We start from the raw sequence: 87,935 nt of genomic DNA on the forward strand, positions 1-87,935 counted from the left end.
GCGGCATCCCCCCACATCGGTTGCAACCAGAGCAGGTCGCGCAACTGAAAGGGCGCGGCCGGTTGCCCCGCGGCGCGCAGCGCACGGCTCAACAGTTCGATGTACATCATGCCTGGCAAAATCGCCCGGCCATTGAGTCGATGGTCAAGCAGGAAAAACTCGTTGCCGCTCAAATGCGCTTGATGCGTGACTCCACCTTGAGGCTCGGCCTGGGCGACCTGTTCCGGCTGCGCCCAATGCCGTTCACGTTCGAAGGGGTAACCCGGCAGGCTGGTCCGGCGTACCGCTTGCCCGGCCCAGAGCCCGGCCCAGGGTAGCGTGACTCCGTCGACCCAGGCCCTGGCGAGGGACTCATGGCTGGCCTCGCGGGATTGCTCGACGCTCCATTGCTCGACCCGGGCACGCTCGGCAACCCCGCTCCAGAACGGTGGTTCAAGCGCTTCGGGCGACTGCACATAGTCCTGGAGCCGGGCAATCAACTGCGCCATGGACGCCGCCAGCAACACCAGGCGGTGAGGCAAGGCTTCACGGCCGACCTGGAGCGTATAGGCAATATCGGGCAGCGCCAGATCCGGCCGGCCGAGCACATGCTCGAGCAACTGTTGCGCCAGTACTGGCAGGGTCTGCGCTTGTAACGCCGAAAGCACGATCAGTTGGTCATCACGGTCATTCATCAGCAGATTCCTTTGAGAATTCTTCGAAAAGCAGGTGAGCGTTGGTTCCACCGATACCGAACGAACTGAGCCCGGCCATGCGTGGACGCGTGGAGTCGGTCAGCCAGGGACCGCTGTCCTCGAGCAGATAGAACGGACTGTCCTGCAAGTCGATGTAGGGATTGGTGCGCGCACAATGCAGGTTCTTCACCAGCGTTTTGTGCTTGAGGCACAGCAACAACTTGATTGCACCGGCGATCCCGGCGGCGGCCTCGAGGTGGCCGATATTGCTTTTCAAGGCCCCCAGGGCGCAGCGCGCCCCGGATGCGGGCTGATACCCGCCGCGCTGCCAGGCTTCCTTCAGCGCGTTGATTTCAATCGGGTCGCCAATCGGTGTCCCCGTGCCGTGGGTCTCGATGTAACTCACCTGATCCGGGCTGATCCCCACACGCTGGTACAACTGGTGCACCAGATCGGCCTGTGCCTGGGGATTGGGGGCGGTCATCGAATTGGCACGGCCACCGTGATTGACCGCGCTACCGCGAATGACGCCATGGATCTGATCGTTATCGGCCAAGGCCTGCTTGAGCGTCTTGAGGACCAGCACCCCGGCCCCCTCGCCTCGCACATAACCATCGGCATCGGCGGCAAAGGTCTTGCAGCGCCCCTCGGGGCTGAGCATCTTGGCCTTGCCCATGGCCAGCGTGATGCGCGGCTCGAGCAAAATATTGACCCCACCCACCAGGGCCCAGCGGCAATCGCCATTGCGAATGGCCTTGACCCCCTCGTGAATCGCCACCAACGAACTGGAGCAGGCGGTGTCGATCGCCACGCTCGGCCCCGTCAGGTCGAGCAGGTAGGACACTCGGTTGGCCAGCATGCTGTGGCCATTACCGAAATTCGCCAGCGGATCGACCTCGCCGTTGATCATCAGCTTGCCGGCGTAATCCATTGAACTGACCCCGACAAACACGCCCACCTCACGCTCGGGCAATGTACGCGGCGCATAACCGGCATCTTCCAGGGCATGCCAGGCCGACTCGAGGAACAAGCGGTGCTGCGGGTCCATGAATTCGGCCTCCAGCGGCGACAGGCCGAAGAAGCCGGGGGAAAACTTGTCGACATCGTTGATAAACCCGCCCCAGCGCAAGGCGGCGCCCCCCGGCTGGTCGGCATAGTCCTGCCAACGCCAGCGGGCAGCGGGAGTTTCGCTGACCAGGTCGTTCCCCTCATACAACTGCTGCCAGAAACGGTCCAGGTCATCGGCGCCGGGGAACACCCCGGCCATCCCCACCACCGCGATAGGTTCATCGAGGGCCGCCGAGGTCGGTACAGGCTCACGAGCCTCATCACCGGAGGGCAACGCCAGGCTGGCCAGCCACTTGCGCGGCGTGCCATGGCGATAGAAGTCCGCTGGTGAGCTGTTGACGCCAAACGCAGCGTTCAAGGCGTCGGCCAGGCGTACGAAACGGAATGAATCAAAGCCCAGTTGGTAGAAGTCCTGGTCAAGGCTGAGCTCGCTGGCCGCCACCTGCAGGACTTGCGCAATGGCCTGCAGCAGGCGCGTCGCGTTATCGCTGCCGATTGCCGAGTCCGGGCCGCCAGGCTCGTGTTGCGCGTCGTGGGGCAGCAAGCGAGCCCCCGCCGCCGAGAGGCTCAACCGGTCGACTTTGCCACTGGCCAGTCTCGGCAGTTGCGCCAGCTGATAGAAGCGATTGGGGATCATGTACCGCGGCAAGGTCCGGCCAAGGTGCTCGCGCAGGGTGCGACCATCGAGCGCTTCGCTCAGCGTCAGAAACGCTTCCAGTCCCGAGTCTTCACCGGCCTGCTTGACCAAGGCTTCCAGGACACCGGCATGCTCTCGCAGCGCGGCTTCAATCTCGCCGAGCTCGATTCGCTGTCCCTTGACCTTGACCTGCTGGTCATGGCGCCCCGAAAGCACCATCTCACCATTCGCCAGCCGATACCCCAGGTCGCCACTGCGAAAGTACCGCCGGGGCCCCGTGGCATCGAGATCCAGCAGCGCAAAACGCCGTTCGTGTTCGTCATCCTGGCCGATGTAACCCAGGGCCAGGGCATCTCCGGCGACCAGCAATTGCCCTGTGACGCCCATGGCGCAGCGACGATCCTGCTCGTCGACGATGACCACGCTCACGTTGTCCAGCTCACGGCCGATGTTGATCTGCTCTTCAGCCCCCGGCGTGACGCGCTTGAAGGTCGCGTCCGCGCTCATTTCGCTGGAGCCGTAGATATTGATCAGTTCGGACTGCGGGCAAAGAGCGAAGAAGGTTTTTGCCAGATCCGCCGACAAGGGTTCGCCGCTACTGAAGCAATAACGCAAGCTGCCGAGCGCCGTAGCGGCCGAAGGCTCTTGCAGCATCGCCCGCAGCAACGACGGGATCACCACCATCCGCGTGATCCGATGCCCCTCGAGAGCCTGGAGAAAAGCCGCCGCGCCACGTTCGCGCAACCAGTGGTCGGGAAGAACCACGCTCGGTACGCCCTGCAGCAACGGAGCAAAAAGCTCTGCCACATGGTCGACAAAATTCAGTGAGGTCTTCTGGCAGCAGCGCTCCTGTTCTCCATAGGGAAAGGTGTTCCAGCCCCATTGCAGACGGTTGAGCGTGCCACGCTGACTGCCCTTGACGCCTTTGGGACGGCCACTGGAACCGGAGGTATAGATCACGTAGCAGAAATCCTGAAACCGGCTGCTCACGCCATCGCTGACATCTTGAGCGTCGATCTGCGCCTGTAGGGCATCAAGGTCCAACTCTGGCACGGCCCATTCCAGGGTTCCCTGCAAACGCTGTCGGGCGGCCCCATGACTGACCACCAGCAGGCAGCCACTGTCGGCGACCATGTAGGCCAAACGGCTGGCAGGCAGTGCCGGGTCCAGCGCCAGGTAGGCCAGGCCGAGTTTCCAGACGGCCAGCGCAGCGGCGACAAACGCAGGCCCCGGCTCCAGCAGCAGACCGATCACGACCTCCTGTTCGCCATGGGCTGGCAGCGCTTGCCGGATCTGACGGGCCAGTTGATTGGCGTGCTGATTGAGTCGCTGGTAGTCAAGCTGCTGGTCGTTGCAGATCAATGCCACCTGTTGAGGCGTGAGCGCCGCTTGCCGTTCGAACAGCGCCGCCAGGCTGGGTTGTGCCGCTGGCGCCACGGCTTGGGGAATACCCTGCGCCGCGGCCAACGCTGGCAGCGTGGCCAACAGGTCCAGGTACTGCAGTTGCAGTTCCTGCATCATCGCCGGCGGATAAATCGCCGCGTCGAAATGACAGAACAGCGTACTCCCCTCCTCGCCTTCGAAAACCTCGAACGCCAGCGGGAAATCGACTTGCTGCTGGATCTGCAGCATGGGCTGCAGATGTCGTCCACTGGAGGCCAGTCGACGTTGGGTCGAGCGCACCCAGTTCTGGTACATGAACACCGCGTCGTAAAGCGGCTGTCCCGGACGCGCCAGTTCCTGGTGCAGGCGCGGGTACGGATAATGGCCATGCTCCAGTGCCTCGAGCAGCTCCTGCTGCAAGGTCGGCAACCAGTCCCCCAGCGCGGACTCCTCGGGAACATCCAGGGGCATCACCAACAAATTGACGAAGTAGCCCACGAGGTCTTCGAACTGCGTATGCGGACGGCCGAAAAAAGGAGTCGCTACACGCAGTTGCCTGGTCGCCCCCAGACGTCGCAACAACAGGCCAAAGGCCGCCAGCATCAAGCTGTAGCTACTCACGTTGTGCTGTTCGGCCATCCGTGCCAACCCTTCAAGGGTACGGGCCGGTAACGCCACCTTGAGCATTTCGGGTTGCCTGTCGCGCCCTTCGCCTGGCTGCTGGCCACGCAACGCCAGCGGCATATGCGGGGTACTCAGCCGCGAATGCCAGAAGCGACCGGCGCGCACGCCCTCCTCACTGAGCAGCCAGCGCTGCTGCCACTCGACAAAGGCGGAATAATTGCTGCGCGGTGCCGGTACGTCGGCCTCTGGACCTTGTTCGTAAAGCGCCAGGAAGGTGCCCAGGAAGATCGGCAACGAGCTGCCGTCGAACACCGAGTGATGGAACGTCAACATCAGAACCGTACTGTCCTGGTCGGGTGCCTGGACAAACAGGTCGACGCGCAGCAACGCATCGCTCTCCAGCTTGAACGGCTTTCTGGCAATCGCCCGCATGGACGCTTGCAGTGCCTCATCGTCGGCGCCCTGGTACTCATGAACCGTGCATTGCGGACGTGGGTGGGCGTTGTTGCGAACCCATAGGCTCTCGCCTCGCAACTCGAAATTCGCGCCAAGCAAACTGTGGCGGGCGACGGTTTCTTCGGCGGCGGCGAACAACCGTCGGGCGTCCACCCGGCCATCAAGCCGGAACGCATAGGGGATGTTGTAACCGGCCTGTTGCGCGAAATACCGTTGCTCGGTCCACAGACCTTGCTGACCGACACTCGGCGGATGCTCGGCCAGCGCCGCTTCGCGAGGTTGAACAGCGACCGTCGCCAGGACCTGGGGCAGGCTGCGGGCCAGTTCGGCGAAATTGCGACAGTTCAACAACTGCGGCAGCCCGGGCCGGATCCCGTAGTGCTCGAAAATCCGGTTCTGCAACATCACCGCGGTCAGCGAGTCGACACCGTACTGCGCAACAGGCCGCTGAAAATCCAGCTCATCGGGTTCCAGTTGCAACAAGCTGGCAAGCATCAGCCGCAGCTGAGCTTCGGCGTCCTGCGGCGCGTCGCCGTCATGCCTCACCCGCTCGGCCTCTCTCGGCGTGGCGGCACGGCCTGGGGCCGACAGGTTCGGCATGCTGAAGCCGTCCGTGTGGGCGGGCAGTTTGCAGATGCGTTCATCAAAGACGTAGGCCGGTAGTCGCAGCCCAGGCTGCTCGCTCAGGGCCGGATCAATGTCCAGGGCCACGCCGCAGCACCACAGGCTCGCCAGCCGAGGGTAATCGCGCTGCTCACGCACCCCCTGCAACAATGCCGCGCCCGAGGGGCTTTCAAGCAACTCGTGCAGGGCCGGCGAACGGTTGCTCTCATCACCATAATGACAACCCGGCAGAGGCCCCGCTTGTCCCGGCTCGCTGGCAACAAAAGCACGCAAGTGGGTGACGGCTTCCTGGAGATCGCTCACGACCATCGCCAATCGCACCGGCAACGCGGTCTTGCGCCAGAGGGCGGCGGCCAGTTGCGCCAGGTCCAGGGCTGCGTTGTTTTCCAGAAAGTCCAGCAGCGCTGCCGCACTGCGACGCAACGCCGGGTCCTGCTTGGCACTGAGGACCAGCAACTGCCGCTCGCCTGCCTGGCTTGGCCACGCGCTTGGTTCATGGACATATTCTTCAAGCACGGCAAATGCATTGACCCCACCAAAACCGAAGCTGTTGACCCCGGCACGGCGTGGGTGGCCGCTCGCCGGCGCCGGCCAGTCGCGCGGCTGCGCGGCAATGCTCAAGCGACTATGGGCCAGCGACAGGTGCTCGCTGGCCTGCGAGAAACCGGGAACCCCCGGGCGTAGACGGTTGCGCAAGGCCAATGCGGTTTTTATCAGCGCACCGATCCCCGAAGCGATTTCGGCGTGGCCAATCACCGGCTTGAGACTGCTCAAGACGCAATCTCCCGGCGCCGCCCCATCGTCGAGGGTCGACTTCAGCGCTTGAATCTCAATGCTGTCGCCGATTTCCGAGGCGATGCCGTGGGTCTCGACATAGGACAGGGAGCCGGGCTCCACGCCAGCACGGTCCAGCGCCTGGACGATTGCCTCCTTCATGCCCTGGGCATTCGGGGACGTCAGCGAAACCCCTTTGCCACCGTGGGCCACCCCACTGCCCTTGAGCACCGCGTAGATATCGTCCCGGTCGGCGATCGCCTGTTCCAGGGATTTGAGTACCAGTACCCCCACGCCTTCGGAACGGACAAAACCGTCCGCGCCGGCCTGGAATGAACGGGACTGGCCATCGCTGCTGAGAAAGCCCACGGCCCCCAGGTTGATCGCGCCCAGGGGCGACAACACCAGCTGTACACCGCCGACCAGGGCCTGCTCGCACTCACCGTTGGCCATCGCCACCAGTGCCCGGTGCAGAGCCACCAGCGAGGACGAACAGCCGGTGTCGTAGTGCTCGCTCGGCCCGCGCAGGTTGAACAGGTGGGAAATCCGGTTGGCGACCATCGCCGATGAAATCGACGACGCCACCAGTGGATTGCCCACCGGCAATTGCACGGTGTACGCATACTCGGATGCCCCGACCGCCATGAACACACCGGTTTTCTTCGCGGCAAACCGCTTGAGCGCGACACCGGCATCCTCGATCGCCAGCCAGGCGTGCTTGAGCAGCAGGCGCTGCTGCGGGTCCATCAATGCCGCTTCATAGGGCGACAATTCAAAGAACAGCGGATCGAAGTGGTAGACATTGTCGATAAAGCCGCCCCAGCGTGACTCGGTGCGGGGGTTCGCGCCGTCGCTTTTACCAAAGAACTGCCGCCAGTCCCAACGCTCCTCCGGGATCTCCTGAGTGCAGTCGATTCCCTCCTCGATGTTGTTCCAGAACGCCGACAGCGAATTTGCCCCGGGAAATTGCGCGCTCATGCCGACGATGGCGACATCATGAGGGCGAGGCTTGTGGCTCGGCGTCAGCACTTGGGCCCGCTGCTGGAGAACCGGCGGCGCGACAGCGGCGCAAACCGGCTCGACGGCGGGCGCAGGCGTGACCCTCGACTCAGGCAACAAGCCGGCTACGTGGCTGGCCAGCAGGTTCAGGGTGTTGAACTCGAACAGAACCCCCGCCACCAGCTCCACGTTCAACTGGGCATTGATCTGCTGTACCAGCTTGACCCCGATGATGGAGTCCAGACCGTAATCGCCCAGAGACTCGTCGCCATCGATATCACTGGTGGGAACCCCCAGGGCCTGGCTGAAGACCTGCGCCAGGGTGCTGCGCACCTGAGCGAACGCCGACGATACGGCCACCTGCGCCGGAGCGGCCTGGCAGGCAACGGTACGTGCCAGCGCCGCGCCTGGGCTGGCTGCCGGGGCATGGGGCTGTGTCGGGGCCGTAGCTTCGGGCGCCTGCACCGATGTCCAGCGGCGCGGGGCCTGCGGACCGAGACCGAACCCGCTGCTGCGGCCGACGACTACCTGCAGGTCGCTGCGCTTGAGGGCTGCACATGGAAAGCTGACGCGATCGAAGGCTTGATCCAGCAAGACGCTGCGCCAGCTCGCGGCCGACAATGCCGGGCCATAAGGCATCCGCAGTTCGGGATCGGTGAAGCGCCACCAGCCCTCAAGCAAGCCGAACGTCAGGTGGGAGAACAGTGAGTTTTCAGTCAGCTCCAACAGCAGGAACTGACCATGAGTCTTCATCAACGACTGGATATGGCGCACCGAGGTGCGAATGTCCTGAGTCGCGTGAATCACGTTGGCGGCGATCACCACATCGTAGTGTTCAGGCGTCATCCCCTGGGCTTGCGGCTCTTTCTCGGCGTTGAAAATCCGCGTGGCCAGGTACGGATGCTCGGAGCGGTAGCGACGCTCGGCTCGCTGCAGGAACAACTGCGACAGATCGGTGAAGCAGTATTCGCTGATATTTTCGGCAAACGGCTTGAGAGCGGCCAACACATGCTCGGTACAACTGCCGGTGCCGGCGCCCACTTCCAGCAGGCGAATCCTGGCGTCCGGTTGTCGAGCCACAATCGCCTCGATCTGAGCCGCGACCAGCTTGCCGACCACCGAGCCGTAGTAGTGGACGACGGGGTTTTCCTTGTAGATGGACTCCACCAGTGCCATCGAACTGTTGGAAAAAAACACGTCGGTGGCTTTCTTGCGCGAGCCCAGCACATCGGGAGTGGCTTGCAGCGCCACGTCGATAAAACGGCTGACCGATGCCAGGAACGGATCTTTTTCCAGCTCGGCCTTGACCGTCTGCCAGCGCTCCCAGCTGCTGTCGACCCGATCTTCCAGGGCGCTGGACAGTATGATTTGGTCGCCTGAAAGGGTGATTTCCTCGCGGTCTTCGAGAATGCGCAGGCTGGCGTTGAGCCAACGCAGCAGATAGTGACCGTCGCTGAGCGCCGATTGCAGGTGCTTCAATGAATAGCGGCCGCGACGGTTGCCCGAAGTCAGACCCGCTTCGCCAAGGAACAGGTCGATCTGTCGCCACATCAACGCCCGTAGCAGCGGTGCGATTTCATCCAGCCGGCCATAGGTGATTTCAATCAAGCGTTGCGCCTGGTCCAGCTCGAGCGTCGTCGCAGGCACCATGTCGGCAGCGCAGGCCTGCTGCTTGGCGTACACGCCGAAACCGCTGAAGTTCAGCTGTTGCAGCTTGGTTTCGCTGGTCAGCCGCAAACTGGCCATGTGCGTGAACGGCTGCGCCAGGAAAGTTTCGAGCTGGGCCATGCCTTGCTCGACAGGCAACACACCGAACCCCAACCGTGCCAGGTGCTGCCGGACACCCTGGGAGTCCTCGCGCAGTTGCGCGGTCTCCCAATGCGGCCAGTAGACGACTTTCGCGCAACGATCCCTGCGCTGATTGAGCTGGTCGGCCAACGCGCCGATGAAGCTGCCTCCGGCGGCGTATGCACAACTGTTGGGGGCCAGGTAGAAGGCGTTGATCGATGAGAAAAACAACAGGAAATCGAGAGGTTCCTCGCTGAACAGCTGTGCCAGGTTCAGCGCAATGGCAACCTTGGTATTGACCTGACGTTCGAAGTCTTGCGCCGTCTGCTGCTGCAAGACCTGGTTCTCACGCACCATCGCCGAGTGCACGACACCGTGAATCCGGGGAAAGCGCTGGCGAATGGCGTCACAGGCCCGCTGCAATTGCTCCAGGTCCGTCGCATCGGCCTGAACATACAGCGGCGCGGGGCCCAGGGCCGCCAGCCGCTCGATGCTGGCCTGCACTTGTGCGTCCGCCGCGCTGCGACCGATCCACACCAGTTGCGCCTGATAGTTGCGCAGCAGGTAAGCGCTCCAGTCCTGCCCGATGGCGCCGGCGCCGCCCACGATCACATACACCCCACCCTGGCGGTACGTCGACCCGGCAAGCCGATCGGGGCTGCCCAGGCTGTCGTCCAGCAGGTGCAACGAAGGCCGGAACCAGTCGCCCGCGCGGTACGCCCAGGGCCTGCCACTACGCTCGAAGGGCAATGCGGCGAAGGCTGTCGTCCACACCACGCCAAGGTCCTCGACATCGACAATCCGCGCCTGCCAGTGCGGGTGTTCCTTGACCACCGTCCCGACCAGTCCATGGGCCCCACTGTGGGTGGCCACCAGAGGGTCCTGGTCGAAAATCGCCACGCTGCGCCGGGTCACCACCGTAAACTTGAGCGCTTTGCCGTGGTAGCTTCCCCCCAGTGCCTGCAGCAAGGTGGCGCCCCATAACACCCCTCGGTGCTGCTCGGCCTGCATGCCCGCCAATGTACCGATACGGTCCTCGGGCAGTAGCCAGATCAGGTGTTCAAGGTGCGCGTGCTGTTCGAACAGTGTCGCCAGGGCGGCCTGGTCGCTGAAAACCCGAGGGTCGATGTGCAGCATCTCGCCCAGTGCGCCGGTCAAGTCGAGTGCGTCGCAAACGATCGCCGTCCTGCCGCCCTGCTGCGACTCGCCAGCGGGTGAAGGCTCGCGTACCCAGCAGACGGCACCCTGCAGGGCATGGCTGGCCGTTCCGGCCGGCGGCGCGGGAACGGGCTGTGGAACAGGCTCGACAGTGTTCTGCAAAGTGGTCGGCATACTGTGCCTTTCGCGGTCAGTGATGAAGGGATAAGTCGGGAGGTGAATGCGCCGTGGCGGTCTGTCGCCGGTTGGCGCTTGGTAGCCCTCGAGGTGGCCACCCTGGACCCAGTGCCGGGCCAGGCTGTGTACGTCGCTCGCGGCGGAGGCGAGCCCTTCGCGGGCGGCCAGTTGGCGACTCGCCCGCCCTCGATGCAACGCATCGTCGGCACGCCCCTCGATACAGTTCGCCAGGGTGCGGCAGAGCTCGTTACGGTCGCTCACAACCATGGCAATACGCTGCGGCCAGGCTTTGCGGCCGACTTGCAGGGTGTAGGCGAGATCGCCGAGATCGAGTGAGGGAGCGCTGTTTTGCACAAAGGCCAGCAACTGCTGCGCGGCCACCCGGCACTTGTCCTCGGTCTTGGCCGACAGCAACACCAGATAAGGGCCCGAGCCCACGGACGCCGGACGCGCGGGCAAGTCGTCGGCGCTGCGGAACAATGCATGGGCGTTGGTACCGCCCACCCCGAAGGAGCTGACGGCCGCGTGCCGTGGTCGCCCCGGCTGCGCCGGCCACGGCCGCAAGCGGTCCACCAGAAAGAACGGCGAGTGCTCAAGGTCGATCTGCCGGTTTGGCGAGTCGATATGCAGTGTCGGAGGGATCTTCTGGTGGACCAGGCTGAGGATGGCCTTGATCGAGCCGGCGAGCCCCGCAGCCGTGTCCGTGTGCCCGATGTTGCTTTTCACCGAGCCCAGGCCGCAAAACCGTAGCGCTCCGGCGCTGCTGGCGTAGGCGTCGCTGAGCGCGGCGAATTCCACGGGGTCGCCCAGCGCGGTGCCCGTGCCGTGGGTCTCGATGTAACCGACCTCTTGCGGCTCGACACCCGCCTTGTCCAGCACGCGGCCGATGACCGCCGCCTGTCCCGCGACGCTGGGGGCAAAAAAACCGGCCTTGAGGGCCCCGTCGTTATTGACCTGTACTTCCTTGAGCAAGGCGTAGGCCGGATCGCCATCGGCCAGCGCCAGGCTGGCGCGCTTGAGCAAGAGCATGGCGACGCCTTCACCGCTCACCATGCCATCGGCTTCGGCATCGAATGCGCGGCACTGGCCGCTGCTGGAAAAGTTCAGCCCGGGCTGATGGAGATAACCGGCCATCGACACCGGAAATACCGTTGCCGCGCCCACCAGGGCGTAATCCGCGGCGCCGCTGCGGATACTGTCCAGCCCGGCCTGCAATGCCACCAACGACGACGAACAGTTGGTCTGCAGGAATACGCTGGGGCCCGACAGGCCGAGCTTGTAGGAGATCATGGTCGGAATGCTGCCGCCCTGCCCCATCAGCCAGCGGACATACTCATCGGCGTCTTCGATAAAGTACGCCGCGTCCGCCGCGCCCTGCTGGCCGCTCATGCTCTGCCCGGCCGAGATATATACCGCCGTGCTCGGGGTCTGCTCAGGGATATAACCGGCATCTTCGAACGCCCGCCAGGCATGCATCAGCAGGTGCTTGAACGCCGGACTCATGAAGCCCGCGTCCCTGGGCGAGAGTCCGAAGAAGGTCGCGTCGAACGCATGCTTATCGTCCAGGATCGCCTTGACCGGAACGAATTGCGGGTTCCGGATCATGGACTCCGGGACGTTCAGCTCACGCAGCTGGGCATCGCTCCAACGGGTGACGCAGGCGCGGCCCTGGCAGAGATTGTCCCAGAACGCCTCCAGGTCCACGCTTTGTGCAAACTGGCAGGACATGCCGATGACCGCCGCGGCCCCCTCCAGCGCGTCCGGCAAGCGTTCGGGCGCCTGGGTCAGGCTTGCGTCCGCCGTGCTCGGCGCACCATCGTCGCTCAGGACCGGCGCCAGTTGATTCAGCGCCGCCCCCAGAAGGCTCACCGTTGGGTATTGAAACAGCAGCGTCACCGCCACCTTGCGCTGCAACCGCTCACTCAGCAGCTGTGCGACCTGCACCGCGCTGACCGAATCACCGCCGAAATCGAAAAAGCCGGTCTCGTCATCCTCCACGGGATAACCCAGTACCTGCTGCCAGGCCTGCCGGACCTGCTCTACCGTCTGCGGCTGGCTGACTGGCGGCGCTGTCGCGACAACCTTGTCCGCCGCCTTTGGCAACATCCGCGCCATCAGCGCCTTGCGGTCGACCTTGCCGTTGGCAGTCATGGGCATCGCCTGCTCGCAGACAAAGCGCTGAGGCATCATGTACCCGGGAAGGTGTTTGCCCAGCTCGGCCTTGACCGTTGCGATCAGTTGCTGCTGGTCGATAGCAGCACTGTCGGCCTGCAGGTAGGCCACCAGCATCGAGGCGTGCTCACTCGCCTGATGCAGTACGACGACCGCCGACCGCACCGGGCACTGCGCGACGATGCAGGTCTCGATTTCCTCGACATCGATCCGATGCCCCCGCACTTTGACTTGCAGGTCCTGGCGTCCCAGACACCGGATCTCGCCGTCCTCCAGGCGCAACGCACTGTCGCCGGTAAGGAACATTCGCTGCCCCGGGCGAAACGGGTCGGCGACGAACTTGTCCGCCGTTTGTTCAGCCAGTCGATGGTAACCCGTTGCCAGCCCGGCCCCGGCAATCGCCAGTTCACCCGGCACGCCTATCGGCTGCAGGCGTCGATACTGATTGAAAACATGCAGCTGGGTGTTTGCGATCGGGCCGCCGATGGTCACGCCCTTGGCGTGATCGAGACGCTTGGCGCTGGACCAGATCGTGGTTTCGGTCGGCCCATAGAGATTCCAGACCTGCGCCGACGACGCCTGAAAGCGTTGGAACAACGCCACCGGCATCGCCTCTCCGCCGCACAGCACTTTCAACCGCGAGGAAGGCTGCCAGCCGACCTGGAACAGCAATTGCCAGGTCGTCGGTGTCGCCTGCATCAGGCTTGGATCGCTGTGCTCGATCAACGCCTTGAGGCGCTCGGCATCACTGGCCACGGCGGCATCGCAGAGGACACATTCGGCACCGCGAACAAGCCCGAGAAACAGCTCCAGCCCCGCGATATCGAAACTGAAGGTGGTCACGGCCAGTAAACGGTCGCGCTCATCGACCTGCAGCATCTCGGCCATGCCGTGGAGGAAGTTGTTCAACGCGCTGTGGGGCACCATCACACCCTTGGGCTTGCCGGTGGAGCCCGAGGTGTAGATCAGGTACGCCAGATCGCTGTCACTGCGGACCTTGAGTTGCGGTACCTGGCTGTCGGCATACTCTGCGATGCGGGCGCGCTGCTCGTCCATGCACAGGACGTCACAAGGCACGGGCCAGTCGCGGGTGATCGTCGACTGGCTCAACAGCAGACTGGCACCGCTGTCTTCCAGCATGTAGCGCTGGCGTTCGCCGGGATAAGTCGGGTCCAGGGGGACATAGGCCGCGCCGCTGTGCAGGACACCCAGGATGGCCAACGGCAGATCCAGCGAGCGCTCGACACAAATCGCAACCTTCGCCCCCGGCCCGATCCCCCGTGCGCTCAAGAAGTTGCCCAGCGCCTTCGCGCCTTGCATCAGCGCGCGGTAACCGAGCTTGTGCTCCTGATACCGAAAGGCTGTTTTTTCCGGGTCACGCTCGGCCTGTTGCTGCACCCACTCCAGCAGGCTCGCGACCGCCGGCACCTTCAGGTCTGTGTCGTTACAGCGTTGCAGCAGTGCCCGCTCCTGCGCCGCCACAATGTCGTGGTCCGCCAGCGAACGCTGCGGGTCGGCCAGGACCCCTTCCACCAATTGCAGGTAGTGCGCGAGCATCCGTTCGATGCGTGCCGGTTCAAACAGAGCGGTGGCGTATTTGAAGTTGATCAGCGCACCGTCGGCGCTTTCGATGATCTCGAGCTCCAGCTCGTATTCGCCTTCCTGGCGCAGCTGCTCGACCATCGTGATACCCAGCGGCGTGGTGTATTGATGCTCAAGGTGCTGCAGCCAATGACTGCTGGCGAAGTTCTGATGGGCGAACGCGATGTTGAACAGCGGGCGCTGTCGATGGTTGCGGGGCACCTTGAGTGCCTTGAGCAGCGTCGGGAAAGGATAATCGCTATGGTCGACGGCATCGATCATCGTCTCTTGCAGGCGTCGCAAATAGTCACGCGCGCTACCGCTTTCGATATCGCGGCTGCGAATCGGCACCATGTTCATGAAGTAGCCGATGCTTTGCCCAAAACACTCTTTGGGGCGCCCCAGCGTCGGCATGCCGACAACGATGTCCTGTTGCTGGGTGTACCGGCTGAGCAACCCATTGAAGACCCCCAGGAAAAATACCGCCCTGGTCAATCCATGTTCGGAGCAAAAGCGCTCCAGACGTGCATTCAGTGCCTCAGGCACCGACTGGCGAAGACTGCTGCCTTCGAACGACACCGTGCTGCTGCGGGCGAAGTCCGTCGTCAGCTCCAGGGGCGGCGGTACTTGTTCCAGCGCGCCTTGCCAATAGTCGAGCAACGGCTGTGCGGCAGGCCCCGCGAGCATTTCGTTTTGCCAGGCGACAAACTCAGCGAAGTGCGCGGACGGTTGCTCGACGTGCGGCGGCAGGCCGCTGACAAGACTCTGGTAGGCATCGAACAAGTGATTCAGAAACAGCAAGGCAGAAGTGCCGTCGAAGACAATGTGATGAACCCGGAACAACCCCCACCATTGCTCGTCCGCCTGGAAGACATGACCATCGATCAACGCAGTCCCTTCCAGCGGCAGGGGCTGTTTGCTCAACCCGTGCAACCTGTCCAGCACCTGTTGCGTGGGCATCCCGCGAACGTCCTCCAGCACCAGGCCGAACCGTGAAACCGCCTGCGGTCGCAGGCTCGGCTGGCCCTGCACTTCATGCAGGACGCTGGTCAGCAATGGATAGCTGGTCAGGACACGCCGGTAAGCCTGTTGCAGCGCCTCGAGGTCCAGTGCTCGGTCGCAACGGAAACACAAGGGAATCTGATAGGCCGTGATGTCCGGCAGCGTCTTGTGCAACGCCCACAACCCTTTTTGCCCGGCGGACAGGGGCGTGGGTTCGGCGGCAAATAGCAGGCTCTTCAATTGTGCGGTCGAAATTTCTCCCGCTTTGTACGCGGCCAGAAGCTGTTCTTTAGTGGCGACTGCATTCATTTCAACAGTTCCTTAACGTCGTCCAGGGATTTCTCGTTTTGGATAATCTGATCGAGCATCGCGATGACTTGTGCATCCTGAAACGGCGCAACCTCGCTCCCGGCCCCATGGGCGAAGTCGGGGTGCTGCTGGATATGCGCATTCAGCGCCGCCAGCGATGGGTTCTCATGAAAGGCTCGCGCGGAAAGTCGCACCTGGAAACGCTGCTCCAGGGCGTGGGCGAGCTTGATGGCCAGAACCGAGTCCATGCCGTACTGGCGCAGCGGCTTGTCCACCACCAGTTGCGCAGGGCTCAGCCCCAGGTGCTGTTCGAGGAATGCCAGGATGAAGGCATGGATATCCTCGTTAGCCTGGCGGGAAGGTTCCGCTCGCACAGACTGTGCGACCGGACCGGGCAAGGTGTTGGCCGACCAGCACGGGGTGCGCAGGAAAGCGGTCAGGGGCAACGAGATGCGCCTGCCTGCAACTGCAGGGCGAACCGGCATCGGTGTTCCCTCCACCCAAGCCGCGGCCAAGGCATGCAGGGCGTCACTGCTCGGCGAATCGGGCCAGGCCGCGGGCGCCAGGGACTCCAGCACCGGGTTATGGCCGCGATACCCCAGCGATACGTCGTCGAAACCGGCCAATACCGTGCGCAATTCGTCAAGCGAATGCACCACCCAGGCGGCACGGCACTCCAGTGGCTCACGGCCCTGCATCAAGGTGAACGCAACGTCCTCGAGCCGCAGCTCAGGGTTATCCGTGATCTGCTGCAACAAACACTCGGCGAGTTGCGCCAGGCGCGGTGCATCCGGTGCAGACAGCAGCACCAGGTACGCTGTATAGGCTGGCGCGGGTGCCGTCTCGCAAGGCTGTGGGGCTTCCTCGATCAGGACACAAGCATTCGAACCATTGATCCCGGTGGTGCTGACCAGGCCGCGGCGACGCTCTCCTGGTGCCACCTGCCAGGATTGCCGGCTGAGTACCGGAGCAATGCCGGAGCGGTCGAAGCCAATGTATTCGTTGACCTGCCGCAAGCCTTGCAACGCGGGCTTACAGGCATACCGCAGCGCCATCAACATGGCCAGCAGGTCCACGACCCCCGAGGCGGCGAAGCTATGGCCCAACCCTGGTTTTATCGAGCTCAGTGAACAGGGCTGCCGGTTGTCCTGAGCAAATACCTGCTGCAACGCCTGTACTTCGACCGGATCGCCCAGGTGCATGCCGATGCTATGGGCCAGGACCAGCTGGATCTGCCCTGGCTCAAGCCCTCCAGTGGCAAGGGCCTGAGCGAAGAGTTCGGCCTGTCGGGCCGGACTCGGCGCCAGAATGCCGTTGGTACGCCCGTCGTAGTTCACCGCACTGCTGCGAATCACGCCGTAAACCTGATCGCCATCGGCCAGCGCCTGGCTCAACGGCTTGAGCACCACGGCAGCCACCGCTTCGGCCGGAACCAGGCCGCTGGCGTCCTGATCAAACACCCGGCACGCAGGCTCCTGTGCCAACGGCATGACATCGGCCAATGCCCCCAGCTCCCTGGATGAAATCATCAGGCTGACGCCACCAGCCAGGGCGATGGTGCACTCACGGTTATGCAAGGCGCGGCACGCCTGATGTATCGCCATCAGACCGGAGGAGCATGAAGCGGTCAGGCTGTAGTTAGGGCCATTGAGGTCCAGAGCGTAGGCAATTCGCGCCGACAAGGTGGCATTGCGGTTAGCGTTGATGCGGCCTGCATCTGCCAGTTGCTCGCCGTAGAAACTCTCTTCGGCACCGACAAACACACCACACTGGCTGCCACGGATCGAAGCGCCGAGGTAACCGGCGTCCTCGAACGCATGCCAGGCGGCTTGCAGGAACAGACGTTGCTGGGGATCGATCACTGCCGCTTCATGGGGCGAGAGTTCGAAGAACAGCGGGTCGAACGCCTCCACGCCATCGATAAAGCCTGCGTAGAGCCGGGACTGCGTGGCAAAACCGGCGCTCTCGGCCCGCAAACCGCGACACGCCGAGGCGGCTTGAATCGCCGATGTGCCCTCGACCCAGTTCCGCCACAACTGCTCCACCGAATCCGCACCGGGGAAACGACCGCTGACGCCGATGATCGCAATCGGCTCATAGGTTTCGGGCGTGTTCGGCGACGCCGATTGCGGCGCCATGTGCGGCTTGTCTGTCGGGACAACTGGGGGACTCTGCGGCGCCAGGTCGCGCGTCAGGAAAGCCAGCAGATCATCGACGCTCGGATTAGCAAAAAAGGTCGCGGGGGTCAGTGCGCAGCCCAGTCGTTGCGACAGTTGCTTGCCCAGCTGAGCCAGCTTGATCGAGTCGAAACCCAGCTCTGTCCAGTTCAGGCTCGTCCGGACACGTTCCGCCGGCAGCTTTATCTGCTCTTCGATAGCCTCGAACACCCATTGGCGCACCTGCCGCGCGTCGACCGGGGCCGACGACGGTTGAACCGGTATGGAAACGCCCGGTGCAGGCTCCGCTGCCGGCGCATGGCCCGACAGGCGACGCTGCAATGGGTTGTTGCCACCTACCAGAACGATCGCCTGAGGCACGGCCGAGGCGAGAATCTGCTCGAAAAGCGCCAGGCCGTCGGGGGTCTCCAGATAGTCCTGGCCACTGCCGTCCAGGTAAAAACGTTCTTCGCGGCGGCTGTTGAGCCCCATTGCCCCATCGCGCCACAACGGCCAGTTGATGACGATGTGGCGCGTCTGACTGTCGAGGTTCTTTGCCAGGGCAAATGCGCTCTGGTAACGGTTCGCCACGGCATAGCTGCAGGAACCGAAGTCCCCCAGAATCGCGGACGACGACGAAAACTGCACATGCCAGGTCAGCCCTTCAGGTTCGAACACCCGGGACAGGACGCGGGTTCCCTCGACCTTGGCCGCGAGCACGCGCTGGAAGTCAGCCAGGTCGATCGCCTCCAGCGTGGTGGTCGGTGCAGCCCCCGCCGCATGGATGACCCCATGAATCTGCCCAAAACGCGCCTTGGCTTGCTGTACGGCGCGACGCAGGCTGATTTCATCGCTGACATCGGCCTGCACATAAAGCAGACGCCCGACACCTCGATCCAGCGCCTCGATGTCCCTGACGAGGGCCGGTGTCAGCGCTGAACGCCCGGTAAGGACCAGGTTCGCTCCCTGGGCATGCAGACGACGCCATAGAAGCTGCGCCAGAGCCCCCATCCCGCCGGTGATGAACCAGGTCTTCCCCGCCTGTTCGATCCGGGGGCTGTCGACCAGCGCCAAGGCCTCGGTAACAGCCACATGGCGAATGCCATCCCGATAGAACACGCTGTCCCCTTCAGCGGCCAGCGCCTCTGGCAACACATGAAGGGCGAACCAGTCCGCCATCGACAATGCACCTGTGCCGGGGGTGTCCTGGCAGGCCAGCAGGCTGACCCGCGTCTGCGGCATGACCATCGGCAGCGAACGCACAAACCCCATCCAGCTCTCGACCTGGGCCTGCAACCTCGGCAGTGGATAACGAGCCAGCAGGAACAGTCGATGGACCGGTAACTGTGCCGCCATCATTGCCTGGATGCTGTACAGCAATCCTTCATAACGCTCGCAGTAATAGAGATCGCAGGCGCCCAGTGCGTGGTAGCAGATATCCACATCGGACCAGCGTTGGCGCACCAGTTGAAAGGCCGCGGTGAAGCCCTCCAGGTCGTCACGGGCGAGCGCCACCCCATTGTTCAGGCCAGTGGCTTCGCCGTCGCAGACCAGGAACATCACCGCGCAACCCGGGTGCGCCTGTTCGATGACCAGGTTCAGCGCCTGGCCGCGCTCCGCACGATCGACCAGACACAGGACTCGCCGCACCTGCGCCGGCGAATGACGGTTCTGCCGTTCCTGTGGCTGCCAGACTTCCCGGTAAGTCAGCACCGGTTGCTTGGCACGCGCCTCCACCTGCGCGCTTTCCCTGAGCGGTGAAGACGAGTTCCCCTCTGCCGTCGGAGTCAGGCGGCGCAGGTCATGGCTCGGTGCAAGCCAATAGCGGTCACGACGGAACGGATAACCGGGCAAACTCAGGCGTTGCGGTTGCCGGACATGGCACTGCGCCCAATCCACCGGGTCGCCCTGCACCCAGTTGTCGATCTGCTGTTGCAGCGCCTGGCTGGTCCATGGCGCTGCGCTATGCACCGGCGGCAACGTGGGCTTGCTGCGGGGCGGAGCATCGCCGATGGCCAGCCAGGCCAGTTGCGACCAGTCGGTGTCCAGTATCTGGTCCAGGCATTGGCTCAAATGGGCCATGTCCCGAACGACGAACCCCAGGCGCCACTCCAGGGTCTCGCGGCCTGTCTGTAATGTGAATGCCAGACGACTCAGGTGAGTGTCGTCGAGCCTTTCGTCGTGCAGGTGCCGCGACAGATCGTCGACGCGTTGCCGCAGTTGTTCACGGCTTTGCGCCGACAACACAATCGCACTCACGACAGCGCCAGGCATGTGGACTGGAGCCTGATCATCCTCGGCGATCAACAGATGGGCATTGGCCCCTCCTGCCCCGAAGGAGGACAGGCCGGCAATCCGCGGCACCAGCCAGGTCTGGCTGTCCTGTTGCCTGGTCCGACGCTCCCAGGCTTGAGCCGTCTCCACGAGGCGCAACGGCGTCTGGCTGAAATCGATACGCGGGTTGCACGGGTGGGCATGCAGGGTCGGCGCCAGCATGCCGTGTTTCATCTGCAGCAATATTTTGCTCAGGCCCGCCATGCCGGCGGCGCTTTCCGCGTGGCCGATATTGGACTTCACCGAGCCCAGCGCGCAGGTCTGGCCGGATGCCGTCAGCCCCGTGTAGGCACCTACCAGCCCCTTGATTTCAATCGGGTCGCCCAGGGCGGTCCCGGTGCCATGGGCCTCGATGTAGCTGACATCCTGGGCCGCGACTCCCCCACGCTCGAGCGCTTTGACCATGAGCTGGGACTGGGATCGTGGACTCGGTACGGTGTAGCCCGACGTGCGTCCCCCGGCGCCGATCATGCTGCCCTTGATCACCCCGTAGATATGATCGCCTTCTCGCCTGGCCTGCCCCAGGGATTTGAGCATCACCACGCCCACGCCTTCACTGGCGACGAAACCGTCCGCCCGATCGCCGAAGGCACGGCAGGCATCGCCGTGGGAGAGCATCTGCATGTAGGACAGGCTGGAGAGATGCACCGGGTCGGTAATCAGGTTGACCCCGCCCACCAGGGCGCTGGCGCAGCTGCCGCAACGGATGCTTTCGGCAGCCAGGTGCAGCGCACTCAGGGATGAAGAACAGGCCGTATCCAGCGCAATGCTGGGACCTCGAAAGTCAAAGACGTAGGACACGCGGTTGGCGATCGACCAATAGCGCGAGACCAGCGGATAGTCGCTGTTCATGACGCCGACAAACACCCCGACATCCCCTCCGTTCGAAAGCCCTTGGGGGGTGTAGCCGGCATCCTCGATGCAACTGTAGGCGTGCTGCAGAATCAGCCTTTCCTGCGGGTCCATCAACTCGGCCTCGGCCGGAGAAATATGGAAAAAGACTGGATCGAATTCGTCATGTCCCTCGATGAAACCGCCCCAGCGCGTATAGCAGCCGCCGATCAATTCGGGGTCGTTCGAAAAGCCGGTGCGCCAATCCCAGCGCTGCGCGGGAATTTCTTCGATGCAGTGCACCCCCTTGAGCAGGTTGTGCCAGAACGCGGGGAGATCGAGCGCCTGGGGATAACGACCGGCCATGCCGACAATCGCGATATCGTCGTCACGGTTGATTGTCAGCATCGGCAACCGCGGCGCCGCAGACGGGACCTGTACTGAAGTCGCGGCCCCCTGCCGCGGTGTATCGAGCAATGGGCCTTGAACGCGGTTGGTGTCGCTAACGTCCGTCTCAGCCCCGAACAGCCTGGCGCAGGTATCGGGCTCGTGAGCCAGGAAGTAGTCCGCCACTTCGTCGATGGTCTGGACATCGAACAGCAGGCTGCTGTCGACCTTGCCGAACAACTCGCCCAGGGCATTGGTGATGTACACCGCCGAGATCGAGTCAACCCCATAGCGCACCAATGGCGTGCTGTCATCGAGTTGATCGAGCGGAACCTCCAGGGCATTGCTGACCAGGGCTCTCATGCGCAGCACCGTATTGCTGCGCAAATCCGCGCCAGACGACACCGCGGGCTGGCTGCTGGCGGAGGGAGGATCCTCGGCCGTCACGCTGCTGAAAAGCCCTGCGTAGACCTGAGGCTGAACCGAAAGAAAATGGTCGGCCAGCTCTTCAATCGTCTGCAGGTCGAACAACAAGGTGCCATCGACCTTGCCGAACACCTCACCCAAGGCGTTGGTGATATACACCGCCGAGATCGAGTCGACGCCATAACGCACCAGCGGCGTACCGAGATCCAACTCGTCAACAGGCACCTGCAGGGCCTCACTGACCAGAGTCTTCATATGAGCCAATGCCCTGCCGCGCAGATCGCGCACCGGCTTTGCCGAGTCTCTCGCTGGCAACGGCGCCAGCCCCCCATTCGCTTCGGCGGGCAACGACGCAGCCAGGGCGGCGACCTGAGGTGCAACGGCCATGGTCGCGCCCGGGGGCTGCGGCAGCAGTGCCTGCATCTGCAGGTCCGCGCGGGCCAGTACCCCGGCCACATCGCTCACCGTGGCGTACCGATCGCCGATTTCCAGCGCACGATCCAGCAGCATGCCCGGCAAGATATTGAGCGCGTTGAAATCGAGCATGCGGATGAAGCCCAGTTGCGAAAGCGAACTGCGCAGCAGGAACTCGACGGCCGCGATGCCCTCGGCGGTATCAATGCAAGCAACGCCGATGTTCGCCATCCGCTGACGATAGTGCTCGGAAGCACCCGCGCCGAACTCGCCCCAGTAGCCCCAGTTCATGATCTTGACCGGGAACCGGCAAACGTTGCGCAAGTGATGGGCGAAGGCATCCTGGAATACCGACCCTGACGTGTAATTGCTCTGCCCCGCGGTCTTGAGGAAGGCCGCCAGAGAGGAGAAGAACAACATGAAGTCGAGCGGTTCATGGCCGAACACCTGCGCCATGTTCACACTGCTTGCGACCTTGGTGCCTAGCACCAGGGCGAACGTTCGCTCCTCCATGCTCAGGACACTTTGATCGTGGAGCACGATGGCCGAATTGATCACGCCATGAATGTGCGCAAAGCGTTGCTTGATCTGCCGATGGGCCTCGGCAAGCGCCGCCGGGTCGGTTGCATCGGCCTGAAAATAGATCGGCACATGAGACAGGTCGCGGAAACTGTCCAGTTCCGCAGTGATGCCTTGCTCCAGGCTGCGCCTGCCAAGCCAGATCACGTTGGCGCTGTAGTGTTCGATCAGATAACGGCTCAGGGCCTTGCCGATGCCACCGGCGCCACCGAGGATCACATACACTCCGTGCCGACGGAACGCCCAGGCCTCTTTCGCCAGCGGCTCATGGCACGCCATCAGGCATTGCCGGTACCAACGGCCTGCACGCAAGGCCCAGGTTTCCCCCTTCGAGTCGAAGGGCAGCGTCAGCAGTTGCTCCACTGGCCAGGGGCGAGTCCCGTCCAGGTCAATCATCCGGAAACGCCATTTACGCATTTCCTTGGCAAGCACCCCTACCAAGCCGTGGACGGAGGCGTGGGCGGCAAAGACCGGCTCGGCCTCGTGCACCGATTGAGCCTGGGATGTGACCAGCGTCAATGACAACTGACGGGTATGGCAGTCTTGCGAAAGCAGCGCCTTGACCAGTCGGAACAGGTTCATCATGCCTGTTTCCTGTTCTTGTATCAGGTCGGCTCCGGGCGTTGGAGCAATCCACAGGATTTCATCGAACGCCCCTGCGCGGGCCAGCAGGCGATCACACGACTCGCGACTGGCCAGCTCCTGATGGTCGGCATAAACGCGCTGCGGCAACAACCTGGACAGCTCGGCTTCGATTCCATCCTGCGTGCCGATCTGCAATACCTTGAGAGGCGCGGGTGCTGGCGTGGCAAGCCATTCACAAGGTTGCCACTCGACCGCCAAGGACACATTCCTACCCGGCGTGACAGCGACCGGGGCGACCTCGACCAGGACACGTTTCGCCGCAGAGAAATCCTTGATCGTCAATGCGCTGAACAGAGCGCAAAGCCGCCCGTCGACATCGAGCAGCTGGATATCGAAGACCTTGCCGTCTCCTTGCGCCGCATGCGAGACGATGCACCACATCTCGGATGAACAGGCACGATGCAGATCCGCCCGTTCCAGGGCAAAAGGCACCGGTAGCCAGTCGCTACGATCGGCCCCCAGATAAAACCCGATGATCGCCTGGAACGCTCCATCCGCCATTGAAGGATGGAGCTGGTAGCTTGTGTCGAATGGCGCCAGGCTCAGTCTGGCAACTACGTGGTGCGCCCCACGGTGCAGGTATTCAATGGTCTGGTGGCTGCGCCCGTAGTCCAGACCGATACTCGCGAAGTGGCGATAGCACTCAGCCCCCTCATACCGCCGATGACAGTGTTGGCCAATGAATGCCGGTACATCGAGCGCTGGCGGCGCGGATTGCTGCAGCCTGCCGATCGTGCCCCTGGCGCATGTCAGGTAGTCACCCGAGGCGTCCGTGCTTTCAATGATGAATGACTGATGGGCGCTGTCTTGGGCGCTCAGGGTAATACGTGTGTCGAGTACTGCGCCTGCCACTTGTGCCGGCCTGGACCAGAGCAGTTTATGCAGGCTCAGTGGCGCCTTCTCGGGCGTCAATGCCTCATGTGCCGCTCTGGCCATCTCCAGATAGGCAACGGCCGGCAGTATCGGGCTGCCGTTGACTTGATGATCGGCCAGGAAAGGCTCCTGACCGCTGAACACTGAAGAAAACATCAGTGTTCCAGACTGATGTTGTCCGAGCAGGGGATGGGCATGAGGTCCATCTACCACTGGCGATGTGTAAGGTGAAAGCCGGGTATCGGTTTTCAACCAGAGCTTGTTCCGGGAAAACGGATACGTCGGCAGGCTGACGCGAGCCGGACGAACCTTGCCGTACAGGTTCGCCCAGTCGATATCCGCGCCATCGATCCAGGCGCGCAGGCATTGCTGTGGGTCAGCGCCGCCATGGGTGTCCCCGGGCACCGCCGGACGGGCTGTCGATTCGTTTATCCTGCCGTGCAGAATATGGGCAACCTGCTCATGGGCCCCATCGAGGAACTGCTCCAGTGACGCAATCGCCGCATCCACATCCTGGGCCACGAATCCGAGGCGCCAATCAAAGGCCTCCCTGCCCACTTGCAAGGTGTAGGCACACTCAAGCAGCTCCTGGGAGGTAGCGGCCCCGCCCGCCTGGAAGAACTGCAACAACTGCCTGGCCTGGAGCTGCAAGGCCACCTGGTTGGGTGCGGACAACACCAGGACTGGAGGCACCTGCGGGCCTTGCTGAGCGACCGCCTGCGACGGCAGATACTCCGCAATGATCAGGTGGGCATTCGAGCCTCCGGCGCCGTATGAGGACAGGCTGGCCATGCGCGGACGCCGACGGCCCTGCTCGTCGACCGCACACGGCCATGCCTCCAGATTCCGCTGCACATAGAAGGGAGAGTCGGTGAAGTTGAGATCGGGATTGATTTCATCGGCATACAGCGAGGGTGCCAACTGCCCATGTTTCATCTGCAGCAGGATTTTGCTCAGCGCCGCAACACCGGCGGCGCTTTCGGAATGGCCAATGTTCGACTTGACCGATCCGATTGCACAGAACTGTTTATCCTGGGTATAGGCGCCAAAGGCGGTGCTCAGTCCTTGTAACTCGATCGGATCGCCTACCGGCGTGCCAGTGCCATGCGCTTCGACATACTGGATGTGCCGGGGATCGATACCTGCCTTGTCGATGGCCTCCCTGATCAACGCCGATTGCTGCTCGGCGTTGGGCACGTAGTAACCCGTGGAGTGCCCGCCGTGATTTATCACACTGGCCTTGATGACCCCATGGATTCGGTCACCATCGAGCACAGCCTTGGCCAGGGGCTTGAGCACCACGACGCCGACACCTTCGCTGGGAATATAGCCATCCCCTCCCCTGGCGAAACTGCGACAGCGCCCCTTTTGCGAAAGGAACTTGTTGTCCTTGAGCAAGCGGTACTTGTTGGGGTGCAAAGAGAGATTGATACCACCGGCCAACGCCACGTTGCACTCTTGCAATTGCAGGCTCTGGCAAGCCAGGTGGATGGCGGTAATCGAGGACGAACACATGGTATCGAGCGTCAGGCTCGGGCCATTGAAACCGCAGAAAAAACTGACCCGGTTCGCAATGGATGCGGCCACACCATTCGCCGCCGTGCCATCGCTGACCAATGAAGCCTCAACTCCGTAGAGTTGATACTCCTGATACATGGCTCCCGCGAAGACCCCCACCCGGCTTTGCCTGGAATGCCGCTCGGCCACCGACTTGCCCAAGGTCCTTCGGGTGTAGCCGGCGTCCTCGATGGCAGCATAGGCACATTGCAGGAAAAGCCGTTCCTGCGGATCGAGCTTGGCGGCATCCCGCGGTGTGATGTTGAAGAACAGCGAATCGAAGCAATCGACATCCTTCAGGAAACCGCCCCAGGTATCGCCAGAGCGCTCTCGTTGCGGGTGTCCCTGTTGCCAGCGATCTTCGGGCAGCCTGGATACACAGTCGCGACCTGAGGCCAGGTTGCGCCAGAACTCATCAAGGTTTTCAGCCATGGGATAACGACCGGAGACGCCGATGATCGCGATGTCCTGAAAGTCCGCCTGGGGACCGCCGACCTTCTCGTTATCTGGAAAAAATGCTGGTGTATTCATGATGCCACCCGAAAGTTATTCAAATAGTGGGAGGTTGAGGTTTCCATCGGGCACAGGCCGCCTATACCACCAGGACGGGCCACAGTCGGGCTTCATCCAGAGGCAGGGTTAATGCGACGTTGATTCCGGTTTTGGAACGACGACCTCTTGGCGTGAACTCAGTCAGCCATCAGCGGCTCGCGCGCCCAGTGGTCGAGCACCTTGAGTTCGCCGCTTTCCCAGGCCTGGCGACAGGCTTTGCGACGGACTTTGCCGCTCGACGTTCGCGGTACCTGTCCGGGAGATACCAGCACCACGGCTTGCGGATTGATTTCGTGTTTCATCCAGACTTCCTTCTGGATATCCATCATCACGTCCTGCAAATTGCCATGACGTTGCGTGCGCTCGACTTCGGCGACAATCACCAGGCTTTCCTGAACGTCATGCTCACTGACGAAGGCTGCGCAGCCGTTGGCGACCACCTTGGGCTGGCTCGTCACGACCGACTGCTCGATGTCTTCCGAATAGAAGTTGCGTCCGGCGATGATGATCATGTCCTTCAAGCGACCGGTTACGTACAGCTCCCCTTCATGCAGGAAGCCAAGGTCGCCCGAGCGAAGGTAGGCCTCTCCCGCCTGATCGCTGACGGACTGGAACGCGTGATTGCTGGCTTGCGCCTGCTGCCAATACCCACGGGCGACGCTCGGCCCCGATACGCAGATTTCACCGACACAGCGCTCGGCGCACGGCGAGGCCGTCTCGGGATCGACGATCAGTAGTTTCTGCTGGCCGATTACCGGTCCGACGCTGACCAACGAGCGCCATACCGGGCTGTCCTGAGCCTGTGGAGTCTCGAATTGCTGGTTGATGATTGCGTGCTTTTCATCCTGCAGAATCTGCCGGTCGACCAGCAGACTGGAAGGCTGTTTATCACCGGCATAGCCGGTAACGATCAATGTGCTCTCAGCCAGTCCGTAGCACGGTGCAAAAGCGGAGGGGTCGAAGCCGCTGGCAGCAAAACGCGAGGAGAACTCAGCCATGGTCCGGGCCCTGACAGGCTCCGCGCCATTAAAAGCATGCCGCCAACTGCCAAGATCCAACGTAGACAATTGCTCATTGCTGATGCGCTGACAGCACATGCTGTAGGCAAAGTTGGGAGCACCGCTGATCGTCGCTCGATACCGACTGATCGCGTCCAACCAGACAAAGGGGCTATGGGCAAAGGTTTCCGGTGGCATCAACACGCACGGATAACCAGCCATGACCGGCGCCAACAGACCCGCGATCAACCCCATGTCGTGGTAAGGCGGAAGCCAGCTGACCATGACCTCGCCAGGCTTCCCCCCCAACCATTCGTTGAGCATCCCCAGGTTGTGTTCAATATTCCGGTTGGAAACCATCACTCCTTTGGGGTTTCCCGTACTTCCTGAGGTGTATTGCAGGAATGCGGTGTTTTCAGGAAGTTGAACCGCAGGTTCGGGCAACCCCTCGACGTATCGCTCACTTGCCTCAATAGTCAGCAAGGCGGAGTCGGGGACGCCCATTTCGGAAAAAAACTCACCGTAACGCCCCACCCCCTTGGCGTTGCAGAGCAACAAGGAGGCCTGGGCATCGTTCAAAATGCTGACGACGCGCGAGACATGCAAACGATTGCGCGGCGGAAATAAAGGAACGGCAACAGCACCCGCATAAAGACAGCCAAAAAACGCCGTGACGTACTCCGGCCCAGGTTGACAGAGAATCAGGACGCGTTCCCCGACACCCGCTCCGGCAGCCTTGAGCATGGCTGCCACTCGACTTGCGGAACGCTTCAGTTCCGCGTAATCCAGAACCTGCTCCGACACACCCTTCGACGACAAAAATTCGAACGCTCTCTGTGAGGAAGAAGTTCTGGCGCGCTCGCAAAGTTTATCAATGATCGAACTCATAAGTATCACCCCCTTCAGGCAACTATTAAGTAGGTACTCTCGGCACTCATCACTGCTATCGATTTTTTTGGGCAACGACAAACCGTCCATCGCTCATACCAAACGATGAATTAGGCCCAGCTCTATCTCCGTCGCAATGACAGTTAAAAATCACAAGATCATTTATTCACTACAACCAGGACCGCGCCGACTTCCAGATTTAATGAAGAAAAGACATCAACAATGGAAGTTATCATTGCATGACATAGTCAATGCCGATGTTGTTTTCAGACGAACCCCACCGCCATTCGAACTCAAGCGTCACTCGAGTTAAACTTTATAATCTTTATCGTGAAATGAATCGTCGCTCAAGAAGCGCTAATGAGATTACCCAGCGCAACACTGTCTCAATTGCGGCGAGATACAGGTATAGAGGCATCCACTCCCAGAGCCGGAATGAAAGACAAACCACTAGATACGTAAACTTATCGGATTTTACCGGAAGCGAACTGCTTCCAGCAGGCAGGAGGTAGCAAGGAGCGCTAAAGGGAGAGGCATCGATGGCGAGCGGATCATTTGCATATTCATGATCTATCGTCACATTCATTGACAAGGCACTAATGGCCTTACGAGCAGGGCATTCCACTTTGCAGCAATACGTCGTTAATCCGCTCCCCATGAAGTAACGCTGAACCAACCCGCGCTGCCACTTCCATGCTACATGCGTCACAGTCAGGACAGCATTTCCATGGTTGATGAAAAGCACCTCAATACCCTGCCTACAACCGGAAAAACGCCTACGCTCAACCATAACCACTCGAGCGAAGCCTGTATCAAACAATGCGTGCAACTGCCCAGGCACCGCAACACAAACAACAGTCCCACGACGCAACAGCTTAAAGCCCTCTACAGGAAGACTGTAGATCCGATGTATCAAAGACAAGATCAAAGCCCTGTCTCGATAACCATCAGGTAGATGGGCTTTCATAGGAAACCCCTGAAATTACATCCCTGCATATTTCATGATTCCATACCAGTTAACCGTTGACAGGCATGATAGCGCGACCTCATCAATCTTAAGTCAGTCACATACTTTTCATACACCATCGTTTTTCAAATCAACCACCAACGACCCAACTCTATCAAAGATACTCTTCAAGACCTTATATAAATCGGCGTTTTTTTATCATTTTTTAATTAGTGCTCGCGTCGATACACTCTCATATCCCGACACATCTTCCAGACAGATGGATCGACATATTACGCCTCCGCACTCAACGCGGACTCCTTGCACTGCCGGGAGCGACTTGGGGTACAACCGAATCGACGCCGGTAGCTCTGGGTAAAGTACGACTGACTGGAAAAACCACTTGCCATCGCAATATCCACAATGCTCAGCTCGCTATTAAGGAGCAAATGATGGGCATGCAAAATTCGTCTCTCACTGATCCAGGCCCTGGGAGAGACACCGTACACAACTCCAAAAAGGTCCTTGAACGTCGTCAAGCCCATGCCAAACTCCCTGGAAAACTGACTTATCCGCCATTCCTTCAGGAAGTACTGCTCCATAAAAAGCTGCAATCGCTCGACGTTCCTGTTGCTCTGCTGGCGCAGTAATGACATCAATTCCGCGCCTTGAGGACCAAAGACAAACAGAATCAGCAACTCTTCCACCTTCAACGATGCCAGCATGGGAGGGTGTTCGTGCACAAGCAAATTCTTCAAACTTTTTACACAGTCAGCGAGCAATGGATTGCTCTCAAAAGCGATAATATTTACACCTGATTTTTCCCTCCGCTCAACCTCACCCAGCAATGCGCCGAAGCGCTGGATAAAGCTTTGCAGGAACTGATCCGACAACGGAATCCATAACAAGTCACTTCGCTGCTCCCCAGTTCTCACCAGATAGCTACCCCGCCTGACAACCAATAGCTCGCCAGCTTCAACGTGCTTTGTTACGTTAACATCTCGAATTGTCAGCTCCCCCCTCATCAGAACATAAACACCTTCTACAGAGATGGATAGTGACTGAAACGCAGGAATACACCATCGACACGAAGATACTTTCTGATCAAGCGTGTTAGCACCTTGCATATCATTATAACCCCAACTTGTACAGCACCCCTATGCTGCCATGCTTAAACAGCATGCCAACATCACCCCTATATACTATTACCATTTTTTTGCAGCGCATCATCAACCTGGGTCAACTACTCGCCTTCATGATTTAGTGCAATAGCTCTTATTACCCCCAGCCCCCGGCAGCGGCGTACATCTTACGCACAAGCAACTATAAATTATTAACCTTTTGGGTAGTACAGACAGGAAGCAGACAGGAAAGCCTTGGGCAAACATTTAGATTATTATTGACATTCAACCTGCTCGGTATTAATACCACTTCAACTGATAGCATGTAGCCATCACCCCTGACCTTAACGACTCCTCATAAAATGCCAAGTACCATCTAATCATTAAGCGCGGCCTTGCAAGCTACTCCTCTTTTGCCTCTCAGCCAACTCAATCCGGCAACCAAGAAACTACTGCGCCCATCTCTTGTCCATTGAATGCTAACACGCAAGGTACGAAGCACTTTGTCACTGACAGACTTATATTTTAAAAAAAAAGCCACATCTACCTGCAGCCTTTCTCGTGAAGTAATCACAAAATTTTACAATGATTCCATCTTATAATTTCAAACTAGCGCTTGATGCATGATTCATGCTTTACAAGCGTACACGTTCCCTCTCCACCCAAGCCAAGTACCCCATTGGTGAGTACCCTCTCCCTGGACGGACCTCCGAACACCCCATTTTTACCCCCAATAAAAGTGGTTTATCGATCACCCTACCCCTCTGCTATCGACAAGGAAAACCCGGGGCTCGAGCGAATGCCTGCCGATCATCCTGCTCTGGTTCTTCTGATCCGCGCCCCCCCTCGTCTCATCGCCGCGCATGACATGATGCACCGCCCACCCGGGATCACACCATGAGCCCCTCCCCTTCTTAAACACCCCACAGGGCCCTACCCACGCACAACTTCCGGTTGGCAAGCGCAGCGCAGGATTCGACTGCAGGGACAGGCATAGACCTACGTCGAGGCGAGGGCAATTGATGAAAAATACAGTCGCCACCACAACGAACACCATAAAGGAGACGCACGATGGCGCGACAACCGACACCGGTATCTGCCAAACGACAAATCAACGATGAGGCACAGAGACGTGCCACAGAGCGGTACCCCAGGAAAAGATCCAGCAGCAGGGGCCATGACGCTTGGATGTGCTGACGTCACGCAGCAGAAATCAACTCGGCGACCAACAAAACCCACGAACCTCATGAAAACCTGTATTCCCGCCCTGGCGGAAGGATGAGAAAGAGAATCAGGTCATGATTCAGCGAATGCATAGCACAACCAGGAAGAAGGTGAGGATTGCGGAGCAAAGGCCTGAAGAGAGAGGCTCTTCACTCCTGCGCGAGCCCCCGGAGAAGGCTACGGCTGTAGGCAACTCCCGAACCACAAGGACAGAAGCGCAACCAGGCGCCAGCGTTCTTAAAAAGGAGGCTGGCCTGAAAAGTCGAGAAATAACGTAAAAGTCATGCGCATGAAAAAGCCCAACCTGTGAAGATTGGGCTCAGTCATTGAATTATATGGTCGGGACGGAGTGATTCGAACACTCGACCCCTAGCACCCCATGCTAGTGCGCTACCGGACTGCGCTACGCCCCGACTAGGCGTGTTACTGGGTTCGCTTCTTAACGAAGCGCTAAAGAATATATCGCAAGCTTTTGAAATATGGAAGTATTTTAAAAGCCAAAAATTACTTCTTGAGCACCACCAGAACGTCCTCCAGTTCGGAGATCATCTGGCGGATCAATTGCTTGTACTGGGTGGTGTCGTCTTTGGCCTCATCACCGGAAAGGCGCAGGCGCGCTCCACCAATGGTGAACCCCTGATCATAAAGCAACGCGCGGATCTGCCGGATCATCAGCACGTCCTGGCGCTGATAATACCGGCGATTTCCGCGGCGCTTGACGGGGTTGAGTTGAGGAAACTCCTGCTCCCAATAACGCAGCACATGCGGTTTGACCGCACAGAGCTCGCTGACTTCACCGATGGTGAAGTAGCGCTTGCCCGGAATGACCGGGAGCTCGTCGTTATGACTTGGTTCCAGCATAAGCCTCAACTCGGGCCTTCAACTTCTGCCCTGGACGAAAGGTGACCACACGGCGTGCCGTGATCGGGATTTCTTCACCCGTCTTCGGATTGCGGCCAGGTCTCTGGCGTTTATCCCGAAGATCGAAGTTACCGAAACCGGACAATTTGACCTGTTCGTTGTCTTCGAGAGCGTGCCTGATTTCCTCAAAAAACAGCTCGACCAATTCCTTGGCCTCACGTTTATTCAGGCCCAGCTCTTCGTAGAGACGTTCGGCCATTTCAGCTTTCGTCAGAGCCCCCATACGTCACTTCCTTAACGTGGCGTTCAACCTTTGTTCGAGCGAGGTGAGGATATTTTGCGTCGTGGAGTTCACCTCATCGTCATTAAGAGTGCGCGATGGATGCTGCCAGGTCAAGCCAACTGCAAGGCTTTTTCTATGAGGATCAATGCCTTTACCTTGGTACACGTCAAACAACCTGAGGTCTGTCAGCCATTCGCCTGCATTCTCACGGATTACGTCCAGCACCGCGCTGGCGGCCACATCACGATCAGCCAGCAGGGCCAAGTCACGACGCACTTCAGGAAAGCGCGACAACTCGTGGAATTCAGGCATTTTTCCCGAGGCTACTTCGGTCAGGACCAGCTCGAAAACGAAGACCGGACGGTCGAGACCGAGGGTTTTCGACAATTCAGGGTGGATCGCGCCGATATAGCCAACCAGACGACCTTCACGCTCGATGCGCGCGGTTTGACCCGGGTGCAACGCAGGGTGCTTGCCAGGCGCAAAAGTGAAAGCATCGAGTGCGCCGGCAAAGCCTAGCACCGCTTCCACGTCAGCCTTGACGTCAAAGAAGTCCACAACGTCGCGACCTTGTGCCCAACCTTCCGGCAGACGAGTGCCGCACACCACGCCGGCCAGCATCGGCTCTTGCTTCAAACCTTCCAGTTGACCGACGAAACGCAGACCGCTCTCGAACAGACGGACACGGTCCTGCTGACGGTTCAGGTTGTGCTGAAGCGCCTTGACCAGCCCCGGCCACAGCGACGAACGCATGGCAGCCATGTCGTTGGAAATCGGGTTGGCCAGCAACAGCGGCTCGACACCTGGATTAAACAACTCGAACTGTTTCGGATCGATGAAACTGTAAGTAATAGCTTCCTGGTAACCGCGGGCCACCAGCAAACGACGCAACTCAGGCAGCTCGCTACGGGCTTCAGCCTTGGCTTGTGGGGCCAGGCGCGCTTGCGGGTAGCGAACCGGCAGGCGGTTGTAGCCGTACAGACGGGCCAGCTCTTCGATCAGGTCGACTTCCAGGCTGATGTCGAAGCGATGGCTTGGCACTTCAACGCGCCACTGCCCCGCTCCATCGGCGGAAATCTTCAGGCCCAGAGCAGCGAGCAGACGCTCGACTTCCGGCGCGTCGATTTCCATGCCCAGCATCTGGGTGATGCGCTCGGCACGCAGGGTGACCGGAGCGATCGACGGCAGGTGCTGCTCGCTGACCGCTTCGATGATCGGGCCGGCTTCGCCACCGGTGATCTCCAGCAGCAGGCCAGTGGCACGCTCCATGGCTTCACGGGCCAGTTGCCAGTCCACACCACGCTCGTAGCGATGCGAGGCGTCGGTGTGCAGACCATAGGAGCGAGCTTTACCAGCCACAGCGATCTGGTCGAAGAAGGCACTCTCCAGGAAAACGTCGCGAGTCGTCGCGGTTACGCCACTGTGTTCGCCGCCCATGACACCGGCAATCGCCAGGGCACGAGTGTGGTCGGCGATAACCAGGGTATCGCTGCGCAGGGTCACTTCCTGGCCATCCAGCAAGACCAGCTTCTCGCCCTCTTCGGCCATCCGTACACGGATGCCACCGTTGATTTCGGCGAGATCGAAAGCATGCAGCGGCTGCCCCAGCTCCAGCATCACGTAGTTGGTGATGTCCACAGCCGCATCGATGCTGCGTACATCAGCGCGACGCAGACGCTCGACCATCCATAGCGGGGTCGGCTTGGACAGGTCGACATTGCGGACAACCCGGCCCAGATAACGCGGGCAGGCAGCAGGCGCCAGCACTTCAAGCGGACGCACTTCGTCGTGCGCAGGCGCCACGGATATCACGACCGGACGGGTGACCGGTGCGGCATAGAGCGCGCCGACTTCACGAGCGAGACCCGCCAGCGACAGGCAGTCACCACGGTTCGGAGTCAGATCGACTTCAATGCTGGCGTCGTCCAGTTCCAGGTACCCACGGAAATCCTTGCCTACCGGCGCATCGGCCGGCAACTCCATCAGGCCGTCATTGCCCTCTCCCACCTGCAGTTCTACCTGGGAGCACAGCATGCCGTTCGACTCGACGCCGCGCAGCTTGGCCTTCTTGATTTTGAAGTCGCCAGGCAGTTCCGCACCAATCATGGCGAAAGGGATCTTCAGGCCCGGACGCACGTTTGGCGCACCGCACACGACCTGGAAGGTTTCCGCGCCGTTGCTGACCTGGCAAACACGCAGCTTGTCGGCATCGGGATGTTGTTCGGTGCTCAGCACCTCACCCACCACCACGCCACTGAAAATACCGGCGGCCGGCGTCACGCTATCGACCTCAAGACCGGCCATCGACAGACGAGCAACCAGCTCGTCGCGACTTACCTGCGGGCTTACCCAGCCGCGCAGCCATTGTTCACTGAATTTCATCCTGCTCTCCTGAAAGATTCGTTACGGGCGTGCGACCTAGCGAAATTGCGCGAGGAACCGCAAGTCGTTGTCGAAGAACAGGCGCAAGTCATTCACGCCGTAACGCAGCATGGCCAGACGCTCGGCGCCCATGCCGAAGGCAAAGCCCTGGAACTCTTCCGGATCGATCCCGGACATGCGCAGCACGTTCGGGTGAACCATGCCGCAGCCCATGACTTCGAGCCAGCCGGTCTGCTTGCAGACACGGCAGCCTTTACCGCTGCACATCACACATTCCATGTCGACTTCGGCGGACGGCTCGGTGAACGGGAAGTACGAAGGACGGAAACGTACCGCCAGTTCTTTTTCGAAGAACACCCGCAGGAACTCTTCGATGGTCCCTTTGAGGTCGGCGAAATTGATGTCGCGATCGATCAGCAGGCCTTCGACCTGGTGGAACATCGGCGAGTGGGTGATATCGGAGTCGCTACGGTACACACGGCCTGGGCAGACGATGCGGATCGGCGGCTGCTGCGATTCCATGGTGCGGACCTGTACCGGCGAGGTATGGGTGCGCAACAGCATGTTCGCGTTGAAATAGAAGGTGTCATGCATCGAACGGGCCGGGTGGTGGCCTGGGATGTTGAGCGCCTCGAAGTTGTGATAGTCGTCTTCGACCTCGGGGCCTTCGGCGATGCCGTAGCCGATATGGGTGAAGAACTGTTCAATACGTTCCAGGGTCCGGGTCACAGGATGCAGACCGCCGGAGACCTGGCCGCGGCCAGGCAGGGTCACATCGATGGACTCAGCGGACAGTTTGGCAGCCAGTTCGGCTTCTTCAAACAAAGCCTTACGCGTATTGAGAGCCTCTGTAACACGCTCCTTGGCAACGTTGATCAGGGCACCGACCTGCGGACGCTCCTCTGCCGGCAAATTCCCCAGGGTCTTCATCACCTGAGTCAATTCACCCTTCTTGCCAAGGTACTGAACCCGGATTTGCTCCAGGGCATTGATATCTTCAGCGCTTTGCACAGCCTCTAGTGCTTGAGAGACCAGCGCATCCAGGTTTTCCATGTACAGACTCCAGATACAAAATAGGGGAAGAGCTTGTAGGCTCTTCCCCTATTTATGACGTTTAACACCTGAGCCCACAGAGGTGAGCCCGGGTGACTGTCGGGGGTACTTAAGCCAGAGTGGCTTTAGCTTTCTCGACAATCGCAGCAAACGCCGCTTTTTCGTTCACTGCCAGATCAGCCAGAACCTTACGGTCGATCTCGATGGACGCTTTTTTCAGGCCGGCGATGAAACGGCTGTAGGACAGACCGTTGATACGAGCACCAGCGTTGATACGAGCGATCCACAGAGCGCGGAACTGACGTTTTTTCTGACGACGGTCACGGTAGGCGTATTGGCCTGCCTTGATTACCGCTTGCTTGGCAACACGGAATACGCGGGAGCGCGCGCCGTAGTAGCCTTTAGCAAGTTTCAGAATTTTTTTGTGACGTTTACGGGCAATGACGCCACGCTTTACACGAGCCATGAGTTACTTCCTCTATTCTTGATCCAAAAATTAACGAAGGCGCAGCATGCGCTCGACTTTTGCCACGTCAGACGGATGCAGCAAGCTGCTACCGCGCAGTTGACGCTTACGCTTGGTCGACATTTTGGTCAGGATGTGGCTCTTGAAAGCGTGCTTGTGCTTGATACCGTTAGCAGTTTTCAGAAACCGCTTAGCAGCACCACTTTTGGTTTTCATCTTTGGCATGTTCGGATACTCCGCATTCAGTTGATAAACATAATCAGAAGGCCTGCCGTGCCCTGTTGATTACTTCTTCTTTTTCGGGGCGATGACCATGATCAGCTGGCGTCCTTCCATCTTAGGATGCTGTTCGACCGAACCGTACTCTTGCAGGTCAGCTTCAACCCGCTTGAGGAGTTCCATCCCCAGCTCCTGGTGGGCCATCTCACGGCCGCGGAATCGCAAGGATACCTTGGCCCTGTCCCCGTCACTCAGGAAACGTACCAGGTTGCGCAGTTTTACCTGGTAATCCCCTTCCTCCGTCCCTGGACGAAACTTGATTTCTTTTACCTGAATCTGCTTCTGGTTCTTCTTCGCCGCGGCAATCTGCTTCTTCTTCTCGAAGATCGACTTGCCGTAGTCCATCACACGGCAAACCGGTGGGACTGCGTCGGCGGAGATTTCCACCAGATCAAGCTTGGCTTCTTCAGCAATACGAAGCGCTTCATCAATCGAGACGATGCCAATCTGCTCGCCGTCAGCGCCAATTAACCGAACCTCGCGTGCCGAGATATTCTCGTTGATCGGGGCTTTCGGTGCAGCTCGTTTATCTTGTCTCATTTCACGCTTAATAATAATTACTCCGAATCTGGGCGACCACGCCGGGAAACCGCTTGTGCAAGGAACTCCGAGAACTGGGCGACGGGCATCGAGCCCAGGTCAGCACCTTCACGGGTACGCACAGCGACAGTCTGCGTCTCGACTTCCCGATCTCCAATAACCAAGAGATAGGGAACCTTGAGCAAAGTATGCTCGCGGATTTTAAAGCCGATCTTTTCATTTCTCAAGTCAGACTTGGCACGAAATCCGCTTTGGTTGAGGGTTTTTTCCACTTCGAGGGCAAAATCTGCCTGTTTATCAGTGATATTCATCACCACGGCCTGGGTCGGAGCCAGCCACGCAGGGAATGCCCCTTCGTAATGCTCGATCAGAATCCCGACGAAACGCTCGAAGGAGCCGAGGATCGCCCGGTGCAACATCACCGGATGTTTACGGCTGTTATCTTCGGAAACGTACTCGGCGCCCAGACGGATCGGCAGGTTGAAATCGAGCTGCAAGGTACCACACTGCCAGACACGCCCCAGGCAGTCTTTCAGCGAGAACTCGATTTTCGGACCATAGAACGCCCCTTCGCCCGGTTGCAGGTCATATGGCAGACCAGCGCTATCAAGCGCGGCGGCCAAGGCATTTTCAGCGCGATCCCACAGCTCGTCGGAACCCACACGCTTTTCAGGGCGAGTGGAAAGCTTCATTTCGATGTCCTTGAAGCCGAAATCGGCATAGACATCCATGGTCAGCTTAATGAACGCAGCGGATTCAGCCTGCATCTGCTCTTCGGTACAGAAGATATGCGCATCGTCCTGGGTGAAGGCACGCACCCGCATGATGCCGTGCAATGCACCGGACGGCTCGTTACGGTGACAGGCACCGAACTCGGCCAGGCGCATCGGCAGCTCGCGGTAGCTCTTCAGGCCCTGATTGAATACCTGCACGTGGCATGGGCAGTTCATCGGCTTGATGGCGTAGTCGCGGCTTTCCGACTCGGTGGTGAACATGTTTTCGGCGTAGTTGGCCCAGTGCCCGGATTTCTCCCACAGGCTGCGATCGACCACCTGTGGAGTCTTGATCTCCAGGTAGCCGTTTTCGCGCTGAACCTTGCGCATGTACTGCTCGAGCACCTGGTACAGGGTCCAGCCGTTCGGATGCCAGAACACCATGCCCGGCGCTTCTTCCTGGGTATGAAACAGGCCCAAGCGCTTGCCGATCTTGCGATGGTCGCGCTTCTCGGCTTCTTCGATACGCTGGATGTAGGCTGCCAGTTGCTTCTTGTCCGCCCAGGCGGTGCCGTAGACGCGCTGTAGCTGCTCGTTCTTGGCATCGCCACGCCAGTAGGCGCCGGACAGCTTGGTCAGCTTGAAGGACTTGAGGAAGCGAGTATTCGGCACGTGCGGACCGCGGCACATGTCGACGTATTCTTCGTGGTAGTACAGGCCCATGGCCTGTTCGTTCGGCATGTCCTCGACCAGGCGCAGCTTGTAGTCTTCGCCGCGAGCCTTGAACACTTCGATCACTTCGGCGCGCGGAGTGACTTTCTTGATGACGTCGTAATCTTTCTCGATCAGCTGTTGCATGCGCTGTTCGATGGCTGCCAGGTCGTCCGGGGTGAAAGGACGCTCGTAGGCGATGTCGTAATAGAAGCCTTCATCGATCACAGGACCGATAACCATCTTCGCGGTCGGATACAGCTGCTTGACTGCGTGGCCAACCAAGTGAGCGCAAGAGTGGCGAATGATCTCCAGCCCCTCTTCATCCTTTGGCGTGATGATTTGCAGGGTCGCGTCGCTGTCGATCAGATCACTGGCGTCGACCAGCTTGCCATTGACCTTGCCGGCCACGGTGGCCTTGGCCAGACCTGCGCCAATGGATGCGGCGACCTCGGCTACGGAAACCGGATGATCGAATGAACGTTGACTGCCGTCGGGAAGAGTAATAGTGGGCATGGCGCCTCCTCTCCTAGTGGTGACCCCTACCAAAGGTCACGTGGGTTGGGATGAGCCAGTACGCGGTTCGATCCAGGCCGTTCGTGACGAACGCCTGCCTCACAGTGGCAGGAGCCTTGCGGCCAACCGGTAAAACGAACCAGAGTGACTGGAGTTCAAATCAGAAAAATAGAGGCATAGACCGCAGTGGGATTGAAATTCGCCCAGAGCCTGAAAACACCCAAGCCGGGCATGCTAGCACAGATGAACGGTCATCGCGCCGTACTTCCCACCGGGAGCAGCGTAACAGCGCTTTCTAAGCTAGAAAGTGAACTTGGTGTGTACGCACGGTCTCAAATACACCGAGAATCGCCATTCTTGTACCAAATCCCAGGAGAGCTCGACTCATGCGCCTCACCCAACTATTCGCCCTTGCCGCCCCCTTCGCCCTGCTGCTGCCATTGAGCGCGCAAGCCGCCTGGCCAGCCGGGGTACGTGCCGAATACATGAAGGATTGCACGGCTGCCGCCAGCCAGAGCGTTGATGTGAAAAGTGCGGAAAAGCACTGCGCCTGTGGTGCGGACAAGCTCAATGAGAAATTCACTACCGACGAAATCAAACAACTCATGAGCAAGCAGACTCAACCGGATCCGGCGCTGAGAACCAAGGCGCTGGACGCTATTGCCGCTTGCCGGGTGGTGAAATAAGTCTTTAAAGCGCGCGAGAGGGCCTTGAATCAGGTTCGATGCGATCTGAAAACAGGCCTTTTTTCACAATTTACGCAGCTTTTACGGCTTTTTTTATCACCGAATATTTTCGGTGAAAGCCCCTTAAACCGGGGCCTTCAGCCGATCGGAGCAACAAAACGGACTCAACCACCTGGGAATCGGCACGTCCGGGGGGCTCCCAAGTCGAACATTTCGACTATGATAGCCCGGTGTGCCCAGTTGGCCTGAGCAGCACAGTACTACTGAAAATATATGTTTCTTGGAGATACACCATGTCTAATCGCCAAACCGGCACCGTAAAATGGTTCAACGATGAAAAAGGCTTCGGCTTCATCACTCCTCAAGGTGGCGGTGACGACCTGTTCGTACACTTCAAAGCTATTGAAAGCGACGGTTTCAAAAGCCTGAAAGAAGGCCAGACCGTTTCCTTCGTGGCTGAGAAAGGCCAAAAGGGTATGCAAGCTGCACAAGTTCGTCCTGAGTAATTTCTCAGCGAGCTAAAAAAACCCCGTCCATGTGACGGGGTTTTTTATGCAAGGTGCAAAAGCACTGATGAGATCAGCCGCAATTGACCCGGGTGACCACCAGTTTGGTATCGGTATTGAGATTCAGCCGATCGGAACGGTATTCCAGGGTGATCATGTCATTCGGCTTGAGAATACGGGCGTTTTGCGCGCCTGCGCGAGTGCGCGCCTGTTCCAGCAGCTCAGGCGAAGCTTTTTTGCCGATGGCGAACTCGGCCGCCTTAGCCTCACAGCGGCTATGGCCGCTCTCGGTCGCTACCGGATCCTTATCCGCTGAAGAAGTGCTGCACCCTGCCAAAACGACTGCAGCCAACAAGGTACCGAATGACGCGAGCTTCCAAGGCATGAAGCCTCCTTTTCAAAAATAAGCAGAGATAGTGCGACAACCACTCTGACTATTGGTTTCACAAACGGACTGACCAATGGCTCCTGGCCAGACAGCGGGCAAGTCTGCATCAGGTACGGCCACGTTTTCATGCAGCAATCGTGACCGAATATGAACAGCCTCAGTAAATATCGATGTAATCGAACGGCGGCTTTGGCCAGTTCTGCTTCAAGGCGTTAAGAATCTGCGTCACCCAAACCTCATCGCTGGCCGCTACCAGCCCGACATAACCGGAGCCGGCGGCCCAGGTCTCCAGCCTGAACAGCAGGCCGTCGATCTCCGCGCCACCGACCACGCCCGACGAGATATAGGCAATGCCTGCCTTGGTCACTCGCAGCTGGGTATGCACATCATCACTGGCCGACGCCAGCAACTGGCGCACCGCCTCGAAGGTCAAGGCATCAGGGTTGTTCAAATCGATCTGCACACTGGCCCCCTTTGAAAACAGATAATGACCAAGTGTCGCACAGCCCTCCCCTCATGCCTAAGTCGGAGTGCGCAAAGCCCGCCAAGGTGTTTAACTCTACAAGACCGGAAGCCCTCGACAAGCGTCTGTCCGGCCCGCCCATTTCCGAGCTTGCGAGACTTCCATGGCCACCGTGACGATCGACGCCGACATCAAAGCCAAATGGCCCGAAGGCCACTGCTCCTACAGCCCCGGCAGCCCCGAAGAGCTGGCGATCATCGGCATCGACTTACTGATCAGGGAGCTGGGCACCGAAGCGGCCCAGACGTTCATCGAGCAGATATTCGAGAAGTATCCCGGCGAACACTCGGGCACGCCGGATACAGAGAAGGCGTAACGCCCAGCAGGCTGGCACCTGCCGGGAATATCACTTATTTCAGGCGAGCCAGGCGCTCGGTCAGCAGATCGAAGAAGCCCTGGGCATCGCCATTCTCCACCCAGAACACGTTCTTCTCCTGCTTCAGGCCATCGTACCAATCGACGATGGTCTGGCCGAAGGTCGGACCTTCACGACTGTCGATGACCATGTTGGCCTGGCGCCCGCTGAACAGCTCAGGCTTGAGCAGATAGGCAACGACGGTCGCATCATGCACCGGGCCGCCCGGGATGCCGTAGTGCTCCATGTCACCCTTGACGTATTCGTTGAGGATATCCCCCACCACCTTGCTGGCATTGTTGTTCAAGGCCGCGATCTTCTGCAGGCGCGCATCGCTGGTCAGCACCTTGTGGGTGACGTCCAGCGGCAGGTAAGTCAGCTTCACGCCACTCTTGAGCACCACCTCGGCGGCCTGCGGGTCGGCGAACAGGTTGAACTCCGCCACCGGGGTGATATTGCCGCCATTGAAATGCGCCCCGCCCATGACCACCACTTCCTTGATGCCTTGGGTGATATCCGGTGCCTGGATCAGCGCCAGCGCCAGGTTGGTCTGCGGCCCCAGCATCGCAATGGTGATGCTGTGGGGCTTGGCGGCGCGCAGGGTGTCGATCAGGTAATTGATCGCACTGCCCTCGGCCAGGCCTTTTTTCGGCTCATGCACCGTGACCCCGGAGATACCTTCCTTGCCGTGAATGTTCTCGGCATAGATCGGCGTGCGCAGCAGCGGCTTCGGCGCGCCAGCGTACACCGGCACCTCTTCGCGCCCCGCCCATTCACGGGCCAGGCGCGCATTACGCGAAGTCTTGTCCAGGCGCACGTTGCCGGCCACCGTGGTCAGCGCGCGGATCTGCAGCTCTTCCGGCGACGCCAGGGCGAACAGCAACGCAACCACATCATCGGCACCCGGATCGGTATCGATGATCAGATCGATTTTTTCTGCCGCATGGGCGCTTGTAGCAGTGAACAGGGACACGAGTAGAACACTCCGGATCAGGTGCTTCAGTAGCTGAGCATAGCGGTGCATGGCGCACTCCTTTGCGTGGTTGAACAGAGAGGGGCAACGCTCAGAACGTCACCCCAGCAATCAAAGCGATGTTGCAATAAGGCTGGCACTCCCCGGTACGGACGATTGCCCGCGCCTGGCGGCTGAGCACCTTGAACTCATCGTGGCTCAACAGCTTGCGCGCGCCCAGCGCCCCCTCGGTGCTCAGCGCCTCAAGCGCCTGCAAGACCGCGGATTGTCGATCCAGGATCTCCTGCGCCAGTACATGGCCTTCCACCTGCATCTCGCAAAGCACCACCTGCAAGGTGCTGAGGAAATCCGGAATGCCCTGGGTCAGGGCCAGGTCGATCAATTCGACGCCCGGCGGCACGGGCAGGCCGGCATCGCCGATGACCACGATATCGCCGTGCCCCAGGGAGGCAATCAGTCGCGACAGGGCGACATTGAGCAAGGGTGTCTTTTTCATGCGGGAGAGAACGCCTGTACGTCGGACAACATGGGAATGGAAGGTTGCGCACCTGGGCGAGTCACCGACAGCGCGGCCGCGACCTGGCCGAAACGAATCGCCTCGGCCTCGCTCTTGCCGGCAGCCAGGGCGGCGGCGAAACCACCGACGAAGGTGTCGCCGGCGGCCGTGGTATCGACCGCCTTGACCTTGGGCGCCGGAAAATGCTCGAAACTCGTGCCATTGGCGAACAGCGAACCCTGGGACCCGAGCGTGATGATGACCTTGCCGGCCCCGGCAGCGATCAGGCGGGCGGCCGCGGCTTCGGCGCTCGCCAGGGAATCCACTGGCAAGCCGCTGAGGGCCGCGGCCTCGCTTTCGTTGGGAATCAGATAGTCAATGGACGCGTACCAGTCCGCCGGCAACGGGCCACTGGCCGGTGCGGGGTTGAGGATCACTGTCTTGCCCAGTTCACGGCCGCGCTTGAGGCTATGCCCCACCGTGGGCAGCGGCACTTCGAGCTGGCAGATGATCACATCGGCCGCCTGCAGCACCTTGTCGAAGCCGCTGACGACCTCTGGCGTGAGCTGACCGTTGCCACCGGCCACGATCACGATTGCGTTCTGGCTGCTGTCGTCCACCACGATCAAGGCGACACCACTGGAGCCGGCGACAGCGGTGACGGCCTGGCAATCGATCTGTTCGGCGAGCAACGCCGAACGCAATTGCTCGCCGTAGGCATCATCACCGACGCAACCGATCATCGACACCTGGGCGCCCAGACGGGCCGCCGCCACCGCCTGGTTCGCCCCCTTGCCACCGGAAACCGTGGTGAACGACTGGCCGACCAGGGTTTCACCGGCACGCGGCAGCCGCTCGGCCCGGGTGACCAGGTCCATGTTGAGGCTGCCTACTACCACTACTTTTGCTGGCATACATCGATACTCACAATTCGATTCAACGGTACTCGGCGAATGCGCCGGCCACGGGCGCCGTCGACTCGCGCAGGACAATGCTTGGCGTGACGATCCGCTGGTCGGTCGGCAATCCAGGCGCAGCGATACGACGCAGCAACAGCTCCGCCGCCTGCTCGCCCAGTTGCAGGATCGACTGGCCGACCGTGGTCAGCGCCGGATACACATAACGGCTCATCTGGATATCGTCGAAGCCGATCACCGACAGTTCGCTCGGCACCCGGATATTGCGCTCCGCCGCCGCTCGCAGCACACCGATGCCCATCATGTCGTTGCCGGCGAAGATCGCGCTGGGCGGGTTGCGCTCCAGCAACTGGGCCGCCGCGCGATAACCGCCGGTGCTGGTGAAGTCGCTCTGCAGGATGCGTTCCTCAGGCACTTCCACGCCGGCTTCGCGCAACGCCCGCTGGAACCCCGCCAGGCGCAGCTGCGCCACGCTGGTGTAATCCGGGCCGCCGATGCAGGCGATATCACGATGGCCCAATTCGAGCAGATGACGGGTCGCCAGGTACGCGCCGTATTCGTGATCGATGCGCACCAGGTCCGCATCCACCCCTTCCAGCCCGCGGTCGACTATCACCATCGGCGTGCGTACAGCCGCCAGGCCCTTGGCCAGCCCGCCGTCGCCACCGGCCGAGGTCACGATCAGACCGTCGATGCGCTTTTCCAGCAGCACCCGCAGGTAGCTGCGCTGTTTTTCCGGGTCGTCGTCGGAGTTGCAGAGAATCACGCAGTAGCCGTTGCGCTCGCAATAATCCTCGATCCCCCGGGCCAGTTCGGCGAAATACGGGTTGAGGCTGTTGGGCACCAACAGGCCGATGGTCGCCGTGGTCTTGGCCTTCAGCGAGCGCGCCACGGCGCTGGGCACGTAGTCGAGCTGCTGGATCGCCGCCTCGACCTTGATCCGCACCTCCTCGCTGACCGGGCGCGTCTTGTTCAACACGTGGGAAACCGTGGTGTAGGAAATCCCCGCGAGGGCCGCCACATCTTTGATCGTTGCCATGACTCAGCTCCGCCGGCTTGCACGCTGGCTGCGATAAGTATCCAGCACCACCGCAATCACGATGACCGCGCCGGTGATGATGCGTTTGGTCGGCTCGGTCGCGCCGATCTGCGCCAGCCCCGCGGCCAGCACCGAGATAATCAATACCCCGAAGAAGGTGCTGATTACCGACCCACGCCCGCCCATCAGGCTGGTGCCGCCGATCACCACGGCCGCGATCACTTGCAGCTCCAGGCCGGAACCGGCATTCGGGTCCGCCGCCTCCAGGCGGGAAATCTGGAACAGCGCGGCGATGCCCGCCAGCAGCCCCATCAGGCTGAACACCAGAATCTTGTAGGGCTTGGGATTGATGCCCGCCAGCCGCACCGCTTCCTCGTTGGTGCCAATGCCGATCAGGTAACGGCCGAACACCGTGCGGGTCAGCACCGCCTGGGCGATGAAGATGATCAGCAAGGCGATGATGAACGACGGCGAGATGCCAAAGGCGATCGGGTTCGACAACCAGGCAAAGGCATCGCCGATATAGGCGGTGCGCGAACCGGTCATCTGGTAAGCCACGCCGCGGGCCATTTCCAGCACGCCGAGGGAGACGATGAACGAGGGAATGCGCCAGGCCACGGTGATCGAGCCGGTGATGGTCCCGGCCAACGCCGCGCAGCCCATGCCCAGCAATGCCGCCGGGATGACACTCCAGCCCCAGCCGAGAATCGCCACGCTGACGGTGGAGGCCGCCAGGGCCAGCACCGAACCGACGGACAGGTCGATGCCGCCGATGATCAGGACAAAGGTCATGCCCACCGCCAGCACCATCAGGTCCGGGATCTGGTTGGCCAGGGTGCTGAAGGTGTCGTAGGAAAGAAAATGGCTGCTCAGTGTCGAGAACAGCGCAATCATGGCCAGCAAGGCACCGGCCAGCCCCAGGTAGGTACCCAGGCCATAGTAGTTGCCGCCACGTTTGCCGGCCGAAGATGCAGTTGTCATGGAAGATCCCTAGGCGCTGCTTCGTTGAGCAACGCATCACGTTTTTGATAGCCGGCGAAAGCGGCGGCAAGCAGTTCATCCTGGGTCCAGCTGTCGCGCTCGAAGGTATCGATCAAGCGCCCGGCGGACAGCACGCCAATGCGATCGCAGATCAGCATCAGCTCCCGCAGATCGCTGGAGACCACCACCAGCGCCTTGCCCTGGCGGGTCAGCTCGCCGAGCAGGCCGTAGATATCGAACTTGGCGCCGACATCGATGCCTCGGGTCGGCTCGTCGAACAGCAGCACCGCGCAATCGCGCTCCAGCCAGCGGCCGATGACCACCTTCTGCTGATTGCCTCCGGACAGTTCGGACACCAGTTGCGCCGGCCCCGAACTGCGAATGCGCATGGCATCGATCTGCCGCTGCGCCAGCGCCGATTCGTCACGGCCATTGACCAGGCCGCCACTGGAGATTTCCGGCATGTTGCCCAGGGCGATATTGGCGCTGATGGACTGCGTCAGCAGCAGGCCTTCACCCTTGCGATCCTCAGTAATCAGGGCAATGCCGTGGGCCACCGCGTCGACCGGCGAACGGATATTTGCCACCTGCGCCGGAGAACCCAGGGCAACCGTGCCGCTGTCGGCCTTGTCGGCGCCGAAGATCAGTCGCAACAGTTCGGTGCGCCCTGCCCCGATCAACCCGGAAATACCGAAGATCTCGCCGCTGCGCACCTCGAAAGACACGTCCAGCACCTTGTCGGAACGGCTCAGGCCGCTGACCGTCAGGGCCGGCGCGCCAATCTTGCGCGGGCCGAGATCGATGTGTTCACCCAGCTCGCGCCCCACCATCAGGTTGACCAGTTGCTCGCTGTTGTAATTGGCCATCGGCTCGACGCAAACCAGGCAACCGTCGCGCAGCACCGCGATGCGCTGGGCGACCCGCGCCAGTTCTTCCAGGCGATGGGAGATATAGATGATGGCTACGCCACGGGCCTGCAGACGAGTGATCTGCTCGAAGAGCAACTCGACTTCGCGAGCCGTGAGCATCGCGGTCGGCTCGTCGAGGATCAGCACATGGCAGTCGCCGATCAGGTTGCGCGCGATCTCTACCATCTGCTGGTGGCCAATCCCCAGCTCACCGACCAGGGTATCGGGGTCGATTGCCTCCAGGCCGACTTGGGCCATGGCTTCGATCGCCGCCTTGCGCAACTGCTTGCGATTGATCCAGCCGCCGAGGCTGGGCAGGTTATCGAGGAACAGGTTCTCGGCCACCGACAGGGTCGGCAACAGGTTGAGCTCCTGCATGACCATGCGGATGCCCAGTTCTTCGGCCTGGGTACGACTGCCGGGACGATAAGCCTGACCGTTGAAGCGCATCTCGCCGGTGGTCGGGGCCACCAGGCCACCGATGATTTTCGACAGGGTGCTTTTGCCCGCGCCGTTTTCCCCGGTCAGCGCCAGCACTTCCCCGCGCATCAGCGTCAGGTCGATGCCGGTCAATACCGGTTGCGCATAGGTCTTGCCGATACCGCTGACCGAAAGGACAGCGTTCACAGCGGAAACTGACATAAGAAACTCTCCATGCGCCCGCCTGCTCAGGCGGGCGCCGTTGCGCCGCCAGAACGATTACTGGGTGACCAGCTCAACCGGAGTTTCGATCACGCCATTGGCGCCGCCGTCCACCTTCTCGCCCTTGAGAATCTTCAGCGCCGTCTCGATACCGAAGACTGCCTGCTTGGCGGCGAACTGGTCGGCGGTCGCCAGCACGCGACCGTCCTTGAGCATCGGCTTGATGGCATTGATGTTGTCGTAGCCGACCACTTTGACCTTGCCTGTCTTGCCCGCCGCACGCACCGCCGAGACAGCACCGACGGCCATGCTGTCGTTACCGGCCAGCAGTGCCTTGAGGTTCGGGTATTCGCTGAGCATGGCGGCGGCGACACGGTTGCCGGCGTCGATTTCCCAATCACCGGATTGCAGCGAGACCACCTTGATCTGCGCGGCCTCCATCGCATCCTTGAAGCCTGCGGTGCGCTGCTGGGCGTTGGTGGTGGTCGATACGCCTTCGATGATGCCGACTTCGTCCCCGGCCTTCAGGTCCTTGGCCAGGTACTCGCCCACCAGGCGCGCACCCTTGCGGTTGTCGGGGCCGACAAAAGGCACGCTGATGTTTTTGCTCTTGAGTACCGCCGGGTCCAACTGGTTGTCGATGTTGATCACGGTGATACCAGCGTCCACCGCCTTCTTGATCACCGGCACCATGGCCTTGGAGTCCGCCGGGGCGATCACCAGCGCATTGACCTTGGAAACGATCATCTGCTCGACGATACGGATCTGGTTGGCGGTGTCGGTTTCATCCTTGATGCCGTTGGAAACCAGGTCGAAATCGGCGGCATGGTCTTTTTGATACGCCTTGGCGCCGTCTTCCATGGTGAGGAAGAATTCGTTGGCCAGGGATTTCATGACCAGGGCGACCTTGGGTTTTTCCGGGGTCTCGGCGAATGCCGAAGAGAGAGGAAGCGTAGCGGATGCGGCAGCCAGAACAGCGACAGCAAGAAGACGTCCAGCGAATGGCAGCTTCATGGGTTCACTCCGATCTTATGATTATTGTGAGCAACGCTTGCGCTGGAGTACGCTCGACGACCTTCAGACCCCGATGAACGCGGCTTGAAGCGAACCTGAGGCGCGTATGACTCTTATCGCCCAGGGCCTGCGCAAACGTTTGCGTAGAGCGAACTATGCGAACCCTGTCGGGATTTGTCAACGGGAAGCCAAGCGCCGCGGAATGCCAGGGCAGGCACCCCGCCTTGCGCCAATCGGAACATCGGGCAATCAAGCGGTGGTACTGACCAGCCCACCCGACGCGGAGTCCTTGTTCAGTTCCTTGACCAGCTTCCCCGCCACTTCCTGTACCGCGCCGTTGGTGGCGGCGATCTGGCCTTGAATCGCCATCACTACAGCCGCCTTGGCCTCAGGGGTCGGGTAACTCGCCGCCTGGGCAGCAGCCAACTGCTCCTGTTGTTCCTGCAATTGTTCCTGCAGTTCTTTCATGCGCTTGAGCAGCATTTTCACCACCAGGCTTTGAGTGTCCCCTTCGGAGCCTTGGGTCTCGGCCTTCTCGGCCTCGGCGCCGGACGCCACCCCCTGCTTGCCGTCTTCATCCAGCCCCAGGGCTTGCGCAGCGTTATCGGCGGCGCCCTGGCTCAGGGCATCGATAGTGGCCGGCGACTTGCCGTTGATGGTGATGGCCCCGGCAGCAGGAAAACCGACAGAAATAGACATGTGAGCTCCATAAGAAAACGATCCTTGAAGGGCATCGGCTGCAAGGACCAGCTCTTTAATTCAGGTTTTTCCTCCAGCCAATCAGAACTGTCGGACAACCGAACGCGAATCTTTCAACCATTCGGAAAACCGGACAGCAAAACGTCCGGCGCACCCGATAAATAAAAATAAATTGATATAAATCATTAAGTTAAAAGAGTTTTGCGGCCACAGTCCGGCTGGTACAGATCCTGCTCTTCCTTTTCGCCCGCGGCATTCAGATCTGTCTCGGGTGTATCTAGATGAACCTGCACCAGCACCGTCTCACAACTAGAGAGAAAATAATGAAATCTGCTTTCAACACCTTTGTTCCGGGCGCTTTGGCCCTCCTCTTGCTCCTTCCGACTGCATTGCAGGCCAAGGAAGTCGAAACCAAACAGAAGCTGGCCAACGTGGTCGTGCTCGCTACCGGCGGCACCATTGCCGGCGCCGGCGCCAGTGCCGCCAACAGCGCCACCTACCAGGCCGCCAAAGTCGGCATCGAGCAGTTGATCGCCGGGATCCCCGAGCTGAGCCAGGTCGCCAATGTGCGCGGCGAACAGGTCATGCAGATCGCCTCTGAAAGCATCACCAACGAAAACCTGCTGCAACTGGGCCGCCGCGTCGCCGAACTGGCCGACAGCAAGGACGTCGATGGCATCGTCATCACCCACGGCACCGATACCCTGGAAGAAACCGCGTACTTCCTGAACCTGGTGGAAAAGACCGACAAGCCCATCGTAGTGGTTGGCTCCATGCGTCCAGGTACCGCCATGTCCGCCGACGGCATGCTCAACCTGTACAACGCCGTTGCTGTGGCCGGTAGCAAGGAATCCCGTGGCAAGGGCGTGCTGGTCACCATGAACGACGAGATCCTGTCGGGTCGCGACGTCAGCAAAATGATCAATATCAAGACCGAAGCCTTCAAGAGCCCATGGGGCCCACTGGGCATGGTGGTGGAAGGCAAATCCTACTGGTTCCGCCTGCCAGCCAAGCGCAACACCCTGGATTCGGAATTCGACATCAAGACCATCAAGAGCCTGCCTGACGTCGAAATCGCCTATGGCTATGGCAACGTCAGCGATACCGCCTACAAGGCCCTGGCCCAGTCCGGCGCCAAAGCCATCATCCACGCAGGTACCGGCAATGGCTCGGTGTCTTCCCGCGTAGTGCCCGCCCTGCAAGATCTGCGCAAGAGTGGCGTACAGATCATTCGTTCGTCCCACGTGAATGCCGGCGGCTTCGTACTGCGCAACGCGGAACAGCCTGACGACAAATACGACTGGGTCGTGGCCAACGACCTGAACCCGCAGAAAGCCCGCATCCTGGCCATGGTCGCCCTGACCAAGACCCAGGACAGCAAGGAACTGCAGCGGATGTTCTGGGAATACTGATTGACCCGCCCGACCTGCTCAGGTCGGGCACCGTTCTACCCCACACTCGCCCGCCCTGGGCGAGTGCTCCGCCTCAACTGGCCGGCCCTCTTCTTTACCCCGCAGATAAAAAACTCAATCGTTTTGCAGTAATCCGCGGATATCGCTGTCAGAAGAACTTCTTGAATTTTAAGCGGTTGCGAAATTTCCTACAGTAAAATACTGTACGCGCATACAGCTTAATAAGGAATGTTCCGTGCCTGCCGCAGCAACTACCCCACCAAGCTCTTATGAACGCCTCGGTTTGCGCGTTCAGAAAATCATCAACTCGCCCAATGCGCAAAAAGCCAAAGCCGCCCTGATCTTCCGTCAGCCCGACGAAGCGGTCGACGAGTGGGAGCGCCTGCTCGAAGAAATCGCCGAAAACGACAACGTCACCCTCGCCTATCGCGATGACGGCGGTGTGCAGATTTTCTGGGTCGTGCCGAAGGAAGACTGAGTCGATGATTGTCCGCTGTTTTGCTGTACTGCTGTTTTGTGTAGCCCTGAGTGCCCAAGCCGATGCGCCCCGCACCTTCAACGAAGCGAAGAAAATCGCCTGGAAGCTGTACGCCCCGCAATCCACCGAGTTCTACTGCGGCTGCAAGTACAGCGGCAATCGGGTCAACCTCGCTGCCTGCGGTTATGTACCACGCAAGAATGCCAATCGCGCCGCGCGCATCGAGTGGGAACACATAGTTCCTGCCTGGCAGATCGGCCATCAGCGCCAATGCTGGCAGCAAGGCGGGCGCAAGAACTGCACACGCCACGACCCGATTTATCAACGCGCCGAAGCCGACCTGCACAACCTCGTGCCGAGCATCGGCGAGGTCAATGGCGACCGTAACAACTTCAGCTTCGGTTGGCTGCCGGCGCAGTCCGGCCAGTACGGCTCATGCCTGACCCAGGTCGACTTCAAGGCCAAGAAGGTCATGCCGCGCCCGTCCATTCGCGGCATGATCGCCCGGACTTACTTTTATATGAGCAAGCAGTACAACCTGCGCCTGTCGAAACAGGATCGCCAGTTGTACGAAGCCTGGAACAAGACCTATCCGGTACAACCCTGGGAGCGCCAGCGCAATCAGAGCGTGGCCTGTGTGATGGGGCGCGGCAACGAGTTCGTCGGCCCGGTCAACCTGAAGGCCTGCGGCTGATATCCGTCCAGGTTACCGATAAACGCCTGGGGCATGGACAGCCCCTTCAAGATGACTGAGCGCCGGCAAGGCCGGTCGCTCAACACCCCGGCGACGGCCTGGCCCGGCACTCAGAAGAACGGCTTATTGCGCGATGCGGTGCTCGATCACCTGCGGCTCGATATTGCGCTTCTTGGCCTTGGTCAGCTTCTCGACCAGCTCGGCTTTCTTGGCTTCGGCTTCGGCCTGGGAATCGAAGGGACCGATCAGCACCCGATCCTTGCCGTCTTCGACGACGACATAGGAAATGATCCCGTGCTCGATCAGCCAGCCGGCCAGATCGCTCGTCGCCTGAGGCAGGGTGCCGGCAACCAGCACATCCCATTGCGGCGTCGCGGCGGTCTGCGGCGGTTGTGCCTGGACAACCGGCGCCACCTTCTTGTCGGCCTCGACCTTCTTGCCCTCACCGCATCCCGCCAGTGCCAGAACCGCCATCATCATCGCTACTGTGCGCACAACCTACCCCTTGAAAGTCTGAGGCGGCGATTTTAGCACCCCAACCCCCTGTACAAACGCCACAAAATCAGCGCAAAACAAGGAGAATGATATTTATCGCCTCTGTATAGTTGCACCTCGGGAATTAATACCGCGTCTGCGCGTCAGAAAGAGGCACCCACACAGTGGTACTTCGCAGTAATCTATACGCACTACTACCGACATCTGCACTGTCTGAATCAGGTGCCCTACAAAGCAATCAAGGAGAAGATCATGCTGATACTCACCCGCAAAGTCGGTGAAAGCATAAATATCGGTGACGACATCACGATCACCATTCTGGGCGTTAGCGGCCAGCAAGTCCGGATTGGCATCAATGCCCCGAAAGACGTTGCAGTCCATCGCGAAGAAATCTACCAACGGATCCAAGCCGGCCTCACCGCCCCGGACAAACGCGAAACACCTTGAGCGTCATGAGCGGCCAGCCCTTTGTCTTACCGCAATGGCTGGCGCAGCGTCGTCGTTGATTGATTCCCCCCGCAGTACACTCCCTCTTCAAATGGCAGCGGCGCAGTCAAGGCCGCCACCGCCAGCCCTGAAAAAGCGCATTACCCAAGCCCGCCACCGATAGCGCTCCATCCCGGCAATCTGTCGATACGACTCGCCGGGAGAAGGCCTTCCCTCGTTTTTGTATAAATACTCAGTAGCGTGGCAACGAGCAGGAGGAGTAATTTCAGGACCTACCGCCTCCGCGAGCCTGCCGAGGCTTCCCCTTGCCACCGGCAGACGCTTTATGAACAAGGAGCGGTCAATGCAAGAGTTCGCTTACCTTCTGATCACCAACGACCTGAATGCGATGCGGACCATTGCCGCCTGCTCGACGGAGGGGCTCTATGAAGTCAAACGCGGAATATTCACCTTCCGCTCCCAGGCCAACGTCGACTACCTGCACCGCGCGCTGGCCATCGTCAGTGACGAGTTCGGCATCATTCCCGTGCAGCAGGCAGAGTTCAAAACCAATCGAGCCACCATCAGCAAGGCTTTCAGCCAACTCTGCTAGAGCGCGCTGCGCTCGATGACGCACAACAGCCATCTCGAGCCCGAGTACACTCGACTCGTCGCTCCTTCCTCGCCTCATGACTGGCTGAACATGACCCCACGCGCCATGCCGCTGGCCGCTACCACCATCAGCACAATCAGCAGCCCCTGCAGGTGGCTGATGCGCGCAAACAGCGTGGCGCGGTTGGTATCGATCGAGGAGCCGCGCCCCAGGGCGATTCGCCATTTGATCAACGTCACCATCGGCAATATTTCGAGCAACAGGATGATGACGAACAAGGTCATCTTGATGTGAAACAGCGGCTGGTGCAGGTAGTAATCCGTGCCTTTTTCGTAGCCAGCGAAGGCGCGCAGCAAGCCGGTGATCAACAACACCGCGGCGGCCAGCCCCCAGCCGTTGTCGGCCAGCAGAGCCCGGCGCACGTCCGCCCCCTCGGTGACCATGCGGCGCAACGCTGTACCGCGATTGAGCACCGCCGCAAACGCAACAGCAAAGGCCAGCAGGTGTACGGCGGCAAGAAACCAGTGCATAAGCATCGCTCCACTCTCCATTGACGGATGACAAAAAACGGCCTGTGAGTATTAGCCCATAACCCGCAGCTTTGCCTTGCCCGGCACACAACAAAAAAGCGCCCGTCATCGGGGCGCCTTTGTACTGTTTCTACCCGCGTTCACGCACGACGCTGGACCGCCACCCTGGCCCAAAGGGTAAAGGCGACATCCGGAGTCCAGCCGGCATTCGAGGTGTGCTCCTGGAAGCACAGATACAGACTGCCCTGGTAGGTCACACCATCATCTTTTCGGTAGTGATGATTCAACTGCCATTCTGGGTATTGCGGGTCAGGTACCCCGCCGGCGGTCTTGATGTTCAGGTTGGTGCTCGGCAGCGACTGATTACCCTGGGTATCCGTGGCGCTGACAAAGTAGCTGTACAGCGTATCGGTTTTCAGCCCCTCGTCCTTCAAGGTCAGCGAGGCCGTCTGGGCCACCGGTTTGCCATCGCGGAACAGGGTGTAGAACTCGATCGGACGAACGCCGTGGGCAGCACTCCAGCTCAAGGTCACGCTGTTTTCCGTCTGCGCCGGAGAAAACAGATTGCCCGGCGCCGAAGGTCGCTCTTCGCCACCGCCGCCATGAATCAGTGGCGCATAACGATCACGGAACTCCCAGTTGTAACGGACGCCGTACTTGTTGAGGCCATCATCCCAGTTGACCGACCAGGTCATCAGCCCCTTGATCGGCAATCCGGCACGATCCAGACGCTTGAAGGCATTGCTCACCGCCGCTGGATCAATGACATACCCGGTCGCCGCCGCATCGACGTTGGCCGGCAGACCGATCACGAACTTGTCGGCAGGGATGGCGATATAGCCACGAGTACCGGTGACCAGGCTCTCGGTCAGATAAAACAGAAAGTCTTCCTTCAGCGCGTCGTTGTTCTGGGCAATCCAGGCACCCTGCCCACCGTTGGCTTCCTGGACCCACAAACCATCACCGCCCTGGTTGTAGTACTGCGGCGCGATGAAATCGTAGTAGCCGTCCAGCGCCTGGATGTAACCGACATACTTGCCACCGGTGACGAGATAAGGAAACTCCGGCGCCATGCTGATGATGAAATGCTTGCCCTCACCTGCGTAGTGATCCTTCACCAGCTTGAGCGCCGCGGGCAGCACAGTCTTGTTGTCGGCAAAGTCGATGGCGCTCTGCTCGAGGTCGATGTCCAGCCCGTCGAAACCATAGGTTTCCACCAGACGGATGATTTCGTTGGCCAGCGCTTGCTCGTTGCCTTTGTGCAACTCGATATGAGCATCCGCACCGCCAAGGGAAATCAGCACCGCCCGCCCCTGGCTGTTGAGCACGCCAACCTGGCGTCGGAACTCCTCGTCCGACAGGTTGTAGGGCTTGAAGGTGGGAATGCCGTTGCCCTTCATGAAGGCCACCGCCACCACGTTGTACTCCTTGGGTACATCCACCAGGTCGAGGTTGGCGAACTGCCCCTGTTGGTAGCCGTCACTGGGACCTGCCGGCCAGTTGTGCCAGAAGCCCATGAGAATCTTCTTGCCAGCGATCGACGGCATCAAGGATGCCGAATCATTAGCCTGGGTCTTTACCGATGCAAAGTTGATCTTGTTCACGTTCTAATCCTTCAGAACCATTTAAAGAGAATGACAACATCTGCCGTTATTTGAAGTCGACGTCGAACGCCTGATAGAACGCATTACCGGTGTCGGCAACAATCCACGCCAGAACAATCACGTGATGGCCTCTCTTGTTCTTGGGCAGGGTCACTTGATGTTCGACCTTGGCTTTCATTTCATCGCCGTGCTGGTCATACGGAACTTGTGTGTAGAAGTCCTTGAAGAAAGCCTGCGGCTCCAGTTGCGCACGGCTGATACGCTGTTGCGGGGCCCAGCCATCCTTGGTGATGAACCAGCTGTAACCACGGGTCACATGAGGAGCGGTGTACTCCCACTTGACCCGGAACACCTGCCCCGGATCGACGTTGAGCAATGGCCAGGAGAACGAACGTCCAAGCTTCTTCGACATTTCCTCATTGGTGAAATTGAGGCAATCACGCTCGTCGGTCTTGCCGCCGCTGAGGATATGCCCATCAGCCGGTGGTACAACGCTGGCGACGTCACTCTCGTAAGGTGCCTGGAAAGGTCCGCCCACCAGGTCCGGGAAGTTTTTTCCACCTTCCATCTCGTTGACCTGCCAGGTGCCGAGCAGCCCCAGTTCGACGGCGACAGCACCACGACTGGATGGGGATACGACACGACCGTGTTTCAGTTGAACTAATGGTTTATTCATGTTTCTTCACTCCTTTGATCAAATAAAAAACCCTCCTTGAGGAGAACTTTTAAACTAGTCCAAATCAGTGCTTTGTCTACTGCCTCCCACATACAGAATGCCAAGCCAATTGTCGCATTCCAACAAAGCCGGGACTTCAAGAAAACAATTACAGCGCAAACCTACAGAGAGAAAGGCAAATAACCTACACAAGCAAATAAAAGAACGAATTTAATTATCCCTGTGCTAACTAAGCGCTCAGAACAACCAGCAGACATCCCCAAAAAAAACATAAACCCGGCAAAAGCCGGGTTCATGATCGGTTTACTGGATAATGTTCAGGAAAGGAATTACAGGCAAGTTGCCAACGCAGCCAGTCTACGCTTGGCAACCCAGTCGTCCTGGGTCGCGTAATAATTGACGGTGGTACCCGAAGCCTGCCCCCGAATATCGGCAAAGGACTCCGCCGAACGGGTATAGACCGTGTATCCACCCACCTTGGCAGGTTCCAGATAGGCCGACGCATCCACACCGAACACAGCTTCGTCCTGCCAGGCAAACTGCACGCACTGCACCACGACCTGCTCCGCCTTGGCCGACGAGAGCACCTTGTAGGGGCTCTTCGAACGCGCCTCATTCATCGCCGAGCCGGCACACCCTGCCAGCAACGCCGCGACCATTACCGCCATCAACACCCGCATCATGCTACCTCGCCGTGAAAACGCGACTGTACCACTCACAGGGCAAGCGATTGGCACTCGGCTGCGAGAAAACCGCTCGCCGACCATTTAGCCTACTGGCCGGAAAAACAAAAGCCCGCGCAAGGCGGGCTTCTTCATGAATCGATAACACCTCGGTTACAGGCGGCGTAAAAACGAACTCACGATACTCTTGGTGGCGGCCGTTGCATCCAGCTCGCTGGCAGCTCCATAGGCATGCCAAGCGATGGCCGCAATTTCATTCAAGGGACGGGCATCCCCGGCATTAGCCACGGCAACCTCGAACACATGATGCCGCACATTGCCGGCTTCGAACTCCAGGATGTATAGAGGCTCACTGGCATCCAACCCTGTCTCTTCCCGCAACTCACGTATCGCGGCAGCAGCGAGAGACTCCCCAGGCTCGACCTTGCCACCCGGTAAAGACCACTTGGAGCGATCCTTGCGGACAAAAAGAATGTGCCCTCCGTGTGCACAAATAACCGTCGCTCTGCTCTTCATACCTGCACCCTACCCGACCACACCCTGCCCGCATCGCACAGGGAACGTACATACAGACCGCAGCCGACTTAAAAGTGTCACAAAAATGTCATGAAATACATAGGCATCAAGGGTACCAAAAAGACAACGGCATAGCCTGGAGGGAGGAAGCATGTCGACAACTCAAAGAATGGCAAAGCCTATCCACGCAAACAGAGACATTTACCTCAAGTAAAAACTGCACGCATCTCTATAGGTATCAGTGCACTCCAGGATCGTCGATGAGGAAAAGTCCCGAGACTCTTTCCATGACAGCGAGTTCCCAATCCACATAACCTGTTTGTAATTGCTACCAAGATCAAGATGCATATTCAAATACCTACCACCGGAGGTCACATAGATACAGTTATTTATAAAACCAACTTTATCGACACCTTGGTGGGTCAATACAAAATAGCTTTTCTCGAAGTTGGTAACAGCCTCCATGACGCCATCAACCAACACGCCTACCCATTCAGCACCCTCATTTTTGGCCGGTGCAGTAAAAACCCCCGTCCTGGCCTTGATATCTCGTGGCAGAGGGCATGACTCCTGGTCGCCCGACCAGTCTGGGATATTGAAATAATTGCTCCCAGGTGCCGCATGCGAAAATGTAAAAAGCTGTGAACACAACATCCCCCAAAATACTAACTTACGCACGTCTTACTCCCTCGTGATTTCCAGAAGTAAGGTTCTATCAGTCAGAATAGCTTTAGGATGTAGGACAATTCCTAAAATTCTCATTTTCCCCTAACATTAGAGGTTCTACTTCAGCCGTCAGCACAGCTCCAGATATGAGCCACGCCTCTACCGCCAGCGAACAAAACATCGCCCAATGGTTGTCGTAGACGATGATTAGCATCCGCCTCACAAAGCCTCAAGTATCTTGACCTCCGTCACATCATCAGGTGGAGCGATGCGTCTAAATCAGCATCTATCCCAACATGGACACATTCGAGTTAGACTAGCGAGGTGATGGCACGATGAAGCCACGCCTGCCACCCTAGCTCCTTGAATTCGGAAAAAACATGAACCCTAAGAAAAATAAAGAACCACTTCCCACAAACCGTCGACGATTGCTCTCTCTTCTAGCTGCCACTTCCGCTCTGCTCATGTCATCCACGGCGAGATCAGCACCAGCTGCTTATAAAAATGACAACTTAAAAGATGCCAATTTCGCAAAAAACATAGAAGCTCTTAAGACCCTAGCCCCAACTTCAACTCAGTCGATTTTTGTGATTAACCATACGCTTTCCGGCGATGGAGGAGGTGGTCATTTTTTTTGGGATGAAAAGTCAACTGACAATGCTGACGGTGCTCTTGTCATAAAAAGCAGTTTATCGCCTAATGGCCGATGGCATCGCCAGCTCCAGACTAAAAATCTTATTAATGTCAGATGGTTCGGAGCAGTTGGAAACGGGGTAACAGATGATATTGAAGCCATTGATCAGGCGCTAAATGCCATCGACAAAAAAGGAGGAACTTTATATTTTCCAGATGGAAACTACCTCATATCCAAGACTATACACCTGAACAAAGACAATTTGAGCCTACTTGGCAATGGTTCATCAAGAACCATTCTGACGCTGGACAAGAATAGTACTGCTGAATATGCAATTTATAGTGACAGGCCAAGCAGCTACAAAATATCAGAACTTACCGTGGACGTTAACCAAAAAAACCGGGCCAACATTTTAGGAGACAGCCGCAGAAGTTGTGGAATTGTCTTATGCAACTGTAATGACAGCAGCATCAATAACTGCATTGTTAAAAATACAATTGGCGATACGAAAAACTATTCGGGGGTGGCCTTTGCTATTGCAGGTCGCTCCAGCCGATCAACAATATCCGGTTGCAGTGCTATAGATTGTGGACCGGACCTTACTAGAAAGTCAGATGGCTTCTTCACTTCTGGAGAACAAATTCTGACATCAAACTGCATTGCAAGCGGTGTCACAGATACTGCCTTCGTCATCGAAAGCTCCAGACTTTCTGGATTAACGGGGTGCACCGCTACAAACTGCAGCGCTGGGGCTGCTATATCCCATGCGGACATAGAATACGACTCCTCAGGAAACTTCATAAACGGACTATCTATAAATAACTACAACGCCACTGTTACTGGTGCAATATCAATAAATATACCGATTGAAATCAAAAGCAAAACAACACTCATAAACACCACAATTTCAAACGTCATCATCAACACAAAAAGTGGTCACGGCCCAGCCATAAATGCTCGCAGCATTTCCACCAACAACCAAATAACCGGCCTATCACTTACCAATATACGAATTAAAAACCCAGGAACTCAGGGAATATTGGCAAAAGCTGAAAATTTGATGATCAGTAATTGCGACATTGAAAGCTCAAATGACGCTTCGATCCAGATCGACGGATCAACACAAGTATTGATTCAGTCATGCAGAGCAACCCAAAACAAGTCGCCCATTGCAATTGCAATTATAGACTCGCAAAAAGTCATTATAAAAGATTCCGTCATTGACTGCCCACCAAATGGCGAGTGGGGAGTCTACTGTTACGGCAAAGAAACAGAAGCCATTGTCATGAATAACATAATCACAGGCTTTAAAAATGGCGATATCGGCTGTGACACAGGCGCAACAGTAACAGCCACACGCCCTCTACTTACAAAAATATAAACCCTGATCCGTTCAGATACAGAGTCTCAATTCGACTTTAAATTTCCAGCAGGCCCAACCTTTTTGGGTCTGCTGAAAATAATTTCAGAAGATTCTTGTTCACTAATAACTCAAGAGCACTCAGCACTTGAACCCTATTGACATCAAGAGCCAGAAGCAACTCCTTGCCTGGACACAAAAAGCCATCTTTCAAAGACTCTGCATACCCCCGGCAGGTATTACAACCAACAAACTATGTTCAAACGTTCCACCCAAAGTACCGGATAGATGACCACTACATTTTAAAATTCCCATAATTTTATTTATCTCAGCAACTCTCTCCACAGGCCTATAGGATGGCTAACCCCGATCAAACAGCAATATGATAGGACAAATTGGTGATAGCCTTTTAACAACTCAATATCGATCGGATGGTGGGCAAATCTAGAAATCAGAGTGCCCACCTGATCGAACAGGCAGACACTTGAATCAGCAGTCTTTTACCAGATTGAGTTACACGAAAAGGATAGGCTCAACAATGTAGCAGTCTTCGCAGTCATCGGTAATGACTGTGTCCAAGGCAATTGGTGACGCTACTTGCGGACGAAGCAGCCCAGAACGAATGGACGCTGTATAAACGCCAACGTTTACCGTATTGAAACGTCCCATCGCATTAACAGAAACAGTATCAATACAGTAATTCATCCCCTGACCAACACCGCAGCTTTCGCCGCCAGAGTTGATAATCCTTGTTGAATCCTGGCCCTCTACAACTACACCCCAGGTATTTTGATCATCCTCAATACCGGGCTCGGTACCAGTGCAGTAGCTGTTGATGATGGTGTTGTACTCGCCGCCATTGTCGAGCAGCAGCATACATCGACCAGTCCAGTCCACCGAGGTGATGTTCTCAATCACGCAGTGCTGGGCGTAGTGCATGTGCAGGCCCACCGCGCAGTTCCCGGTGAACTCCAGGTTTCGGATGTATACGTTCTTGATGGGGTCGCACAGGGCGACAATCGCGTTTTCCGGGTGCTCGCGCTTGATGACCCGGTTGACGATCAGGGAGTCGGCCAGGACATAGATCACCTGCCGGACCTCCATTGGCCCATCCAGCGGCATCGAGTAGGTGCCGAAATCGGTTGAGGCATCCGAAATCACAATCCATGATCCGTTCGTGTAAGGGGTCGTGTCGGCAACGAAAATCTGGGTTGTGTTCACTCCAGCCAAAGCAGTCAGGTAGCTCCCTGGCCGGACGTTGCCCTCGTAGTCAATCGCCGCGTAGCTTGGATCCGAAGGAAGGTCGGGGTTTCGTCCCACCCCACTGCAATCGATCGTAACCTTGTCGATCCCCGGCGCGGGCTCGATGATCTGGCCGCTATATGGCCAGTTGTCGTCGCGGTTCAGGAGGACCGTGGTCCCTATTGGGCACTCGGTGCCATTGATCTGCAGCCAGCGATAACCGGCGTTCAGGATCGACTGAATTTGAGGACCGTTATCAGCATTGGGATTCGGAGTGAATACGTATGGAGTGTCGACATAAATTGCCATATATCAATCTCAAGTTAGAAAAGTGAGGGCCCTCCATAGCCAAAATGCTGTATATCCATACAGCATAATATGACGATTTTTTATGAAAAAGTTCCAATCTGATCCTCTCATTTTTTAACGTAACCCTGAAATCCTGCCAACACGATCAGTCCTTGGCCGCCAGTATCTTGAACCGAACCACCACCCGGACCACCTTGCCAAGCATGGTGGCGCTGAACTCAACCTCGCAGTCTACAAACTCGCCAAGATCAGCTGAGAGCGCTCCTGAGGCCATTGTGGATGCTCAGCAAATTGTCCTGAAGTTAAAACCTTCCCAGACACGAGCCCTGGCCTCCCTGATCAGCTTGCTGAAGAATGCCGCTTCCGCTGACATAGCGCTGGACGTAAATCTGGTGACGGGCGGCCGCGCCTTCCAGAAGCTTTCGCTACTCCTTTCCGGTGCCTATAGGTGGGTGGTGACAAGATCAGTCCGACCCAGCTTGAGCACGCCACCCTGGCACAGGATCCCCCGATCACCCGATGTTGCAATGAAGCCCTACTACCAGGACCCCGGCCAGGATGCCCGCGTGGTCACGATCTCGACGAGAAACGCCTGATTCAGCCAGAAGGCTATATCGGCTAAATCCGGCTCGCAGGCCATGAAGCGTTGAGCGTCGAGGAGGACTCGCCTGAATACCCTGAAATGTTGCCGACAATAGTGCCGGCACACTATTGCCGGAACCGTACCGGATGCGCACTACTTTGGCTGTTTAGATACCACCGACCTTCTGAACGATACGAGTGCCGATCATCAACATCTACTCGCCCTTATCCTTCATCAGCCCGTGCTCCAACTGACTCTCGGCCGCCTGTACCAGGCTGCCAAACCGGAGTCGCTTGGGAAGCCCCAGAGTCATGAAACCCCACTTCATCTGAAGATCAATATGGGGAAGGCCCTGCGCGATGTCGTGGACGATTGCATGCAATCACTACTGGTATCGCCCTACCTGATCCACAACAAACCCAAGGTGCGCAGGCACGAGCAGATAGACGCCAAGGACCACTGGACCTCTGTTACGCCAGACTATCTGTCGAGGACTTCAGCAAAGCCTTGGAGCTGCACACGCCTACGACCTCATAGAAGATGACGAAACACTATCTGGAGAGGCACACCGAAAAAGAGATCGCGTTCCTGAAGGTGGGCGCCGATTCGGCCTTTTGAATGGGAGTTTTTGCAAAGGTTTTGAAAACCGCAGACAACAAAAAAGGGCCCACCTTTCGGTGGGCCCTTCCAGACCGCCCAGCAGAGCGGATTTTGTTTGGTAGGCGCGATTGGACTCGAACCAACGACCCCCACCATGTCAAGGTGGTGCTCTAACCAACTGAGCTACGTGCCTGCTGTGAGGCGGCATTCTACGGAATTCCGGAGGGGTGTCAACACCTTTTTTGCAGCTAACCCTCTGAATATGCGAATTTTTATTTTTCGGGCTCAGCAAGAAGATTTTTCGATGGCTGGTAGGCGTTTTTCAACTCAGGTAGGATCGACGCAATCGTCAAGAATATTAAACAGAGGTTACAGGATGGCGAACACTCCTTACCCACAGTCGTATTACGCGGCGTCAGCCAACGCTGCTCCAGCCCGCCCGTCACTGCAAGATGATGTGGAAACCGATGTCTGCGTGATCGGTGCCGGTTACACCGGCCTGTCCAGCGCCCTGTTCCTGCTTGAGAACGGTTTTAAAGTCACCGTCCTGGAAGCGGCCAAGGTTGGCTTCGGCGCTTCCGGGCGTAACGGTGGGCAGATCGTCAACAGCTATAGCCGCGATATTGATGTGATTGAGCGCAGTGTCGGCCCCAAGCAGGCTCAGCTGCTTGGTCAGATGGCCTTCGAAGGCGGCAGGATCATTCGTGAGCGGGTCGCCAAGTATCAAATCCAGTGCGACTTGAAGGACGGCGGAGTGTTCGCCGCCATCACCAGAAAGCAGATGGGCCATCTGGAGTCGCAGAAGCGCCTGTGGGAGCGCTACGGCCACACCCAGCTGGAATTGCTGGATCAGAGCCGCATTCGCGAAGTCGTCGCCTGTGACCTGTACCAGGGCGGCATGCTCGACATGAGCGGTGGACACATCCACCCACTCAACCTGGCATTGGGCGAAGCGGCAGCCGTGGAGTCCCTGGGCGGCGTCATCTACGAGCAATCCCCTGCGGTGCGCATCGAGCGCGGCACCAATCCGGTGATACACACCCCACAAGGCAAAGTCAGGGCCAAGTTCGTCATAGTCGCGGGCAATGCCTACCTGGGCAACCTGGTGCCGGAGCTGGCCGCCAAATCGATGCCGTGCGGCACCCAGGTCATCACTACCGAACCCTTGAGCGATGAGCTAGCAAAAAGCCTGCTCCCCCAGGACTACTGCGTCGAGGACTGCAACTACCTGCTGGACTACTACCGCCTTTCCGCCGACAAGCGCCTTATCTTCGGCGGCGGCGTGGTGTATGGCGCCCGCGATCCGGCGAATATCGAAGCAATCATCCGACCGAAGATGCTCAAGGCCTTCCCGCAACTCAAGGACGTGAAGATCGACTACGCCTGGACCGGCAACTTCCTGCTGACCCTGTCGCGCCTGCCGCAAGTCGGACGCCTGGGCGACAACATCTACTACTCCCAGGGCTGCAGCGGCCATGGCGTCACCTACACCCATCTGGCGGGCAAGGTACTGGCAGAGGCCCTGCGCGGCCAGGCAGAGCGTTTTGACGCCTTTGCCGAGCTGCCGCACTACCCCTTCCCTGGCGGCCAGCTGTTGCGCACCCCATTCACTGCGTTGGGTGCCTGGTATTACAGCCTGCGGGACAAGCTGGGGCTCTGATAACCTCGCTCTTCTCCAAATAAAAAAACCGCCCATAAGGCGGTTTTTTTGCGGCTTTGCAGAGGGGGAAATATCGACTGCCGGAGCGGCATCGAAAAAAGCCGGATTCCGAAAACAAAAAACCCCGGCCTTTCGACCAGGGTCTTTGCTATCGATCCGAAGAGCCTGTGGCTTCTTCGTCACCTGAGGGCGTTCAGTATTCCCTCAAGTAGATATGGCGCAGCGGACGGGACTCGAACCCGCGACCCCCGGCGTGACAGGCCGGTATTCTAACCGACTGAACTACCGCTGCGCGTCGGTTGGATGCTTCCGTGGAAGCCTCCGCCTTTCTTTCGAAAGACACTCAAGAAGTGGTGGGTGATGACGGGATCGAACCGCCGACCCTCTGCTTGTAAGGCAGATGCTCTCCCGGCTGAGCTAATCACCCTTTGCTTCGTTGAGGCCGCGAAATTTACGCAGATACCGATGCTAAGTCAATACCCTGCTTGAAGTTTTTCTGAAAAAGACAAAATCACGACAAAGCCTGCAGAAGGGACCAACAACACCAACGACCTCAAGCCGCGCTCGTTGCATCCTCCACGCGTCATCAATCGCGATAAATCATTTTCTTGCTCATGCCGCCATCGACCACGAACTCCTGGCCAGTGACAAAACCGGAGTTCTTCGACAACAGCCACGCCACCATCGCCGCCACATCTTCGACCGTCCCTACCCTGCCCGCTGGATGCTGGGCATGATCGGCATCGCTCAAAGGTTCGGCCCGACGCGCCGCCGGATCCCGGGCGTCGATCCAGCCGGGGCTGACCGCATTGACCCGAATCTCCGGCCCCAGGCTCATGGCCAGCGCATGGGTCAAGGCCAGCAGACCGCCCTTGCTCGCCGCATAGGCTTCAGTGTCAGGTTCCGATTGCCGGGCACGGGTAGACGCCAGGTTGACGATGGCTCCGCCGTGAGCGCGCAGATACGGCGCACAGTGCTTGGCCAGAAGCATCGGACCACTGAGGTTCACCGCCAGCACCCGATTCCAGTAAGCCAGGTCGAGGCTTTCCAGGGTGATGTTGCGTGGATCGGCGACCGCTGCGTTGCACACCAGCGCATCGAGGCGCCCGAACTGCCCCAGCACTTCGGCGACACCCAGGGCAACCTGCGCTTCATCCGCCACATCCATACCGATGAACCAAGCGCTGTCACCCAGGACCTTGGCCACCTGGGAGCCGCGTACACGGTCCAGGTCGGTCAGCACTACCTGCCAGCCTTCGCTGATCAGCCAGGCAGCGATGCCCAGGCCGATACCCCGTGCCGCGCCTGTCACCAGCGCGACGCGGCCGTTGGCAATGCTCTGCTGTTCGGACAACTCGATCACAAGGCTGCCAAGCCGCGCGCCAGGTCGGCTTGCAGGTCCACCACATCCTCAAGGCCGACAGCGATACGAATCAGGCTGTCACGGATGCCCGCCGCTTCACGCTCTTGCGGCGCCAGACGGCCGTGAGAGGTGGTGCTCGGATGAGTGATAGTGGTCTTGCTGTCACCCAGGTTGGCAGTAATGGAAATCAGGCGAGTGGCGTCGATAAAACGCCAGGCCCCTTCCTTGCCACCCTTGACCTCGAAGCTCACCACCGCGCCGAAACCACGCTGCTGACGCTTGGCCAGTTCGTATTGCGGATGGCTTGGCAGACCGGCGTAGTGCACCTTCTCGATGCCATCCTGCTGCTCCAGCCATTCGGCCAGGGCCTGGGCATTGGCACAATGGGCGCGCATACGCAGGTTGAGGGTCTCGAGGCCTTTGAGGAAGATCCAGGCGTTGAACGGGCTCAGGGTCGGCCCCGCGGTACGCAGGAAACCCACCACTTCTTTCATCTGTTCGCTGCGACCAGCCACCACACCGCCCATGCAACGACCCTGGCCGTCGATGAACTTGGTCGCCGAGTGCACCACCACGTCCGCACCCAGCTTCAGCGGCTGCTGCAGCGCCGGCGTGCAGAAACAGTTGTCGACCACCAGCATCGCGCCCTTGGCGTGAGCCACTTCGGACAGCGCTGCGATATCCACCAACTCGGCGAGCGGGTTGGACGGCGATTCAACGAACAGCAGCTTGGTATTGGCCTTGATCGCCGCATCCCAGCCGGACAGGTCCGCCAGGGGCACGTAATCGACTTCGATACCGAAGCGCTTGAAATACTTTTCGAACAGGCTGATGGTCGAACCAAACACACTGCGCGAAACCAAGACATGATCGCCCGCGCTGCACAAGCTCATGACCACCGAGAGAATGGCCGCCATGCCGGTGGCGGTGGCCACGGCCTGCTCGGCGCCTTCCAGGGCGGCGATGCGTTCTTCGAACGCCCGCACGGTCGGGTTGGTGTAGCGGGAATAGACATTGCCCGGCACCTCGCCGGCGAACCGCGCGGCCGCATCGGCGGCCGTACGGAACACGTAGCTGGAGGTGAAGAACATCGGATCACCATGCTCCCCTTCCGGGGTACGGTGTTGGCCGGCGCGCACGGCCAGGGTATCGAAAGCTACGCCATCAAGGTCGCTGTCCAGCCGACCGGCATCCCAATCCTGACTCATGCCGCCTACTCCTTATGTCTTTAATGCTCTAAATCAGTTGTTGTACAGATCGATGATTGCACTGACCGCCTGGGTCTTGGCCTTGGAGGCATCGTTACGGGCGTTCTCGATCTTGTTCAGGTAGGCCTCGTCGACGTCGCCAGTGACATATTTGCCATCGAACACCGCGCAGTCGAAGTTCTCGATCTTGATCTTGCCACCACCGACCGCCTCGATCAGGTCAGGCAGATCCTGATAGATCAGCCAGTCGGCGCCGATCAGATCGGCCACATCCTGAGTCGAACGATTGTGTGCGATCAGTTCGTGAGCGCTCGGCATGTCGATGCCGTACACGTTCGGGAAACGCACGGCCGGCGCTGCGGAGCAGAAGTAGACATTCTTCGCGCCGGCTTCACGAGCCATCTGGATGATCTGCTTGCAGGTGGTGCCGCGAACGATGGAGTCATCCACCAGCATCACGTTCTTGCCGCGGAATTCCAGCTCGATGGCGTTGAGCTTCTGGCGCACGGATTTCTTGCGTGCGGCCTGGCCCGGCATGATGAAGGTACGGCCGATGTAGCGGTTCTTCACGAAGCCTTCGCGGAACTTGACGCCCAGGTGGTTCGCCAGCTCCAGCGCCGCGGTACGGCTGGTATCCGGAATCGGGATGACCACGTCGATATCGTGATCCGGACGCTCGCGCAGGATCTTCTCGGCCAGCTTCTCGCCCATGCGCAGACGCGCCTTGTACACCGACACACCGTCGATGATCGAGTCCGGACGCGCCAGGTAGACGTGCTCGAAGATGCACGGAGTCAGTTTCGGATTGGTCGCGCACTGGCGAGTGTGCAGCTTGCCGTCTTCAGTGATGTAGACCGCTTCGCCCGGCGCCAGGTCGCGGATCAGGGTGAAGCCCAGCACATCCAGGGACACGCTTTCGGAGGCGATCATGTACTCGACGCCTTCGTCGGTGTGACGCTGACCGAAAACGATCGGGCGAATACCGTGAGGGTCGCGGAAGCCGACGATGCCATAACCGGTGACCATGGCCACTACCGCATAACCACCAACACAACGGTTGTGCACGTCGGTCACGGCGGCGAACACGTCTTCTTCGGTCGGTTGCAGCTTGCCACGCTGGGCCAGCTCGTGAGCGAAGACGTTGAGCAGGACTTCCGAATCGGAATTGGTGTTGACGTGGCGCAGGTCAGATTCGTAGATCTCCTTGGCCAGCTGTTCAACGTTGGTCAGGTTACCGTTATGCGCCAGGGTAATGCCGTAAGGCGAGTTGACGTAAAACGGTTGAGCTTCGGCCGAAGTCGAGCTGCCAGCGGTCGGATAACGCACATGGCCAATACCCATGTGACCGACCAGGCGCTGCATGTGCCGTTGATGAAAAACGTCACGGACCAGGCCGTTGTCCTTGCGCAGGAATAACCGGCCATCATGGCTGGTCACGATACCGGCAGCGTCCTGGCCGCGGTGCTGGAGGACGGTTAGCGCGTCATACAGCGCCTGATTGACGTTCGACTTACCGACGATACCGACGATGCCACACATGCGACGCAACCCCTACTTAATGAAACTGAACTGAACACATCTTACTGAGGCGTTTTGGCCGGTAAGAGTTGTTCCTTGAACGGTATTTCAGCGGGTACGCTGATACCGCTGGCCAGCCACTGACTGCTCCACCCCAATATGAGGTTTTTTGACCAGTCTGCAACCAATAGAAATTGTGGCACCAGTCGCGACTGCTGCCACCAGGAATCCTGTTGTACCGGTCCCAGGCTCAACAGCCCGACTGCCACGACCACCAGCAACGCGCCACGCGCCGCGCCGAAGGCCATGCCCAGAAATCGATCGGTCCCGGATAGCCCGGTGACGCGAACCAATTCGCCGATAAGATAATTGATCATTGCGCCCACGATTAAAGTGGCGACAAACATGATGGCACAGCCCGCGATCACGCGAGCCGAGGGAGTCTCGATGTATCCGCTGAGGTATTCGGACAGAGAACCGCCAAACATCCAGGCAACGACTCCTGCGACGATCCAGGTAAGCAGCGACAGCGCTTCTTTGACGAAGCCGCGACTCAAACTGATCAAAGCGGAGATGGCGATGATTGCAACGATCGCCCAGTCAACCCAGGTAAATGGCACAGTGCAGCCTACAGACGGATAAGGCGGCGCATTTTAACAGAGCGCATGGCCGTCGGTAAGCTGCGATTCACTGTGCTTTGCAAATCAAGGCGATAGCCTTAACCGCGCTCAGGCTGGAAGCGCACGACAAAGCCCTTGAGGTTCTGCTGACGGCTCAGCAAGTCGCGCAGGCGATCTGCCTCGGCCCGCTCGATCAACGGGCCGACGAACACCCGGTTCTTGCCATCGGCGGAACGGATATAGGCGTTGTAACCCTGGCTGCGCAGGGTTTTCTGCAAGTTTTCAGCACTTTCCCGACTGGACAGGCTGGCCAGTTGCACCGACCAACTGACCGACAGGCCATTCGCATCGACACGACTTGGGGTCGCATCGGGCTTGGTTGGCGCTGCGGCAATCGGCTGGGCAGGAGCCGGCTTGGGCGCTGGTGCCGGCGGCGGAGCCACTGGTTTGCTCGCGGCGACTGGTGGCGCCGCCGGAGCCGGGACTGGAGCTGGAGCCGAAGCAACCGGGGCACCTGGAGCAATCGGCATCGAAGGCGCGACCTGCTTGGCCACCTCTTCATCGGTGGGTACCGGCTCCTGTGGCAGGGCCTGCGGCTCGGGCACCACTACTGGCTCGATCTGCACCTGGGTTACCGCAGGTGTCTGAGGCACTGCTGGCGCTTCGACATTGACATGCCGCTGCTCATCTTCGCGGGAAAACAGCATCGGCAGGAAAATCACCGCCAACGCCACCAGAACCAGGGCCCCAACCATTCGCTGCTTGTAGACGTTATCCAGCATAGCCATGTGCAGCTTCCTCCGTGGAGCGCCGGGCGAGCCACTCGAGCGCCTCGGCAACACAATAAAAAGATCCGAACAGCAGAATCTCGTCTTCGGCCGTAGCCTGCGCGCACTGCCCTTCCAGCGCAGCAGCCACACTCTCATAAGACGTTACCGAAGCCCCAAGGTTCTCCAGTGCCGCCTGCAAGTCCGCAACGGGACGCGCTCGAGCAGAATCCAGCGGCGCCACCGCCCAATGCTCGACACAGGCATCCAGACGAGCAACCACACCCTCCAGATCCTTGTCCGCCAACAGGCCGAATACCGCCAGGCGCTTACCCGCCACCGGTCGGCGCATCAGGCGCTCGGCCAGATACTCCGCGGCATGGGGGTTGTGCCCGACATCCAGCAGCAGGTTCAGGCGCTTGCCTTGCCATTCGAACTGACGGCGATCCAGGCGCCCGACCACTCGCGTCTGCCGCAAAGCTTCGGCGATGCGCTCGGCCTGCCAAGGCAGCCCCAGCAGCAAATAGGCCTGCAAGGCCAGCGCGGCGTTCTCCATGGGCAGATCGAGCAGCGGTAAGTCGCGCAGCTCGACGGCATTGCCCCGCGCATCGAGACCGCGCCACTGCCAGTTCACCTCAGTAATTCCCAGGTCGAAATCACGACCCCGCAGGAAGAACGGGCAGTTCAACTCACGCGCCTTATCCAGCAGGGGTTGAGGAGGATTCAGGTCACCGCAGAGCGCAGGCGCACCCTGGCGGAAAATGCCGGCCTTCTCGAAGGCCACGGATTCACGGGTGTCGCCCAGATAATCGGCATGGTCGACGCCGATGCTGGTGACCAGCGCCAGATCGGAATCCACCAAATTGACCGCGTCCAGGCGCCCGCCCAGGCCTACTTCCAGCACCACAGCATCGAGACCGGCACGCTGGAACAGCCAGAAGGCCGCCAAAGTGCCCATCTCGAAATAGGTCAGGGAAATTTCACCGCGCCCGGCCTCGACCGCGACAAAGGCCTCGCACAGCTCGGCATCGCTGGCTTCGACACCATCGATCTGCACGCGCTCGTTGTAGCGCAACAGATGGGGAGAATTGTAGACACCGACCTTCAGCCCCTGGGCTCGCAGCAAAGACGCCACGAACGCACAGGTAGAACCCTTGCCGTTGGTACCGGTCACCGTGATGACCCGAGGCGCCAGCCTGCCCAATCCCATGCGGGATGCTACTTCTTGCGAGCGCTCCAGCCCCATGTCGATGGCTGACGGATGCAACTGCTCAAGGTAGGCAAGCCAGTCGCCAAGGGTACGTTCGGTCATATGTTTGCAGGCACCGGTGGCACCACAATCGCCTCGACAGGCGCGGCGACAAACTCAGGCGTCGGCAAGCCCATCAGCTGAGCCAGCAGGTTGCCCAGGCGCGGACGCAGCTCCTGGCGCGGGATGATCATGTCGATGGCACCATGCTCCAGCAGGAACTCGCTGCGCTGGAAACCTTCCGGCAGTTTTTCACGCACGGTCTGCTCGATCACGCGAGGACCGGCGAAACCGACCAGGGCCTTGGGCTCGGCGACAATCACGTCACCCAGCATGGCCAGACTGGCGGAAACGCCACCGTAGACCGGGTCGGTCAACACGGAAATGAATGGCAGCCCTTCTTCACGCAGGCGCGCCAGCACCGCGGAAGTCTTGGCCATTTGCATCAGGGAGATCAGCGCCTCCTGCATCCGCGCACCGCCGGAAGCGGAGAAGCAGATCATAGGGCAACGTTTTTCCAGCGCGTAGTTGGCGGCACGCACAAAACGCTCGCCAACGATGGCGCCCATGGAGCCGCCCATGAAGGAGAACTCGAACGCCGACACCACCACCGGCATACCCAGCAGGGTACCGCTCATGGAAATCAGCGCGTCCTTTTCACCGGTCTGCTTCTGGGCCGCGGTCAGGCGATCCTTGTACTTCTTGCCGTCGCGGAATTTCAGACGGTCTACCGGCTCCAGGTCGGCGCCCAGTTCGGCACGGCCTTCAGCGTCGAGGAAGATGTCGATGCGGGCGCGAGCACCGATGCGCATGTGATGGTTGCACTTGGGGCAAACGTCCAGGGTCTTTTCCAGCTCCGGACGATACAGCACCGCCTCGCAGGATGGGCACTTGTGCCACAGACCTTCAGGCACCGAGCTTTTCTTCACCTCGGAACGCATGATCGAAGGGATCAGTTTGTCTACTAACCAGTTGCTCATGCTTTCTTTCTCCAGTACCGGCGGCCCGAACGCTCTGGTTCGCGGCCCCGCGTATGCCCTTGAGCTAAATTCATGTGTGCGGCGATGATCTGTTCGCTACCGCGGTCAGCGCGAGCTTGACCTGCCTGTACCGAACGGCTCCTCAGCCATCCCGGCAACCCCCGGATAGAGCGGTTGCCACTTCGATTTCGGCCCGCCCAGCGACGGTGCCGGCCTGTTTTGTACAGTGGTGTTATGGACGGCGGCAGACTGCCAGCCGTCACATCGACTAACAGCTGCCGCGAACGGCCTGCATAAATGCGCGAATCTTTGCGTGATCCTTGATGCCCTTGCTCTGCTCCACCCCACCGCTGACATCCACCGCGTACGGGCGAACCTGCGCTATCGCCTGGCCGACATTCTCGGCAGTCAAGCCACCGGCAAGGATGATCGGCTTGCTCAAGCCTTGCGGTACCAGTGACCAATCGAAGGCTTCGCCGGTTCCACCCGGCACGCCCTCGACATAGGTATCGAGCAGGATGCCGCTGGCCCGCGCATAAGCCGCGCAACTGCCGGCAATATCGTCGCCGGCCTTGACCCGCAGCGCCTTGATGTAGGGCCGGTGATAGCCCTCGCAGTCCGCCGGTGTTTCATCGCCGTGAAACTGCAACAGGTCCAGCGGCACCGCGTCGAGGATCTCGCCCAGCTCACAGCGGCTGGCATTGACGAACAGACCCACGGGGGTCACGAACGGCGGCAGCGCGGCAATGATCGCCCGCGCCTGCTGGACGCTCACCGCCCGCGGGCTCTTGGCGTAGAACACCAGCCCGATGGCATCGGCCCCGGCCTCGACCGCCGCCAACGCATCCTCAATGCGGGTAATCCCACAAATTTTGCTGCGAACGGCTGACATGTCGTTTAAACCTCAGGGCAAATCCGGGGAAAGTCCCGGATGGTAGCAAATGCTTTTCCGGGCGTCAGCCGTCAAGTTCCGAGAAGCCGGTGAGGAAATGTGGCCCGATGTATCGCTCGGGCAACTCGAACTCATCGTGATACTCGACCTGCACCAGATACAGCCCGAAAGGATGCGCCGTCACCCCGCCCGTACGGCGAATCCTGCTCTCCAGCACTTCCCTGGCCCATTCGACCGGACGCTCGCCCGCGCCGATGGTCATCAACACCCCGGCGATATTGCGCACCATGTGATGCAGGAACGCACTGGCGCGGATATCCAGGACAATCATCTTGCCGTGCCGGGTGACCCGCAGATGATGGATTTCCTTGATCGGCGACTTGGCCTGGCACTGCCCGGCGCGGAACGCACTGAAATCATGGGTGCCCACCAGATGCTGGGCCGCCTCGGCCATCCGCTCGACATCCAGCGGGCGATGATTCCAGGTGATCTCCTCGTTCAGGTGCGCCGGACGGATCTGGTCGTTGTAGATCACGTAGCGATAGCGGCGGGCAATCGCCTTGAACCGCGCATGAAAATGCGCCGGCATGACCTTGGCCCAGCTCACGCTGATGTCGTGGGGCAGGTTGATATTGGCCCCCATCACCCACGCCTTCATCGAACGCTCGGCCTGGGTATCGAAGTGCACCACCTGCCCGCAGGCGTGCACGCCGGCGTCGGTACGCCCGGCGCAAGACAGTAGCACCGGCGAGTCCGCCACTCGGGACAGCGCCTTCTCGAGGGTTTCCTGGACACTTGGGACACCGGAAGCCTGACGCTGCCAGCCGCGATAACGCGAGCCCTTGTATTCGACACCCAACGCGATTCTGAAAAAGCCTGCGGCCGCCATTTCGGCGGCCGCGTTATCTATATTTGCCAAGAACTTACAGCCTGCTGATATGCGCAAAGGCGGCCATTATAAGGCGCGCGCAAGCAGACGCCATGCACGGCCCGCTTTTAGTTGAGGTTTGCCGATCATGTGCCGGCGAGCGCAAACAGGATGGCGCGAGAAACAGGGCAAACGTTATATAGATAAATATATAGCGATAAGCATAAATCCACTCGACCGGGATCTGACCAATGACCGCCATCAACAAGGAGGCCGTAGGCCTCGCCTACAGCCTGCAAGGCATGCTCCACGCCAAGCGCAAGACCTGGGAAGCCATCACGCAGATAGCCGCACGCATCCAGCCAGGCATGCTCGAATCCCAGGCTCGCACACTGGGGCTGGAGGTGCTTGCAGAACTGGGTATGGACAGGATCTGGCATCCGGCGCTGGTGCGTTTTGGCGAAAATACTCTGAAGACCTTCAAGCAACGCTCCGAAGGCGATCCGGTCCTGGGCGACAACGACATCTTCTTTATCGACCTGGGGGTGGTCTGGGACCGCCACGAAGGCGATTGTGGCGCCGCCTTCGTCACAGGCAACGATCCCGAGATGCAAGCCTGCGCCGCGGCAGCCCAAACCCTGTTCGAACGGGTCCGCGATCACTGGAGCGAGCACAAAGTGGCCGGCCCCGCCCTGTATCGCTATGCCGAAGAACAGGCGAGCGCCATGGGCTGGGTGCTGAACCTGGAGATCAAGGGGCATCGGGTCAGCGACTTCCCCCACGCCATCTATCGAGCGGGCGACCTGGGCAACTTCGAGGCGTGCCCCAACGTCGGCCTGTGGATCCTGGAAATCCAGATCGCCCACCCCACCCGGCCGTTCGGCGCCTTCTACGAAGACCTGCTGGCCTGACAGCACAAGCGCCGTCATTGGCCCGGAAACAAAAACGGCAGCCTCGATGGCTGCCGTTTTTTTGCTGCTAGCGCTGACTCAGACCAGACGCGCGAGCATTTCCTTGGCTTCGCTTTTCTGACCGTCGTTACCTTCGCTGATGACTTCGCCGAGAATATCCCGTGCGCCATCGTTATCGCCCATGTCGATGTAGGCCTGGGCCAGATCGAGCTTGGTCGCCACTTCGTCGGAGCCGGAAAGGAAATCGAAATCCCCTTCGTCGGCACTGCCCGCAGCGTCTTCCGCGGTAAAGGTCGGCTCGGCCAGCGCTGGTTGCTCGAGACTTTGCGACAAGCGATCCAGCTCGGCGTTGACATCGTCCAGCTCGGACGCGAAAGCATCCTTGGCAGCGGGCTGTGCATCCATCTCGTCAGCCAGGGACAAGTCGAAGTCCGCAGGCAGTTCAAGATCGTCGAGCGCAGCTTCGGTCACCGTAGGTACCTCGACAGCCGGCAGATCCTTCAGGTCGTCATCCAGGCTGAGAAGGAAATCCTCATCGGCTTGCGCCGCGGCAGGCAGATCCTCTCCCAGATCCAGGTCGAAATCCGACAGGTCGTCCAGGCTTTCCTTGGCTTCGGTTTGCTGCTGCAGCACCGACTCGAAACTCAGGTCGTCATCCAGCGGGAATTCGTCCAGCTCGGGCTCAACTTGAGCAGGAACAGCCGGAGCAGTCAGCGATGCCGGAGAAGCCGCTTCCAGATCGTCCAGGCTCAGATCGAAATCGGTATCCAGGTCGTCGACAGCCGGTGCCGGCGCAGGCTCTTGCGGCTCGTCGAGCAACAGCTCCTTGACGTATTGAGCATCCAGCGCCGCCGCTACAGCAGCCGCACCGAGACCTGCAGCCGCCACCGCGGCCATCGCCGGGAAACGGCTTTTCAGCTGTTCGACTTCAGCGTGGTTCTTGCCATTGGCCACCAGCTGACGCTCCTGGGCCACAAAGGCGCTGCGATCGCCCTGATGACCGTAGACTTCCATCAGTTTCAAGCGCAACTCGCTACGCTGCGGTTCCAGCTTGACAGCTTCCTCCAGGATCGCCGCCGCCTGATTCAGGCGACCGCCATCAATATGGGACTGGGCCTGATCCAGCACATCGGCCGGATGCTCGACTGCGGCAGCCACCGGTGCCGTGGCCACCACAGGCGCCACGACTGGAGCTGGAGCTGGAGCTGGAGCTGGAGCTGGAGCTGGAGCTGGAGCGAGCTTGACGCTCGGCGGTGGAACTTCAAGGCCTTCGAAGCTGCTTTCCGGCAGATCCAGGTCCTTGGACAGCTCAGCCTCTTCGGACAGGGCGCGAGCCATGCGCAGGTGCTTTTCCGCCTCCTGCTGAGCCTTGCGGCGACGAGCCAGCAACAGCAGCAGCAACAGCACCAGCACGGCCCCGCCACCCGCCAGCCCCAGGAGGATCGGGTTGGTCAGCAGGTCGTTGAATTTATCTTCATCGGACGCCGGCGTTTGTGCCTGGGCCGGTGCCGCTTCAGCCGGGGTCTCGCCCGGAGCTGCCGCAGGATCGGTCACTGGTGCCGCCGGGGTCACAGGCTGCTCAGCCAGTTGCGCCGGCATGGCCGCGGTCGGTTGTGCTGGCTCTGCGGCACCCGCCCCTTCCGCCTGCAATTTGGCCAACTGGTCGTTCTTCAATTCGATCAGGCGTTGCAGCTTGTCCAGTTGGCTCTGCAGGTCCGTCATGCGGCTTTTCAGCTCGGCGTTATCGCGCCGGGCCGCGTCGAGGCTTTCCTGAGTCACCGCCAGCTTGTTGCTCAGCGCCTGGCTGTCGCCAGCCGCACCCTTGCCCCGCGCCTTGCCCGACTCGGCAGACACCAGGCTCAGACTATCCTTGACCGCGCCTTGCGCAGGTGCCTTGTCCGCACCGGCACGCCGGGTACCGTCCAATTGCTGCTGAGCACCGCGTGGTGCCAAGCGACGCCCCTGACGCCAGGCCGTATTCTGCGCGGCAACCTCGGCGATCGCTTGCGGCTGCGGCAGGCTGGTGCTCTGCACGGCATCGGGCAGGCGCAATACCTGCCCGGTTTTCAGCCGGTTGATGTTGCCATCGATAAAGGCATCCGGATTCAGCGCCTGGATGGCCAGCATGGTTTGCTGGACCGAACCGCCATTGCGGGCCTTGGCTGCGATTTCCCAGAGGGTATCGCGGGCCGAGGTGGTGTATTGGGCAGGCTTGCCGGCGCCGGTGACCGGCGCGGCAACCGCTGGAGCCTGCGCCGCGGATTGCGCGGCCGCTTCAGCGGTTTGCGGGGAAAACTTGGAAGGATCGAGCAGGACGCTGTAGTCGCGCAGCAGACGGCCATTGGGCCACATCACCTGCACCAGGAACTTGACCATCGGCTCGGAGAGCGGCTGGCTCGAAGTGACCCGCAGCACGCTCTTGCCATTGGCATTGAGCACCGGGGTAAAGCTCAGGTCATTGAGAAAGGCCTGGCGATCGACGCCCGCCTTGGCGAAATCTTCAGGTGAGGCCAGGCTCGGCACCACCTCGGCGGCGGTGAGATCCTTGACGTCCAGCAACTCGATTTCTGCAACCAGTGGCTGGTTCAGAGTCGACTTCAGGGTCAGCTCCCCGAGCCCAAGCGCCTGCGCCATACCGGAGGACAGCGCCGACGCGGCCGCTATTGCTAACACCAGTTTGCGAACTTGAACCATAGCCTCATCCTTTGTTTGAACATTCCTCGGCCAGCGAGAAGGTGTTGTAGCGCTGCCGTAAGGCATTGCGTGCGGCCTGAAGGGCCGTTTCGCGCGATTATGTCTGCATGCCTTGGAAGAGCGCGACAGCAGCTCACCTCCAGCAACCAGCCAAGCATAGCGCCCAGCTAGAATCATTCTGCAAATTGTTGCCAAGTATCTTTTACAGAAGGTCTTTTATCAACAACTCAGCCAGCTGCACCGCGTTGAGCGCAGCCCCTTTGCGTACGTTATCTGACGTCAGCCAGAGATTAAGTTCCGCCGGGTCGTCGATCCCCGCACGCACCCGACCAACGTAGACCACATCCTGCCCCACTGCATCACCCACCGCGGTCGGGTAGTCCCCCGCCTCCACCAGCTCGATGCCAGGAGCCGCTTCAAGCGCGGCATTGACCGCTTCCAGGTCGATTGCCGTGGCTGACTGCAGAGTCACGCTATAGCTATCGCCAAAAAACACCGGGGCTTGAACGCAAGTGACAGAAATCTTTAATAAAGGCTGCGCCAGTACCTCGCGCAACTCCCGGACCAGACGTTTTTCCAACAAGGTGTGACCATGCTCGTCGGGCGTGCCGACCTGCGCCAACAGGTTGAACGCCATCTGCCGGTCGAAGAATCGCGGTTCCAACGGGCGGGCATTGAGCAGTTCGGCCGTCTGCCGCGCCAGCTCGGTTACCGCTTCACGGCCCTGGGTGGACACCGCCAGGCTGGCGGTCAGGCTGACCCGCTGGATCTCGAACAGCGCCTGCAACGGCGCCAGGACCACCGCCAGCGAGGTGGCTGCGGCGCTGGGGCTGCTCAGTTGAACGGGCTTCTTCAGGCTAGCCAGCGCGCGCTCGTTGGCTTCCGGCACCAGATTCGGCGCCTGGGCCGAAGGCAATGCGCCCGACAGGTCGATCACCGCGCAATTGGCCGCCGTCGCCCGTGGGGCGAAGCTCAGGGTCACCGCCGGGCCGGCAGCGAAAAACGCCAGCTGCACCTTGCTGAAGTCGAACTCGTCGACCTCGCGCACCCGCACATTCTTTCCTCGAAACGGCACCGAGTGCCCCGCCGACTCGCTGCTGGCCAACAAGTGCAGGTTGGCGATCGGGAAATCGCGCTCTTCGAGAATCTGGACGAGGGTTTCGCCGACAGTACCGGTGGCACCGATCACGGCGATATCAAAGGACTGGTTCATGGTGCTACCTCTGGCGAAACGGGGGGAGCGGCACTTTACCCGGCGCTTGGGGGTGAGGCAATTCAATGGAAGACCGCAGGCCTCATCCGGCAGCCCCAAACCTGCGCCGATATGAAAAAGCCCGCGCCTCTTGCAAGGCGCGGGCTCTTTCAGCACATCAGAGGATCAACGCTCGAGCAGGATCCGCAGCATGCGGCGCAGCGGTTCGGCGGCGCCCCACAGCAACTGGTCGCCGACAGTGAACGCGCCGAGGAACTGCGAGCCCATGTTCAACTTGCGCAGACGGCCCACCGGGATGTTCAGGGTGCCGGTGACCTTGGTCGGGCTCAGCTCCTGCATGCTGATATCGCGCTGGTTCGGTACCAGTTTGACCCAAGGGTTGTGCTGGCTGATCAACCCTTCGATATCGGCGATCGGCACGTCCTTGTTCAGCTTGATGGTCAGCGCCTGGCTGTGACAGCGCATGGCGCCGATGCGCACGCAGATGCCGTCGACCGGGATCGGGCTCTTGAAGCGACCGAGGATCTTGTTGGTCTCGGCCTGGGCCTTCCACTCTTCGCGGCTCTGGCCGTTCGGCAGTTCCTTGTCGATCCACGGGATCAGGCTGCCGGCCAGCGGTACGCCGAAGTTCTCGGTCGGGTAGGCATCGCTGCGCATGGTTTCGGCGACCTTGCGGTCGATGTCGAGGATGGCGCTGGCCGGGTTGGCCAGGTCATCCGCCACGGCGGCGTGGGTCGCGCCCATCTGCTTGATCAGTTCACGCATGTTCTGCGCGCCGGCACCGGAGGCCGCCTGGTAGGTCATGGCGCTCATCCACTCCACCAGACCGGCTTCGAACAGACCGCCCAGGCCCATCAGCATCAGGCTGACGGTGCAGTTGCCGCCGATGTAGTTCTTGGTGCCGGAGTCCAGCTGCTGGTCGATGACCTTGCGGTTCACCGGGTCGAGGATGATCACCGCGTCATCCTGCATGCGCAGGCTGGAAGCGGCATCGATCCAGTAGCCCTGCCAGCCGGCTTCGCGCAGCTTGGGGAAGACTTCGCTGGTGTAGTCGCCACCCTGGCAGGTCAGAATCACGTCGAGGGTCTTCAGCTCTTCAATGCTGTAAGCGTCCTTGAGCGGAGCAATGTCCTTGCCCACGGACGGGCCTTGGCCACCGACATTGGAAGTGGTGAAAAACACCGGCTCGATAAGATCGAAGTCCTGCTCTTCCAGCATCCGCTGCATGAGCACGGAACCGACCATACCGCGCCAACCGATCAGACCTACACGTTTCATCGCAACTACACCTATACAAAAGTGGGCCACCGTCTGAGCGGTGGGCCCGAAAGATTACAGATTCCGCAGCGCGGCGACTACTGCATCGCCCATTTCCTGCGTACCCACCTTGGTGCAACCGGCCGACCAGATGTCGCCGGTGCGCAATCCCTGGTCCAGTACCAGGCTCACGGCCTGCTCGATGGCATCTGCCGCGTCGTTCAGGTTGAAGCTGTAACGCAACATCATCGACACCGACAGAATGGTTGCCAGCGGGTTGGCGATGCCCTGCCCGGCGATATCCGGCGCCGAACCGTGGCATGGCTCGTACATGCCCTTGTTGTTGGCATCCAGCGACGCCGACGGCAGCATGCCGATAGAGCCGGTGAGCATCGACGCTTCGTCGGAAAGGATGTCGCCGAACATGTTGTCGGTGACGATCACATCGAATTGCTTCGGCGCACGCACCAGTTGCATGGCGGCGTTGTCGACGTACATGTGGCTCAGCTCGACATCCGGGTAATCCTTGGCCACCTGCTCGACCACTTCGCGCCACAGCTGGCTGGACGCCAGGACGTTGGCCTTGTCCACCGAGCAGAGCTTCTTGCCGCGCACCCGGGCCATGTCGAAGCCGACACGGGCGATGCGGCGGATTTCACTCTCGCTGTACGGCAGGGTGTCGTAGGACTGACGCTCGCCATTTTCCAGCTCGCGGGTGCCACGTGGCGCGCCGAAGTAGATACCGCCGGTCAGCTCGCGGACGATGAGGATGTCCAGGCCAGACACGATTTCCGGCTTGAGGCTGGAAGCATCGGCCAACTGCGGGTAGAGGATCGCCGGACGCAGGTTGCCGAACAGGCCCAGTTGCGCGCGGATCTTCAGCAGGCCGCGCTCTGGGCGGATATCACGCTCGATCTTGTCCCATTTCGGGCCGCCCACGGCGCCCAGCAGCACCGCGTCGGCTGCCCGCGCACGATCCAGGGTCTCGTCGGCCAGCGGCACGCCGTGCTTGTCGATGGCCGCGCCACCGATCACGTCATGGCTCAGCTCGAAGCCCAGGCTGTACTTGTCGTTGGCCAACTCCAGCACCTTGACCGCCTCGGCCATGATTTCCGGGCCAATACCGTCACCTGGGAGAATCAGAATCTGCTTGCTCATGCTTTCCTCATTTGCTCTGTCGGTGTGCTGATGGGCACGCCCGGAAAAATGCTGTTGCCTGGCCTGCAGCGTCCGCTCACTCATAGAGAACGAAGCGCTGGCCCGAATATCAAACCGCCATGGCTTTTTGGGGCGGTTTCGGCGAGCAAAAAGCTCGCTCCTACAGGTTTTGTGTCCTCTCCTGCCGGAGCGAGCTTGCTCGCGATCAATGCGTCACTTTAACGCCGATCAGGCGTCGCGAAACAACCACGGCTGGCTGGCACGATGCTTGGCCTCGAAGGCAGCAATCGCGTCGCCGTCCTGCAAGGTCAGGCCGATATCGTCCAGGCCGTTGAGCAGGCAATGCTTGCGGAACGCATCGATCTCGAATTTCAACACCTTGCCATCGGGACGGGTCACGGTCTGGGCCTGCAGATCGATCTGCAGCTGGTAGCCCGGATTGGCCTCGACCTGCTGGAACAGCTCATCGACTTCAGCATCGCTGAGGATGATCGGCAGCAGGCCATTCTTGAAGCTGTTGTTGAAGAAGATGTCGGCGTAGCTCGGCGCAATGATGCTGCGAAAACCATATTCTTCCAACGCCCAGGGGGCGTGCTCACGACTGGAGCCACAACCGAAGTTCTCCCGGGCCAGCAACACGCTGGCGCCCTGGTAGCGTTCGGCGTTGAGCACGAAATCCTTGTTCAGCGGACGCTTGGAGTTGTCCTGGTACGGCTGGCCGACATCCAGGTAGCGCCACTCGTCGAACAGGTTCGGGCCGAAGCCGGTGCGCTTGATCGACTTGAGGAACTGCTTGGGAATGATCTGATCGGTGTCGACGTTGGCACGATCCAAAGGCGCGACAAGACCGGTGTGCTGGGTGAAAGCTTTCATGCTGCGCTCCTTAGATCAATTCACGGACGTCGACGAAACGACCGCTGACAGCGGCGGCCGCGGCCATGGCCGGGCTGACCAGGTGAGTACGCCCACCGGCGCCCTGACGACCCTCGAAGTTGCGGTTCGAGGTCGAAGCGCAATGCTCGCCGGACTCCAAACGGTCCGGGTTCATCGCCAGGCACATCGAGCAGCCCGGCTCGCGCCATTCGAAGCCCGCTTCGAGGAAGATCTTGTCCAGGCCTTCCGACTCCGCCTGGGCCTTCACCAGGCCCGAACCCGGCACCACGATGGCCTGCTTGATGGTCGAGGCCACCTTGCGGCCCTTGGCGATGACGGCCGCGGCACGCAGGTCTTCGATCCGCGAGTTGGTGCAGGAGCCGATGAATACCCGGTCCAGCTGGATGTCGGTGATCGCCTGGTTGGCGGTCAACCCCATGTATTTCAAGGCACGGACGATGGAGTCGCGCTTGACCAGGTCCATTTCCTTGGCCGGGTCCGGTACGTTCTGATCGACAGCCAGCACCATCTCGGGCGAAGTGCCCCAGCTGACTTGCGGCTTGATCTGCGCGGCATCCAGCTCGACCACAGTGTCGAACTTGGCGTCGGCGTCGGAGACCAGGTCTTTCCAGGCTTCGACGGCGAGGTCCCATTCCGCGCCTTTAGGGGCGAACGGACGACCCTTGACGTATTCCACGGTCTTTTCGTCCGCCGCCACCAGGCCCACGCGGGCGCCGGCTTCGATGGACATGTTGCAGATGGTCATGCGGCCTTCGACGGACAGGTCGCGAATCGCACTGCCGGCAAACTCGATGGCATGGCCGTTACCGCCGGCGGTGCCGATCTTGCCGATCACGGCCAGGACGATGTCCTTGGCGGTCACGCCAAATGGCAACTTGCCCTCGACCCGCACCAGCATGTTTTTCATTTTCTTGGCGACCAGGCACTGGGTGGCGAGCACGTGCTCGACCTCGGAGGTGCCGATGCCGTGAGCCAGGGCGCCAAAGGCACCGTGGGTCGAGGTGTGGGAGTCGCCGCAGACCACGGTCATGCCCGGCAAGGTTGCGCCCTGCTCCGGGCCGATGACGTGAACGATGCCCTGGCGCACGTCGTTCATCTTGAATTCGACGATGCCGTATTCGTCACAGTTGTCGTCGAGGGTCTGCACCTGCAAACGCGAGACCTGGTCGGCGATGGCGCTGATGCCGCCCTTGCGCTCCGGCGTGGTCGGTACGTTGTGGTCCGGGGTCGCGATATTGGCATCGATACGCCAAGGCTTGCGCCCGGCCAGACGCAGGCCTTCGAAGGCTTGCGGCGAGGTCACTTCGTGGATGATGTGACGATCGATGTAGATCAGCGCCGAGCCATCGTCGCGCTGCTTGACCAAATGCGAATCCCAGAGCTTGTCGTAGAGCGTTTTGCCGGCCATCAGACGGTTCCTCATCATTTTCTATGCCGCGGGTCTCTGACACCGGTCAATAACCCCTTGGCTTGTGAGGCTGATGCTATGGCGTTACATTAAATAACTCAAATTCATATTTTTTATACTTTGGATAACCGACTGGAATACGACCATGGACCTGGCCAACCTCAATGCCTTTATTGCGATTGCCGAAACCGGCAGCTTCTCCGGAGCCGGCGAGCGCCTGCACCTGACCCAGCCGGCTATCAGCAAGCGCATTGCCGGCCTTGAGCAACAACTCAATGTGCGGCTGTTCGATCGCCTGGGCCGCGAAGTGGGCCTGACCGAGGCCGGACGCGCCCTGCTGCCGCGGGCCTATCAGATCCTCAACGTGCTGGACGACACCCGCCGGGCGCTGACCAACCTGACCGGCGAAGTCAGCGGCCGCCTGACCCTGGCGACCAGCCACCATATCGGCCTGCACCGCTTGCCGCCCCTGCTGCGCGCCTTTACCCGGCGTTACCCGGACGTGGCCCTGGACATCCAGTTTCTCGACTCGGAAGTGGCCTACGAAGAGATCCTCCACGGTCGCGCCGAGCTGGCGGTGATCACCCTGGCCCCCGAGCCCCATACGCTGGTCAAGGCCACACCGGTGTGGAACGACCCGCTGGACTTCGTCGCCGCCCCCGAGCACCCGCTGGTGAGCAACGGCACGGTCAGCCTGGCCGATATCGCCCTGCATCCGGCGGTATTTCCCGGCGGCAACACCTTTACTCACCATATTGTCCAGCGCCTGTTCGAGGCCCAGGGCCTGACCCCGAACATCGCCATGAGCACTAACTACCTGGAAACCATCAAGATGATGGTGTCCATCGGCCTGGCCTGGAGCGTCTTGCCCCGCACCATGCTCGACGATCAGGTGGCGCGCATTCCTTTACCGGGCATACAGCTCACTCGCCAGCTAGGCTATATCCTGCATACCGAACGGACGCTGTCGAATGCTGCGCGGGCTTTCATGGCCTTACTGGATGCACAAGTCGATTGGCCAGGGACCAAGGCGTAAGCGTCCCGGCATGACTTATGCCCCCCTTTGATTGCCTGAACCCGCGCCCAACGCTCTTTTCAGCCCAGGGCCCGCTGCTCATGCCAAAACCCGCTGACCGTCTACCGCCCATGCCGCGCATTCATGCGCTCGACCCTAAACAGTCGGAGCAAAGCTGGGAGAGCGCCCCGCAGTTGCTCGCCGCACTCAATGGCGCACGGCTGGGCGCCTGGTACTGGGACATCGAAAGCGGGCAAATCAGCTGGTCGCGAGGCACCCAGGCGCTGTTTGGCTTCGATCCGCGCCAGCCGCTGCCCAAAGACCTGGAATACCTCGACCTGCTGCCCGAGGAAGATCGCGCCAAAACTATTCGCGCCTTCCATTCGGTGCTGGCCGGCGCACCGCTGGAGCAGGCGATGCATCACCGCATCCGCTGGCCCGACGGCAGCCTGCACTGGCTGGAAATCAATGGCAGCGTGCTGCCGGACAAGCACGGCAAGCCCCGGATGATCGGGGTGATTCGCGAAATCACCCATCAACGCCAGCGGGAACAGGCCCTCAGCAGCTCGGAAAAACGCTTTGCCACGCTGTTTCACCTGTGCCCGAACATGGTGCTGCTGACCCGCCTGGAAGATGGTCTGATCAGCGAAGCCAACCAGTACTTCGAAATCCTCTTCGGCTGGCCGCTGCAGCACGTCATCGGCCGCACCACCCTCGAACTGGGCCTGTGGGTCGACCCGGAACAACGCGCGCAAATGGTCAAGGCGGTGCAGAAGCGCGGCCAGGCCGCCACCCTCGAGGTGCAACTGCGCGCCAGCAACGGGCAGATTCACGACGGCATTCTCAGCGCCCAGAAAGTCGAGCTGGAAGGCCAGGCCTACCTGCTCAGCACCTTTCTCGACACCAGTGAACGCAAGCTCGCCGAACAGGCCCTCAAGGACAGCCAGGAGCGCCTCGACCTGGCGCTGGACTCGGCCCAGCTCGGCACCTGGGACTGGCACATCCCCAGCGGCATGCTCTACGGCTCGGCCCGCGCCGCGCAGTTGCACGGCCTGGAGCCGATGCCCTTCCATGAATCCTTCGATGCGTTTTTCGAGGGCGTGCCCGACGAAGAACGCGACAGCATGCGCAATGCCTACCGCAGCCTGCGAGAAGGCCCGGCGGGCAATTATCAGCTGACCTACCGCGTACAGCTGGCCGACGGTTCGTCACGTTTTCTGGAAAGTCGCGCCCGCCTCTACCGCGACGAGCAGGGCCATCCGCTGCGCATGGCCGGGACCTTGCTGGATATCACCGAACAGGTCGAGCGCGAGCAGCGCCTGGTGACGTCCGAGGAGAAATTCGCCAGCCTGTTCCAGGTCAGCCCGGACCCGATCTGCGTCACGCTCCAGGAAACCGGACAGTTCATCGAGATCAACTCCAGCTTCACCCAGACCTTCGGTTGGACCCTCGACGAAGTGCTCAACCGCAGCGCCGACCAGATCGGCCTCTGGGACGATTCCGCGCAGCGCCTGCAACGGGTCGAGCAGGTGATCCGCGAACAGGCGCTGAACAACGTCGCGGTGATGGTCCGGCACAAGGACGGGCAACCCCTGACCTGCATCATTTCCAGCCGGCAGATCACCGTCGACAAACAGCCCTGCATTGTCACCACGCTGCGCGACATCACCCAGCAACAACGCTCCGAGGCCGCGCTCAAGGCCAGCGAAGAGAAGTTCGCCAAGGCATTCCACTCCAGCCCCGACGCCATCACCATCACCGAACGCGACACCGGGCGTTACCTGGAGGTCAACGACGGTTTCTGCCGGTTGACCGGTTACCGCGCCGAAGAAGTGATCGGCCGCACCGTGTATCAGGTCGGTATCTGGGCCGAGGAAAAACAGCGCTCGATCCTGCTCGCCGAACTGCAGATCAAAGGCCGGGTCAATCACCTGGAAATGCTTGGCCGCAACAAGCGCGGAGATATCCTGACGGTCGAGGTGTCGGTCGAACCCATCACCCTCAATGAAACCGCCTGCCTGCTGCTCACCGCGCGGGACGTCAGCCTGCTGAAAAACGCCCAGGCGCAGATTCGCCACCTGGCCTACCACGACCCGCTGACCAACCTGCCCAACCGCGCCCTGCTGATGGATCGCCTGAGCCAGCAGATTGCCCTGCTCAAGCGCCACAACCTGCGCGGCGCCCTGCTGTTCCTCGACCTGGACCATTTCAAGCACATCAACGATTCCCTCGGCCACCCGGTGGGCGACACCGTGCTGAAGATCGTCACCGCGCGGCTCGAGGCCAGCGTGCGCATGGAAGATACCGTGGCGCGCCTGGGCGGCGACGAGTTCGTGGTCCTGCTCAGCGGCCTGGAAGGCAGCCGCAGCGAAGTCAGCGATCAGGTACGGGAACTGGCCGACACCCTGCGTGAACTGCTGTCCGAGCCGATGTTCCTCGACGGCCAGCGCCTGCAGGTGACCCCGAGCATAGGCGTGGCCCTGATTCCCGATCACGGCTCGACCCCCACCGACTTGCTCAAGCGCGCCGATATCGCGCTGTACCGGGCCAAGGACTCCGGGCGCAACACCACCCAGATGTTCCACAACACCATGCAGAAAGCCGCCAGCGAGCGCCTGCGCATGGAAACCGACCTGCGCCTGGCCCTGTCCCGGGGCGAGTTCAGCCTGCACTTCCAGCCCCAGGTCGATGCCCGCGACAACCGCATCGTCGGCGCCGAAGCCCTGGTGCGCTGGCACCACCCCGAACTGGGGGCGCAATCGCCCACCGAATTCATCAAGGTCCTGGAAGACAGCGGCCTGATCCTCGAGGTCGGCACCTGGATTCTCGACGAAGCCTGCCAGGCCTTCAGCCAACTGATCACCGAAGGCCTGGTGGACCCGCTCGATTTCAGCCTGTGCGTGAACATTAGCCCGCGGCAGTTCCGCCAGAACGACTTCGTCGAGCGCATAGAGCGCAGCCTGAGCCATTACCAGTTGCCGTCTTCGCTGCTGAAGCTGGAAATCACCGAAGGCATCGTGATCCAGAACCTGGAAGACACCATCAGCAAGATGCGGCGCCTGAAAAAACTCGGCGTGAGTTTCGCCATGGACGACTTCGGCACCGGTTATTCGTCGCTGACCTACCTCAAGCGCTTGCCGGTGGATGCGCTGAAGATCGACCAGTCCTTCGTCCGCGACGCGACCCACGACCCCAACGACGCGGAGATAGTGCGCGCCATCGTCGCCATGGCCCGCAGCCTGGACTTGAATGTGATCGCCGAAGGCGTGGAAACCGCGGAGCAGCTCGAGTTCCTGCAAGGCCTGGGCTGCCATCTGTATCAGGGTTACCTGCACAGCCGACCGTTGCCGCTGGAGGGTTTGAAAGCCCTGCTGGCCTGAACGGACGATGACACAATCGCCGGCCTGACAGATCAACCGGGCAGCAATTGCCAGGGTTTGGCGCAACCTGT

Annotated in this window: 60 protein-coding genes and 4 tRNA genes; 13 read left to right on the top strand and 51 right to left on the bottom strand. The window is 59.9% G+C overall.

What is annotated here, in order from left to right:
- The 15 genes from J4D52_RS14905 to thrS form a co-directional block, all read right to left on the bottom strand.
- Positions 1 to 674, bottom strand: a 674-nt coding sequence (locus J4D52_RS14905) for a polyketide synthase dehydratase domain-containing protein (protein WP_207272136.1), incomplete at its 3' end; no start/stop codon positions are given.
- Entirely contained in the window at positions 667 to 15,426 is a 14,760-nt protein-coding gene (locus J4D52_RS14910; RefSeq protein WP_102677062.1) for a non-ribosomal peptide synthetase, read from the bottom strand. The genes J4D52_RS14905 and J4D52_RS14910, both read right to left, overlap by 8 nt.
- Entirely contained in the window at positions 15,423 to 26,159 is a 10,737-nt protein-coding gene (locus tag J4D52_RS14915; protein WP_102677061.1) for an SDR family NAD(P)-dependent oxidoreductase, read from the bottom strand. Before J4D52_RS14915 ends, J4D52_RS14910 begins: the two co-directional genes overlap by 4 nt.
- Before the next feature lie 158 nt (positions 26,160 to 26,317).
- Positions 26,318 to 28,066, bottom strand: coding sequence for a fatty acyl-AMP ligase (locus tag J4D52_RS14920; protein WP_158246968.1), 1,749 nt, complete (start codon positions 28,064 to 28,066; stop codon positions 26,318 to 26,320).
- A gap of 325 nt (positions 28,067 to 28,391) precedes the next feature.
- Positions 28,392 to 29,033 (bottom strand): hypothetical protein, encoded by a 642-nt coding sequence (locus J4D52_RS14925; protein ID WP_124302665.1) that lies wholly within the window; start codon positions 29,031 to 29,033, stop codon positions 28,392 to 28,394.
- A gap of 272 nt (positions 29,034 to 29,305) precedes the next feature.
- The gene (locus J4D52_RS14930; protein ID WP_025804141.1) at positions 29,306 to 30,139 is read right to left on the bottom strand and encodes an AraC family transcriptional regulator; all 834 of its coding nucleotides are present in this window, start codon (positions 30,137 to 30,139) and stop codon (positions 29,306 to 29,308) included.
- 1,554 nt (positions 30,140 to 31,693) lie between these two features.
- Positions 31,694 to 31,770: transfer RNA gene (locus J4D52_RS14935), tRNA-Pro, on the bottom strand.
- A 91-nt stretch (positions 31,771 to 31,861) separates the two neighbouring features.
- The gene (locus J4D52_RS14940; protein ID WP_007920509.1) at positions 31,862 to 32,218 is read right to left on the bottom strand and encodes a MerR family transcriptional regulator; all 357 of its coding nucleotides are present in this window, start codon (positions 32,216 to 32,218) and stop codon (positions 31,862 to 31,864) included.
- Positions 32,199 to 32,501, bottom strand: a complete 303-nt coding sequence (gene ihfA, locus J4D52_RS14945) for an integration host factor subunit alpha (RefSeq protein ID WP_002553164.1) — start codon at positions 32,499 to 32,501, stop codon at positions 32,199 to 32,201. The genes J4D52_RS14940 and ihfA overlap by 20 nt, the downstream gene beginning before the upstream one ends.
- A gap of 3 nt (positions 32,502 to 32,504) precedes the next feature.
- The gene (pheT, locus tag J4D52_RS14950; RefSeq protein WP_063429412.1) at positions 32,505 to 34,883 is read right to left on the bottom strand and encodes a phenylalanine--tRNA ligase subunit beta; all 2,379 of its coding nucleotides are present in this window, start codon (positions 34,881 to 34,883) and stop codon (positions 32,505 to 32,507) included.
- Positions 34,884 to 34,919: 36 nt separating this feature from the next.
- Entirely contained in the window at positions 34,920 to 35,936 is a 1,017-nt protein-coding gene (gene pheS / locus J4D52_RS14955; RefSeq protein ID WP_007920512.1) for a phenylalanine--tRNA ligase subunit alpha, read from the bottom strand.
- Between the two features lie 109 nt (positions 35,937 to 36,045).
- Positions 36,046 to 36,402, bottom strand: a complete 357-nt coding sequence (gene rplT / locus J4D52_RS14960) for a 50S ribosomal protein L20 (protein ID WP_007905879.1) — start codon at positions 36,400 to 36,402, stop codon at positions 36,046 to 36,048.
- Positions 36,403 to 36,432: 30 nt separating this feature from the next.
- Positions 36,433 to 36,627 carry a 50S ribosomal protein L35 gene (gene rpmI / locus J4D52_RS14965; protein ID WP_002553160.1) on the bottom strand — a complete coding sequence of 65 codons (195 nt, stop codon included), beginning with the start codon at positions 36,625 to 36,627 and terminating at the stop codon, positions 36,433 to 36,435.
- Positions 36,628 to 36,687: 60 nt separating this feature from the next.
- Entirely contained in the window at positions 36,688 to 37,239 is a 552-nt protein-coding gene (gene infC, locus J4D52_RS14970; RefSeq protein WP_169914426.1) for a translation initiation factor IF-3, read from the bottom strand.
- Entirely contained in the window at positions 37,239 to 39,161 is a 1,923-nt protein-coding gene (gene thrS / locus J4D52_RS14975; protein ID WP_025804143.1) for a threonine--tRNA ligase, read from the bottom strand. Before thrS ends, infC begins: the two co-directional genes overlap by 1 nt.
- A gap of 386 nt (positions 39,162 to 39,547) precedes the next feature.
- Between thrS and J4D52_RS14980 the strand changes: the two genes are divergently transcribed.
- Both J4D52_RS14980 and J4D52_RS14985 read left to right on the top strand, forming a co-directional pair.
- A complete protein-coding gene (locus tag J4D52_RS14980) occupies positions 39,548 to 39,847 on the top strand; it encodes a hypothetical protein (RefSeq protein WP_009043058.1) in 300 nt (99 codons plus the stop codon).
- 293 nt (positions 39,848 to 40,140) lie between these two features.
- Positions 40,141 to 40,353, top strand: a complete 213-nt coding sequence (locus J4D52_RS14985; protein ID WP_003179963.1) for a cold-shock protein — start codon at positions 40,141 to 40,143, stop codon at positions 40,351 to 40,353.
- Positions 40,354 to 40,426: 73 nt separating this feature from the next.
- Here the strand turns inward: J4D52_RS14985 and J4D52_RS14990 are convergent, their stop codons facing one another.
- Positions 40,427 to 40,738, bottom strand: a complete 312-nt coding sequence (locus J4D52_RS14990; protein ID WP_063429408.1) for an I78 family peptidase inhibitor — start codon at positions 40,736 to 40,738, stop codon at positions 40,427 to 40,429.
- Positions 40,739 to 40,898: 160 nt separating this feature from the next.
- Positions 40,899 to 41,204: a hypothetical protein gene (locus tag J4D52_RS14995; RefSeq protein WP_102677060.1), complete on the bottom strand. Its 306-nt coding sequence runs from the start codon at positions 41,202 to 41,204 to the stop codon at positions 40,899 to 40,901.
- Positions 41,205 to 41,367: 163 nt separating this feature from the next.
- Here J4D52_RS14995 and J4D52_RS15000 point away from each other — a divergent pair, with 163 nt between their 5' ends.
- Positions 41,368 to 41,580 carry a hypothetical protein gene (locus J4D52_RS15000; RefSeq protein ID WP_007920523.1) on the top strand — a complete coding sequence of 71 codons (213 nt, stop codon included), beginning with the start codon at positions 41,368 to 41,370 and terminating at the stop codon, positions 41,578 to 41,580.
- Between the two features lie 34 nt (positions 41,581 to 41,614).
- Here the strand turns inward: J4D52_RS15000 and J4D52_RS15005 are convergent, their stop codons facing one another.
- From J4D52_RS15005 to J4D52_RS15040, 8 genes are all read right to left on the bottom strand, one after another.
- Positions 41,615 to 42,643, bottom strand: a complete 1,029-nt coding sequence (locus J4D52_RS15005) for a nucleoside hydrolase (protein WP_007920524.1) — start codon at positions 42,641 to 42,643, stop codon at positions 41,615 to 41,617.
- A 40-nt stretch (positions 42,644 to 42,683) separates the two neighbouring features.
- Positions 42,684 to 43,088, bottom strand: coding sequence for a D-ribose pyranase (rbsD, locus tag J4D52_RS15010; RefSeq protein WP_102677059.1), 405 nt, complete (start codon positions 43,086 to 43,088; stop codon positions 42,684 to 42,686).
- Complete coding sequence (gene rbsK / locus J4D52_RS15015) at positions 43,085 to 44,002, bottom strand: ribokinase (RefSeq protein ID WP_102677058.1); 918 nt, start codon at positions 44,000 to 44,002, stop codon at positions 43,085 to 43,087. Before rbsK ends, rbsD begins: the two co-directional genes overlap by 4 nt.
- Before the next feature lie 22 nt (positions 44,003 to 44,024).
- On the bottom strand, positions 44,025 to 45,044 hold the full coding sequence (locus J4D52_RS15020) for a LacI family DNA-binding transcriptional regulator (RefSeq protein WP_102677057.1): 1,020 nt from the start codon (positions 45,042 to 45,044) through the stop codon (positions 44,025 to 44,027).
- A gap of 3 nt (positions 45,045 to 45,047) precedes the next feature.
- Complete coding sequence (locus J4D52_RS15025; RefSeq protein ID WP_025804151.1) at positions 45,048 to 46,025, bottom strand: ABC transporter permease; 978 nt, start codon at positions 46,023 to 46,025, stop codon at positions 45,048 to 45,050.
- Positions 46,022 to 47,575 carry a sugar ABC transporter ATP-binding protein gene (locus J4D52_RS15030; RefSeq protein ID WP_102677056.1) on the bottom strand — a complete coding sequence of 518 codons (1,554 nt, stop codon included), beginning with the start codon at positions 47,573 to 47,575 and terminating at the stop codon, positions 46,022 to 46,024. The genes J4D52_RS15025 and J4D52_RS15030 overlap by 4 nt, the downstream gene beginning before the upstream one ends.
- Before the next feature lie 57 nt (positions 47,576 to 47,632).
- Positions 47,633 to 48,589, bottom strand: a complete 957-nt coding sequence (locus J4D52_RS15035; RefSeq protein ID WP_025804153.1) for a sugar ABC transporter substrate-binding protein — start codon at positions 48,587 to 48,589, stop codon at positions 47,633 to 47,635.
- Between the two features lie 249 nt (positions 48,590 to 48,838).
- Positions 48,839 to 49,288, bottom strand: coding sequence for a hypothetical protein (locus J4D52_RS15040; protein WP_102677055.1), 450 nt, complete (start codon positions 49,286 to 49,288; stop codon positions 48,839 to 48,841).
- Between the two features lie 323 nt (positions 49,289 to 49,611).
- On the opposite strand from J4D52_RS15040, the gene J4D52_RS15045 reads away from it, so the two are divergent.
- From J4D52_RS15045 to J4D52_RS15055, 3 genes are all read left to right on the top strand, one after another.
- A complete protein-coding gene (locus J4D52_RS15045) occupies positions 49,612 to 50,700 on the top strand; it encodes an asparaginase (protein WP_025804155.1) in 1,089 nt (362 codons plus the stop codon).
- A gap of 235 nt (positions 50,701 to 50,935) precedes the next feature.
- A complete protein-coding gene (locus J4D52_RS15050; protein WP_023968633.1) occupies positions 50,936 to 51,178 on the top strand; it encodes a DUF1654 domain-containing protein in 243 nt (80 codons plus the stop codon).
- A gap of 4 nt (positions 51,179 to 51,182) precedes the next feature.
- Positions 51,183 to 51,872: an endonuclease gene (locus J4D52_RS15055; protein WP_025804156.1), complete on the top strand. Its 690-nt coding sequence runs from the start codon at positions 51,183 to 51,185 to the stop codon at positions 51,870 to 51,872.
- Between the two features lie 123 nt (positions 51,873 to 51,995).
- Here J4D52_RS15055 and J4D52_RS15060 read toward each other — a convergent pair whose 3' ends face one another.
- Positions 51,996 to 52,352, bottom strand: coding sequence for a hypothetical protein (locus J4D52_RS15060; protein WP_063429350.1), 357 nt, complete (start codon positions 52,350 to 52,352; stop codon positions 51,996 to 51,998).
- A gap of 267 nt (positions 52,353 to 52,619) precedes the next feature.
- Here J4D52_RS15060 and csrA point away from each other — a divergent pair, with 267 nt between their 5' ends.
- Both csrA and J4D52_RS15070 read left to right on the top strand, forming a co-directional pair.
- The gene (csrA, locus tag J4D52_RS15065; RefSeq protein ID WP_007920550.1) at positions 52,620 to 52,814 is read left to right on the top strand and encodes a carbon storage regulator CsrA; all 195 of its coding nucleotides are present in this window, start codon (positions 52,620 to 52,622) and stop codon (positions 52,812 to 52,814) included.
- Positions 52,815 to 53,157: 343 nt separating this feature from the next.
- Complete coding sequence (locus J4D52_RS15070) at positions 53,158 to 53,406, top strand: hypothetical protein (RefSeq protein ID WP_009048117.1); 249 nt, start codon at positions 53,158 to 53,160, stop codon at positions 53,404 to 53,406.
- Between the two features lie 74 nt (positions 53,407 to 53,480).
- Here the strand turns inward: J4D52_RS15070 and J4D52_RS15075 are convergent, their stop codons facing one another.
- The 6 genes from J4D52_RS15075 to J4D52_RS15100 form a co-directional block, all read right to left on the bottom strand.
- The gene (locus J4D52_RS15075; protein WP_102677054.1) at positions 53,481 to 53,942 is read right to left on the bottom strand and encodes a DUF2214 family protein; all 462 of its coding nucleotides are present in this window, start codon (positions 53,940 to 53,942) and stop codon (positions 53,481 to 53,483) included.
- A 134-nt stretch (positions 53,943 to 54,076) separates the two neighbouring features.
- The gene (locus tag J4D52_RS15080; protein ID WP_219736283.1) at positions 54,077 to 55,483 is read right to left on the bottom strand and encodes a carbohydrate-binding protein; all 1,407 of its coding nucleotides are present in this window, start codon (positions 55,481 to 55,483) and stop codon (positions 54,077 to 54,079) included.
- Positions 55,484 to 55,586: 103 nt separating this feature from the next.
- The gene (locus J4D52_RS15085; protein ID WP_102677052.1) at positions 55,587 to 56,216 is read right to left on the bottom strand and encodes a lytic polysaccharide monooxygenase auxiliary activity family 9 protein; all 630 of its coding nucleotides are present in this window, start codon (positions 56,214 to 56,216) and stop codon (positions 55,587 to 55,589) included.
- Between the two features lie 329 nt (positions 56,217 to 56,545).
- Positions 56,546 to 56,896, bottom strand: a complete 351-nt coding sequence (locus tag J4D52_RS15090; protein WP_102677063.1) for a hypothetical protein — start codon at positions 56,894 to 56,896, stop codon at positions 56,546 to 56,548.
- A gap of 156 nt (positions 56,897 to 57,052) precedes the next feature.
- Positions 57,053 to 57,415: an NUDIX hydrolase gene (locus J4D52_RS15095; RefSeq protein WP_025804162.1), complete on the bottom strand. Its 363-nt coding sequence runs from the start codon at positions 57,413 to 57,415 to the stop codon at positions 57,053 to 57,055.
- 201 nt (positions 57,416 to 57,616) lie between these two features.
- Entirely contained in the window at positions 57,617 to 58,093 is a 477-nt protein-coding gene (locus J4D52_RS15100) for a DUF3757 domain-containing protein (protein WP_173678549.1), read from the bottom strand.
- Between the two features lie 368 nt (positions 58,094 to 58,461).
- Here J4D52_RS15100 and J4D52_RS15105 point away from each other — a divergent pair, with 368 nt between their 5' ends.
- Positions 58,462 to 60,096, top strand: a complete 1,635-nt coding sequence (locus tag J4D52_RS15105) for a glycosyl hydrolase family 28-related protein (protein WP_102677050.1) — start codon at positions 58,462 to 58,464, stop codon at positions 60,094 to 60,096.
- A gap of 492 nt (positions 60,097 to 60,588) precedes the next feature.
- Here the strand turns inward: J4D52_RS15105 and J4D52_RS15110 are convergent, their stop codons facing one another.
- Both J4D52_RS15110 and J4D52_RS15115 read right to left on the bottom strand, forming a co-directional pair.
- Positions 60,589 to 61,626, bottom strand: coding sequence for a hypothetical protein (locus J4D52_RS15110; protein ID WP_063429344.1), 1,038 nt, complete (start codon positions 61,624 to 61,626; stop codon positions 60,589 to 60,591).
- Between the two features lie 1,299 nt (positions 61,627 to 62,925).
- A tRNA-Val gene (locus tag J4D52_RS15115) sits at positions 62,926 to 63,002 on the bottom strand.
- 183 nt (positions 63,003 to 63,185) lie between these two features.
- Here J4D52_RS15115 and J4D52_RS15120 point away from each other — a divergent pair.
- A complete protein-coding gene (locus J4D52_RS15120; RefSeq protein WP_158246967.1) occupies positions 63,186 to 64,469 on the top strand; it encodes an FAD-binding oxidoreductase in 1,284 nt (427 codons plus the stop codon).
- Between the two features lie 215 nt (positions 64,470 to 64,684).
- Here the strand turns inward: J4D52_RS15120 and J4D52_RS15125 are convergent.
- From J4D52_RS15125 to truA, 11 genes are all read right to left on the bottom strand, one after another.
- Positions 64,685 to 64,761: transfer RNA gene (locus J4D52_RS15125), tRNA-Asp, on the bottom strand.
- 59 nt (positions 64,762 to 64,820) lie between these two features.
- Positions 64,821 to 64,896, bottom strand: a tRNA-Val gene (locus J4D52_RS15130).
- A gap of 159 nt (positions 64,897 to 65,055) precedes the next feature.
- The gene (locus tag J4D52_RS15135; RefSeq protein ID WP_219733791.1) at positions 65,056 to 65,823 is read right to left on the bottom strand and encodes an SDR family oxidoreductase; all 768 of its coding nucleotides are present in this window, start codon (positions 65,821 to 65,823) and stop codon (positions 65,056 to 65,058) included.
- A gap of 5 nt (positions 65,824 to 65,828) precedes the next feature.
- The gene (locus tag J4D52_RS15140) at positions 65,829 to 67,040 is read right to left on the bottom strand and encodes an O-succinylhomoserine sulfhydrylase (protein ID WP_009048109.1); all 1,212 of its coding nucleotides are present in this window, start codon (positions 67,038 to 67,040) and stop codon (positions 65,829 to 65,831) included.
- Between the two features lie 33 nt (positions 67,041 to 67,073).
- Positions 67,074 to 68,579, bottom strand: coding sequence for an amidophosphoribosyltransferase (purF, locus tag J4D52_RS15145; RefSeq protein ID WP_007921973.1), 1,506 nt, complete (start codon positions 68,577 to 68,579; stop codon positions 67,074 to 67,076).
- Between the two features lie 41 nt (positions 68,580 to 68,620).
- Positions 68,621 to 69,178: a CvpA family protein gene (locus J4D52_RS15150; protein WP_007921975.1), complete on the bottom strand. Its 558-nt coding sequence runs from the start codon at positions 69,176 to 69,178 to the stop codon at positions 68,621 to 68,623.
- A gap of 98 nt (positions 69,179 to 69,276) precedes the next feature.
- Positions 69,277 to 69,966: an SPOR domain-containing protein gene (locus J4D52_RS15155; RefSeq protein ID WP_063429340.1), complete on the bottom strand. Its 690-nt coding sequence runs from the start codon at positions 69,964 to 69,966 to the stop codon at positions 69,277 to 69,279.
- The gene (gene folC / locus J4D52_RS15160) at positions 69,950 to 71,257 is read right to left on the bottom strand and encodes a bifunctional tetrahydrofolate synthase/dihydrofolate synthase (RefSeq protein ID WP_063429338.1); all 1,308 of its coding nucleotides are present in this window, start codon (positions 71,255 to 71,257) and stop codon (positions 69,950 to 69,952) included. The genes J4D52_RS15155 and folC overlap by 17 nt, the downstream gene beginning before the upstream one ends.
- Entirely contained in the window at positions 71,254 to 72,174 is a 921-nt protein-coding gene (gene accD, locus J4D52_RS15165) for an acetyl-CoA carboxylase, carboxyltransferase subunit beta (protein WP_025804169.1), read from the bottom strand. Before accD ends, folC begins: the two co-directional genes overlap by 4 nt.
- A gap of 268 nt (positions 72,175 to 72,442) precedes the next feature.
- A complete protein-coding gene (locus J4D52_RS15170; protein WP_063429335.1) occupies positions 72,443 to 73,066 on the bottom strand; it encodes a phosphoribosylanthranilate isomerase in 624 nt (207 codons plus the stop codon).
- Positions 73,067 to 73,130: 64 nt separating this feature from the next.
- Positions 73,131 to 73,955, bottom strand: coding sequence for a tRNA pseudouridine(38-40) synthase TruA (truA, locus tag J4D52_RS15175; RefSeq protein ID WP_016704910.1), 825 nt, complete (start codon positions 73,953 to 73,955; stop codon positions 73,131 to 73,133).
- A 230-nt stretch (positions 73,956 to 74,185) separates the two neighbouring features.
- Between truA and J4D52_RS15180 the strand changes: the two genes are divergently transcribed.
- The gene (locus J4D52_RS15180) at positions 74,186 to 74,845 is read left to right on the top strand and encodes a M24 family metallopeptidase (RefSeq protein ID WP_102677048.1); all 660 of its coding nucleotides are present in this window, start codon (positions 74,186 to 74,188) and stop codon (positions 74,843 to 74,845) included.
- A gap of 78 nt (positions 74,846 to 74,923) precedes the next feature.
- Here J4D52_RS15180 and J4D52_RS15185 read toward each other — a convergent pair whose 3' ends face one another.
- The 6 genes from J4D52_RS15185 to leuC all read right to left on the bottom strand — a co-directional run bounded on the left by J4D52_RS15185 (position 74,924) and on the right by leuC (position 83,469).
- Positions 74,924 to 77,539 carry a FimV/HubP family polar landmark protein gene (locus J4D52_RS15185; protein WP_102677047.1) on the bottom strand — a complete coding sequence of 872 codons (2,616 nt, stop codon included), beginning with the start codon at positions 77,537 to 77,539 and terminating at the stop codon, positions 74,924 to 74,926.
- Positions 77,540 to 77,741: 202 nt separating this feature from the next.
- Positions 77,742 to 78,752 (bottom strand): aspartate-semialdehyde dehydrogenase, encoded by a 1,011-nt coding sequence (locus tag J4D52_RS15190; RefSeq protein ID WP_063429331.1) that lies wholly within the window; start codon positions 78,750 to 78,752, stop codon positions 77,742 to 77,744.
- A 165-nt stretch (positions 78,753 to 78,917) separates the two neighbouring features.
- Entirely contained in the window at positions 78,918 to 80,030 is a 1,113-nt protein-coding gene (gene asd / locus J4D52_RS15195) for an aspartate-semialdehyde dehydrogenase (RefSeq protein ID WP_063429329.1), read from the bottom strand.
- A 54-nt stretch (positions 80,031 to 80,084) separates the two neighbouring features.
- Positions 80,085 to 81,167 (bottom strand): 3-isopropylmalate dehydrogenase, encoded by a 1,083-nt coding sequence (gene leuB, locus J4D52_RS15200; protein WP_025804174.1) that lies wholly within the window; start codon positions 81,165 to 81,167, stop codon positions 80,085 to 80,087.
- A 228-nt stretch (positions 81,168 to 81,395) separates the two neighbouring features.
- On the bottom strand, positions 81,396 to 82,040 hold the full coding sequence (gene leuD, locus J4D52_RS15205; RefSeq protein WP_007921993.1) for a 3-isopropylmalate dehydratase small subunit: 645 nt from the start codon (positions 82,038 to 82,040) through the stop codon (positions 81,396 to 81,398).
- 10 nt (positions 82,041 to 82,050) lie between these two features.
- Complete coding sequence (gene leuC, locus J4D52_RS15210) at positions 82,051 to 83,469, bottom strand: 3-isopropylmalate dehydratase large subunit (RefSeq protein ID WP_025804176.1); 1,419 nt, start codon at positions 83,467 to 83,469, stop codon at positions 82,051 to 82,053.
- A gap of 145 nt (positions 83,470 to 83,614) precedes the next feature.
- On the opposite strand from leuC, the gene J4D52_RS15215 reads away from it, so the two are divergent.
- Together J4D52_RS15215 and J4D52_RS15220 are read left to right on the top strand one after the other, a co-directional pair.
- Positions 83,615 to 84,505: a LysR family transcriptional regulator gene (locus J4D52_RS15215; protein WP_025804177.1), complete on the top strand. Its 891-nt coding sequence runs from the start codon at positions 83,615 to 83,617 to the stop codon at positions 84,503 to 84,505.
- Between the two features lie 80 nt (positions 84,506 to 84,585).
- Entirely contained in the window at positions 84,586 to 87,864 is a 3,279-nt protein-coding gene (locus tag J4D52_RS15220) for an EAL domain-containing protein (protein ID WP_063429325.1), read from the top strand.
- Positions 87,865 to 87,935: the final 71 nt, after the last annotated feature.

Source organism: Pseudomonas sp. GW460-12-10-14-TSB1 (assembly GCF_017349775.1).
Lineage (GTDB): Bacteria > Pseudomonadota > Gammaproteobacteria > Pseudomonadales > Pseudomonadaceae > Aquipseudomonas > Aquipseudomonas piscium.

Excerpts from the sequence above, each read along its gene's own strand:
- J4D52_RS14910 (WP_102677062.1), bottom strand. The coding sequence starts at position 15,426 with ATGAATGCAGTCGCCACTAAAGAACAGCTTCTGGCCGCGTACAAAGCG.
- J4D52_RS14915 (WP_102677061.1), bottom strand. The coding sequence starts at position 26,159 with ATGAATACACCAGCATTTTTTCCAGATAACGAGAAGGTCGGCGGTCCC.
- J4D52_RS14920 (WP_158246968.1), bottom strand. The coding sequence starts at position 28,066 with ATGAGTTCGATCATTGATAAACTTTGCGAGCGCGCCAGAACTTCTTCC.
- J4D52_RS14925 (WP_124302665.1), bottom strand. The coding sequence starts at position 29,033 with ATGAAAGCCCATCTACCTGATGGTTATCGAGACAGGGCTTTGATCTTG.
- J4D52_RS14930 (WP_025804141.1), bottom strand. The coding sequence starts at position 30,139 with ATGCAAGGTGCTAACACGCTTGATCAGAAAGTATCTTCGTGTCGATGG.
- J4D52_RS14940 (WP_007920509.1), bottom strand. The coding sequence starts at position 32,218 with ATGCTGGAACCAAGTCATAACGACGAGCTCCCGGTCATTCCGGGCAAG.
- ihfA (WP_002553164.1), bottom strand. The coding sequence starts at position 32,501 with ATGGGGGCTCTGACGAAAGCTGAAATGGCCGAACGTCTCTACGAAGAG.
- pheT (WP_063429412.1), bottom strand. The coding sequence starts at position 34,883 with ATGAAATTCAGTGAACAATGGCTGCGCGGCTGGGTAAGCCCGCAGGTA.
- pheS (WP_007920512.1), bottom strand. The coding sequence starts at position 35,936 with ATGGAAAACCTGGATGCGCTGGTCTCTCAAGCACTAGAGGCTGTGCAA.
- rplT (WP_007905879.1), bottom strand. The coding sequence starts at position 36,402 with ATGGCTCGTGTAAAGCGTGGCGTCATTGCCCGTAAACGTCACAAAAAA.
- rpmI (WP_002553160.1), bottom strand. The coding sequence starts at position 36,627 with ATGCCAAAGATGAAAACCAAAAGTGGTGCTGCTAAGCGGTTTCTGAAA.
- thrS (WP_025804143.1), bottom strand. The coding sequence starts at position 39,161 with ATGCCCACTATTACTCTTCCCGACGGCAGTCAACGTTCATTCGATCAT.
- J4D52_RS14980 (WP_009043058.1), top strand. The coding sequence starts at position 39,548 with ATGCGCCTCACCCAACTATTCGCCCTTGCCGCCCCCTTCGCCCTGCTG.
- J4D52_RS14985 (WP_003179963.1), top strand. The coding sequence starts at position 40,141 with ATGTCTAATCGCCAAACCGGCACCGTAAAATGGTTCAACGATGAAAAA.
- J4D52_RS14990 (WP_063429408.1), bottom strand. The coding sequence starts at position 40,738 with ATGCCTTGGAAGCTCGCGTCATTCGGTACCTTGTTGGCTGCAGTCGTT.
- J4D52_RS15000 (WP_007920523.1), top strand. The coding sequence starts at position 41,368 with ATGGCCACCGTGACGATCGACGCCGACATCAAAGCCAAATGGCCCGAA.
- J4D52_RS15005 (WP_007920524.1), bottom strand. The coding sequence starts at position 42,643 with ATGCACCGCTATGCTCAGCTACTGAAGCACCTGATCCGGAGTGTTCTA.
- rbsD (WP_102677059.1), bottom strand. The coding sequence starts at position 43,088 with ATGAAAAAGACACCCTTGCTCAATGTCGCCCTGTCGCGACTGATTGCC.
- rbsK (WP_102677058.1), bottom strand. The coding sequence starts at position 44,002 with ATGCCAGCAAAAGTAGTGGTAGTAGGCAGCCTCAACATGGACCTGGTC.
- J4D52_RS15020 (WP_102677057.1), bottom strand. The coding sequence starts at position 45,044 with ATGGCAACGATCAAAGATGTGGCGGCCCTCGCGGGGATTTCCTACACC.
- J4D52_RS15025 (WP_025804151.1), bottom strand. The coding sequence starts at position 46,025 with ATGACAACTGCATCTTCGGCCGGCAAACGTGGCGGCAACTACTATGGC.
- J4D52_RS15030 (WP_102677056.1), bottom strand. The coding sequence starts at position 47,575 with ATGTCAGTTTCCGCTGTGAACGCTGTCCTTTCGGTCAGCGGTATCGGC.
- J4D52_RS15035 (WP_025804153.1), bottom strand. The coding sequence starts at position 48,589 with ATGAAGCTGCCATTCGCTGGACGTCTTCTTGCTGTCGCTGTTCTGGCT.
- J4D52_RS15040 (WP_102677055.1), bottom strand. The coding sequence starts at position 49,288 with ATGTCTATTTCTGTCGGTTTTCCTGCTGCCGGGGCCATCACCATCAAC.
- J4D52_RS15045 (WP_025804155.1), top strand. The coding sequence starts at position 49,612 with ATGAAATCTGCTTTCAACACCTTTGTTCCGGGCGCTTTGGCCCTCCTC.
- J4D52_RS15055 (WP_025804156.1), top strand. The coding sequence starts at position 51,183 with ATGATTGTCCGCTGTTTTGCTGTACTGCTGTTTTGTGTAGCCCTGAGT.
- J4D52_RS15060 (WP_063429350.1), bottom strand. The coding sequence starts at position 52,352 with ATGATGATGGCGGTTCTGGCACTGGCGGGATGCGGTGAGGGCAAGAAG.
- csrA (WP_007920550.1), top strand. The coding sequence starts at position 52,620 with ATGCTGATACTCACCCGCAAAGTCGGTGAAAGCATAAATATCGGTGAC.
- J4D52_RS15070 (WP_009048117.1), top strand. The coding sequence starts at position 53,158 with ATGCAAGAGTTCGCTTACCTTCTGATCACCAACGACCTGAATGCGATG.
- J4D52_RS15075 (WP_102677054.1), bottom strand. The coding sequence starts at position 53,942 with ATGCTTATGCACTGGTTTCTTGCCGCCGTACACCTGCTGGCCTTTGCT.
- J4D52_RS15080 (WP_219736283.1), bottom strand. The coding sequence starts at position 55,483 with ATGCCGTCGATCGCTGGCAAGAAGATTCTCATGGGCTTCTGGCACAAC.
- J4D52_RS15085 (WP_102677052.1), bottom strand. The coding sequence starts at position 56,216 with ATGAATAAACCATTAGTTCAACTGAAACACGGTCGTGTCGTATCCCCA.
- J4D52_RS15090 (WP_102677063.1), bottom strand. The coding sequence starts at position 56,896 with ATGCGGGTGTTGATGGCGGTAATGGTCGCGGCGTTGCTGGCAGGGTGT.
- J4D52_RS15095 (WP_025804162.1), bottom strand. The coding sequence starts at position 57,415 with ATGAAGAGCAGAGCGACGGTTATTTGTGCACACGGAGGGCACATTCTT.
- J4D52_RS15105 (WP_102677050.1), top strand. The coding sequence starts at position 58,462 with ATGAACCCTAAGAAAAATAAAGAACCACTTCCCACAAACCGTCGACGA.
- J4D52_RS15110 (WP_063429344.1), bottom strand. The coding sequence starts at position 61,626 with ATGGCAATTTATGTCGACACTCCATACGTATTCACTCCGAATCCCAAT.
- J4D52_RS15120 (WP_158246967.1), top strand. The coding sequence starts at position 63,186 with ATGGCGAACACTCCTTACCCACAGTCGTATTACGCGGCGTCAGCCAAC.
- J4D52_RS15140 (WP_009048109.1), bottom strand. The coding sequence starts at position 67,040 with ATGAGTCAGGATTGGGATGCCGGTCGGCTGGACAGCGACCTTGATGGC.
- purF (WP_007921973.1), bottom strand. The coding sequence starts at position 68,579 with ATGTGTGGCATCGTCGGTATCGTCGGTAAGTCGAACGTCAATCAGGCG.
- J4D52_RS15155 (WP_063429340.1), bottom strand. The coding sequence starts at position 69,966 with ATGGCTATGCTGGATAACGTCTACAAGCAGCGAATGGTTGGGGCCCTG.
- folC (WP_063429338.1), bottom strand. The coding sequence starts at position 71,257 with ATGACCGAACGTACCCTTGGCGACTGGCTTGCCTACCTTGAGCAGTTG.
- accD (WP_025804169.1), bottom strand. The coding sequence starts at position 72,174 with ATGAGCAACTGGTTAGTAGACAAACTGATCCCTTCGATCATGCGTTCC.
- J4D52_RS15170 (WP_063429335.1), bottom strand. The coding sequence starts at position 73,066 with ATGTCAGCCGTTCGCAGCAAAATTTGTGGGATTACCCGCATTGAGGAT.
- truA (WP_016704910.1), bottom strand. The coding sequence starts at position 73,955 with ATGGCGGCCGCAGGCTTTTTCAGAATCGCGTTGGGTGTCGAATACAAG.
- J4D52_RS15180 (WP_102677048.1), top strand. The coding sequence starts at position 74,186 with ATGACCGCCATCAACAAGGAGGCCGTAGGCCTCGCCTACAGCCTGCAA.
- J4D52_RS15185 (WP_102677047.1), bottom strand. The coding sequence starts at position 77,539 with ATGGTTCAAGTTCGCAAACTGGTGTTAGCAATAGCGGCCGCGTCGGCG.
- J4D52_RS15190 (WP_063429331.1), bottom strand. The coding sequence starts at position 78,752 with ATGAACCAGTCCTTTGATATCGCCGTGATCGGTGCCACCGGTACTGTC.
- asd (WP_063429329.1), bottom strand. The coding sequence starts at position 80,030 with ATGAAACGTGTAGGTCTGATCGGTTGGCGCGGTATGGTCGGTTCCGTG.
- leuB (WP_025804174.1), bottom strand. The coding sequence starts at position 81,167 with ATGAGCAAGCAGATTCTGATTCTCCCAGGTGACGGTATTGGCCCGGAA.
- leuD (WP_007921993.1), bottom strand. The coding sequence starts at position 82,040 with ATGAAAGCTTTCACCCAGCACACCGGTCTTGTCGCGCCTTTGGATCGT.
- leuC (WP_025804176.1), bottom strand. The coding sequence starts at position 83,469 with ATGGCCGGCAAAACGCTCTACGACAAGCTCTGGGATTCGCATTTGGTC.
- J4D52_RS15215 (WP_025804177.1), top strand. The coding sequence starts at position 83,615 with ATGGACCTGGCCAACCTCAATGCCTTTATTGCGATTGCCGAAACCGGC.
- J4D52_RS15220 (WP_063429325.1), top strand. The coding sequence starts at position 84,586 with ATGCCAAAACCCGCTGACCGTCTACCGCCCATGCCGCGCATTCATGCG.